This is a genomic window from Arthrobacter sp. zg-Y1110 (genome assembly GCF_025244865.1).
Classification (GTDB): Bacteria; Actinomycetota; Actinomycetes; order Actinomycetales; family Micrococcaceae; genus Arthrobacter_B.
Genome location: NZ_CP104272.1, coordinates 57,672 through 168,033, shown reverse-complemented (window position 1 = coordinate 168,033; position 110,362 = coordinate 57,672). Strand labels below are relative to the sequence as shown.

General features: G+C 66.4%; 111 protein-coding genes, 4 tRNA genes and 1 riboswitch (2 of these 116 only partly in view). Of the genes, 39 read left to right on the top strand and 76 right to left on the bottom strand.

The window, feature by feature from the left end; all coding sequences use genetic code 11:
- The 3 genes from N2K99_RS00870 to N2K99_RS00860 all read right to left on the bottom strand — a co-directional run.
- A protein-coding gene (locus N2K99_RS00870; RefSeq protein ID WP_227920763.1) for a DUF3151 domain-containing protein crosses the window boundary here: on the bottom strand, window positions 1-295 show its 5' portion. It extends 128 nt beyond the left edge of the window; the window shows 295 of its 423 coding nt (coding positions 1-295); it begins with the start codon at window positions 293-295; its stop codon lies beyond the left edge, outside the window.
- Complete coding sequence (fbaA, locus tag N2K99_RS00865; RefSeq protein ID WP_227920761.1) at window positions 295-1,314, bottom strand: class II fructose-bisphosphate aldolase; 1,020 nt, start codon at window positions 1,312-1,314, stop codon at window positions 295-297. Before fbaA ends, N2K99_RS00870 begins: the two co-directional genes overlap by 1 nt.
- A 125-nt stretch (window positions 1,315-1,439) precedes the next feature.
- The gene (locus N2K99_RS00860) at window positions 1,440-2,108 is read right to left on the bottom strand and encodes an RNA methyltransferase (protein ID WP_227932933.1); all 669 of its coding nucleotides are present in this window, start codon (window positions 2,106-2,108) and stop codon (window positions 1,440-1,442) included.
- Between the two features lie 162 nt (window positions 2,109-2,270).
- Here N2K99_RS00860 and N2K99_RS00855 point away from each other — a divergent pair, with 162 nt between their 5' ends.
- Both N2K99_RS00855 and N2K99_RS00850 read left to right on the top strand, forming a co-directional pair.
- Window positions 2,271-3,023: an HAD-IIA family hydrolase gene (locus N2K99_RS00855; protein ID WP_227920974.1), complete on the top strand. Its 753-nt coding sequence runs from the start codon at window positions 2,271-2,273 to the stop codon at window positions 3,021-3,023.
- Between the two features lie 88 nt (window positions 3,024-3,111).
- Window positions 3,112-3,630, top strand: coding sequence for a DUF3592 domain-containing protein (locus tag N2K99_RS00850; RefSeq protein ID WP_227932604.1), 519 nt, complete (start codon window positions 3,112-3,114; stop codon window positions 3,628-3,630).
- A 60-nt stretch (window positions 3,631-3,690) separates the two neighbouring features.
- On the opposite strand, the gene N2K99_RS00845 is transcribed toward N2K99_RS00850, so the two are convergent.
- Both N2K99_RS00845 and pyrE read right to left on the bottom strand, forming a co-directional pair.
- Window positions 3,691-4,701, bottom strand: a complete 1,011-nt coding sequence (locus N2K99_RS00845; protein WP_227932605.1) for a thioesterase domain-containing protein — start codon at window positions 4,699-4,701, stop codon at window positions 3,691-3,693.
- A 28-nt stretch (window positions 4,702-4,729) separates the two neighbouring features.
- The gene (pyrE, locus tag N2K99_RS00840; RefSeq protein ID WP_227920753.1) at window positions 4,730-5,299 is read right to left on the bottom strand and encodes an orotate phosphoribosyltransferase; all 570 of its coding nucleotides are present in this window, start codon (window positions 5,297-5,299) and stop codon (window positions 4,730-4,732) included.
- Window positions 5,300-5,451: 152 nt separating this feature from the next.
- On the opposite strand from pyrE, the gene nadE reads away from it, so the two are divergent.
- The 3 genes from nadE (at window position 5,452) to N2K99_RS00825 (ending at window position 8,049) form a co-directional block, all read left to right on the top strand.
- A complete protein-coding gene (gene nadE, locus N2K99_RS00835) occupies window positions 5,452-6,273 on the top strand; it encodes an ammonia-dependent NAD(+) synthetase (protein WP_227932606.1) in 822 nt (273 codons plus the stop codon).
- A 115-nt stretch (window positions 6,274-6,388) separates the two neighbouring features.
- The gene (locus N2K99_RS00830) at window positions 6,389-7,192 is read left to right on the top strand and encodes an exodeoxyribonuclease III (RefSeq protein WP_227920748.1); all 804 of its coding nucleotides are present in this window, start codon (window positions 6,389-6,391) and stop codon (window positions 7,190-7,192) included.
- 2 nt (window positions 7,193-7,194) lie between these two features.
- Window positions 7,195-8,049 carry a hypothetical protein gene (locus N2K99_RS00825; protein ID WP_227920746.1) on the top strand — a complete coding sequence of 285 codons (855 nt, stop codon included), beginning with the start codon at window positions 7,195-7,197 and terminating at the stop codon, window positions 8,047-8,049.
- A gap of 6 nt (window positions 8,050-8,055) precedes the next feature.
- On the opposite strand, the gene N2K99_RS00820 is transcribed toward N2K99_RS00825, so the two are convergent.
- The 8 genes from N2K99_RS00820 to N2K99_RS00785 all read right to left on the bottom strand — a co-directional run bounded on the left by N2K99_RS00820 (window position 8,056) and on the right by N2K99_RS00785 (window position 10,855).
- A complete protein-coding gene (locus N2K99_RS00820; RefSeq protein WP_227932607.1) occupies window positions 8,056-8,664 on the bottom strand; it encodes a hypothetical protein in 609 nt (202 codons plus the stop codon).
- Window positions 8,661-9,248 (bottom strand): DUF6286 domain-containing protein, encoded by a 588-nt coding sequence (locus N2K99_RS00815; protein WP_227920740.1) that lies wholly within the window; start codon window positions 9,246-9,248, stop codon window positions 8,661-8,663. The genes N2K99_RS00820 and N2K99_RS00815 overlap by 4 nt, the downstream gene beginning before the upstream one ends.
- On the bottom strand, window positions 9,245-9,619 hold the full coding sequence (locus N2K99_RS00810) for a hypothetical protein (protein ID WP_227932608.1): 375 nt from the start codon (window positions 9,617-9,619) through the stop codon (window positions 9,245-9,247). Before N2K99_RS00810 ends, N2K99_RS00815 begins: the two co-directional genes overlap by 4 nt.
- A gap of 11 nt (window positions 9,620-9,630) precedes the next feature.
- The gene (locus N2K99_RS00805) at window positions 9,631-9,822 is read right to left on the bottom strand and encodes a DUF2273 domain-containing protein (RefSeq protein ID WP_227920735.1); all 192 of its coding nucleotides are present in this window, start codon (window positions 9,820-9,822) and stop codon (window positions 9,631-9,633) included.
- A gap of 64 nt (window positions 9,823-9,886) precedes the next feature.
- Entirely contained in the window at window positions 9,887-10,381 is a 495-nt protein-coding gene (locus N2K99_RS00800) for an Asp23/Gls24 family envelope stress response protein (protein ID WP_227932609.1), read from the bottom strand.
- 136 nt (window positions 10,382-10,517) lie between these two features.
- Window positions 10,518-10,593: transfer RNA gene (locus N2K99_RS00795), tRNA-Phe, on the bottom strand.
- 56 nt (window positions 10,594-10,649) lie between these two features.
- Window positions 10,650-10,723: transfer RNA gene (locus tag N2K99_RS00790), tRNA-Asp, on the bottom strand.
- A 59-nt stretch (window positions 10,724-10,782) separates the two neighbouring features.
- Window positions 10,783-10,855, bottom strand: a tRNA-Glu gene (locus N2K99_RS00785).
- A gap of 145 nt (window positions 10,856-11,000) precedes the next feature.
- On the opposite strand from N2K99_RS00785, the gene N2K99_RS00780 reads away from it, so the two are divergent.
- Entirely contained in the window at window positions 11,001-11,360 is a 360-nt protein-coding gene (locus N2K99_RS00780) for a metallopeptidase family protein (RefSeq protein ID WP_227920973.1), read from the top strand.
- Between the two features lie 9 nt (window positions 11,361-11,369).
- Complete coding sequence (locus tag N2K99_RS00775) at window positions 11,370-12,299, top strand: cation diffusion facilitator family transporter (RefSeq protein ID WP_227932610.1); 930 nt, start codon at window positions 11,370-11,372, stop codon at window positions 12,297-12,299.
- 14 nt (window positions 12,300-12,313) lie between these two features.
- Here N2K99_RS00775 and N2K99_RS00770 read toward each other — a convergent pair whose 3' ends face one another.
- A complete protein-coding gene (locus N2K99_RS00770; protein ID WP_227932611.1) occupies window positions 12,314-13,318 on the bottom strand; it encodes a universal stress protein in 1,005 nt (334 codons plus the stop codon).
- 170 nt (window positions 13,319-13,488) lie between these two features.
- Here N2K99_RS00770 and N2K99_RS00765 point away from each other — a divergent pair, with 170 nt between their 5' ends.
- Window positions 13,489-14,130: an FAD-binding protein gene (locus N2K99_RS00765; protein WP_227920730.1), complete on the top strand. Its 642-nt coding sequence runs from the start codon at window positions 13,489-13,491 to the stop codon at window positions 14,128-14,130.
- Window positions 14,131-14,133: 3 nt separating this feature from the next.
- Here N2K99_RS00765 and N2K99_RS00760 read toward each other — a convergent pair whose 3' ends face one another.
- Entirely contained in the window at window positions 14,134-14,739 is a 606-nt protein-coding gene (locus N2K99_RS00760) for a copper resistance CopC family protein (RefSeq protein ID WP_227932612.1), read from the bottom strand.
- A 110-nt stretch (window positions 14,740-14,849) separates the two neighbouring features.
- Between N2K99_RS00760 and N2K99_RS00755 the strand changes: the two genes are divergently transcribed.
- Window positions 14,850-16,280: an NCS2 family permease gene (locus N2K99_RS00755; protein ID WP_227932934.1), complete on the top strand. Its 1,431-nt coding sequence runs from the start codon at window positions 14,850-14,852 to the stop codon at window positions 16,278-16,280.
- 98 nt (window positions 16,281-16,378) lie between these two features.
- On the opposite strand, the gene N2K99_RS00750 is transcribed toward N2K99_RS00755, so the two are convergent.
- The 6 genes from N2K99_RS00750 to N2K99_RS00725 form a co-directional block, all read right to left on the bottom strand.
- The gene (locus tag N2K99_RS00750; protein ID WP_227932613.1) at window positions 16,379-18,595 is read right to left on the bottom strand and encodes a catalase; all 2,217 of its coding nucleotides are present in this window, start codon (window positions 18,593-18,595) and stop codon (window positions 16,379-16,381) included.
- A 127-nt stretch (window positions 18,596-18,722) separates the two neighbouring features.
- Complete coding sequence (locus N2K99_RS00745) at window positions 18,723-19,616, bottom strand: spermidine synthase (RefSeq protein WP_227932614.1); 894 nt, start codon at window positions 19,614-19,616, stop codon at window positions 18,723-18,725.
- Complete coding sequence (locus tag N2K99_RS00740; RefSeq protein ID WP_227920721.1) at window positions 19,616-20,128, bottom strand: GNAT family N-acetyltransferase; 513 nt, start codon at window positions 20,126-20,128, stop codon at window positions 19,616-19,618. The genes N2K99_RS00745 and N2K99_RS00740 overlap by 1 nt, the downstream gene beginning before the upstream one ends.
- Window positions 20,129-20,174: 46 nt before the next feature.
- Window positions 20,175-20,825 (bottom strand): O-methyltransferase, encoded by a 651-nt coding sequence (locus N2K99_RS00735; RefSeq protein WP_227920719.1) that lies wholly within the window; start codon window positions 20,823-20,825, stop codon window positions 20,175-20,177.
- 41 nt (window positions 20,826-20,866) lie between these two features.
- The gene (locus N2K99_RS00730; RefSeq protein ID WP_227920717.1) at window positions 20,867-21,211 is read right to left on the bottom strand and encodes a thiamine-binding protein; all 345 of its coding nucleotides are present in this window, start codon (window positions 21,209-21,211) and stop codon (window positions 20,867-20,869) included.
- Between the two features lie 103 nt (window positions 21,212-21,314).
- Entirely contained in the window at window positions 21,315-22,829 is a 1,515-nt protein-coding gene (locus tag N2K99_RS00725; protein ID WP_227920715.1) for an APC family permease, read from the bottom strand.
- A 244-nt stretch (window positions 22,830-23,073) separates the two neighbouring features.
- Between N2K99_RS00725 and pta the strand changes: the two genes are divergently transcribed.
- From pta to N2K99_RS00700, 5 genes are all read left to right on the top strand, one after another.
- Window positions 23,074-25,146 (top strand): phosphate acetyltransferase, encoded by a 2,073-nt coding sequence (gene pta / locus N2K99_RS00720; protein WP_227920713.1) that lies wholly within the window; start codon window positions 23,074-23,076, stop codon window positions 25,144-25,146.
- Window positions 25,147-26,292, top strand: a complete 1,146-nt coding sequence (locus tag N2K99_RS00715; protein WP_227920711.1) for an acetate/propionate family kinase — start codon at window positions 25,147-25,149, stop codon at window positions 26,290-26,292.
- Window positions 26,293-26,411: 119 nt separating this feature from the next.
- Window positions 26,412-26,885 carry a hypothetical protein gene (locus N2K99_RS00710; protein ID WP_227932615.1) on the top strand — a complete coding sequence of 158 codons (474 nt, stop codon included), beginning with the start codon at window positions 26,412-26,414 and terminating at the stop codon, window positions 26,883-26,885.
- Window positions 26,886-27,029: 144 nt separating this feature from the next.
- Complete coding sequence (locus tag N2K99_RS00705) at window positions 27,030-28,217, top strand: zinc-dependent alcohol dehydrogenase (protein ID WP_227920707.1); 1,188 nt, start codon at window positions 27,030-27,032, stop codon at window positions 28,215-28,217.
- A gap of 228 nt (window positions 28,218-28,445) precedes the next feature.
- On the top strand, window positions 28,446-29,792 hold the full coding sequence (locus N2K99_RS00700; RefSeq protein WP_227932616.1) for an MFS transporter: 1,347 nt from the start codon (window positions 28,446-28,448) through the stop codon (window positions 29,790-29,792).
- 44 nt (window positions 29,793-29,836) lie between these two features.
- On the opposite strand, the gene N2K99_RS00695 is transcribed toward N2K99_RS00700, so the two are convergent.
- From N2K99_RS00695 to N2K99_RS00685, 3 genes are read right to left on the bottom strand one after another with little or no spacing between them, the layout of a single operon-like run.
- Complete coding sequence (locus N2K99_RS00695) at window positions 29,837-30,355, bottom strand: metallophosphoesterase (RefSeq protein WP_227932617.1); 519 nt, start codon at window positions 30,353-30,355, stop codon at window positions 29,837-29,839.
- Between the two features lie 3 nt (window positions 30,356-30,358).
- Window positions 30,359-30,754, bottom strand: a complete 396-nt coding sequence (locus tag N2K99_RS00690) for a hypothetical protein (RefSeq protein ID WP_227920692.1) — start codon at window positions 30,752-30,754, stop codon at window positions 30,359-30,361.
- Complete coding sequence (locus N2K99_RS00685; RefSeq protein WP_227932618.1) at window positions 30,751-32,589, bottom strand: glycoside hydrolase family 15 protein; 1,839 nt, start codon at window positions 32,587-32,589, stop codon at window positions 30,751-30,753. Before N2K99_RS00685 ends, N2K99_RS00690 begins: the two co-directional genes overlap by 4 nt.
- Window positions 32,590-32,835: 246 nt before the next feature.
- Between N2K99_RS00685 and N2K99_RS00680 the strand changes: the two genes are divergently transcribed.
- Entirely contained in the window at window positions 32,836-34,041 is a 1,206-nt protein-coding gene (locus N2K99_RS00680; RefSeq protein ID WP_227920971.1) for a DUF445 domain-containing protein, read from the top strand.
- A gap of 87 nt (window positions 34,042-34,128) precedes the next feature.
- Here the strand turns inward: N2K99_RS00680 and N2K99_RS00675 are convergent, their stop codons facing one another.
- From N2K99_RS00675 to N2K99_RS00665, 3 genes are all read right to left on the bottom strand, one after another.
- Window positions 34,129-34,881, bottom strand: coding sequence for a hypothetical protein (locus N2K99_RS00675; RefSeq protein WP_374200011.1), 753 nt, complete (start codon window positions 34,879-34,881; stop codon window positions 34,129-34,131).
- Between the two features lie 158 nt (window positions 34,882-35,039).
- Window positions 35,040-35,309 carry a GlsB/YeaQ/YmgE family stress response membrane protein gene (locus tag N2K99_RS00670; RefSeq protein ID WP_227932619.1) on the bottom strand — a complete coding sequence of 90 codons (270 nt, stop codon included), beginning with the start codon at window positions 35,307-35,309 and terminating at the stop codon, window positions 35,040-35,042.
- Window positions 35,310-35,500: 191 nt separating this feature from the next.
- On the bottom strand, window positions 35,501-36,133 hold the full coding sequence (locus tag N2K99_RS00665; RefSeq protein WP_227932620.1) for an alpha/beta hydrolase: 633 nt from the start codon (window positions 36,131-36,133) through the stop codon (window positions 35,501-35,503).
- Between the two features lie 245 nt (window positions 36,134-36,378).
- On the opposite strand from N2K99_RS00665, the gene N2K99_RS00660 reads away from it, so the two are divergent.
- The 4 genes from N2K99_RS00660 to N2K99_RS00645 are packed head-to-tail and all read left to right on the top strand — an operon-like array spanning window position 36,379 to window position 41,709.
- Window positions 36,379-37,425 carry a 1-phosphofructokinase family hexose kinase gene (locus N2K99_RS00660; RefSeq protein ID WP_227920676.1) on the top strand — a complete coding sequence of 349 codons (1,047 nt, stop codon included), beginning with the start codon at window positions 36,379-36,381 and terminating at the stop codon, window positions 37,423-37,425.
- Entirely contained in the window at window positions 37,425-39,647 is a 2,223-nt protein-coding gene (locus N2K99_RS00655) for a fructose-specific PTS transporter subunit EIIC (protein WP_227932621.1), read from the top strand. The genes N2K99_RS00660 and N2K99_RS00655 overlap by 1 nt, the downstream gene beginning before the upstream one ends.
- 31 nt (window positions 39,648-39,678) lie before the next feature.
- Window positions 39,679-41,379: a phosphoenolpyruvate--protein phosphotransferase gene (gene ptsP / locus N2K99_RS00650; RefSeq protein WP_227932936.1), complete on the top strand. Its 1,701-nt coding sequence runs from the start codon at window positions 39,679-39,681 to the stop codon at window positions 41,377-41,379.
- A gap of 51 nt (window positions 41,380-41,430) precedes the next feature.
- Entirely contained in the window at window positions 41,431-41,709 is a 279-nt protein-coding gene (locus tag N2K99_RS00645) for an HPr family phosphocarrier protein (protein WP_227920671.1), read from the top strand.
- 208 nt (window positions 41,710-41,917) lie between these two features.
- On the opposite strand, the gene N2K99_RS00640 is transcribed toward N2K99_RS00645, so the two are convergent.
- The 4 genes from N2K99_RS00640 to N2K99_RS00625 form a co-directional block, all read right to left on the bottom strand.
- Complete coding sequence (locus tag N2K99_RS00640; RefSeq protein ID WP_227932622.1) at window positions 41,918-42,655, bottom strand: hypothetical protein; 738 nt, start codon at window positions 42,653-42,655, stop codon at window positions 41,918-41,920.
- Entirely contained in the window at window positions 42,652-43,377 is a 726-nt protein-coding gene (locus tag N2K99_RS00635; RefSeq protein ID WP_227920667.1) for a hypothetical protein, read from the bottom strand. The genes N2K99_RS00640 and N2K99_RS00635 overlap by 4 nt, the downstream gene beginning before the upstream one ends.
- A 113-nt stretch (window positions 43,378-43,490) precedes the next feature.
- Window positions 43,491-43,790, bottom strand: coding sequence for a GNAT family N-acetyltransferase (locus N2K99_RS00630; protein ID WP_227920665.1), 300 nt, complete (start codon window positions 43,788-43,790; stop codon window positions 43,491-43,493).
- Between the two features lie 45 nt (window positions 43,791-43,835).
- Window positions 43,836-44,399 (bottom strand): hypothetical protein, encoded by a 564-nt coding sequence (locus tag N2K99_RS00625; RefSeq protein WP_227932623.1) that lies wholly within the window; start codon window positions 44,397-44,399, stop codon window positions 43,836-43,838.
- A 201-nt stretch (window positions 44,400-44,600) separates the two neighbouring features.
- On the opposite strand from N2K99_RS00625, the gene N2K99_RS00620 reads away from it, so the two are divergent.
- Both N2K99_RS00620 and N2K99_RS19115 read left to right on the top strand, forming a co-directional pair.
- The gene (locus N2K99_RS00620) at window positions 44,601-45,686 is read left to right on the top strand and encodes an iron-containing redox enzyme family protein (protein ID WP_227932624.1); all 1,086 of its coding nucleotides are present in this window, start codon (window positions 44,601-44,603) and stop codon (window positions 45,684-45,686) included.
- The gene (locus tag N2K99_RS19115) at window positions 45,683-46,060 is read left to right on the top strand and encodes a CDGSH iron-sulfur domain-containing protein (RefSeq protein ID WP_374200012.1); all 378 of its coding nucleotides are present in this window, start codon (window positions 45,683-45,685) and stop codon (window positions 46,058-46,060) included. Before N2K99_RS00620 ends, N2K99_RS19115 begins: the two co-directional genes overlap by 4 nt.
- A 59-nt stretch (window positions 46,061-46,119) precedes the next feature.
- Here N2K99_RS19115 and N2K99_RS00610 read toward each other — a convergent pair.
- Window positions 46,120-46,192, bottom strand: a tRNA-Lys gene (locus tag N2K99_RS00610).
- A 150-nt stretch (window positions 46,193-46,342) separates the two neighbouring features.
- Between N2K99_RS00610 and N2K99_RS00605 the strand changes: the two genes are divergently transcribed.
- The 3 genes from N2K99_RS00605 to N2K99_RS00595 all read left to right on the top strand — a co-directional run bounded on the left by N2K99_RS00605 (window position 46,343) and on the right by N2K99_RS00595 (window position 48,931).
- Entirely contained in the window at window positions 46,343-46,984 is a 642-nt protein-coding gene (locus N2K99_RS00605) for a hypothetical protein (RefSeq protein ID WP_227920658.1), read from the top strand.
- A gap of 371 nt (window positions 46,985-47,355) precedes the next feature.
- Window positions 47,356-47,919 carry a DUF47 domain-containing protein gene (locus N2K99_RS00600; protein ID WP_227920657.1) on the top strand — a complete coding sequence of 188 codons (564 nt, stop codon included), beginning with the start codon at window positions 47,356-47,358 and terminating at the stop codon, window positions 47,917-47,919.
- Window position 47,920: 1 nt separating this feature from the next.
- Window positions 47,921-48,931 (top strand): inorganic phosphate transporter, encoded by a 1,011-nt coding sequence (locus N2K99_RS00595; protein ID WP_227920656.1) that lies wholly within the window; start codon window positions 47,921-47,923, stop codon window positions 48,929-48,931.
- A gap of 4 nt (window positions 48,932-48,935) precedes the next feature.
- Here N2K99_RS00595 and pstB read toward each other — a convergent pair whose 3' ends face one another.
- The 4 genes from pstB to pstS all read right to left on the bottom strand — a co-directional run bounded on the left by pstB (window position 48,936) and on the right by pstS (window position 53,027).
- A complete protein-coding gene (gene pstB / locus N2K99_RS00590; RefSeq protein WP_227920655.1) occupies window positions 48,936-49,715 on the bottom strand; it encodes a phosphate ABC transporter ATP-binding protein PstB in 780 nt (259 codons plus the stop codon).
- A 31-nt stretch (window positions 49,716-49,746) separates the two neighbouring features.
- Window positions 49,747-50,856 carry a phosphate ABC transporter permease PstA gene (pstA, locus tag N2K99_RS00585; protein ID WP_227920653.1) on the bottom strand — a complete coding sequence of 370 codons (1,110 nt, stop codon included), beginning with the start codon at window positions 50,854-50,856 and terminating at the stop codon, window positions 49,747-49,749.
- Complete coding sequence (pstC, locus tag N2K99_RS00580) at window positions 50,856-51,788, bottom strand: phosphate ABC transporter permease subunit PstC (protein ID WP_227920651.1); 933 nt, start codon at window positions 51,786-51,788, stop codon at window positions 50,856-50,858. Before pstC ends, pstA begins: the two co-directional genes overlap by 1 nt.
- 117 nt (window positions 51,789-51,905) lie before the next feature.
- Window positions 51,906-53,027, bottom strand: a complete 1,122-nt coding sequence (gene pstS, locus N2K99_RS00575) for a phosphate ABC transporter substrate-binding protein PstS (protein ID WP_227920649.1) — start codon at window positions 53,025-53,027, stop codon at window positions 51,906-51,908.
- A 219-nt stretch (window positions 53,028-53,246) separates the two neighbouring features.
- Between pstS and N2K99_RS00570 the strand changes: the two genes are divergently transcribed.
- The 3 genes from N2K99_RS00570 to disA all read left to right on the top strand — a co-directional run bounded on the left by N2K99_RS00570 (window position 53,247) and on the right by disA (window position 57,066).
- Window positions 53,247-54,377 (top strand): aromatic acid exporter family protein, encoded by a 1,131-nt coding sequence (locus tag N2K99_RS00570; protein WP_227920646.1) that lies wholly within the window; start codon window positions 53,247-53,249, stop codon window positions 54,375-54,377.
- Between the two features lie 44 nt (window positions 54,378-54,421).
- Window positions 54,422-55,789: a DNA repair protein RadA gene (radA, locus tag N2K99_RS00565; RefSeq protein ID WP_227920644.1), complete on the top strand. Its 1,368-nt coding sequence runs from the start codon at window positions 54,422-54,424 to the stop codon at window positions 55,787-55,789.
- Between the two features lie 200 nt (window positions 55,790-55,989).
- The gene (gene disA / locus N2K99_RS00560) at window positions 55,990-57,066 is read left to right on the top strand and encodes a DNA integrity scanning diadenylate cyclase DisA (protein ID WP_227920642.1); all 1,077 of its coding nucleotides are present in this window, start codon (window positions 55,990-55,992) and stop codon (window positions 57,064-57,066) included.
- A gap of 2 nt (window positions 57,067-57,068) precedes the next feature.
- Here disA and N2K99_RS00555 read toward each other — a convergent pair whose 3' ends face one another.
- The gene (locus tag N2K99_RS00555) at window positions 57,069-57,731 is read right to left on the bottom strand and encodes a hypothetical protein (RefSeq protein WP_227920640.1); all 663 of its coding nucleotides are present in this window, start codon (window positions 57,729-57,731) and stop codon (window positions 57,069-57,071) included.
- A gap of 96 nt (window positions 57,732-57,827) precedes the next feature.
- Here N2K99_RS00555 and N2K99_RS00550 point away from each other — a divergent pair, with 96 nt between their 5' ends.
- The gene (locus N2K99_RS00550; RefSeq protein ID WP_227920638.1) at window positions 57,828-58,769 is read left to right on the top strand and encodes an A/G-specific adenine glycosylase; all 942 of its coding nucleotides are present in this window, start codon (window positions 57,828-57,830) and stop codon (window positions 58,767-58,769) included.
- Window positions 58,770-58,781: 12 nt separating this feature from the next.
- Here N2K99_RS00550 and dhaM read toward each other — a convergent pair whose 3' ends face one another.
- From dhaM to dacB, 22 genes are all read right to left on the bottom strand, one after another.
- Window positions 58,782-59,498 (bottom strand): dihydroxyacetone kinase phosphoryl donor subunit DhaM, encoded by a 717-nt coding sequence (dhaM, locus tag N2K99_RS00545; protein WP_227920635.1) that lies wholly within the window; start codon window positions 59,496-59,498, stop codon window positions 58,782-58,784.
- Window positions 59,495-60,136: a dihydroxyacetone kinase subunit DhaL gene (gene dhaL / locus N2K99_RS00540; protein WP_227920632.1), complete on the bottom strand. Its 642-nt coding sequence runs from the start codon at window positions 60,134-60,136 to the stop codon at window positions 59,495-59,497. The genes dhaM and dhaL overlap by 4 nt, the downstream gene beginning before the upstream one ends.
- 2 nt (window positions 60,137-60,138) lie before the next feature.
- Window positions 60,139-61,140: a dihydroxyacetone kinase subunit DhaK gene (gene dhaK / locus N2K99_RS00535; RefSeq protein ID WP_227932625.1), complete on the bottom strand. Its 1,002-nt coding sequence runs from the start codon at window positions 61,138-61,140 to the stop codon at window positions 60,139-60,141.
- Between the two features lie 202 nt (window positions 61,141-61,342).
- A complete protein-coding gene (locus N2K99_RS00530; protein ID WP_227920630.1) occupies window positions 61,343-61,519 on the bottom strand; it encodes a CsbD family protein in 177 nt (58 codons plus the stop codon).
- A 191-nt stretch (window positions 61,520-61,710) separates the two neighbouring features.
- Window positions 61,711-62,208 (bottom strand): amino-acid N-acetyltransferase, encoded by a 498-nt coding sequence (locus tag N2K99_RS00525; protein WP_227920960.1) that lies wholly within the window; start codon window positions 62,206-62,208, stop codon window positions 61,711-61,713.
- A 166-nt stretch (window positions 62,209-62,374) separates the two neighbouring features.
- Window positions 62,375-64,882, bottom strand: a complete 2,508-nt coding sequence (locus tag N2K99_RS00520) for an ATP-dependent Clp protease ATP-binding subunit (RefSeq protein WP_227920628.1) — start codon at window positions 64,880-64,882, stop codon at window positions 62,375-62,377.
- 96 nt (window positions 64,883-64,978) lie between these two features.
- Window positions 64,979-65,305, bottom strand: coding sequence for an Lsr2 family protein (locus N2K99_RS00515; RefSeq protein ID WP_227920626.1), 327 nt, complete (start codon window positions 65,303-65,305; stop codon window positions 64,979-64,981).
- 276 nt (window positions 65,306-65,581) lie between these two features.
- On the bottom strand, window positions 65,582-67,036 hold the full coding sequence (gene lysS, locus N2K99_RS00505) for a lysine--tRNA ligase (protein ID WP_227920958.1): 1,455 nt from the start codon (window positions 67,034-67,036) through the stop codon (window positions 65,582-65,584).
- A gap of 136 nt (window positions 67,037-67,172) precedes the next feature.
- Window positions 67,173-68,072, bottom strand: coding sequence for a pantoate--beta-alanine ligase (panC, locus tag N2K99_RS00500; protein ID WP_227932626.1), 900 nt, complete (start codon window positions 68,070-68,072; stop codon window positions 67,173-67,175).
- Between the two features lie 32 nt (window positions 68,073-68,104).
- Window positions 68,105-69,025 (bottom strand): Rossmann-like and DUF2520 domain-containing protein, encoded by a 921-nt coding sequence (locus N2K99_RS00495; RefSeq protein WP_227932627.1) that lies wholly within the window; start codon window positions 69,023-69,025, stop codon window positions 68,105-68,107.
- The gene (locus tag N2K99_RS00490; RefSeq protein WP_227932628.1) at window positions 69,012-70,610 is read right to left on the bottom strand and encodes a PH domain-containing protein; all 1,599 of its coding nucleotides are present in this window, start codon (window positions 70,608-70,610) and stop codon (window positions 69,012-69,014) included. The genes N2K99_RS00495 and N2K99_RS00490 overlap by 14 nt, the downstream gene beginning before the upstream one ends.
- On the bottom strand, window positions 70,607-71,119 hold the full coding sequence (locus N2K99_RS00485) for a PH domain-containing protein (protein WP_227920614.1): 513 nt from the start codon (window positions 71,117-71,119) through the stop codon (window positions 70,607-70,609). The genes N2K99_RS00490 and N2K99_RS00485 overlap by 4 nt, the downstream gene beginning before the upstream one ends.
- The gene (locus N2K99_RS00480) at window positions 71,112-71,618 is read right to left on the bottom strand and encodes a DUF3180 domain-containing protein (RefSeq protein ID WP_227920612.1); all 507 of its coding nucleotides are present in this window, start codon (window positions 71,616-71,618) and stop codon (window positions 71,112-71,114) included. Before N2K99_RS00480 ends, N2K99_RS00485 begins: the two co-directional genes overlap by 8 nt.
- A gap of 4 nt (window positions 71,619-71,622) precedes the next feature.
- A complete protein-coding gene (gene folK, locus N2K99_RS00475; RefSeq protein ID WP_227932629.1) occupies window positions 71,623-72,114 on the bottom strand; it encodes a 2-amino-4-hydroxy-6-hydroxymethyldihydropteridine diphosphokinase in 492 nt (163 codons plus the stop codon).
- A complete protein-coding gene (folB, locus tag N2K99_RS00470; protein WP_227932630.1) occupies window positions 72,111-72,512 on the bottom strand; it encodes a dihydroneopterin aldolase in 402 nt (133 codons plus the stop codon). The genes folK and folB overlap by 4 nt, the downstream gene beginning before the upstream one ends.
- 4 nt (window positions 72,513-72,516) lie before the next feature.
- Window positions 72,517-73,422 (bottom strand): dihydropteroate synthase, encoded by a 906-nt coding sequence (gene folP / locus N2K99_RS00465; RefSeq protein WP_227920605.1) that lies wholly within the window; start codon window positions 73,420-73,422, stop codon window positions 72,517-72,519.
- Between the two features lie 7 nt (window positions 73,423-73,429).
- Window positions 73,430-74,044, bottom strand: coding sequence for a GTP cyclohydrolase I FolE (gene folE, locus N2K99_RS00460; protein WP_227920602.1), 615 nt, complete (start codon window positions 74,042-74,044; stop codon window positions 73,430-73,432).
- A gap of 70 nt (window positions 74,045-74,114) precedes the next feature.
- Complete coding sequence (gene ftsH, locus N2K99_RS00455; protein ID WP_227920600.1) at window positions 74,115-76,199, bottom strand: ATP-dependent zinc metalloprotease FtsH; 2,085 nt, start codon at window positions 76,197-76,199, stop codon at window positions 74,115-74,117.
- A gap of 186 nt (window positions 76,200-76,385) precedes the next feature.
- A complete protein-coding gene (gene hpt, locus N2K99_RS00450) occupies window positions 76,386-76,937 on the bottom strand; it encodes a hypoxanthine phosphoribosyltransferase (protein WP_227920598.1) in 552 nt (183 codons plus the stop codon).
- A 38-nt stretch (window positions 76,938-76,975) separates the two neighbouring features.
- The gene (gene tilS / locus N2K99_RS00445; RefSeq protein ID WP_374200028.1) at window positions 76,976-78,019 is read right to left on the bottom strand and encodes a tRNA lysidine(34) synthetase TilS; all 1,044 of its coding nucleotides are present in this window, start codon (window positions 78,017-78,019) and stop codon (window positions 76,976-76,978) included.
- Between the two features lie 114 nt (window positions 78,020-78,133).
- The gene (locus N2K99_RS00440) at window positions 78,134-79,318 is read right to left on the bottom strand and encodes a zinc-dependent metalloprotease (protein WP_227932631.1); all 1,185 of its coding nucleotides are present in this window, start codon (window positions 79,316-79,318) and stop codon (window positions 78,134-78,136) included.
- A 67-nt stretch (window positions 79,319-79,385) separates the two neighbouring features.
- Window positions 79,386-80,813, bottom strand: coding sequence for a D-alanyl-D-alanine carboxypeptidase/D-alanyl-D-alanine-endopeptidase (dacB, locus tag N2K99_RS00435; protein ID WP_227920593.1), 1,428 nt, complete (start codon window positions 80,811-80,813; stop codon window positions 79,386-79,388).
- A 218-nt stretch (window positions 80,814-81,031) separates the two neighbouring features.
- Between dacB and N2K99_RS00430 the strand changes: the two genes are divergently transcribed.
- Window positions 81,032-81,577 carry an inorganic diphosphatase gene (locus N2K99_RS00430; RefSeq protein WP_227920953.1) on the top strand — a complete coding sequence of 182 codons (546 nt, stop codon included), beginning with the start codon at window positions 81,032-81,034 and terminating at the stop codon, window positions 81,575-81,577.
- Between the two features lie 81 nt (window positions 81,578-81,658).
- Here the strand turns inward: N2K99_RS00430 and N2K99_RS00425 are convergent, their stop codons facing one another.
- Window positions 81,659-81,871, bottom strand: coding sequence for a hypothetical protein (locus N2K99_RS00425; RefSeq protein WP_227920591.1), 213 nt, complete (start codon window positions 81,869-81,871; stop codon window positions 81,659-81,661).
- Between the two features lie 88 nt (window positions 81,872-81,959).
- Here N2K99_RS00425 and N2K99_RS00420 point away from each other — a divergent pair, with 88 nt between their 5' ends.
- On the top strand, window positions 81,960-82,595 hold the full coding sequence (locus N2K99_RS00420) for a hypothetical protein (RefSeq protein WP_227920590.1): 636 nt from the start codon (window positions 81,960-81,962) through the stop codon (window positions 82,593-82,595).
- A 1-nt stretch (window position 82,596) separates the two neighbouring features.
- On the opposite strand, the gene N2K99_RS00415 is transcribed toward N2K99_RS00420, so the two are convergent.
- Complete coding sequence (locus N2K99_RS00415) at window positions 82,597-83,442, bottom strand: HAD family hydrolase (RefSeq protein ID WP_227920584.1); 846 nt, start codon at window positions 83,440-83,442, stop codon at window positions 82,597-82,599.
- Window positions 83,443-83,583: 141 nt separating this feature from the next.
- Window positions 83,584-84,858 carry a serine--tRNA ligase gene (gene serS, locus N2K99_RS00410; protein WP_227920582.1) on the bottom strand — a complete coding sequence of 425 codons (1,275 nt, stop codon included), beginning with the start codon at window positions 84,856-84,858 and terminating at the stop codon, window positions 83,584-83,586.
- A gap of 67 nt (window positions 84,859-84,925) precedes the next feature.
- Here serS and N2K99_RS00405 point away from each other — a divergent pair, with 67 nt between their 5' ends.
- Complete coding sequence (locus N2K99_RS00405) at window positions 84,926-85,999, top strand: diacylglycerol kinase family protein (protein ID WP_227932632.1); 1,074 nt, start codon at window positions 84,926-84,928, stop codon at window positions 85,997-85,999.
- Window positions 86,000-86,045: 46 nt separating this feature from the next.
- On the opposite strand, the gene N2K99_RS00400 is transcribed toward N2K99_RS00405, so the two are convergent.
- From N2K99_RS00400 to N2K99_RS00385, 4 genes are read right to left on the bottom strand one after another with little or no spacing between them, the layout of a single operon-like run.
- Complete coding sequence (locus N2K99_RS00400; RefSeq protein WP_227920578.1) at window positions 86,046-86,363, bottom strand: hypothetical protein; 318 nt, start codon at window positions 86,361-86,363, stop codon at window positions 86,046-86,048.
- A 37-nt stretch (window positions 86,364-86,400) separates the two neighbouring features.
- Window positions 86,401-87,375 (bottom strand): DNA topoisomerase IB, encoded by a 975-nt coding sequence (locus N2K99_RS00395; RefSeq protein WP_227920576.1) that lies wholly within the window; start codon window positions 87,373-87,375, stop codon window positions 86,401-86,403.
- Between the two features lie 50 nt (window positions 87,376-87,425).
- A complete protein-coding gene (gene pheA, locus N2K99_RS00390) occupies window positions 87,426-88,406 on the bottom strand; it encodes a prephenate dehydratase (protein ID WP_227920573.1) in 981 nt (326 codons plus the stop codon).
- On the bottom strand, window positions 88,403-88,729 hold the full coding sequence (locus N2K99_RS00385; protein ID WP_227932633.1) for a rhodanese-like domain-containing protein: 327 nt from the start codon (window positions 88,727-88,729) through the stop codon (window positions 88,403-88,405). Before N2K99_RS00385 ends, pheA begins: the two co-directional genes overlap by 4 nt.
- Before the next feature lie 151 nt (window positions 88,730-88,880).
- Here N2K99_RS00385 and N2K99_RS00380 point away from each other — a divergent pair, with 151 nt between their 5' ends.
- Complete coding sequence (locus N2K99_RS00380; protein WP_227932634.1) at window positions 88,881-90,281, top strand: amidase; 1,401 nt, start codon at window positions 88,881-88,883, stop codon at window positions 90,279-90,281.
- A gap of 1 nt (window position 90,282) precedes the next feature.
- Here N2K99_RS00380 and N2K99_RS00375 read toward each other — a convergent pair whose 3' ends face one another.
- Window positions 90,283-91,275, bottom strand: a complete 993-nt coding sequence (locus N2K99_RS00375) for an MsnO8 family LLM class oxidoreductase (RefSeq protein ID WP_227932635.1) — start codon at window positions 91,273-91,275, stop codon at window positions 90,283-90,285.
- A gap of 269 nt (window positions 91,276-91,544) precedes the next feature.
- Here N2K99_RS00375 and N2K99_RS00370 point away from each other — a divergent pair, with 269 nt between their 5' ends.
- Both N2K99_RS00370 and N2K99_RS00365 read left to right on the top strand, forming a co-directional pair.
- Complete coding sequence (locus tag N2K99_RS00370) at window positions 91,545-92,948, top strand: peptide MFS transporter (protein ID WP_231709295.1); 1,404 nt, start codon at window positions 91,545-91,547, stop codon at window positions 92,946-92,948.
- Between the two features lie 127 nt (window positions 92,949-93,075).
- Window positions 93,076-93,199: riboswitch (SAM riboswitch) on the top strand.
- Window positions 93,200-93,218: 19 nt separating this feature from the next.
- On the top strand, window positions 93,219-94,424 hold the full coding sequence (locus N2K99_RS00365) for a cobalamin-independent methionine synthase II family protein (protein WP_227920561.1): 1,206 nt from the start codon (window positions 93,219-93,221) through the stop codon (window positions 94,422-94,424).
- A gap of 100 nt (window positions 94,425-94,524) precedes the next feature.
- On the opposite strand, the gene N2K99_RS00360 is transcribed toward N2K99_RS00365, so the two are convergent.
- Window positions 94,525-94,890 carry a hypothetical protein gene (locus N2K99_RS00360; protein ID WP_227920559.1) on the bottom strand — a complete coding sequence of 122 codons (366 nt, stop codon included), beginning with the start codon at window positions 94,888-94,890 and terminating at the stop codon, window positions 94,525-94,527.
- Window positions 94,891-95,006: 116 nt separating this feature from the next.
- Here N2K99_RS00360 and pgm point away from each other — a divergent pair, with 116 nt between their 5' ends.
- Entirely contained in the window at window positions 95,007-96,638 is a 1,632-nt protein-coding gene (gene pgm / locus N2K99_RS00355) for a phosphoglucomutase (alpha-D-glucose-1,6-bisphosphate-dependent) (RefSeq protein ID WP_227920556.1), read from the top strand.
- Window positions 96,639-96,723: 85 nt separating this feature from the next.
- On the opposite strand, the gene N2K99_RS00350 is transcribed toward pgm, so the two are convergent.
- The gene (locus tag N2K99_RS00350) at window positions 96,724-98,160 is read right to left on the bottom strand and encodes an aldehyde dehydrogenase family protein (RefSeq protein ID WP_227932636.1); all 1,437 of its coding nucleotides are present in this window, start codon (window positions 98,158-98,160) and stop codon (window positions 96,724-96,726) included.
- A complete protein-coding gene (locus N2K99_RS00345) occupies window positions 98,157-99,032 on the bottom strand; it encodes an SDR family oxidoreductase (protein ID WP_227932637.1) in 876 nt (291 codons plus the stop codon). The genes N2K99_RS00350 and N2K99_RS00345 overlap by 4 nt, the downstream gene beginning before the upstream one ends.
- A gap of 137 nt (window positions 99,033-99,169) precedes the next feature.
- On the opposite strand from N2K99_RS00345, the gene N2K99_RS00340 reads away from it, so the two are divergent.
- Window positions 99,170-100,483, top strand: a complete 1,314-nt coding sequence (locus tag N2K99_RS00340; RefSeq protein ID WP_227920550.1) for a uracil-xanthine permease family protein — start codon at window positions 99,170-99,172, stop codon at window positions 100,481-100,483.
- Window positions 100,484-100,502: 19 nt separating this feature from the next.
- Here the strand turns inward: N2K99_RS00340 and N2K99_RS00335 are convergent, their stop codons facing one another.
- The gene (locus N2K99_RS00335) at window positions 100,503-101,612 is read right to left on the bottom strand and encodes a glycerate kinase (protein ID WP_227932638.1); all 1,110 of its coding nucleotides are present in this window, start codon (window positions 101,610-101,612) and stop codon (window positions 100,503-100,505) included.
- Between the two features lie 46 nt (window positions 101,613-101,658).
- Window positions 101,659-102,468: a glycerophosphodiester phosphodiesterase family protein gene (locus N2K99_RS00330; protein ID WP_374200013.1), complete on the bottom strand. Its 810-nt coding sequence runs from the start codon at window positions 102,466-102,468 to the stop codon at window positions 101,659-101,661.
- Window positions 102,469-102,594: 126 nt separating this feature from the next.
- Here N2K99_RS00330 and N2K99_RS00325 point away from each other — a divergent pair, with 126 nt between their 5' ends.
- Genes N2K99_RS00325 through N2K99_RS00315 form a run of 3 tightly spaced genes read left to right on the top strand, consistent with a single transcriptional unit; the run spans window position 102,595 to window position 107,223 of the window.
- Window positions 102,595-105,132 carry a bifunctional lysylphosphatidylglycerol flippase/synthetase MprF gene (locus N2K99_RS00325; RefSeq protein WP_227932640.1) on the top strand — a complete coding sequence of 846 codons (2,538 nt, stop codon included), beginning with the start codon at window positions 102,595-102,597 and terminating at the stop codon, window positions 105,130-105,132.
- Window positions 105,133-105,145: 13 nt separating this feature from the next.
- Window positions 105,146-106,447, top strand: coding sequence for an alpha/beta hydrolase family protein (locus tag N2K99_RS00320; protein WP_227932641.1), 1,302 nt, complete (start codon window positions 105,146-105,148; stop codon window positions 106,445-106,447).
- The gene (locus N2K99_RS00315) at window positions 106,444-107,223 is read left to right on the top strand and encodes a phosphatase PAP2 family protein (RefSeq protein ID WP_227920540.1); all 780 of its coding nucleotides are present in this window, start codon (window positions 106,444-106,446) and stop codon (window positions 107,221-107,223) included. The genes N2K99_RS00320 and N2K99_RS00315 overlap by 4 nt, the downstream gene beginning before the upstream one ends.
- On the opposite strand, the gene N2K99_RS00310 is transcribed toward N2K99_RS00315, so the two are convergent.
- From N2K99_RS00310 to N2K99_RS00295, 4 genes are all read right to left on the bottom strand, one after another.
- A complete protein-coding gene (locus tag N2K99_RS00310; RefSeq protein ID WP_227932642.1) occupies window positions 107,144-107,995 on the bottom strand; it encodes an HAD family hydrolase in 852 nt (283 codons plus the stop codon). The genes N2K99_RS00315 and N2K99_RS00310 overlap by 80 nt on opposite strands.
- A gap of 76 nt (window positions 107,996-108,071) precedes the next feature.
- The gene (locus N2K99_RS00305) at window positions 108,072-108,608 is read right to left on the bottom strand and encodes a YbhB/YbcL family Raf kinase inhibitor-like protein (RefSeq protein ID WP_227920535.1); all 537 of its coding nucleotides are present in this window, start codon (window positions 108,606-108,608) and stop codon (window positions 108,072-108,074) included.
- A 48-nt stretch (window positions 108,609-108,656) separates the two neighbouring features.
- Entirely contained in the window at window positions 108,657-109,571 is a 915-nt protein-coding gene (locus N2K99_RS00300; protein ID WP_227932643.1) for a carbohydrate kinase, read from the bottom strand.
- A 34-nt stretch (window positions 109,572-109,605) separates the two neighbouring features.
- Window positions 109,606-110,362, bottom strand: partial view of a S9 family peptidase gene (locus tag N2K99_RS00295; RefSeq protein ID WP_227932644.1) — the 3' portion only. The gene runs 2 nt beyond the window's last position; 757 of the gene's 759 nt are visible here — the last part of the coding sequence; only part of the start codon is in view: it crosses the right edge, with 1 base visible at window position 110,362; its stop codon occupies window positions 109,606-109,608.

The following is a 110,362-nucleotide window of genomic DNA, read 5'->3' as shown; positions in this document are numbered from 1 at the left end:
ACCCGCGGTTGGGCACGTGCGACCACGGGATGGGGCCAATGCCGCGCCAGCCGGCACGGCGCAGGGAATCCAGTCCGCGGTGGTAGCCCACCCGGGCGTAGGCGTAGGACTCGACATTCCGGCCCTCCTCGAACGCCTCATCCGCGAGCGCGGCCCACACCTGCGAGGAGGTGGGGAACTGCGCTGCGAGGTCCACCGGTTCGTCACCGGCATCGAGGCGGGCGACGACGTCGGTCTCCTCGGGCAGATAGGTGGCGTCGGGGCCGAGGAGGTTCTTGCGGAATTCGTCTGACATTAGAGTGCCTTACCTGCCGATCCAAGGTTCTGTGCTGCTTCCACCACGCGGGCGGCCATGCCCTTTTCGGCGGCGGCACCCCAGACGCGCGGGTCGTACTGCTTCTTGTTGCCTACTTCGCCGTCCACCTTCAGCACGCCGTCGTAGTTGCGCAGCATGTGGTCCGCCACCGGGCGGGTGTAGGCGTACTGGGTGTCGGTGTCGATGTTCATTTTGACGACGCCGTAGGAGACGGCGTCGGCGATCTCCTGGGCGGAGGAACCCGAGCCGCCGTGGAAGACGAGGTCGAACGGGCGGTCCTTGCCGATGGACCCGCCCACCGCGTCCTGGATTTCCTTAAGGATTTCCGGGCGCAGCTTCACGCCGCCGGGCTTGTACACGCCGTGGACGTTGCCGAAGGTCAGGGCAGTGATGTAGCGGCCCTTGCTGCCGTCGCCGAGGGCTTCGATGGTGGCCATGCCGTCCTGGACCGTGGTGTAGAGCTTGTCGTTGATGGCGTTTTCCACACCGTCTTCTTCACCGCCGACGGTGCCGATCTCTACCTCGAGGATGATCTTGGCGGCCGCCGTGCGGGCCAGCAGTTCCTGGGCGATGCGCAGGTTGTCTTCGAGGGTTTCAGCCGAGCCGTCCCACATGTGCGAGTTGAAGATCGGGTCCTCACCGCGCTTGACGGCGGCTTCGGAGGCGGCCAGCAGCGGCAGGACGAAGTCGTCCAGCTTGTCCTTGGGGCAGTGGTCGGTGTGCAGCGCAATGTTCACGTTGTAGCTCTTGGCCACTTCCTTGGCGTAAGCCGCAAACGCGAGGGAGCCGGCGACCATGTTCTTCACCGAAGCGCCGGACCAGTAGGCCGCACCGCCGGTGGATACCTGCACAATGCCGTCCGAACCTGCTTCGGCGAAACCTGCGAGCGCGGCGTTGAGCGTCTGCGAGGAGGTGACGTTGACTGCCGGATACGCGAAGCCCCCTGCCTTGGCTCGGTCGATCATCTCGGCATAAATCTCCGGGGTTGCAATAGGCATGCTGACTCCAAGGTCGATACGGCAGGGCCTTCAGCCCTCGTTGGCTCCTTACATCCTAGCCACAAGTGTCCCTGCGGCATCAGGTCCCGGCGCCGGATTACGACGCCGGATTCCGGGGCACGCTCCTAGCCCACCTTCTGGCCGAATACGTGCCGGCGGATCCAGCCGTGCATCGCGATGGCGGCAGCGGAGCCGGCGTTGATGGAACGGGTGGAGCCGAACTGGGCAATGGACAGGGTGGCGTCCGCTGCGGCGTGGACTTCCGGGCTCAGGCCGGGCCCCTCCTGGCCGAAGACCAGCACGCAGTTTTCCGGGAGTTCATAGGTTTCCAGCGGCACCGAGTCCGGGAAGTTGTCGATTCCAATGATGTGCAGGCCTTCGCTGCGGGCCCACTGCACAAAGTCCTCAACGGTGGGGTGGTTGCGGATGTGCTGGTAGCGGTCGGTGACCATGGCACCGCGGCGGTTCCACCGGCGTCGTCCGATGATGTGCACTTCCTTCGCCATAAAGGCGTTGGCCGTGCGCACCACTGTGCCGATGTTGAAATCGTGCTGCCAGTTCTCGATGGCCACGTGGAACGGATGCCGCCGGGTGTCCAGGTCCGCCACGATCGCGTCGTGCTTCCAGTAGCGGTATTCGTCCACCACGTTGCGCGCGTCGCCGTTGGCCAGCAGTTCAGGGTCCCAGCTATCCCCTTCCGGCAGCGGCCCCTCCCAGGGACCCACACCCACCTGGTGCAACGGTGCGGCGGCTTCATCTACGGTGTCATCGCTGACTTCTTCGGGGCTGTCTATCACCCTTCCAGCCTAAGGTGAAAGACTGGCAACGCCCGCTTCCGGCGCCTCCGGGACAGGTTCCCTGCCGTGCGGCGCGCTGTAAGTCGAGGCAGTAATGCAGTATGCGAGAAATGGGAGACCGTGGGCGAAAACGAGAACATTGAATGCTGGCTGACGGACATGGACGGGGTCCTGGTTCACGAAAACCACCCCATCCCCGGGGCCGCTGAGCTGATTGACCGCTGGGTCTCCACATCCAAGCGGTTCCTGGTGCTGACCAACAACTCCATCTACACCCCGCGGGACCTCGCCGCACGCCTGCGTGCCTCGGGGCTGGAGGTGCCGGAAGAAAACCTCTGGACCTCCGCGCTGGCCACGGCCGAGTTCCTCAAGGACCAGGTGAAGAACTCCGGCACTCCGGGACGCTGCTTCGTGGTCGGCGAGGCCGGACTGACGACGGCGCTGCACGAGGCAGGCATGATCCTCACCGACACCTCTCCGGACTATGTGGTGCTGGGCGAGACCCGCACCTATTCCTTTGGCACCATCACCAAGGCGATCCGGCTCATCCTGGACGGCGCCCGTTTCATTGCCACCAACCCGGACGTCACGGGCCCTTCGCAGGAGGGGCCGCTCCCGGCCACCGGCGCCATTGCCGCACTGATCACGGCGGCCACCAAGATGGAGCCCTACATTGTCGGCAAGCCGAATCCCATGATGTTCCGGTCCGCCATGCGCAAGATCGACGCCCACTCCGAAACCACGGCCATGATCGGCGACCGGATGGATACCGACATCGTGGCAGGCATCGAGGCGGGACTGCACACGGTACTGGTGCTCAGCGGCATCACCCAGCGCGAGGACGTCAACCGGTATCCGTTCCGGCCCACGCAGATCATGAACTCCGTGGCGGACCTGATCAACACCATCTAGGGAAGCACGGTCTCGGGAAGCGCGGTCCAACGAAGCCCGGATGGCCTATATTCGGAATCTGTACATGTTCATGGGGGGGAACTGCAGCATGAAGTGGAAGCAAGTGTCCGCCCTGATTCCTGCATTGGTCTTGGGGGTCGCGCTGCTTCTCCTCGGCGTTGCAGGAGTTGGCGTGGGTTTCTACACCGCATATTCAGATCATCGGCTAGTGGCGAACGGCACTGCGACGGTCGGCACGGTCACTGAGGTTGACTTCGGAAAATGCGGCCGGAGGCATTCACGGTGCGCTTTCCCGACGCTGACCTATGTCGATCACCTTGGAATGAAACACTCCAAGGTCGGCCCAAAATCGAATTACAGCACCAAACGGGACGGCGCCGAAGAGACTTTTGCCGAGAGTCTCCACGGAGAGGAATTCACCGTATTTTATGATCCCTCCAATCCCGGCAAAGCAGTGGTGGAGGGTGAGGAGAGTTCCTACTTGGCCCCATTGATTGGGTTGGTCCCCGGAGCGGTTGGCGGCGTTATTACCTACGGCATCACGGTTGCGATGGTCCATATTCGCAAAAAGTCCCTGGCAACCGGGACGGCCGGTGGGAAAGCTTAGACATAGTCCGGGGCCCTGTCACTCCAGAGGTTTCAGGCCGGTGACCGGGCCCGGCGCCGGTTATTCCAGCGGATCCGGACCTTCCGCCGGCTCGGGCGGGTCGAAGAGCCGCAGAACCTCCAGCACTATGTCCTCATAGACCGCGGGGTTCCACTGCGGGCTGGCGTGGGCCGGACGGGCTCCTTCGGTGACCAGCGAGCTGGTCAGCAGGTTCTCCGGGAACGCTGCCTCCCAGCCGGCCCGGGCCGTGCCGTAGTCCACCGTCCCATCCTCCGGATTGCCGATGAATGCCAGCTTCGTCCCGCCCAGTGATCCCGAAAACCGGGGAGCCGTGAAGTGGTAGATGTAGGACGCCTGGGACTGGATGAGCCGGCTGGACGGGGCCAACGGCGAAAGCTGTTCCAGGGTTTGTTCCGCGACCGTCCGCCAGGACCGTTCATTCCTGTGCAGCATGCGCTCCCCCAGTTCGTAGCCCCCGCGCAGCCCGGTGGTGATCCGGTAGCCGTTGTCGTACAGGAACACCGCTCCCTTGAACATGGCCTGGTCACGGACGGCATTCCGGCCGGAGGGACTGGAGTCCAGGACAATCAGGTCGACGGCGACGCCGCGGCTGGCCAGCCCGGCGGCAACCTGCACCGCCAGCATCCCGCCGAAGCTGTGCCCGTAAAAGTAGATGCGCGTTAGCGAGTGTTCCCGGATGGAAGCATGCACCGCCTCCAGGATTTCCGGGACTTTCAGGCCTAGATTGGAATACCCGATCCCGGCCAGCTGTCCCCGCGTGGCCAAAGCCGGGCGCAGGGAGCGCAGGAGCCAGCCCGTTTCCTCCCAGCTGGTCTTGTAGCCGGGGAACAGGAACCACATGGCATGCGGAAACCGGCGTTCGGCGTCGTCGTCGGGCACCCGCAGGATTTCCAGCTCTTCCCGGTAACGCTGGACGCGGTCGGTGACCACGAGATCGGCGCTGAGCACGATCCCCGCAAGCGAACCGGCCAGGAAGCGGCGCCGGGAGACCCGGTGCAGGTCTGCCGTGGTCCGAAGGAGATCCCCCGGAGCGGGAGGTTCCGATTCCATCGAACCGGCGCCGCGGCGGTTGCTGCGGCTATCCGAGGCCGAGCTCATCCTTGCCGAACGCAAACAGATAGGGAACGCCGGCCTCGGCCTCGATGCGTTCCTTCGCTCCGGTGTCCCGGTCCACGATCACTGCCACGGCCACCACGTTGCCTCCGGCGTTGCGTACGCCCTCGATGGCGGTCAGCGCCGACCCGCCGGTAGTGGAAGTGTCTTCCAGGACCACCACGTTGCGGCCGGCAACGTCGGGCCCTTCCACCTGGCGGCCCATGCCGTAGGACTTCTGTGCCTTGCGGACAACAAAGGCGTCCACGGCGCGGCCGGCGCGGGTGGCCGCGTGCATTACGGCGGTGCCCACGGGATCAGCACCCATGGTCAGTCCGCCCGCGTTGGTGAACTCAATGCCCGCGCTGTCCAGCAGTTCCAGCATCACGTCGCCGACCAGCACCGATGCTTCGTGCTGCAGTGTGACGCGGCGCAGGTCAATGTAGTAATCCGCCTCGGCACCGGAGGAAAGCACCACTTTGCCGCGCACCACCGCCAGCTCCATGATCAGTTCGAGCAGCCGGGCGCGGGACGGGGCGATTGCGGGCGAAGTCATGGCTCAATCCTAGCTACGGGCACGGGGAGGACAGGGCTTTGGTCCCTTATGCGTCGTGACGCCGGTCGATTCGCGCCACCCGAGCCTGCGACGGCCCAACTCGCGCGGCTTTTCCCGGGCAGGGCACGGGCGTCGGATATAGGCTGTGACCCATGCGGAAACTACAAGCGGAAATCATTGCCGAACTAGGAGTTCAGCCCACCATTGATGCGGCCGCGGAAATCCGCCGCCGGGTGGACTTCCTCAAGGACTATCTGCACGCCTCACACTCCAAGGGATACGTTCTGGGCATCAGCGGCGGCGTGGATTCCACGCTCGCGGGCAAGCTTGCCCAGCTGGCCGTGGACGAGCTGAAAGCCGAGGGCACCGACGCGGAGTTCATTGCCCTCCGGCTGCCGTATCGGGTCCAGCATGACGAGGCGGACGCCCAGGCAGCCCTCGAGTTCATCGCGCCGTCCAAGTCCCTGGTCTACAACGTCGGACCGGCAGTGGACGGCTTCGAAGACGAATACGTGAAGATGACCGGCGAGAAAATCACCGACTTCAACAAGGGCAACATCAAGGCCCGGGTACGCATGACCGCGCAGTACGCAGTGGCCGGCCAGCACAACATGCTGGTGATCGGCACCGACCACGCCGCCGAGTCCGTCACGGGTTTCTTCACGAAGTTCGGCGACGGCGGCGCGGACCTCCTGCCCCTCTCCGGCCTGGACAAGCGCCAGAACCGGGCCCTGCTGGCCGAGCTGGGCGCCCCGGAAAAGCTCATCGGCAAGGCACCCACCGCCGATCTGCTGGACGACTTGCCCGGCCAGACCGACGAAACCGAGCTGGGCCTGAGCTACGACACCATCGACGGCTACCTGGAAGGCGGGGACACTCCCGCCGAAGACGCCGAAAAGATCGAGGCACGCTTTGTGATGACCCGGCACAAACGCACCGTACCGGTCACCGTTTCCGACACCTGGTGGAAATAGCCCCAGGTTCCCGAGCCCGCGCCGGCCTAGGCGGGCGGTCCGTCCAGACCGGCCGCGTACCCCGTGTGGCGCGGGGCGCAGTGTGGAGCCGGACGGGATTCGGTAACGTAGCAGTGTGAAGATAGCTACCTGGAACGTGAACTCCATCCGCGCCCGAGCCGACCGCATTGAGGCCTGGCTGCAGCGCTCCGACGTCGACGTCCTTGCCATTCAGGAAACCAAGGCGAAGGACGACAATTTCCCCTGGGAGCTGTTCGAAAAGAACGGTTACGAGGTGGCGCACTTCGGGCTGAGCCAGTGGAACGGCGTGGCGATCGCGTCCCGGGTGGGGCTCGACGACGTCGAACGCACCTTCCCGGACCAGCCGATGTTCGGCAAGACCGAAGAAACCACTGTGGCCGAGGCCCGCGCCATCGGTGCCACCTGCGGCGGCGTACGGGTGTGGAGCCTGTACGTCCCAAACGGCCGGGCCGTGGATGATCCGCACATGCCCTACAAGCTGCAGTGGCTCAAGACGCTCAAGAACCATGCGGCGGAGTGGATCACCAAGGATCCGTCCCTGGAACTGGCCCTGATGGGTGACTGGAACATTGCCCCGCAGGATGACGATGTCTGGGACATCGACTGGTTCCGCGCCCAGAACGCCACGCACGTCACCGAACCCGAGCGGCAGGCCTTCAACGAGTTCCTGGACGCCGGGTTCACCGACGTCGTCCGGCCCTTCCATCCCGGCCCCGGCGTCTACACCTACTGGGACTACACCCAGCTGCGGTTCCCCAAGCGCCAGGGCATGCGCATCGATTTCGTCCTGGGCTCCCCGGCCCTGGCCAAGCGGGTGACCGGAGCCGTGATCGACCGGGAAGAACGCAAGGGCAAGGGCGCTTCGGACCACGCACCCGTGATTGTGGAACTGGACTAGCCGTGGCGCGGCATCCGCAGCAGTCGCTGTACCGCACCTTCCCGTTTGTTTCCTACCTCCGCGTCTACGAGCCGCTGGACGCCTTTGATGATCACCAGCAGTTGGCAATCATGGAGCAGCGTGCCCGCGGACGCCACGAAACCGAGGTCCTGGAACGCACCGACGCCGTCCGCCGGCTGGTCCGGGTGGTCTCGGACCCCTTCCCGCACAACGCTACGGACTTGGTCCGGGTTCTGCATTATCCGGCGCAGGAAGGGGTCACCAACCGGTTGTACTGCCCCAACCAGCTGGCCGTGCGCACCTCCCTGGCGGCGGAATCCCTGGGCGAGTCGATCCGCGGCCCCCTGGTGGACGTGCTGGTCCCGGAAGTAGCCCGCGAGGCCCACGCCGCGCGGCTGGATCCGGATTCCTTTGCCGACTCGCTGGCGAAGCTCCACACCCGCTCCGCCACCTGGGGCGTGCCCTTCGGCTGGTTCGTCCTGCTGCACGAGGAGGACCACACCGAGGTGGTGGAGGATGACGGGCATGTCCAGACCGTCCGCCTCTCCGCGCCGGTGCTGCAGTGCATTGACCGGGCGCGTGCAGCCTCGGCTGCCTTGGCGATGGCCGCTCCGGAACTTGACCTGCTGGACGAGCTGGCCGAGCTGACCGCCTGGCTGGAAGTCTTTGACCCGGACGCCGTGCTGGAACTGGACTACGGCCCGGTGGCGGACCTCGTCTTTCCGGACGATTCCCCCTCCGACGTGCGGCTGGGGATCGAGTCCCTGGCCGACGGCGATATGACCGGCGCTGCCGCCGCGTACCGCCGGCTGGCGTCGCGGTGGATCCCCATCCGGCAGCTGGCCCGGGCCTCCTAGGCAGTCCTAGCGGACCCGGTCCTCCCGGCCGAAGCGCAGCCGGCGTCCGGCCTCCAGGCTCAGCAGCACCGGTGTCTGGTGTCCGAGGACGGTGTCCAGGGTTTCCACCAGTGCGGTGGCGTCGGCGGCAATCAGGTGCGGAGCGGCCCCCTGCCGCGGGGTAATCCGCACCCGCAGTGCACTGCGCCCCTTCACCGAGTAAGTGCTGACGGCGGAGGCAGCAACATCGGGGTTCTCGGAAAGGGCGCTGCGAAGGGCCTGCTCGGCCACGGTTCCGCTGATCTCGACCCGGCCGGGGGCGCCGTCGTCGTCGTATTCGGAGACAAGTGTTCCCGTCCGGCCGCCGCCCTGGCCGGCCATCCACACCGTCATCAGCACTATGCCCAGGAAGCTCAGCAGGGCTAGCGCCACCCAGATCCAGCTGCCGCCTCCCGGCAGCGCCGTGGCGGAGAGCGCGGAAGCCATGGACTGCCCGGCGTCGGCTGCGAACGCGTGCCAGACCTGCGCGGCGGCAGGCCAGGCGGAAATGAGCACCAGCCCTCCGCCGATGCACATCAGCACGAACCCAAGAAGCCCAAGCAGGAAACGGTTCAGTGCCCGGGGTGTGGCGTTCACTGTCCAATCACCCCGGTTTCGGCAACCCGTACGCGGACCGCCGGCTGCGGGTCCAGCTTGGTCAGCAGCAACTCGTCCTCCACTGCGCCCCGCACCGCCTCGGCGTCCACGGGAGTGCCCGACGTCGGGCGGATCTGCACCTCCACCAGGGTCCTTCCCACCGTTACGAGCACCTGCTGCGGAGTGACGTCAGCGCGCATCCGGGCGCACCGGGCCAGCGATGCGGCCAGGACTTCACCGTCCACAACGACGGCGGCACGCGGGTTGGGCAGCGCATAGCGGGCGCGGCGTCCGGGCAGCACGGCCGGCAGGAAGAACAGCAGGCCTGCAAGGAAAATCAGCGCGCCGGACAATCCGAGGATCACCGGGTCCGTGCCTGCGGGAAGATCCGCCAGCCACTGCCAGAAGGTAGGCGGATCGATCAGCCACGCCTCCTGGCCCAGCGCCTGGAGCACCGATTCCAGCAGGACATACGCGAAAAAGAGAATGCCAAGGACGGCCGCAAGGGCCGACGCGGCGGTGCGGGCCGAATGGGTTTCCCGTCGAAGGATTCTGTTGGTTACGTCCAGGTCCGCCTGCTTCACTGCACCCGCCTTCCTTCCACCGGCAGCGCGCCGGTGATGCGGATGTCAACGCGGGATAGACGGGACCCGGTAAGGTCAGCCACCCGTCGGAGCAAAACAGGTTTGGCGGCGTGTGCCCGCTCCCAGACCGTCCCGCCGGCGCGCTGCAGCATGGCGGGAGTGAGATCCTGCAGCGGGGGCAGCGCAATGGGCAGGGATACCGAGAGCGCAAGCAGCCCGCGGTCATCGGTCCACTGCACGCGCACCTGCTGTGCCGGCACGCGGAAGTATTCGGACGCGGCCGCCTTGGCGGTGCTGGTCAGCGCCTGGGTGCTGATCCGGTTGTGCCCGGCCAGCCCCGCCCCGGTTTCCATCGCCGGAGGCGCTGTCATTCCGGCGGTGCTCACGAAGAGGAGCGGCGGCCGGTCAGCGCGTCGGTTACGCTGCGGAAGTCGATCTTTCCTTCCGCAGCGCGGCCCAGCAGCGCTCCGACTGCAATGAACAGGGCGGTCAGCAGAAAGCCCCAAAAATCGAATATCAGTGCGGCGAAAGCCAGTACGGCCCCGATTGCCATTCCCACGACTGTTGGTTTCATTTCCCCTGCCTTAATACCTGCTCCACATAACCCGGTGCGTCCTGCGAGGAACGTGCTTTGAAGCCTATACCGCTTTCGCGCCGCCGACCGGTGCGGAACCGGTTGGCTCGGTGGGAAGCTGTACGTCCGAAATTTCCACGTTAACCTCCACCACGCGAAGGCCCACGAGTTTTTCCACGGCACCGTAGACCGCGGCACGGACATTGTTCGCAACGACCGTCAGGGCATTGCCGTAGACGGCGATCAAGCTGATATCGACGGCGACTTCGCGTTCGCCGACCTCCACGTGCACACCGGAGGTGGCGCTTGTGCCGCCGACGGCGTCCCGCACGGCACCGAGCGCCCGCCCCGAACTGTTGCCGAGGTTGAAGACGCCGGGAACCGCCCGTGCAGCAATTGCGGCAACCTTGGCCACTGCCTGCTCGCTGATGGAGTTGCGGCCGCCGATCACGGCGGCATCGCCGGTACCCGTCACGGCGTGCGCCGGGACTGCCGGTGCGGGGGCGGTTGGTGCCGCAGTGACGGGAGCGTTCGCTGATGTGTTCCGGGGCTCATCCATGGGTTCAGCGTATCCCGGGAGCGGAACGTTTTGCAGGGCGCAGCAGCCGCCGATCCGCGCTGTGTGCGGGCAACTTCCGGCGGGCAAAAAGAAAAACCCCGTCCTGTCTCCTGCGAGACAGCTACGGGGTTTTAGCTGGTGGCTCCGACCGGCGTCGATCCGGTGACCTTTCGATTTTCAGTCGAACGCTCTACCAACTGAGCTACAGAGCCTGGCATCATCAACCGATGATCACCGAGATCTTCCAAATCGCTTCAGAAAATCTGAGCGACCCTGACGGGACTTGAACCCGCGACCTCCGCCGTGACAGGGCGGCGCGCTAACCAGCTGCGCTACAGGGCCTTGCATTTCACGAGTGTAAACTCTACCAGATTCTCACCGGCTCATTTACCACTCCTGAGTACCCCCAACGGGATTCGAACCCGTGCCGCCGCCGTGAAAGGGCGGTGTCCTAGGCCGCTAGACGATGGGGGCCAACAGAACACACATGGATTGAAGCGGCTGGTGAACCAGTCGTTTCGCTCCCTTGTGGACTCTAAAACTATAGGGCTTATTTCCGGAATATCCAAAACGGTTCCGGTGAGGGCTGCGCCACTACAGTGGAGGGGTGCCAATCGAGATGAACCCGGACGAGTTTGACGCCTGTGTGGAAGCAGCCCTCGACTCCATTCCTGCGGACCTGTCCCGCGCCATGAACAACGTGGCGGTCTTCATCGAGGATGAGTATGAGCCGGGCCCGCACGAAGATCCGGACACGGAACTGCTGGGGGTCTATGAAGGGACCCCGCTGACCGAGCGGGATTCCTGGTGGGATGCGGGTTCCCTGCCGGACCGGATTGTGGTGTTCCGCGGGCCCTTGCTTCGGATGTGCGACAGCCGGGAGGAAGTGGTGGACGAGGTCCGCATCACCGTCATCCATGAGGTGGCCCATCACTTCGGCATCAACGACGAACGGCTGCACGAACTGGGCTGGGGCTAGCCTTTAACCATGAGTGAACATCACGGGCACAGCCACGGGCTGGGCACAGTCACCGCTACCGGTAAGCACCGGCGGCGCCTCCTGATCGTTTTCCTCATCACCATCTCGGTGGTCCTGATCCAGGTTGCCGGCGCCCTGCTTTCCGGTTCCTTGGCCCTGCTTGCAGACGCGGGCCACATGCTCTCCGACGCGGCGGGGGTTTCCATTGCGTTGTTCGCGGCATGGATTGCCGCCCGCCCGGCCACGTCTCGGCGGACCTACGGCTACCAGCGGGCCGAAGTCCTGGCGGCCCTGGCCAATGCCGTGCTGCTGATTGTGATTGCCGTAGTGATCTTCGTCGAGGCGGTCCGCCGCCTGGGCACCGAAACCGACGTCGACACCGGGCTGATGCTGCCGTTCGCCGTCGTGGGCGGCCTGGCGAACCTCATCTCCCTGCTGGTGCTGCATGCCGGACGCAAGGAATCCCTGAATGTGCGCGGCGCCTACCTGGAGGTCCTGGGGGACCTGCTGGGCTCGGCCGCCGTGGTGGTCTCCGCCGTCGTCATCATGACCACCGGCTATCAGCAGGCAGATACCTGGGCCTCGATCCTGATTGCCCTGATGATTGCCCCGCGGGCCTGGTCGCTGCTGCGCGAAGTGATCGACGTGCTGCTGGAGGCCACCCCGCAGGGCGTGGACGTGGGCATGATCCGCGACCACATTGTGTCGGTGGACGGGGTCTCGGACGCGCACGACATCCACATCTGGACCATCACCTCCGGGGTTCCGGTGTTCTCCGCGCACGTGGTGCTGGAAGAGGAACACCTCACTCCGGACGGCCTGGACACCGTCCTGGACCGACTGACCCGATGCCTGAGCAGCCACTTCGACACCGAGCACTGCACCTTCCAGCTCGAGCCGGCCAGCCACGCCGTGCACGAAGGCCAGCAGCACGCCTGATCGCGTGCGGCCGGTTAGTCGGCGATCATCGGGCCGAAGTTCGGCCGGTCCAGCAGCCGGGGATCGTCATGGTCCGGCACCACCATCAGCGGTCCCTTTGCGTGATGCAGCACGCTCTGGCTGGTGGACCCCATCAGCATGCCGGCAAAGCCGCCGCGGCCGCGGGTGCCCAGCACCAGGAGCTCAACCTTTGCGGTGCGTTCAATCAGGATCTCGCCCGGCGCCCCGTCCACCAGTTCAACGGTCATTTCCAGTCCCGGGAAGTGGCTCTGCAGCCAGTCCCGGCCGGCGTCGAGCTGTTCATGCAGCTCCGCATGCAGCGCCTCGATGTCCAGCGGGGCAGGCACCCAGGCCAGCGAGCCGGTGAACGGCGGCAACGCGCACAGAATACGCAGCGGCAGCCCCATGTTCTGCGCCTGTTCGGCCGCAACCAGTGATGCGGCACGGCCCTGTTCCGAGCCGTCCACGCCGACGACGACGGCGCGGTGCACGGCGTCCGGATCCGGCGAGTTTGCCGGGGGCCGTACTCCCGAGTCGGGAAGCCGTCCGGCGGTCCGCAGGGGCACCACCACCGTGGGGCACTTCGCGTGTGCCGGGAGGGCGCTGGAGACCGAACCCAACAGGCGCCCGACAAAACCGCCGCGGCCGCGTGATCCCACCACCATGAGGTCCGCGTCTTCGGAGAGCTCCAGCAGGACGGCTGCCGCATCTCCGGTCTCCACCCGCGGGATTACTTCCAGCCCGTAGTGGCTGATCCGTTCCACGGCCTCGTCCAGCACCTGCCGGGCGCCGTCGCGGATCATTGCGTCATCGACAGTGGTGTAGCCGGCGTCCATGGAGGAAGCGGCAAAAATGGGCACGGTGTACGCCGTCACGACGTGCAGCGGACACTGCCGCCGCCGCGCCTCCCGGGCAGCCCAGAACAATGCGCAGATGCTCTGGTCGGATCCATCCACGCCGACGACGATGCCCGCAGGCCCGTCAGCACCGGCCCCTGCGCCCCAGGTCGAATCAGTCATCTGCCGCTCCCTCTGGTCCCCAACCGGCGTCATCCTCCGGCTGTCCTTGGCAGTAGCGTACCGCGCCGGGCGGCGGGCTACGCTACCGCTGCCGGGCAAGTGCCTATATGGTTCCGCCTCAGGACCGCAGCCTGTGGGGAGGTTCCCAAACCGTCGGAAGGAACGACTGCGTGGATTCTTTCCAGAACGCGCAAACCGGTTCCGCTGGGCAGAAGGAAACAAAGCACGAGGAAACGGCAACGGAGCTAACCGAGGCCGTGGTGATCGGCTGCGGACTCAGCGGGTTGGCGGTGGCCACCGAACTATGCCGGCAGGGGGTGGACTCGATAGTGGTCCACGGCCCGGCACCGGCCGCAGCCACCATCCGGGAGGCGGCGTCTGAGCCGGAGGTGTTCCCGGAACGGCTGGAACTGCTGCGCGTGCTGCACGCCTATGCTGCCAGCCACCGGCTGGACGTCCGGGAGGATTCCGCAGCGCAGGAAATGACTTTGGCTGCGTCCGCCGGCCTGCTTCCCTCGCCGGCGGCCGCTTCCGGCAAATGGGCCATCCGCACCGGCAGGAACCTGCTCCTGGCCGACTATGTGGTGCTCACCAGTTGCTCCAGATCGGATCTGCGGAAGCTGGCCCGGGCGCTGGGCGTGGGCGCCGGACCGGAAGCAGTGGAGGCGTTGCGGGGAATCGGCGTTTACCTCGTCGGCGTGGGCGAGAACCTGCTGCCGTCCCTCCGCGGCCTCATGCGCCAAGCCAAGGCAGCCGGTGAGGCCATTGCGGACGCGGGGACACCTACCCCGCATGGTCCTGCCCAGGGGTGAGTGCTAGTCCTCGCGCAGCCGCCGACGCACGATCAGGGCAATCAGCACTGCGACGGCGAGAAGCACCACCGCTGCCGGCACAACCACCGGCCACGGGGATCCGGCATCGGCGGACTGGTTCAGCACCGGGCTTTGGCTCGCTGCGGGCGGCAGGGGCGCAGCAGTAGACGGAGCGGCGGTGCCGGTGTCGGTCGCGGTGCCGCCGCCGCCTGCCACCGTAAACCCGAATGTCCCCTCGATCGGGTGGGCATCAGAGGACACCACGCGCCACTGAACCGTGTAGCTGCCGGCAGGCGCTCCGGGGCGGAGCTGCTGGGTGGCGGTGTTGTCCAGGATCCGCACCTGGCCCTCGGCCCAGTCCGTTCCTTCCTCATCCAAAACCCGCACCTCGGAGCCGATGGCCGCCGGAACGTTTGAGAAGGTCAGCTCCACGGATTCCGGTGCCGTGTCCACCACTGCACCGTTGCCCGGGGTGCTGCCCGTGAGTTCATCGTGTGCAGCAGCGGGCGGGGCGGAGACCAGCAGCCCCGCGCAGAGGGCCAGCAGGAAGGCAGCAGCCACAGCGGCGAAACGGGACTTGGGAAGGTAATTGCGCACAAGGTTCGTCACCGTTTCAGCCTAACCGCCAGTTCTTCGCGGTACTGCCGCGTGCCCGCGATAAGATCTAAATGCTGGATTCCCTCACCATCCCCACCACTGGTCAGTTCAGAGGACGCGTCATGCTCAAACAAGGTTCAAAGCTGGACCGTTACTTCGAAATCACCAAGCGTGGTTCCTCCGTATCAGCCGAAGTACGCGGCGGTTTGGCCACGTTTTTCGCCATGAGCTACATCGTGGTTCTCAACCCGCTGATTCTCGGCGGCGAGGACTCGATGGGCAACACCATGCCCGGCCCTGCAATTGCGGCGGGCACTGCCCTGGTGGCAGGCATCCTGACCCTGATTATGGGCATCTGGGCCAAGCACCCGTTCGCGATCGCCACGGGATTGGGCGTCAACGCCTTCGTGGCCGTGACGGTTGCCTCCAACGAGGGATTGACCTGGCCTGACGTGATGGGCCTGGTAGTCATCGCAGGCCTGGCGATGGTGATCCTGGTCCTCACCGGATTCCGTACCGCCGTTTTCCGGGCAGTTCCGCCCAGCCTGAAAACCGCGATCGTGGTCGGCATCGGCTTGTTCGTAGCGCTGGTCGGCCTGGTCAACGCGGGCTTTGTCCGGCGTAACCCGGATGCGGCCGGCACCACTGTGCCGCTGGGCCTGGGCAACGGCGGCCAGTTGCTGGGGTGGCCCACGCTGGTGTTTGTCTTCGGCCTGCTGCTGACCATTGTGCTGATGTCCCGCAAGGTCCGGGGCGCGATCCTCATCGGCATCGTCGCCTCGACCGCTTTCGCCGTCATCGTCGAATGGCTGGCCGAGCCGGGCAGCCAGGGCGCCGGAGTGGCCACCGGCTGGTCGCTGGTGACCCCGAGCATGCCCCAATGGGCTGCTCCGGATCTCTCCCTGATCGGCGATGTCAGCCTTGTAGGGCCCTTCCAGACCCTGGGCGGAGTGGCCGCCTCGCTGCTGGTCTTCGTGATCCTGCTCAGCATCTTCTTCGATGCGATGGGCACCATGGTGGGCCTCGCCACCGAGGCCGGCAGCATCGACAAGGACGGCAATATCCCCCGCGTGGAGCGCGTCCTGCTGGTGGATGCCGCGGGTGCGGTGGCCGGCGGCGGTGCCGGTGTTTCCTCCAACCAGATTTTCGTGGAGTCCGGCGCCGGCATCGGCGAAGGTGCGCGCACCGGGCTCGCCTCCGTGGTCACCGGCCTGCTGTTCATCGTGGCCATGTTCCTGACACCGCTGATCTACCTGGTGCCGTTCGAAGCCGTCGCCCCTGCCCTGGTGGTCGTGGGCTACCTGATGGTCTCCCAGGTGGGCAAGATCGACTGGAGCGACATCGGGCTGGCCCTGCCGTCCTTCCTCACCTTCACGCTGATGCCGTTCACCTACTCGATCGCTGACGGCCTTGGTGCCGGGTTCATCTCCTTCACCATCATCCGCGTCTTCCAGGGCCGGGGCCGTGAGGTCCACCCCCTGATGTACGTGGTGGCAGCGGCATTCGCCCTGTTCTTCGGCATCGGTCCCATCAGGGAGCTGGCGGGAATCTAGGCAGGGACCAATTCCGCCCGGTACTGCCAAACACGAAGGGACCCGCAGCCGCGGATCCCTTCGTGTTTAACCGGTTTCGGCACCGGCAACCGCATCAGCTATGCAGCAGGAAAACGCTCCCACACCCGGTGGTTCGCCAGGAGCGCGGTAACGCCGGACGCAACCTCGGCGGCTCCGCCTACAACAACGCCGGCTGTTTCAGCGGGGATGCCGGCGGCCGCAAGGACCGAAGCGCCGTCCCCCCAGGCCCCGATGGCCTTGGCATGGCGGAAGGCTTCCGTCAGGAGCAGGGTGACCCTCGGGTCGAGGGAGGGGTGCCCGCCGGGGTTGCCCGCCTTGGCATCCAGGCTATCCACCGCATCCGGTGCCGCGGCACCCGAAGCCGCTGCTACAACCACGGCATCGAATTCGGTGGAGCGGGCCGTCAGGTAGGTCCGCTGGACCGTGATTTCAGCGCCCAGCTTGCCGCCGTGCGGTGCAATGACCAGCGGGACCATGCCCTCTGCATGGACAGCTGCCAGGACCTCGGCAACCGAGGCCAGGTCGGATGTTTCATCGGCAACAACACCGACCACCCGGCCGGCTACCGGCCAGGAGCCGCCGAGCTGGCTGAGTGCAGGGCTGGGGGCAGTGTCGGCAACGTCGAGGGCGGGAGCCGGGGCCGTCAGGCCCAGGCCGGCAGCCACGTCCTCGGCAAGGCGCTTGTCGATATTGGCAAGCGACTGGAGCTGGCGCAGCCGGATGTTCTCCTCATAGCACTTGCCCAGTTCAAACGTGTAGGCCTGAACCACATGGTCCTGTTCCACCGGCGTCAGGGAACGGAAGAACATCCGTGCCTGGCTGTAGTGGTCATCAAACGTCGCCGGATTCTCGCGCACCTTGCGGGCCGCGGGCACCTCGACAGGAACGTCGATGAAGGCACCCATGTCTGCTCCGGCCATAAAGGGGCAGCCGCCGTCGAGGGAGTTGGGCTGGTACGGCGCCACGCCGGAATGGTCCGCACTCTGGTGGAACCCGTCCCGGAGCATGTCGTTGACGGGTGCATGCGGGCGGTTGATGGGAATCTGGCTGAAGTTCGGGCCGCCCAGCCGGGTCAGCTGCGTATCGATGTAGGAGAACAACCGGCCCTGCAGCAGCGGGTCGTTGGTGACGTCGATGCCCGGCACCAGGTGTCCGGGGTGGAAGGCGACCTGTTCGGTTTCCGCGAAGTAGTTCGTGGGGTTCGCGTTGAGCGTCATGGTGCCGATGACCTGGACGGGGGCCAGTTCCTCGGGGACGAGCTTGGTCGGGTCCAGCAGGTCGATGCCCTCGAACATTTCGTCTTCGGTGTCGGGGAACACCTGGATGCCCAGATCCCACTGCGGGAACGCGCCGGCTTCAATCGCGTCCGCGAGGTCGCGCCGGTGGAAGTCCGGATCCATGCCGTTAATGATCTGTGCTTCTTCCCAGACCAGGGAGTGCACACCCTGCTTGGGCTTCCAGTGGAACTTCACCAGGGTGGTTTGGCCCGCGGCGTTGACCAGGCGGAAGGTGTGGACGCCAAAGCCTTCCATGGTGCGGTAGGACCGCGGGATACCGCGGTCGGACATGTTCCACATGGTGTGATGCTGCGCTTCGGTGTGGAGCGAGACGAAGTCCCAGAAGGTGTCGTGGGCGCTCTGGGCCTGCGGAATCTCCCGGTCCGGGTGCGGCTTCCCGGCGTGGATTACGTCGGGGAACTTGATAGCGTCCTGGATAAAGAACACCGGAATGTTGTTGCCGACCAGGTCATAGTTGCCCTCGGCGGTGTAGAACTTGGTGCTGAAACCGCGGGTGTCCCGGACCGTGTCCGCAGAACCGCGGGAGCCGAGCACGGTGGAGAAGCGAACAAAGACGGGAGTTTCCACGCCCTTGGCCAGGAAACCGGCCTGCGTGACTCCTTCGGCCGCGCCGTTGGCGGTAAACACGCCGTGGGCGGCAGCGCCGCGGGCGTGGACCACGCGCTCGGGAATGCGCTCGTGGTCGAAGTGGGTGATCTTTTCCCGCAGGTGGTGGTCCTGCAGAAGCACCGGGCCCCGGGGGCCGGCCTTCAGGGAATGATCGGTGTCCCGCAACCGCGCACCCTGGGCAGTTGTGAGGAATTGTCCGCTCTGCGCGGTGGAGGCCTTCGGTGCCCCGGTGGCCACACCTGTGGCAGTAACGGTCTCCGGTCCATCCTGGTCAGGCTTGGGCGGCAGCGGTTCGCGCGGCTGCGTCGGTTCGGCCAGTTCCGGGGCCTGCGGCGCCGGGGCGCCCGGGACGGGCAGGTCGGGTTCGGATGTGCTCTTGCTGAACATGTAGCCTCCATCGTGGTTGTCCAACCGCCGCCCGAAAGCCGCGGCCGTTTCCACCACCCTACTAAGTAAGCATGCTGACTGTTAAGCGGAGGCTGCCGGTCCGGCGCCCTTCGGCGCCCGCGGCGCGCTACTGGCGGGGGGCCGCGACCGACTGTTCCGCGGGCACCTCCCGGACAGGGTCGTCATGCAGTGGCCGGGAACCGGCCGCGAAGCTACGCACTTTTTCGTCCGCCCACAGATGGGCCGGCACTGCTCCCCCCAGCAGGGTGCGGGGCAGGGACGGATCCTCCGCAAACGGGGTGTCGCTGCCGGCCAGGATGATATTGCCGTAACGACGGCCCTTCAGCATGGCCGGATCGGCTATCGCCGCGGTGTACTCAAACGCCGCACAGATGGTGGCGGCTTCGGCGCGGGCACCGCGCAGGTCCGGGGTGTCACCGCAGTTCACCACGTAGACGCCGCCGGGAGCGAGCACCCGGACCACCTGCGCGGTGAATTCCGTCGTCGTCAGCGGCACCGGTGTCTTGGCACCGGCGAAGACATCGCGGATCACCAGGTCGCGGCTGTCCTCGTGCAGGGTTTCGGTGACGGCACGGGCCTCCCCCACCCGCAGCCGCAGCAGGGGTGCCCGGGGCAGGTCAAACCACCCGCGGACCAGCTCAGCCAGCCTGCCGTCCAGTTCCACGGCAACCTGCCGGGCACCGGGATAGACGGCAGCCAGGTACCGGGCCAGCGAACACGCCGCCGCCCCCAGGTGCAGGGCACGCAGCGAGGCATCCGGACGCCAGCGGGATTCCACCAGGGCGGCGATCCAGCGCATGTATTCGAAGTCCAGGTGCCGCGGGTCGGCAAGGTCGATATGCGAACTGTGCACTCCGTTCACCATCAGGATCCAGCCGTCGGGGCTGAAGGAATCCGGAACCAGTTCGCAGGTTCCCGTGTCGATCGGATAGGTGCCGGCCACCGGGCCGGTGCCGGCCACGGCGTCCACCGGGTCCTTGCCGGGGCGCTTGCGCCCCATCAGTGCCTCACCATCCGGATTTCCACCATGCCGGTGCCGGCCCAGACCTGCGGCAGGTCCTTTGACGTTCCATCCGCCACAAAGCCGTTGCGCCGGTAAAACGCCTGGGCACGAGCATTGTCCTCGAGCACCCAGACGTAAGCGGGTTCCTTTTCCACGGCCTGCTCCAGCAAGGCTTGTCCAACACCCTTTCCGTATGCTTCGGCCAGGATGTAAATGGACCAAAGTTCCAGCGGAACGTCCGCGTCGCTGTCCCGTGCGGGGCCGGCGGACGCGAAACCAAGGAGCCGGCCGTCTTCCGAGTGGGCCAGCCAGTTTCGAATGGCCGGCTCCATTGCCTGTTCGGCCAGAGCTGCCCGCCGGTGTTCGACGGCGGCGCTGCGGTCCGCTTCCCGGCGCCGGAACACCTCATCCCCCAGTACATGGGCGTAACTCTCCCGCCAGGACTGCAGATGGACGGACACGAAGTCCTCGGCGTCGCCGGGGAGGGCGCGCCGGATACTAAAGCTCATATCTCCAGCTTAAGTCGGCTCCGGCTACGTCCCTGACCGGGGAGAGTCACGCCACCACCGCCAGCGCAAACCCGTCCCACCCCTTGCTCCCCACTGTCTGCAGGGCGGTGGCGTCCAGCCGCGGATGCGAGCCCAGGATGTCCACCGCAGCGCGGGTGCCCTGCACCGCTTCGTCGCCGCCGGGGTCCAGGACGCTGCCGCCGCGGACCACGTTGTCCAGCACAATCACGCTCCCCGGCCGGGACAGTTTCACCGCCCACTCCAGGTAGGCGGGGTTGTTGACCTTGTCCGCGTCAATGAAGAACAGATCGAACGGCTCTGCCTCGGCCAGATCCGGCAGGGTGTCCAAGGCTGCGCCCACCCGAATGGTCACGCGGTCCAGAAGCCCGGCCGCGGCCAGATTGGCGCGGGCCACCTCCGCATGGCGGGGTTCGTATTCGCACGTGATGAGTTCGCCGTCGTCGGGCAGCGCCCGGGCGAGCCAGGCCGTGCTGAACCCGCCCAGGGTGCCGATCTCCAGGATCCGCCGGGCACCGGAGATGCGGGCCAGCAGCATCAGGAACTTCCCCTGCGCGGCGGTTACCTCGATTGCCGGCAGCCCTGCGGCCCCGGTCGCAGCAATGATGGCTTTCAGCTGGTCATCCGGCCGCACCACGCGGCTGCTGAGGTACTCCTCGACCTGCTCCCACTGCGACATCCCCTGCTCCCGTTCCGCCGGTGTGTCCGGCCGCTGCGTGCCTAGGCGTGCCCGCTGTACTCGTCCAGGTCGCCGAGTGCCTTTTCCAGCCGTTCCACCTTGCCGGTCAATTCACCGGTGTGCCCCGGCCGGATATCCGCCTTGAGCACCAGCGAAACCCGGCTGCCGTACTGGCCAACCGCTTCCGTGGCCCGGCGGATGACATCCATGACTTCGTCCCACTCGCCCTCAAGGGTGGTGAACATGGCGTCCGTGGAATTCGGCAGGCCGGATTCCCGGACAATTCGAACGGCGGCGGCCACGGCGTCGTGCACCGAGGCCGACGGACCGCCGGCGGGTGTCTGTGGGCCGGTACCGGACGGAGCGACGGAAAAGGCTACAAGCATCTGCCCAGTGTGCCACTGCAGGCACCAAAAAACCCGCGCAGGCCGCTCGGAGCAGCCTGCGCGGGTTTAGGGGTTTGCTGGCGGACCGTTCGGCCCGCCGGGCTCAGACTGCCGCGTCCCGGCTTTCACCGGCGGCGGCCACGTCATGGAATTTCTCGTTGAGACGCGAATGCCGCTGCCCGTAGGCGAAGTACAGCAGGAAGCCAACGACCAGCCAGCCCGCGAAGTAGATCCAGGTCTCAACAGCCAGGTTGGTCATCAGGTACAGGCACAGCACCGCGGAAAGGACCGGGATCACCGGACCGAAGGGCACCCGGAAGGCCGGGCGCAGGTCCGGACGCTTTTTCCGCAGCACCAGGATGCCCAGGCTAACCACCACGAACGCGGAGAGCGTGCCGATGTTGATCATTTCCTCGAGAACGTCCACCCGCGTGAACCCTGCCACCACGGCCACCAGGACACCGAGGATAATCTGCAGCCGGGCCGGCGTGGAGTGCTTGTCGCTGGTCCGGGAGAGCGAGCGGGGCAGCAGGCCGTCGCGGGACATCGCCAGCACCACGCGGGCCAGGCCCATCAGCAGCACCATGATCACCGTGGTCAGGCCAATCAGGGATCCGACGGCGATGACCGATGCCGCACCGGTGTTTCCCACAAGTGCAAAGGCCGTTGCGAGGTTGGGGTCTTCGGCTGCGGCCAGGTCGGTGTAGGGGACCATGCCGGTCAGCGCCAGGGAGACGCCGATGTAAAGCAGCGTGACCACGGCCAGGCCGGCGAAGATGCCCCGCGGAAGGGTCTTGCCCGGGTCCTTGACCTCTTCGGCAGAGGTGGCCACCACGTCGAATCCGATGAACGCGAAGAAAACGATGGCGGCGCCGGCAAAGACACCGAACAATCCGTACTGCGCAGGGGCGGCACCGGTCAGGAAGGAGAACAGGGACTGCTTCAGGACCCCCGAGCTTCCATCAGTGGCGGTGGAGACCGGGTCCGGAATAAACGGCGTGTAGTTCTCCGCCTTGACGTAGAAGAAACCGGCGACAATCACGAAGAGCACCACGCCCACCTTGATGATGGTGAAAACGTTGCTCACCTGAGCGGAAAGCTTGGTACCCATGACCAGGAGGAAGGTAAAGACTGCGACGATCAGGAACGGTCCCCAGGTCAGCGAAATCACACCCAGTTCCAGCGTTGCCGGTATGTCCCAGCCGATAAGTGCAAAGACCTCGCTGAGGTAGATGCCCCAGTACTTCGCAATAACTGCCGCTGCGGTGAACAGCTCCAGGATGAGGTTCCAGCCGATGATCCAGGCAGCCAGCTCGCCCATCGTGGCGTAGGTGAACACGTAGGCGGAACCTGCCACCGGAATGGCCGTGGCGAACTCGGCGTAACACATGATGGCGAGCGCGCAGGTGATCGCCGCCAGGACGAACGAAAGGGTTACGGCCGGGCCGGAGAACTGCCCCGCTGCCCGGGCGCCTACCGAGAAGATACCGGCGCCGACGGCAACCGCGACGCCCATAATCATGAGGTCCCAGGTGGTGAGTGAGCGCTTTAGCCGACGGCCGGGCTCGTCGGCGTCCGCAAGGGAACTCTCGATGGGTTTGGTACGGAAGAGACTCACGTGGATCCTCGCCTTATCTGAGGGAAATCTAACCGATCAATCTTAGGCTGGGCGCCATGCGGCTTTTATTTTAGTCTCACATTCTGAGACGCCGGAGTCCAAGAAGCACCTCCTGCGGAACCGGCACCGGGGCGCTGGCTGGCAAGTGCCGCGGCCTTTTGGGAGGATGGATATGACGTACGCCACTCGCTTGTCAGGGGCGGCTAACCCAGGTTTCATCCCGGCAACGAACGGACAAGCAGCTATGGCCCGCGGAATCTATGTAAGCGCCATGACGCCCGGATCCGGCAAATCCCTGATCAGCCTGGGGCTGGCGGACATGCTCGGCCGGCACGCAGACCGGGTGGGCTTTTTCCGGCCGATCGTCGAGGGCGACAATCCGGCACAGGATCCCATGGTGGAGCTGATGCAGCGCCGCTTCAACCTGGGCCCGGCCACCTGCCGCGGCGGCCTGACCCGGACCCAGCTGCGTGCATTGCTGGTTGCCGGGGAGCGTGGCGAAGTTGATGCCCGCTGCCTGGCCGTTTACAGCGAAATTGCCGCAAACTGCGACGTCGTCATTGTCGAAGGCACCGATCTCTCCGGGCACGACGTCGCCCTGGAGTTCGATCTCAACGCCCGGCTGGCCAATGACCTGGGCACTGTCGTGCTCGCCGTCGTCAACGCCCAGGACACCACTGCGGCGGAGACGGCCGACGCCGTCGACGTGGCCCGCCGCCAATTGGCCGACGCGAAGTGCGACCTGCTGGCCGTGATGGTCAACCGGGCAGCACCGTCCGACGTCGAGGCCATCACCAGCGCCATCCGGCCCGGACAGAGCGGCCGGCCGGTCTACGTCATTCCCGAACAGAGTGAAATCTCCCAGCCGTCGATCGCCGAAGTGCAGACGGCGCTGCGGGCCCGCCAAGTGGCAGGCAGCGCCAACCTTGAACGCGACGTTTCCGCAGTCAAGGTTGCCGCCATGACCGTTGGGAACTTCATCCCGCAGCTTTCGGACGGGACCCTGGTGATTGTCCCGGCCGACCGCGCCGACGTTATGGTCGCCACCCTGGCATCCTCCTTCTCCTCGGACTTTCCCGTGGCCAGCGGCATGATCCTCACCGGCGGCATCGAGGTGGAACCGGCCATCCTGGGACTGCTGGCTTCGGCACCCTTCCCAGTCTTCGAAGTCGAAACGGACACCTATATCACCGCGCGCAGGGTCAGCAGGGTCCGGGGCGAGATTTCCAGCGGCAACCGGCGGAAGGTCGCCGCAGCCCTGGGCACCTGGTCCCGGCATGTGGATGAGGCCGAAATGCTGGAACGCCTGGCACTGCCCCGCCCTGCCACCACCACACCGCTGCGGTTCCTCAATGAGCTGATCGTGCGGGCCCGTACCAGCCGGCAGCGGATCGTGCTGCCGGAAGGGTTGGACCTGCGGGTTCTGCAGGCCGCAGAGATCCTCAGCCGGCGGGACGTGTGTGCCCTGACGGTGCTGGGCCCGGAGGGCCAGATCCGTGAACTGGCAGCAAGCGAGGGCATTGACTTGTCCAACATCAACCTCATCAACCCGGCAACCAGTGCCCTGCGGGAGGAATTTGCCCGCGAATACGCCACTCTCCGTAAACACAAGGGCGTATCCCTGGAAGACGCCAGCGAACGTATGCTCCACGGGGCATATTTCGGCACCATGATGGTGCAGCTGGGCAGGATGGACGGCATGGTCTCCGGCGCGGCCCACACCACCGCCAACACCATCCGGCCTGCCCTGGAGTTCATCCGGACCCGCGAGGGCGTCAAGATCGTCTCCTCGGTGTTCCTGATGCTGCTGGAGGACCGCGTCCTTGTCTACGGGGACTGTGCAGTGAATCCGGACCCGGACGCCGAGCAGTTGGCGGACATCGCCCTCGCCTCCGCCGCCACCGCCGAGCAGTTCGGAGTCACGCCGCGGGTCGCCATGCTCTCCTACTCCACCGGCTCCTCCGGAACGGGCGGCTCGGTGGAACGCGTCCGGCAGGCCACCGAGCTGGTGCGCCGCGCCCGCCCGGATCTCCCGGTGGAAGGACCCATCCAGTACGACGCCGCCGTCGATGCCTCCGTAGCCGCTTCCAAGGCACCCGGTTCCTCGGTGGCGGGACAGGCCACGGTGTTCATCTTCCCTGACCTGAATACCGGAAATAACACCTACAAGGCCGTGCAGCAGTCCGCCGGAGCCGTGGCCGTGGGCCCGATCCTGCAGGGCCTGCGCAAACCAGTCAACGACCTCAGCCGCGGCTGCACCGTTGAGGACATCGTGAACACCGTGGCCATCACCGCGGTGCAGGCACAGGAGGATTAAATGCTGGTTCTTGTCATCAATTCCGGGTCCTCTTCGCTGAAGTACCAGGTCCGGGAGACCGATACCCAGGAGCTGCTGGCCAAGGGAATCATCGACCGGATCGGCGACGTGGTTCCGGACCACGCGTCCGCGCTGGAAGAACTCAGCAGCAGGCTCCGCGACGAGCTGGACGGACGCACTATCGACGCCGTGGGGCACCGGGTGGTGCACGGCGGGGAACGCTTCAGCGAACCCGTACTGGTCAACAACGAAATTGTCCGCTCGATTGAACGGCTCAGCCCGCTGGCCCCGCTGCACAACCCCGCGAGCGCCATGGGCATCCGCGCCGTCCATGACAAGTGGCCGAAGATCCCGCAGGTGGCCGTCTTCGACACCGCTTTCCACCGCACCCTGCCCGAACACGCCTGGCGCTATGCACTGCCCGACAGCCTGTACCGGCGTCACGGCATCCGCCGCTACGGCTTCCACGGCACCAGCTACGCCTACGTCGCACCGGCCGCTGCACGCTTCCTGGGCATTGAGCCGTCAGAGTTCAACGGCGTGATCGCCCATTTGGGCAACGGTGCCTCGGTGGCGGCCATCAAGGACGGCAGGAGCATCGACACATCCATGGGATTCACCCCCCTGGAGGGCCTGGTAATGGGCACCCGCAGCGGAGATGTTGACCCGTCGATCCTCATTTTCCTGGCCCGGCAGGGGTACGACGCCGACGCCCTGGACAACCTGCTCAACCGGGAGTCGGGGCTGCGGGCCCTGGCCGGCGAGTCGGACATGCGCGGTATCGAGGAAGCGGCCGACAACGGCAATGAGCAGGCTCGACTGGCCCTGACCGTGGCCGCCTACCGGCTGGCCAAGTACATCGGTGCCTACCACGTGGCCGTGGGCGGCGCGCAGGCGGTGGTTTTCACTGCGGGGATCGGCGAAAACGGCTGGAGTTTCCGCCAGCTGGTGGTGGACCAGCTGGGTCCCCTCGGCATCCGGCTCGACTCCGAAGCCAATCTGGCACCCGGCAAGCAGGCCCGGCGCATCAGTACGCCCGACTCTGCCATTGCCGTCCTCGTGGTGCCCACCGACGAAGAGGAGGCCATTGCGGAGGCGACCGCCGCCGTCGTCGGACACCACAAGGAATCCGCAGCTACGTTCTGAGCGTTTGCAACCGAAATCCGCTAAAAGGGAAAGAACGGCAGACAGCAGGACATCCGCGTTGATACGGTTGCAGACCCGGTTAAGCAGCGGCCGGGGATACCTGTCGGCGTGGAGAAGACATGGAAAAGCCGCTGCGTGTCCTGGTCCAGATAGATACGCGGAATTCAGCCGCCTCGATTGAAGTCCGCGGAGCACTCACGGGCGCCAGCTGCGAGACCCTGCTGAACATCCTCCAGCACACCGCCAAGCTGGGCGCCGACATCTGCGTGAACCTCACGCGCACCGTCCGGATTGAAGCCGCCGCCCTGGAGGTGCTCGCCGGGGTCGCGGACGACGTCGAACGCTCAGCGCCTGCCAACCTGCAGATGCGCGTCCACATCCAGCTTCCACCGGATGCCCTGCCCGGCCATCCGACCGCCGGCAGCCTTCCCCCGGGGAGCCGCGAAGCACTGGATAACGACACTGCACTGGCGATGATCCTGCGCCGGAATACCCGGGTCCTTGCCGGGCCGTATGAGCCCGGACCCGGGGACGCCGCGATACCCGACGGAACCGCTCCTCGGTGGCGTGTCCTGCCGGGCCGCCGCTCCTAGCCCTCCCGCCGCGCACCCCTCCCGCCCCGTCGGAGGCGCTTTCTGCCCGAACAAACACCTGTTTTGTCAGTACGCTTATGAATTGACACAATGGGAGTCAGTTCTTTCAACGCACTCAGAATGCAACTAGCAGGAGGTTCGCACGTGAAAGCAGTTACATGGCAGGGAAAAGAGTCCGTCAGCGTAGAGGTGGTTCCGGATCCGGTGATCCAGGAACCGACCGACGCCATCATCCGCGTCACTTCCACCGCCGTCTGCGGTTCGGACCTCCACCTGTACGCCGTCCTGATGCCGTACATGAAGCCGGGTGACATCCTCGGCCACGAGTCCATGGGCATCGTGGAAGAGGTCGGCTCGGCCGTCACCAACCTGAAGAAGGGTGACCGCGTGGTCATTCCCTTCCAGATTGCCTGCGGCAGCTGCTTCATGTGCCGCCAGGGCCTGCAGACCCAGTGCGAGGTGACCCAGGTGCGTGAAAAGGGAATGGGCGCCCAGCTGTTCGGCTTCTCGGAGCTCTACGGTTCCGTCCCGGGCGGCCAGGCTGAATACCTGCGCGTGCCGCATGCCGACTACGGCCCCATCAAGGTCGGCTCGGAACTGCCGGACCACCGCTACCTGTTCCTCTCCGACATCCTGCCCACCGCCTGGCAGGGCGTTCAGTACGCCAACGTGCCCGACGGCGGCACGCTCGCCGTCTACGGCCTGGGACCGGTGGGCCAGTTCGCTGCCCGCATCGGCACCCACCTCGGCTACCGCGTTATCGGCGTCGACCCCGTGGAGGAGCGCCGCAAGCTCGCCGGCCAGTACGGCGTCGAGGTCCTGGACCTGCATAAGGACATTGCCGACGAACTGCGCGAAATGACCGACGGCCGCGGCCCCGACTCGGTGGTGGACGCCGTCGGCATGGAAGCCCACGGCTCTCCGGTCGGCAAGGCCGCCCAGACTGCGGTTGGCCTGCTGCCGGACAAGCTGGCCCAGAAGGCCATGGAAACCGCCGGAACGGACCGGCTCTCCGCCCTGCACGGCGCACTCGACGCGGTGCGACGCGGCGGAACGGTCTCACTCAGCGGCGTGTACGGCGGCACGGCCAGCCCGATGCCGCTGATGAACATGTTCGACAAGCAGCTGAACCTGCGGATGGGCCAGTGCAACGTCAAGCGCTGGGTTGATGACCTGATTCCGCTGGTCGAGGATTCCGCCGATCCGCTGGGCGTGACCAACCTGGTGACCCACCAGGCCAGCCTTGAGGACGCACCGGAGCTGTACGAGAAGTTCCAGAAGAAGGAAGACGGCTGCATCAAGGTCGTTTTCCAGCCCGGCATCCAGAACTAACCGACACCGGATCTGCCGCAAAAAGCCAGGACCCGCCGCAAGGCCGCGGGTCCTGGCTTTTTGCGGTTAACCGCCCGGGCAGCCCTCCGGGAACGGTGCACAGATGTAATTCGCACCACACACCCCTGTGGCCCTACACTCATTGAGGTTCTTTAAACGAACACACGTTCGGCATGCGTACAGCGTGGCCGGCCCCCCCCCGCCCCAAGAGCAAGTTAGGTAAGGCCCATGGAAATCAAGGAACGCATCGAAGCGGCTCCTATGAAGCGCATGCAGGTCGGCATTGTCGCCATCTGTGTCGCCCTGAACATGATCGACGGCTTTGACGTCCTGGTCATGGCTTTCAGCGCCAATTCGATCAGCGAGCACTGGGACCTCAGCGGTGCCGAGCTGGGCATGCTGCTCTCCTCGGCCCTCTTCGGCATGGCTGTGGGATCCATCCTGGTGGCCCAGGTGGCCGACATCATCGGCCGGCAGAAGACCATCCTGATCTGTGCGCTGGTGATTTCGGCGGGGATGTTCGCCTCCGCGTTCGCTCCGACCTATGAAGTCCTCTTTGTGCTGCGCTTCATCACCGGACTGGCCATCGGCACCATGCAGGCGAGCCTCAACGTCTTCGTCTCCGAGTACTCCTCGGCCAAACGGCGTTCCACCGCGATCAGCTTCTACAGCGCCGGGCAGCCTATCGGCGGCATGCTGGGCGGCATCATTGCGGGCATCCTCATCGCGGCCTACAGCTGGCACGCGGCGTTCATTTTCGGCGGCATCATCACGCTGGCCATGATTCCGTTCATCCTGAAGCTGCTGCCCGAATCCCTGGACTACCTCATGACCCGGCGCCCGGCCGGCGCGCTGGACAAGACCAACCGCATCCTGGCCCGCCTGGACCAGCCGGCGATCACAGAACTGCCAGTCATTCCCAAGGGCACGGCGCTGACTATCGGCTCACGCTGGAAGTCCCTGTTCTCCGGCAAATACGCGGCGACCACCGTCTTCCTGTCCATCGCATTCATGATGCTGATGGCCAGCTTCTACTTCGCGAACTCCTGGACGCCCAAGCTAGTCGCTTCCAGCGGCTTCACGGCGCAGGACGGCATCGACGCCGGCGTGCTCTTCAGCCTCGGCGCGATCATCGGTTCCATCGTCTTCGGACTGATCGCCGCCCGATTCGCCGTCAAGTGGGTCCTGGTCACGTTCTTCGTCCTCGCCGCAGGCGGCTTCGGCGTGTACGCAGTCTCCACCGGCGCGCTGTCCACGGCCCTGCTGGCGGCGGCCCTGCTGGGCTTCCTGGTGAACGCCGGCATCGCCGGCATGTTCTCCATCGGTCCCGTGTACTACTCCTCGGACGTACGCGCCACGGCGGTAGGGTTCATCACCGGCATGGGCCGGGTGGGTGCCATCATCTCCCCGATCGTGGCCGGTTCCCTGATCGACGGCGGCTGGGAACCCGGCAACCTTTACTTCCTCTTCATCGTTCCGATGCTTGTGGGCGGCGGAGCGATCGCCTGCCTGCGCACCGGCCGGCCCAAGGTGGCCGAGCCGGCGGCCCTGCGTAAGGACACCGTCCCGGCCTGACCGGGCATGGCGGTGCCGCGCCGCAAGGCGCGCCCGGAACGTCCCTAGGAACGCCCGATCCCCCGCGGTGGAAGCCGCTGGAGATCGGGCGTTACTGTTTTCCCGTCAATTTCCAGCCGCAGGTAGGTGCAGAACGGCTGCCGCCGCCGGTCCGTGGGGGACCCGGGGTTCAGCAGGCGCATCCCCGCTGGTGTCACGGAGTCCCACGGGATGTGGCTGTGGCCGAAGACCAGCAGGTCCGTGTCCGGAAACTGGGCGTCCATCCGCTCTCCGCGCTTAGCGGCGGGACCTGTCTCATGCACGACGGCGAGCCGCACCTCTTCAACCACCGCCCGGGCCACCAGCGGCAGCCGGTTCCGCAGCTCGGCGCCGTCGTTGTTGCCGTAGCAGGCGATCAGCCGCCGCGAGCGGGACTGAAGCTGGTCGAGCAGCTCCTCGTTCACCCAGTCTCCGGCGTGCACCACAATGTCGGCGGCTTCAATGTCGGCCCAGAGGACCTCGGGAAGCACCTTCGCCCGCTTGGGCAGATGGGTATCCGAAAGCAGGAGGAGCTTCGAAGACATCCGTTATTTCCGCAGGTTCCATGCCCAGAGGATCAACGGCAGCTGGAGCGGGAGCCGGACACTGTGGATCAGTTTCTCTTTGTCCCCGCCGCGGGGGCCGAAGGCGCGCTGCAGGGCAGAGATGTGCCCCGCAATGAAGGCAACGTACATGGCCGCCGTCCCCGTCGCCGCCAGCCGCCGCGTAGCCGGCAGCAGCAGTCCGGCGGCGGCCGCGAACTCAATGACTCCGCTGACGTGCGTCCACTGGCGCCGGGTCAGCACACCGAACTTCCCCTCGGTATCGGTGCTGATGCTGCGCGGAACCACCGCGTTGTAGAAGCGCGGGTTACGGAAGTGGTTGACGGCGCTGGTGGTCAGCAGGGCCGCCATGGCAGCTGCTGAGAGCGTCTGTCGGTTCATCGGGTTCCTTCGGTTGTGGGGACGGCCGCCCGCCGGGGAGTCGGCACTTGTGCAGCGACGGCGACGGCAATCGCATCGGCTGCGCGGACCAGGGCCAGGTGGGAAAACGCCTGCGGAAAGTTCCCGGCCATGGTGTTGTTTTCTGCATCATATTCCTCACTGAGCAGACCAAGCTCGTTGGCGTACCCCACCAACTGGTCCATCAGCCGCCGGGCCTGGGGGAGCCGGCCCGAGTGGGCGTACTGTTCCACCAGCCAGAAGCTGCACGCCAGGAAGGGGTTCTCCCCCGCCGCCAGTCCGTCCACCCCGGTATCGGTGGCGTAGCGCAGCAGGAGTCCGGAGCCGTTGACCAGCTCCGACTCCAGCCGGGAAACCGTGCCCAGCATTTTTTCGTCGTCGTAGGCAACGAAACCCACGTGCGGCAGCTGGAGCAGGGCAGCGTCCACGGTGCCGCTGCCGTAGAACTGGGTGAAGGAGTTCAGGGCGGGGTCCCAGCCGCGTTCCATCACTTCGTCGCGAAGTCCGTCCCGCAGCCCTTCCCAGACCTCCACCGGCCCGTCGAGCCCATAGGTCCTGGCCGCCTTGGCCGCCCGGTCGAAGGCAGCCCACATCATGACCCGTGAGTGGGTGAAATGCCGGGGCGTCCCGCGCATCTCCCAGATGCCGCGGTCCGGTTCCTCCAAGTGCTTTTCCAGGAAGGTCAGCAGCGCCCGCTGCAGGGGCCAGGAAAAGTGGTCCTCCGGCACGCCCCGGTCCCGCAGCCGGTCAAGGGCCACCATCACTTCGCCCACCACGTCGGCCTGGTACTGCCCTACGGCCCCGTTGCCGATGCGCACGGGTGCAGCTCCCGCATAACCGGGAAACTGCGGGAGGATCTGCTCCGGCAGTTCCCGTCCGCCGTCGACGGCGTACATGATCTGCAGGTCCTCGGGATCTCCGGCGACGGCGCGCAGCAGCCAGCTGCGCCATTCCAAGGCCTCCTCCTCGTAGCCGTGGGTCAGCATGGCCTCGAGCGTCAGGGCGGCGTCCCGCAGCCAGCAGTACCGGTAGTCCCAGTTGCGGTCCCCGCCGGCTTCTTCGGGCAGCGAGGTGGTGGGCGCGGCGACAATGCCGCCGGTGTCCTCATGGGTCAGGGCGCGCAGGACCAGCAGCGAGCGGCGTACCGCGTGTTCATAGGGGACGTTTTGAGGGCACTGCCGGCCCCAGTCCTGCCAGTAGCCGACAGTCCTTTCCAAGGCGGTGTCAACGTTCTGCCGGGGCGGTACCGGCCGGTGCGAGGGGTACCACGTGAGTTCCAGGTCAACGCATTCCCCGGCCCGGACTTCGAAGCGCCCCACGTGGCGGTGATCCTGGGCCGCCGGCAGATTGGCGCCGCGGAGCACCAGCGCGCCGGGTCCGGCAATGGCGGAAAGGTGTTCACCGTCGTCGTCCCGTCCCCGGAAAACCCAGGGAATGACCGTGCCGTAGCCGAAGCGGATCTGCAGTTCCTGCCGCATGTCCACAGTGCCGCTCATGCCTTCGATCCGCCGGATCAGGGACGCCCGCCGGTCCTTCACCGGCATGAAGTCCGTGACCCGGACCGCTCCGGAGGGCGTCTGCCAATGTGTGCGCAGCACGAAGGTGGACTCAACATACCCCCGGTGCGTTACGGTCGCTGCGGGATGTTCCGGTGCCAGCAGCCACCGGCCGTGGTCGCTGCTCCCGAGCAGCGCACCGAACACCGACGGCGAATCGAACCGCGGCAGGCAGAGCCAGTCCATACTGCCGGCCCGCGATATGAGGGCTCCGGTGTGCAGGTCCGAAACCAGCGCATAATCCTCTATGGGGGATGCCATGGCACTACTCAACCACACGGCGCCGAATCCTCGGTTCGTAGCGCATCTGCGGCAATCACTGATTAGATTGGGGTGGTCCCGCGCAGAAGTTCCTTACAGCGGATCGGCAGCGGGACCGGCACTGGATTAGGGAGCGGTATTGAAACACGCGTCAACCTCGAAGATGTCCTTCTCCGTGAAGGAGGTACACGCGTGAGCGTGGTTGCCCAGCCCACCGACGAGCAGCGCGCCTATGCCCTGCGGCGCATGAAAATGCTGGCCACGGGCCTGCTGATCCTCCTGGCCGTCATCTTCCTCTTTTCCTTCGCCCTGCAGGACAGGTACCCGTGGCTGGAATACGTCCGCGCTGCGGCAGAGGGCGGCATGGTAGGCGCCCTTGCCGACTGGTTCGCGGTCACCGCGCTGTTCAAGCATCCGATGGGGGTGAAGATCCCCCACACGGCCATCATCCCCGAGAAGAAGGACCAGATCGGGGCGTCCCTGGGCCAGTTCGTGGAACAGAACTTCCTGGCCGAAGACATCATCCGGGCCAAGCTCGATTCCATGCAGGTCGCTGCGAAGGCAGGCACCTGGCTGGCCCGGCCCGAGGGAGCCGAACGCGTCGCCACCGAAGGTGCCGCAGCCATCCGCGGGGCCCTGAGGGTACTCGACGACGACGCCGTCCGCGACGTGCTGGAATCCATGTTCCGCCGCCACGTAGTGAATCCGCAGTGGGGGCCGCCGGCCGGAAAAATGGCCCAGCGGATCTTCGAGGAGGGCCACCACCACCAGCTGGTTAACCTGATTGTGGACAGCCTGTCCGACTGGGTGCTGGCCAACCCCGAAGTGATCGGCCGGCTGGTAACCGAGCGTTCGCCGTCGTGGGTTCCCGCCTTCGTGGATGACCTGGTCGGCGAGCGCGTGCAGATCCAGGCCGAACGGTTCCTGATCGACGTGCAGGAAAACCCCAACCACCAGCTGCGCGTGGCATTGGACAACTACCTCACCGGAGTGGCCCGGGACCTGCAGGAGGACCCCAAGACCATGGCCAAGGCCGATGCGGTGAAGGAGCAGGTGCTGGATGACCCGCGCGTGCGCGAACTGATGACTTCCACCTGGACCACCATCAAGAACGCGCTGATGACGGCCGCCGATGACCCGGACAGTGAACTCACCCGGAACTTCAAGTCCGCACTGCAGGACTTCGGTACGCGCCTGATCAACGAGCCGGAGCTCGCGGCCAAGGTGAACGGTTACGTGGCGGACGCTGCGGGCTACTTGGTCCGCACGTACAGCAACGACATTGCCGCCGTCATTACCGAGACAGTGGAGAACTGGGATGCGCAGGAGACCTCGGAGAAGATCGAACTGCAGGTCGGCAAGGACCTGCAGTTCATCCGAATCAACGGCACAGTGGTTGGTTCGCTGGCCGGGCTGGCGATCTTCACCATCGCCACGGCTGTGTTCGGCTGATCCCGGGTTCGGCTAAAAGGCACGCTTAGGACAAAAAGGCCCGCCGGCAAATGCCGGCGGGCCTTTTTCCGTTGAGGGACCGTTGCCCTAAGCGGACTTCTCCAGCTGGTCCAGTTCTCCTGCCAGCTGTCCGGGGATCGACGTCGGCGGTTCGCCGAAGGCTGCCCGGGTCGCCTTGATAACGCCCTTGCCCATGGCACGGTTGCCCACGCCGCCGACTATGGCACCCACACCCAGCGGCAGGGCACGTCCGAGCAGGGCGGTGCCCTGCTTGGCCATAACCCGCTTGAGGAACTGCTTGCGGATGCTGCCGCCCACCGAGCCCATCAGGCCGGAGGGCATACTGCCCATGCTGCTGCCCCAGGCCTGAGCGGTTCCGCGTCCGGACAGGGACTGCATCATGGAGGTCCCTTCCTCGCCCAGCATGATGGCCATGACCATGGTCCGTGACTTCTCCGGATCGGCCAGCCGGACTCCGTGCAGTTCAGCCACGGACTGCGCGTACAGGGCTGTCGCCTCGAGGAAACCGACCGTCGCTGCGGCTGACAGGCCAAGTGCCGCGACGGTTCCCACGCCCGGAACCACGGCAGTGGCTCCGATGGCAGCGCCGCCGCCGGTCACTGCGTTGATGTAGTGCCGGTCCAGGATGCTGATCAGCTCGGCGGCATCGGCGGACGGGTTCTTGCGCTGCATCCTGCGGATGTTCGCCAGCACCAGTGGCCGCTGGACTTCCACGGCACGCTCGATGGCCTTCACAACCTGCGGCTTGGGCTTGCCGTCCGCGCCCATAGTGGCTCGTCCGGCCAGTTTGGCTGCGGGATTGAACTTACGTCGCTTCACAGAACTCTCCTCGGGGAAATCCGGTACAGGCTTCACACCTACGGTATTACTCCAACACCAGCGGGTTTTACCTAAAGCAAAGGGCGGGGTCCGGCGGAATATTCCGCCGGGGCCCCGCCCTCTAAATCAACGCCGCGTCAGCGGCGCTTACGCACTAATTAGGCGCGGTTGCTGCTCTTGCGGGTTACGAAGCCGTAGATCACCAGAACGATGAGGGCACCGACGATTGCAACGAGCCACGTCTGGATGGACCAGAAGTTCTCCAGCGGAACGTTGAACAGAAGCCCGCCGAGCCAGCCGCCCAGAAGGGCGCCGATGACACCCAGAACCAGGGTGGCGATCCAGCCGCCGCCCTGACGACCCGGGAGGACCATCTTTGCAATTGCACCTGCGATGAGACCAAGAATAAGGAACGCAATGAAGCTCATTTGATTCTCCTTGCTGTGTGAGTGACAGTGATTTGAAGCACGACCTTGTGAGCCACGCTTTCCCCCAGCCTACTTGATCAGCAACCTTACGTCACAGTCCGGGGGGAATTCCCATTCAGCTGGGTGTGTGTTAGGTACCGCGGGCGTGTCGCCATTTCCGCCCAATTTCCCCTACGGCGTGTCGGCCTCCCCTACGGCGTGTCGGCGGCAAGGTACCGGCGGAGGAAAACCGCTACATCCGTGATTTCACGAGTACCTATGGAATGCCCCATTCCCGAATAGGTCCGCGCCGTCAGCGCCACATTCTCGTCAAGCCACTGCGCGGTGTAATTCACTGCGTCTGCATTAATGACCCAGTCCTCCCGGTCCCGCCCCCAAAAGAACGGCACCCTCACGGGCAGCGGTTCCGCGGCGGCGAGGAGTTCGTTGCGGGCAATGAAACCGGAAAGGCCGACGACGGCGCGGAAATCCTGCGGCCTCAACCGCAAAAGCGTGCCGGCCATGGCCATGCCCTGGGAGAATCCCACCAGCGAGATTCCGGTGAACCCGTATTCCGTACGGGTCCGGTCCAGCCAGGCCAGCAGCGAGAGCGAGGATTCCAGGACCTCGGCGGTGTCCGAGTTCAGGAGCGGATCCAGCAGGAACCATCCGCTGGCTCCCCCCACATCCAACGGCCCCCGCACGGCGGCTCCGACAGCAGAAGCCGGCAGGGCGATGAAGAGCCGCTCCATTGCCTGCTCGCCGGATCCGTAGCCGTGCAGAAAGACCACCAGTTCGCGCCCACGGCGTCGCTCCGCCGGCTCGGACCACGTTACGTTTTCCATCGGTTCAGCGTAGCGCTGCATGCCGTTTGCAGGCCGTCGGCGCGGCGCCGCCCAAGGGCCATTGCCACGGGTGGTGCGGCAAAAGTAAAGTCGCACTCAGCGCATAAACGTGGCTGTTGCCACAGATCGCGGGCGTGCATGTATCCGAGCAGAAGCCACCAAAAGCACCGGGAACCGCACCGGCACGCCGTTCCCCTCCCAACAGCGGCCGGCCCTGGCAGGCACGGCCTGGACGGATCCCCTTTATGATCCTCACCCTTACTGCCAATCCCAGCCTGGACCGCACCGTTTCGCTCCCCGGGGCACTGGAGCGGGGAGCCGTCCAGCGTGCCGTTGCCGCGGGAGAAGAGCCGGGCGGCAAAGGCGTAAACGTCTCCCGGGCCCTGACTGTCTCGGGTATCCGGTCCGTTGCCGTCCTTCCCGGCGCCGACGCCGATCCCGTCATGGCCGGATTGCGGCAGGCGGGAGTCGAGTACTTGAACCTGCCCATCGCGGCGCCGCTGCGCAGCAACATCACGCTCACGGAGCCGGACGGCACCACCACTAAGATCAATGCTCCCGGTCCGCCGCTGAAGCCGGTGGAGCAGGAGGCACTGATCTCCCTGCTGGTAGGGGCCTGCACCGCCGGCGACAGCGGCCCGGGTTCCTGGCTGGTGCTGGCCGGCTCGCTCCCCCCGGAAGTGCCGCCGGACTTTTACGCATCGGTGGCCCATACCGTGAGGGACCGGCTGGGGGCCAAGGCGCCGCGCATAGCCATCGACTCCTCCGGACCGCCCCTCATGGGCGCGTTGCTGCACGGAGCGGAGCCGGACCTGCTTAAACCCAATGCCGAGGAACTCTCCGAAGCCACGGGGTTTTCCTCCGAAGCGGAACTGGAAGCCGACCCCCTGCTGGCGGCGCGGGCGGCGGGGATGCTGATTGAACGCGGCGTCGGCGCCGTCCTCGCCACCCTGGGTGCCAGGGGCGCACTGCTGGTCACTGCGCACGGAAGCTGGCTGGCCACCCGACCACCCGTGCAGGCCCGCTCGACGGTTGGCGCAGGGGATTCGGCCCTGGCCGGGTACCTGCTTGCCGACGTCTCCGGTGCGGCACCTCCGGACTGCCTACGGCAGGCAGTAGCCCACGGTGCCGCCGCTGCCTCCCTTCCCGGAACCACTGTCCCAGCCGTTACAGCTACTGATCCAGGAGCGGTAACGGTCACCACCCTCAACGGCACCCGGGGCACCCCTCGGGGAGCTGCCGCCGGGAGCGCCACCGCTTCGCCGTCGTCGTCTTCGAAGGAGGAAAGCTGATGTCGGACCTCATTACGCCGGACCTGGTCACATTGGACGAGAACCTGGGCACGGACAAGACCACTGTTATCGGCCATTTGGCCCGGGGTGTGGTGGCCGCGGGCCGGGCGACCAATTACGAAGACCTCTACGCGGATGCGATGGCCCGTGAATCGAAGACCGCCACCGGCGTGCCCGGCGGCATTGCGATTCCGCACTGCCGGTCCGCGGCGGTCACCAAACCGACGCTCGCCATGGCGCGGATTCGTCCCGCAGTGGACTGGGGAGCGAAGGACGGCCCCGCCGACATCGTCTTTTTCATTGCTGCTCCGGAAGGAGCGGACCAGGAACACCTCCAACTGCTCGCAAAGCTGGCCCGATCGCTCATCCGTAAGGACTTCACCGCCTCCCTGCGTTCGGCTACCTCGCCGGTGCAGATCGTGGAACTGGTTGACGGAGCCCTCGGGCTCGGCCCCGCACCGGACAGCGCCGGAAGCGCCGCCGGTGCGGGCGGCGCCGCTGCGGCGGGTGCGGCCACCGGCGCCACTGCCGTGGGCAGCGACGCCGGCTCCCGCGACGGGGGCCAAACGGGCGGGGGCCAAGCGGGCGGGGGCCAAGCGGGCGGGGGCCAAACGGGCGGGGGCCAAGCGGACGGAACCGGCGACGGCGGACACGGAGCCGACGCTCCTGCTTCCGCGGGCGGTACCGGAGCAACCCACACGGACACCTCGAGGTCACGGCATCTGGTCGCCGTGACCGCATGCCCCACCGGTATTGCGCACACCTACATGGCCGCTGATTCCCTCGCCGCGGCAGCTGCCGAGCGCGGCGTCGACCTGCAGGTGGAAACGCAGGGTTCCGCCAAATCCACTCCCCTGGACCCCTCGGTGATCCGCAACGCGGAAGCGGTGATCTTTGCCGTCGACGTCGATGTCCGGGACAAGGGGCGCTTCGCCGGGAAACCGCTGATCAGCGGACCCGTGAAACGCGGCATCGACGAACCGGGCGTGATGATCGACGAAGCCCTCAACGCAGTCAATGACCCGAATGCCCGGCGCGTGTCCGGAGGCGGCGGCGGCGGGGAGGAGAACGAAGGCGGCTCCGGCTCCGGCGGGGAAGGCTTCGGCGGACAGCTCAAGCGGGCGCTGCTGACCGGCGTCAGCTACATGATTCCGTTTGTTGCCGGCGGCGGTCTGCTGATTGCCCTCGGCTTCCTCCTGGGCGGCTACGAGCTCGCACTGTCGGTCGACGACGTCGCCAACGGAGACCGGATGCTGGACGGCACGTCGATCCTTAATCCGCCGCCTGAAGGGGTGATCCCCTATCTCGGAGCCGTGTTCTGGAAGATCGGCTCCCTGTCCATGGGCTTCCTGGTGCCTGCCCTGGCCGGTTACATTGCCTATGCCCTGGCCGACCGGCCGGGCATCGCACCGGGCTTCACCGCAGGCGCCGTGGCGGTGTTTATGGATGCCGGCTTCATCGGCGGCATCATCGGCGGCCTGCTGGCCGGTTACGCGGCCCGCTGGATCGGCGGCTGGAACGTTCCGTCGTGGATGCGGGGGCTGATGCCGGTGGTCATCATTCCGCTTTTGGCGTCGATCATAGCCTCCGGCCTGATGATGCTGGTCCTGGGCGGACCCATTGCCGCCTTGACCCTGGGACTGAATGACTGGCTGACCGGCCTCACCGGTGTGGCGGCCATCGGTCTGGGCATCATTCTTGGCCTGATGATGGGTTCCGATCTGGGTGGTCCGATCAACAAGGTGGCGTACGCGTTTGCCGTTGCCGGGCTTGGGGAAGGCAGCTTCGAGAACCAGGTGCCGTGGGAAATCATGGCAGCGGTCATGGCAGCCGGCATGGTCCCGCCGCTGGGCATGGCTTTTGCCTCCACGGTGCTGGCAAAGAACCAGTTCAGCATGGCCCTGCGCGAGAACGGAAAGGCGGCGTGGCTGCTGGGTGCGGCCTTCATTTCGGAGGGCGCCATCCCGTTTGCCGCTTCCGATTTCTTCCGGGTCATTCCCTCCACCATGCTGGGCGGTGCGGTGGCCGGTGCGATCTGCCTGGGCACCGGGGTAACCTCACAGGCACCGCACGGCGGTATCTTCGTGTTCTTCGCCATCGGCAACCTGCTGATGTTCATCGTCGCCATACTGGCAGGAGCAGCTGTTACCGGGTTCGTTTACGTGGCTTTGAAACGGTTCGTGAAGCCCCGGAAAAAGGTGGAGGAACCAGCAATTGCCTAAAGCACAGTCGATGAAGAGGAAGGCTTAGATGATGCGGACCATCCAGGGAATCGGAGTCAGTGCCGGACGCGTCCTCGGCCCCTCGCGCCGGATGCCGCCTCCGGTGCCCGAGCCTGATGCCGAGGCGAAACCAGCCCCGGGCAGCACGGTGGACGGGGAGAAAAGCCGCCTCAAGGATGCCGCTGAAGCAGTCCGGGGGGACCTCAAGCACCGGGCGGAAACCGCCTCGGGAGATGCAAAAGCCGTGTTGGACGCCACCGCCATGATGGCTTCCGATCCCATGCTGCTCAAAGCGGCGGGCAAACACATCAACGCAGGCATGGCTACGGACCGGGCCATCTGGGAAGCGGGCATGGAGGTAGCCGCCATGCTCCAGAGCCTCGGCGGCTACATGGCTGAACGGACCCAGGACGTGCTGGATGTCCGCGCCCGGATTGTCGCCGAACTCAACGGACTGCCGGCACCCGGGATTCCGGCTTCCGATGTTCCCTTTATCCTCACGGCCGTGGAGCTGGCACCGGCCGACACCGCAACGCTGGACCCGGCAATGGTGATCGGACTGGTCACCAGCGAGGGCGGCCCGCAGTCCCACACGGCAATCCTCGCCCGCTCCCTGGGCCTGCCCGCCGTGGTCGGAGCCCCCGGCGCGGACGAAGTTCCTGATGGAGCCGAAATCTATCTCGACGGCGCGGCCGGCACCGTGGTGGTGGAACCCGGGGAAGAGGAACGGGAGGCTGCGCACAAATACGCGGCCCGCTCCGCACTCCCGGCATTCAACGGCACGGGCTCAACCTCGGACGGGTACCTGGTGCCGTTGTTGGCCAACGTGGGATCAGGGAAGGACGCCCGGGCCGCGGCGGAGGCAGGTGCCGAAGGAATCGGGCTGCTCCGCACGGAGTTCTGTTTCCTAGGCAGGGATACCGAACCCACCATCGAGGAACAGGTTGCCGCCTACGGTGCGGTGTTCGAAGCATTCCCCGGCCGGAAGGTAGTGATCCGGACCCTCGACGCCGGCGCGGACAAGCCGCTCCCGTTCCTGACGGACACAACGGAGCCCAACCCGGCGCTGGGGGTACGCGGATTCCGGACCGACCGTTCCACGCCTGGTGTCCTCGCCCGCCAACTCGAGGCTATTGCCGCTGCCGCCGGGGCCTCCACGGCGGATGTCTGGGTAATGGCACCGATGGTCTCCACCGCGGAGGAGGCCGCCGACTTCGCGGTGATGTGCGCCGGAGCCGGACTCGGCATGCCCGGGGTGATGGTGGAGGTGCCGTCGGCGGCCATCATGTCCGAAGCCATCCTTTCGCGGGTGAGGTTTGCCAGCCTGGGCACCAATGACCTGACGCAGTACACCATGGCCTCGGACCGGCAACTGGGTTCGCTGGCGTCGCTGAACGACCCGTGGCAGCCGGCTGTCCTGCAGTTGATTTCCGCCACCGTGGCCGGTGCGGCAAGAGCCACGGCCCTGGACCCGGCGGCCGGCGCCAGGACCGTGGGTGTTTGTGGTGAGGCAGCCGCCGACCCCGCACTCGCCGTCGTCCTGGCCGGCATGGGAGTGAACACGCTGTCGATGACTCCCCGGGCACTGTCCACCGTGGGGACGGTCCTGGCTTCCGTGACCCATGACCAGGCGAAAGAGTTGTCCGCGAGGGCCCTGGCGGCACACTCCGCGGCTGAAGCGCGCACCATTGTCCGCAGCCGGCTGCCCATCCTCGAACAGCTCGGACTGTAGGCGGGCAAGGCGGAACAAAAGCCAGCAGCTTAACCACGGAAGGAACGAAAAATGGCAGAACGCAAAGCCACAGTGGCCAGCAGGGTGGGACTCCATGCCCGGCCGGCATCGATCTTCGCGGAAGCGGCAGCGGCCCAGCCCGTCGACGTGACCATAGCGATGGAAGGGGAACCGGCCGAAGAGGCAATGGATGCCTCGAGCATGCTGTCCCTGATGAGCCTTGGCGCATCGCACGGAGATGTGGTGGTGCTGCGCTCGGACGGGGAGGGTGCGGAAACGGCCCTGGAGGAACTGGCCAAGATTCTCGAGACGGATCTGGATGCGACCTAGGCAGCCCGGGCAAGAGGCGGGGCACTCATCCGTTCTATGAATGTCCCGCCTTTTGCTTTCAGTACCGGCTATTCCCGGAAATGACGAAGCCAACGGCAGTGCCGCTGGCTTCGTTGCAACTTCACGCTGACCCCCCACAGGCAGCGGACGTTACATATTCATTATTCTGGCATACAAACATGAAATCGTGAACAACTTTACCTAATTGTCACCTTGCGTAGCTATGCGTCAGCAGGCTTTGCTTTTCTTTCTTTTTTGCGGCGATACCGTAGACGGCTACGGCAGCGAGCCCAGCCGTGAGGATAATGACCGAGGAATGCGGCAGGATGTAGTCCCAAACACCGGTCTGCTGTCCGGTCACCCACAGCGCCGACCAGATCACGATCTCGGCAAGGGCAACGCCTACCAGCGCCGATCCGACCCGCAGCAGGGCAGGCCGCCTCCCGGTCGCAGCGACACGGAAAGCGGGAACGATCAGGCAGGCGGCTATATAGGCGGGATAGATCCGTCCCAGCACGGCGTAGGCCCAGACGGGTTCCTGGTTTATATAGCCGTTGAGGCCCGGGGAAGAGACCGGCATGTCGCACATGCTGAACAACACGGTGGTGGCAATGGCTGTTGCGGCCAGTACTACGAGTCCGGGGAGCCCCAAAATGATTCGGCGTACTTTGGGAGCCTGGAACGCCGCAGCGGCACTGCCGCCAATGAGCGCCACGACTCCGTAGGTCGCATAACGGAGAACCAGGTTGGCGTGATTTGATCCGCCCAGCAAAGCATCCACGGGAAGGTAAATCGACGGAATGCTCAGCGCGACTCCTATGGTGGCAGCGGCAAGCCCCCAAAAGAGCATTGGATTGCGGCCCTGGATAGCCAGCGGCAGCCGAACCAGGGTAAAAACAGCCACAACGGCCAGCGCGCCAAACTGAATGGCAGAGGCTATATTCATCCCAGGTTCTCCAAGAGCGTTAGATCATTCTCCACATCGTGTTCATACTTCCTTAGTTGCTTTCCCACCCCGTCTAAACGGTCCCGGGCCAGGAACATGAGTTCGGAATCGCTGAGTGCAGCCAATGCCTCCTGCTGGCCCTTCTGCGGCCAGCCGGCCTCTCCCGGCGTGACCAGCCCGGTGGCCACCAAACCGCCCGGGAGTGAAGCACCCGCAATCCGCGCCGCTTCCACGGCCAATTCGGGCGCCAGCCGGCCCGCTGAAAGCTGCGCCGAAATATTCTGCGGTGCAACTCCGGTCTTGGCACTAAGCTGCTGGCGCAGGTCCCCCGGGTCTACCGCCTCGAACCAGGAACGGATCGCGTTCCGGTGCGGATATTTCGCAAGGTCAGGGCATTCCGGGGGTCCGGACTGGGTGGCCCGGGCCAGGATCACCTGCAGGATGCAGACGTAGGAAACCTGGCTGATGAGTTCCGCGGGCGTGGGCCGCCAGGGCCCGCCGAGCAGGTCGGAGTATTCCTCGAAATCCGACAGTGCCTCAACCGGGTTTTTTCCGTACGCCCTAGCCACCCGGACCACGGTAATTTCCGATACTTTGCCCCGGACAATCTGCTGGGTCAGGGTGGAGCGCTTGATGCCCGTCCGGCGGCAAACGTCTGCGTTGGATTCGCCCGGGGCCACTGCGCTGCGCCAATTCTGGAAAGACCTGGCAGACACCGCCATCTTCGGCCCCCTCGATTGGATTTACCCGGACAAATGGAATTATACTGTTGGAACTGGCTTCCCCTTCTGCGTTCCCCCCATATGCAGAGCGGGAAGCCAGCTTCAATTAACGGCTAGTCCTGCGGCCAGGACACGTGGTGGCTGTATTCCGGATGCTTGCCAAGGTATGCGGCCATGTAGGAGCAGTACGGCTTGATCCGTCGCCCGCCGCTCACAATGTCCTCCACGGCGTATCGGGCCAGGCGCGATGAGTAGCCCTGATGCCGGAACGCCGGCTCCATTTCCGTATGGGTCAAAGCAACGCCGTCCGGCTCCACCTGGTAATCGGCCATACCCACGAGGGTGCCGTCCAGCCGCAGTTCGTACCGGTTCAGCGCTTCATTGCGCGTGACGCTGATGTCTTTGCTAGTCATGGCCCGAGACTGCCACGCATTCCCACCACGGTCCAGTCCCCGCCGTCAGGCCGCCTGCCCGCCGTCAGCGGTCGCTTCCGCGCGGCGCAGCGAGTCTTCCAGCGTGGTGACTGCTTCGGCGTAGGCAGCGGCCTCCGCCGCGGTTCCCGCTTCGGGGCGCAGTTGCTCGGCAACCTTCAGCGCCCGGATAAAGGTCCGCGTTTCCGGGGTGCGTACGTCCAGCAGCTGCGGGTTTTCCGCCGCGAGCCAGGGGTCCAGTTCATAGGCACTCCAGCGGGCCAGGACTTCCCGGTGCCGGGCGGCAGCGGCATTTACTGCGGCCTCCAGCTGTTGGCGTTCGCGGTTCCGGCGACGACGGCGGTCCCGCCGCCCCACCCAAAGCGCCGCCGCGATACTGCCCGCCACCACAACGGCTCCGACTGCGGCAGATGCGGCCGACGTGGCAGCCAACACCCACGCAGCGGTCAGGAGCACTCCCAGGAACGCGGAGAACCCGACCCAGAAGAGGTTTTCCCCGTCCCGGGTACCGAGCGCACGGTCCACACCGGCAGACCCAGCCACCAGCACTGCCGTCAGCAGCAGCAGCGGCAGAACCGTTGAAGGATCCATACCGGGCATATCCACCCTCCTGCGCATTGTCGTCTTTGCCTCCATTGCACCGAACCCCGCGGCAAAGGTCAATGCCGGCCCCGGCCGCCCGGCAAAACAGGCCCCTCCGGGCCACACCAAGTATGCTGACGGTTGGATTCGTTCCAACCACCCCATGAAACCCGCCGGAAAAGCACTTTGTAGTGCGTTGTAAGGAAAGCAATGAAGATTCCCGCCCCGAGAGGCCCCGTCAGCGCCACCTTGATTGACCTCCTCCAGAACCGCGGCGGAACAGGTCATGCCAACGCCTACGGTTCCTTGAACCTGCTGGTGGACGAAGCACTGGCTGCCACCGCGGATCTGTTCCGTGACGAAGACCTCCAGCTGGCCCTGTTCTGCCTGTACGAGCTGCATTACAGCGGACTGGACGGAGTTGACGACGCGGCAGAGTGGGATCCCGAGCTGATCCGCGTCCGGGCACGGCTGGAGGCGGCATTCGAGGATGTGCTGCGCCGCACGGTGCCCGTCCCCGAGCTGCCCGCACCGAATAGCGAAGCCGTCGCGGAGACCCTCTTCCGCCTGGCAGCCGACGACGACGGCCCCAGCGTCTCCCGGTTCATTGCCAGCAAGGCCAGCGTGGAACAGCTTCGCGAGTTCCTGATCCTGCGCTCGGTCTACCAACTGAAGGAAGCGGATCCGCACAGCTGGGCGATTCCGCGCCTGCCGGTGGGCCGCGCAAAGGCAGCGTTGGTCGAAATCCAGGCCGATGAGTACGGCGGCGGTCGGGTGGAGCGGATGCACTCGAAGCTGTTCGGCACCACCATGGAGGGCCTGGACCTGGAATCCGGCTACGGGTACTACATTGACCAGGTTCCCGCCCTGACCCTGGCCTCCTCCAACGCCATGTCGCTCTTCGGACTGAACCGCCGGCTTCGCGGCGCCATTGCCGGGCACCTGGCGGCGTTCGAGATGACGTCCTCGATCCCCAACTCGTTCTACGCCCGCGGGTTCCGCCGGCACGGGTTCAGCGACGATGTCACCTACTACTTCGACGAGCATGTGGAAGCCGATGCCGTGCACGAACAGATTGCCGCCCGGGACCTGGCCGGCGGCCTGGCCGAGGCTGAACCCGATCTGCTCGCCGACGTCATCTTCGGCGCCGCGACTGTCCTGGCCATCGATGCGATGCTCGGCGAAGACCAGCTGAAGGCCTGGCAGGCGGGCGAGTCCGCACTGCTTCGTTCCCTGGTGAACGACGGCGGCCCGGCGGCGCTGGCCGCAACTGCGGCCGCCGGAGTAACCCCGTGACGGCTCCGGCGGCCGGCCACGTAGATGAGAAGGACGCCGCGCAGGACGCGCTGACGGAGGCGAACGCCGAACAAGCGGACGTCCAGGCGGAGCAGGCCGGCGCCGGAACCTGGGAGACACGGGAAGGAGCCGCGCCCGCTTCCATCGTGGCCTGCCCCAACGGTCCCCTGCTGGTCCGCGGCGACTTTGAAATTGTCACGCCTGACGGCATTCCGGTACCCCGTGACCGGGAAACCGTTGCCCTGTGCCGGTGCGGCGGTTCGGCCATCAAGCCGTACTGCGACGGCACCCACAAGTTGATGAAGTTCGATACCACCCGCCGTCGTCCGGTTCCGGCACCGGCACGCAAGGCGGCGGAAGACGCCGCGGAATAACGGCGGTGCCGGACACAGAAATGGCTTGCCTTCACTGAAGGCAAGCCATTCTTGTTCGGTGCGCCCAGCAGGGCTCGAACCTGCGACCCACGACTTAAAAGGACGTTGCTCTACCAACTGAGCTATAGGCGCTCCACCGGCCCCGGCTTTTGACAGCTTGCGGACCGACTGTCCCACTTTATCGCACACCACACAGATCGTGGAAAACTCCGGTCTGGAGCACGGCAGGGCACCCCTGGGACCGCCTCGATTCCGCGTAAAGGCCGGAGTATTCTTCGAAGTATGAGTGAGTCCAATTCAACGCCGCGCCATCACAAGCCAAAGCCTCTTGCACCTGTGGACTTCGCCAACTTCCCCGGCGGTGCCGATCCGGCACGCGTTTCGGAGGCGGCCCATCTTGCCGCCCAGGCGCTGGTCCACCACGGCCGCGAGAGCACCGATCCGGAAGTCACCCGCCGGCTCGTGGAACTGACCGACCAGCAGGGGGTGGAAGCCGTGGCCGAGATGTGGGCTGAAAGCCCCGCCCGGTCCCTGCCCGGCGCCCTCTGGCGCCTCTATGCCCTCCGCGCATCCATCCAGCGGAACCCGGAACGGATCGCCGCCTACTACGCCGCCGGCAAAGACGTTGCACAGGTATCCAAGGTAGTCGCCGGAGTAGCCGAGCCCCTCGGAGCGGACGAAGTGCGGGCCATGGCGGACACCATTCTTTCCGGTGCCTTCGAAGGTGAGTTCGACGTCGCGCTGGAGCGTTTCGCCGCATTCTGCCGCGTAGTGGCCCTCGGCCAGGCCAACCATGCCGATTCCTCGGAGGCCTCCAACGGGGACCGGGCCACCCTGTTGACCCGCAACGCGCGCCAACTGGTACACACGGCCGAGGATTTGGAGCACTCGGCAGCCGCCTGGCGGCGCGGAGAGCTCGACTAGCCGTGCCGTGGCGCACACAGTGCCAAGCCCCACAGTGGCGCTCCTCACAGTGCCGCCCCGGGCCGCATGGCCGTGTTGACATCACCGGCCGAGCGTAGAAAACTGAAATCGGTGTCGGACTGCGGAACCCCCGGGCTTCAACTCTGAGCCGCTTCGAGCGGCCTTCCGCCGAGAGGCGCTCCCGGTCCGGCACCGTTACTTTTCCCCAGCTGGTTCCCAGCGGATTCTTTCGCGGGCTTTCCCGTAATTCCAGCCCCTCCATCGGATATTCTTGGGGCTGTGAGCACCCTTACTTCCCCGGCAGACGTGCGTCCAGCGTGAAGCTTCAACTCTTCCCCCAAGAGAATGCAGGCCTTGAGCTGCTCTCCCGCATGGCATCCCAACTGCTGCGCGGCACCAGCATACTGGCGGAGATCCTCGGAGCAGAACCGGAGGAATTCGACCGGCTCACCGAGCAGCTGCATCAGATCGATGCCGAAACCACCGATCTGCACTTTGCACTGATGACGCAGATGCGGACCAGCTTCATCAACCCGCTCCCCCGTGAAGACCTCTACGAGCTTTCCCTGCTCCTGATGTCCGCCATGGAGTGCCTGGACGCCTCTGCGGAAACCATTTCCCTCTACAAGCTCACAGGGGTGTCCCGCCGGGCTTCCGAGCAGCTGGAAGTCATCGGCCGGCAGGCTGAGCTGACCGCCGCCGCCATGCGCCGGCTCGCTTCGCTGGAGGACCTGGAAGAGTACTGGATCGAAATGCTCCGGCTGGCCCGGCGGGCCGAGCGGTCCCGGCGGATCTGGGTGGCGGAACTGATGCATGAGTACAAGCCCATGGCCTATGCCCGGCACCGGGACCTTGCCGATCAGCTTTCGGGAACCTCGGCGCAGCTGCGCCTGGCGGCAACGTTCGTGGGCGGCGTCCTCGTCCGGGAATCCTAGGGTGGCCACCCTCCTCCTGGCCGGCGTCGTCCTGCTCGCCGGAGCCTATGCCTTCCTCAACGGCTTCCATGACGCCTCCAACTCGGTGGCCACCTCCGTCCGGACCCGGGCACTGACCCCCACTGTGGCGATCCTGCTGGCCGCCGGCTTCAACCTCCTGGGTGCACTCGTGAGCACCGCACTGGCCGTTGCCCTGACCGTCCGGTTCGTGGATCTCCCGGCCGGCCCAGAGGGCCTCGGCATCCTGATTGCCGGGCTGCTGGCGGCCTGCGGATGGGGGGTGTGGACCTGGTGGCGGCGGATGCCGTCATCATCCACTTCCGCCCTGGTGGGCGGGCTGGTGGGTTCCGGCGCGGCCTCGACCCTGGTGGGCGGGCACAACATAGCCGAGTCCTACCGGCTGATCTGGGAGCAGATAGCCCTGCCGCTGCTGCTGTCCCCCGTGATCGCCTTTGTACTGGCTTACCTGCTGGTTTTCCCGGCCACATGGCTGATGCGCTACAGTTCTCCGCGCCGCGGGGACGCCGGAAACCGGATAGCGCAGTCCGTCTTCACCTCCGCCTTCTCCCTGGGGCACGGGATCCAGGACGGGCAACGGACCATGGCTGTGGTGGTGCTTGCCCTGCTGGCCGCGGGGCAAACTTCCGAAACCGGCATTCCCCTCTGGGTACAGCTCTTTGCGGCGCTGGCCCTGGCCGCCGGCACGCTCTTCGGCGGCTGGCGGATCACGCACACACTGGGGTACCGGCTGGTCCGGATGGACCCGCTGCGGGGCATGAGCGCCCAGGCGGTCAGCTCCGCCATGCTGTTCCTTGGTGCGCTCTGGCTGCACATTCCGCTCTCCAGCACCCAGACCATGACGTCCGCCATCGTCGGCGCCGGCACCAATCAGCGCTTTTCCACCGTCCGCTTCATTCCGCTGCGGGAAATCCTCGTCACCTGGCTGGTCACGGCACCCGTAACCGCACTGCTCGGCGGGATCCTGCTACTGGCCCTCAGTCCGCTCCTGTAACCGCCTATCCGAAACGTCCGGAGACGTAGTCTTCCGTGGCCTGCTCGGCGGGGTTGCTGAAGATGACCGGAGTGTCGGCGTACTCGATCAGCCGGCCGGGCTTCCCGGTGCCGGCGATGTTGAAGAACGCCGTCTTGTCCGACACCCGCGCTGCCTGCTGCATGTTGTGCGTAACGATAACCACCGTGTAGTCACTCTTGAGTTCCTCGATGAGGTCCTCGATGGCCAGCGTCGAGATGGGGTCCAGGGCGGAGCAGGGCTCGTCCATCAGGATCACCTCCGGCGAGACCGCTATGGCGCGGGCTATGCACAGGCGCTGCTGCTGGCCGCCGGAAAGCCCGGAGCCCGGCTTGTCCAGGCGGTCACGGACCTCTTTCCAGAGGTTGGCGCCCGTCAGCGACTTTTCCACCAGGTCATCGGCGTCGGCCTTCGAGATGCGCTTGTTGTTCAGCTTCACGCCTGCCAGCACATTGTCCCTGATGGACATGGTGGGGAACGGGTTGGGCCGCTGGAACACCATGCCCACGTGGCTGCGGACGGTCACCGGGTCAACGCCCGGGCCGTAGAGGTTCTCCCCGTCCAGCAGCACTTCACCTTCGACACGTGCGCCGGGAAGTACCTCGTGCATCCGGTTCAGGGTGCGCAGGAAGGTGGACTTGCCGCAGCCCGAGGGACCGATGAAGGCGGTCACGGAGCGGGGTTCAATGTTGATGTTGACGTCCTGGACGGCGAGGAAATTGCCGTAGTAGACATTCAAGTCTTTGACGTCGATGCGCTTGGACATGGTTTCCTTCTCGGTAAATCGCTTTACAGGGCTAGCGGGAGGTCCGGGGGGCGAAGATCCGGGCAATCAGGCGGGCGCCCAGGTTCAGCAGCATCACCATGATGATCAGGATCAGGGCGGCCGCCCAGGCCCGCTGGGTACTCGGATCTGTGTTGGTCGGGGAGGTGGGGCTCATCAGCTGCCGGTAGATGAAGGTGGGCAGCGTGCTCATCCAGCCCGCAAACGCGTTGAAGTTGATGGTGTTGACGAAGCCGGCGGTGACCAGCAGTGGTGCCGTTTCCCCGATCACGCGGGCGATCGCCAGGGTAACGCCGGAGGCAATGCCGGAAATCGCGGTAGGGACCACAACCTTCAGGATGGTCCGCCACTTACGCACGCCCAGGGCATAGGAAGCCTCCCGGAGTTCGTTGGGCACGATCTTGAGCATTTCCTCGGTGGAGCGGACCACCACCGGGATCATCAGCACGGAGAGGGCGACGGCGGCGACGAATCCGGTGCGCGTGCCCGGCCCGAAGACGAGCCCGAAGAACGCGGCGGCGAACAAGCCGGCCACAATCGAGGGGATACCGGTCATTACATCTACGAAGAACGTGATGGCCCGCGAAAGTGTTCCGCCCCGGCTGTATTCCACCAGGTAGACGGCGGCGAGCAGGCCCACGGGCACCGAAATGACCGTGGCCCAGAAGGTGATCAGCAGGGTGCCGACAATGCCGTGGTAGGCGCCGCCCAGCACCGCGGTCCCGTTCTCCATCGTGGCGTTGTCAACGGCGCCGGTCATGCCGCCCATGGAGGTGAGCAGGAAGTCCGGGCTGAGGCCGGGCAGTCCGCGGACCAGGACGGTGAAGATCACCGATACCAGGGGCAGCAGCGCCAGCAGGAAGGCACCGCAGACCAGGTTCGTCGCGAGGCGGTCCACTGCATGCCGCTTGCCCTCCACGATCCAGGTGACAACCGTGCCGCCGATGACGAAAAGCACGGCGGTGAAGATTGCGAAGGACGTGACGGAGAAGCCGATGAGGGCGGACAGTGCCGCACCCAGGATCAAGGCAGCGGCCAGCACGATCCAGGGCGTATAGCGGGGCAGCCTGTTCTTGGTCAGCAGGGACCCGGGACGGCCGAGGGCGGAGGTTGTATCGAGCATCAGTTGGCTCCCGAGAATTCTTTGTGGCGGCTGATGATCCAACGGGCAATTATGTTGACCGCCAGGGTGATCAGGAACAGCACGAGTCCTGCAGCGATCAGTTCCGAGAGCCGGAGCCCGAATGCTTCAGGGAAGTTCAGGGCGATCTCGGCGGCGATGGTCTGGTTGCCGGGCCGGATCAGGCTGGCGATCAGACCGCCGGAGGAGAGCACGAGCGCCACGGCCATGGTTTCGCCCAGCGCACGGCCCAGCCCCAGCATGACGGCACTGACGACGCCGGGACGGGCGAAGGGGAAAACAGCCATCCGGATCATTTCCCAGCGCGTGGCACCCATGGCCAGTGCCGCTTCCTCGTGCAGCTTGGGCGTCTGCAGGAAGATCTCCCGGGTAAGGGAGGTAATGATCGGCAGCACCATCACGGAAAGCACAATGCCTGCCGTGAGCATGGTTTTGCCGGTCTGGCTGGCGGGACCGGCGAAAATCGGAATCCACCCGGCGTTTTCGGCCAGCCAGTTATACGGACCCACCAGCGCCGGGGCCAGCACTGTCATGCCCCAGGCACCGTAGACCACCGACGGGATGGCCGCGAGCAGGTCCACCAGGTAGCCCAGTCCCTGCGCGAGCCGCCGCGGGGCATAGTGGGAAATGAACAGGGCCACACCGATTCCCACCGGTGTGGCGATCAGCAGCGCGATGAGTGCGGCGATGACCGTGCCGATGACCAGCGGCAGGATGTACTGCCCGAACCCGCCGCCGCCGGAGATGTCCGCCGGATCGGCCATGAACGTGGGCAGCGCCTGCCACATCAGGAAAACCGCCACGCAGAACAGGACGAACAGGATCAGGCACCCGGCTGTCACCGTAATGCCGGAGAAAATCTTGTCTCCGGCGCGGCCCGCGCCGCTTTCTCCCGTTATGGACTTGCTGGACACTACTCACCCTTCGAAATGCGTTGCGTGCAGACTCTTTTATCAGTGTAGGTACTCCGCCTTGGAGCGGACCCTGCCCTCCCCGTGCTGAGACCCGGGGAGGGCAGGATGGTGGTCGGGTTAGGAACGCACCTGGATGGAATCCAATGCAGTTTCGGCCCGGCTCCGCAGGCTCTCGGAGAGCGGGGCACTGCCCGCGGCGTCGGACGCGGCAGCCTGGCCTTCGTCGCTGACCACATAGTTACCGAACGCACGGACCAGGTCCACAGTCTGCTGGTCCTCATAGCTGGTGCAGAACACGTGGTAGCTCACGAGCACCACGGGGTAAGCACCCGATGCTGCCGTGTCGCGGTCCAGGTCCATGGCCATATCCGCTTCCGGACGGCCTTCCCCGGTCACCGCGGTGGAGGATTCGACGGCGAGTGCGGCGGCGTCGGCGCTGAACGGTACGTAGGTATCGCCCACCTTGACGCTGACCTTGCCCAGGGAGCCGGCTGCCGACGCGTCGGCATAGGTGATGCCGCCCTCAGTGGAGGTCACCGTGGAAATAACGCCGCCGGTGCCGGAGGCGCTTTCCCCGTTCGGCAGCCCGGCCGGCCATTCGCCTGATGCCTTATCCGTCCACTTTTCGGGTGCCGCTTCGGCCAGGTATTCGGTGAAGTTCTTGGTGGTGCCCGATTCGTCGCCGCGGTGTACCGCCGTGATGGCGGTGTCCGGCAGCTCAACTGCTTCGTTCTGCGCGGCGATGGCCGGGTCATTCCATGTGGTGATCTCGCCGCGGAAGACCGCTGCGATGGTCTCTGCGTCGAGGTTCAGGTCCGTTATGCCGGGAAGGTTGAAGGCCACGGCGATCGGTGAGATGTAGACGGGAACGTGGATGGCGCCGTCGGGTCCGCAGACCTCCGCGGCCGCAGCGGTTTCTTCTTCATCAAGGTAGGCGTCGGACCCGGCGAACTGGACGCCGCCGGCCAGCAGCGCTTCCCTGCCGGCGCCCGAGCCGTCCGGTGAATACTGCACCGACGCTTCCGGATTGGCTGCACCGAAACCCGCGATCCAGGCCTGCATGGCCGCATCCTGGGAGGAGGCGCCGGCACCGGAAAGGGTGCCCGTGACGGAGCTTTCCGAACTCCCCGCAGTCGGGGCCGCGGAGGGTGCAGCGCTGTCCGTGCCGCAGGCGGCCAGGCCGAGTGCGGCAACAAGTGAAACTGAAAGTACGGATGCAGCGCGGTTCAAAACCTTCACTATCGTGTCCCTTTCGAAGGGTTCATTCGGCGCGGGTGCGCCGGGAAGCTGATTGCGGAAAAGCAGTCGAGCACGCGGAACCTCCAACACGTTCCTGTCCAAGGGTGGCGAAGCAAGGTGAACGGAAAGTTAACGCCCGCCGGGCAGCCGAAGAACATCCGTGGCCGCCGAATGTAACGCCGGATACATGTTGCCCCCGGCTCCCCCTAGACTGGTTTCATGCCCCAACGCAGCTCCTTCGCCAAAAGCCGGGGTTTCCTGCAGAACCGGGCCCGCGTAGGGCTGCAGCGCAGCCGCAATTCCGTGGTGCCGGCCCTGCAGATGACCATCTGCGCCGTCGGAGCGTATGCCTTTGCCGAGTACGTGCTCGGGCACGAGGGCCCGCTGTTCGCCGCGACGGCCGCCCTGATTTCCCTGGGGTTCTCCCGGGAACCGCGGACCCGCCGGGTGCTCGAGGTGGGAATCGGCTGCACGCTGGGCATCACCATTGGCGAAATCCTGCTCACCCTGCTGGGCAACGGCCTGGCCCAGGCCGCCGTCGTCCTTTTTCTCTCGGTGATGCTGGCCCGCTTTTTGGACCGCGGTGTCATTTTCACTACCCAGCTGGGGCTGCAGTCCCTGCTGGTGGTGCTCCTGCCCGCCCCGGACGGCGGTGTGTTCACCCGCAGCGTTGACGCCATAGTGGGCGGCGTTTTTGCCCTGGTGGTGACCATGCTGGCGCCGCGGGATCCGCGCCGGGAACCGAAGTCCAACATCCGCGAGCTCCTGCACGAACTGTCTGCCGTGCTGCGCCAGTGTTCCGAAGCCATCGCCAAGAGCGATTCCACCATTGCCTGGCATGCGCTGGTCCGGGCCCGCAACACCCAGCCCCAGCTGGACACCCTGGCCCGCAGCGTCCGGGATGCACGGGAAGTCGCCCGGATTTCGCCCGCCTACCGGCGGTACCTGGCGGAACTGGGAGATCTGCGCGGCTCCATCGGTTATCTGGACCTGGCGGTCCGCAACAGCCGGGTTTTCGCCCGCCGGACGACGTCGGTCATTAACCATGCGTCGCTGGGTGACGAGGCCATCGAGAACGTGTCGGAGGTGCTGAACGAGACGGCCGATGCCGTGGATGTCCTGGCCCGCGCGCTGGGCGGCGGGGAAGGCCCGGACACCCGGCTCCGACACCTTCGCCAGGCCCGGAACGAGCTGGCCGCGGTGGGGACGCGCCTGCATCCGAAGTCGCTGGGCATCACGGATCTGCAGGGCGACGCGCTCATCATGCTTTTCCGCCCCCTCGTGGTGGACCTGCTGGAATCCACCGGACTCACCCACGAAGAGGCGGTTACCTACCTCTCGGAGGTCTGAGCCTGCCGGAAAAAAGTGTCAGTGCCGCGGGATAGCCTGATTCCATGGCAACAAAGACTGCACGGCCCAAGACCGCCAACTTCCGCTGCTCGGAGTGCGGCTGGACGACAGCCAAATGGGTTGGACGCTGCGGCGAGTGCCAGGCCTGGGGAACGGTGGAGGAATCCGGCGAAGTCCTGGCCCGGACCACCGCAGCCGCCGTGGTTGCCCGCCCGGCCCTGCGGATCGGCGAGGTAGACGCCACCACTGCCGCCTACCAGGCCACCGGGGTAGGTGAACTGGACCGCGTCCTGGGTGGAGGCCTGGTTCCCGGTGCGGTGATCCTGCTGGCCGGGGAGCCCGGCGTGGGTAAGTCCACTCTGCTCCTCGACGTCGCCGCCCGCGTCGCCGGCCTGGGCCGCGACGTCCTGTACGTCACCGGAGAGGAATCCACGGCACAGGTGAAACTGCGTGCCGAGCGCATCGGCGCCGTGTCGGAGAACCTCTATCTCAGTGCGGAAACGGACCTCAGCCAGGCCCTGGGCCAGGTGGAGCAGGTCTCCCCCGGGCTGCTCATTGTCGACTCCGTCCAGACCCTGAGCAGTACCGCCGTGGACGGCAGCGCCGGCGGCGTCAGCCAGGTCCGCGAGGTGGCCGCGTCTTTGATCAATGCGGCGAAGACCCGGAACATGACCACCCTGCTGGTCGGCCACGTCACCAAGGACGGCTCCATCGCCGGCCCCCGGCTGCTGGAGCACCTGGTGGACGTGGTGTGCCAGTTCGACGGCGACAGGCATTCGAGGCTTCGGCTGCTGCGTGCGGTCAAGAACCGCTACGGACCCACGGACGAGGTGGGCTGCTTCGACCTGACCGAAGACGGCATCGAAGGGCTCGCCGACCCCAGCGGACTCTTCGTCTCGCGGACCAAGGACCCGGTCTCGGGCACCTGCATCACCGTCACACTGGAGGGCAAGCGGCCGTTGGTCGCCGAGGTCCAGTCCCTGGTCGCCGAAACCGGAAATGCCCAGGCCCGCCGTGCAACCAGCGGTGTTGACGCGTCCCGCGTCGCCATGCTCCTGGCCGTTCTGCAGCAGCGGGCCTCCATGAGCCTGGCCAAGGATGACAGTTACGTCTCCACCGTCGGCGGCGTGAAGCTTGGCGAGCCGGCCACGGACCTGGCAGTGGCGCTGGCTGTGGCGTCGGCGAAGATGAACAAACCGCTGCCGGCCCAGCTCATAGCCTTCGGCGAGGTTGGACTGGCCGGGGAGGTGCGTCCGGTACCGGGTATCGCGCGGCGGATCAACGAGGCCGAACGGCTCGGTTTCACGCACGCCGTCGTTCCGGCTTCCCCGAACGGACCGGGAAACGTCCCCTCCGGTTTCAAGGTCCGGGAGGTCTCCACGTTGGCCGAGGCGCTGGAGCTGCTCTTCTAGCACTGCCGTATCCGAAGATCCCGGGGAGCCGCCGGTGAGCGGCATCGCACAAGCTGCCTCAAGCGGCCCCTGCCAGCGGGCCCGGCCGGGGACGTGCCGTGGTTCACGAGTTGGATGGTCTGCCCGGATCTCCCACTAGTATAGGGACGGGCAAGCCTCAGCCCAGATCATCCAGGCCCCCGTGCCGGAAGGAAGTGACCATGGCCCGCAGTCCCGAAGACGCGCTTAAAGCAACCCTGGCGCGGGTCGCACCCGGGACCGAGCTCCGCGACGGACTCGAGCGCATTCTGCGTGGCCGCACCGGCGCCCTGATCGTCCTCGGTTTTGACCGAGCGGTGGACAGCATCTGCTCCGGCGGGTTCGATATCGGCATCGACTTCTCCCCCACCAGGCTGCGGGAGCTGGCCAAAATGGACGGCGCGATCGTCTGCGACCGCGACGCCGGGAACATCCTGCGCGCGGCGGTGCAGCTGGTCCCCGACCACACCATCGAAACGCATGAATCCGGCACCCGGCACAGGACCGCCGAACGCGTGGCCATCCAGACCGGTTTCCCCGTGATTTCGGTCAGCCAGTCCATGCGGATCATCCAGCTCTACGTAGGCGGACTCCGCCACGTCCTGGAAGGATCCGAGCCGGTGCTGGCACGTGCCAACCAGGCATTGGCAACCCTCGAGCGCTACCGCGCCCGCTTGGACCAGGTCACCAACTCCCTCTCCGCATTGGAAATCGAAGCAATGGTGACGGTCCGCGACGTCGCGGTCACGCTGCAGCGCCAGGAGATGGTCCGCCGCATTTCCGAGGAAATTTCACAGTATGTCCTCGAACTAGGCGTCGACGGCCGCCTGCTGTCCCTCCAGTTGGAGGAACTGACCACCGGCCTCGGCCCGGGCAGCGAAATGATCCTGCGAGACTACGCGGACCTGAATGACGGAAAGCGCAACATCGAGGAACAGATCTCCACGCTGCAGAACATGAGCTCGTCCGAAATGGTGGACCTGGGCAAGATCGCCTCGGTGGTCGGTTTCCAGCCGGGCCAGGATTCGCTCGAAGCCGTGGTGCAGCCGCGCGGCTACCGGCTCCTGAGCAATATCAAGTCGGTTCCCCCCGCAGTATCCAACCGGTTGGTGGACCACTTCGGCGGCCTGCAGAACCTGATGGCCGCCAACATCGATGACCTGATGACCGTTGACGGCATCGGCGAGCAGCGCGCCCGGACCGTGCGGGAAGGTCTCTCCCGGATCGCGGAGACCAGCCTCCTCGACCGGTTCATGTAGGCCTATTCCAGTTCGAAAACAGCCGTTTCGCTGGTGACTTCCCCGAGCTTGGCAGTGAACACGTAGTAGCCGGGGTTCGGGTTGGAAGCCACGGCGGCGCAGCCCGGTGCCGACCGGTTCCGGTCCCAGGTGAAGTTCGCCGTCTCGGATGCGCCCGGTTCCACCTTCTTGAGGTAGTCCTCGCCGCCGTCCTGGCAGTCGGTGGAAGAGAAGATCCGGTCGGAGCCGCTGGCTACCGAAAACTCCATCTGCGACGTGCCCACGTTGATCTCGCAGGCGGATTCCCCGGTGTTCGTGACCGTCAGCGCCAAGATCGGCGTCGCACCGGCCGGGTAGACCTGGGCATCGGTGGCAGCCGTAACCAAGACGGACTCTGCGGGGCAGGCGGATTCCGACGGAGTCGCCGCGGGTTTCGGAGCCTTCGGAGCTTTCGTCTCGGCCGCAGGCGTTGCGGCCGGGGCGGTAAGTACCGGAGAGGGGACAGTGGCGTCCGCTACGGCCTGCTTTTCCGGTGTTAAAGCGCCAATCACGCCGGCAACCGCGAACCCAAGTCCCACCAGGAGCAGCACCGCGAGGATGCCTGCAACCAGCCGCCGACGGCGGTAGACGGCGGGGCTCGGACGGCGCGGACCGGGGCGCGGTCCGGCCAGCTGCTGTCTTCCCATCCCATCCATGGTTCAAGGCTAGGGATCAAGACCGCGATTACGAGGCGCACCACGCCGGTTAGTAGAGTATTGCTGGTCATATGCAAGGAGTGCAGCATGGATTCACAGGTCGAAGACCTGCACCGCCGGATTACCGGGTGGTTCGCCGGTAATGCCCGCGAGCTGCCCTGGCGGGACGCCGAACGCTCGCCCTGGGGTGTTCTGGTCAGCGAAATCATGCTCCAGCAGACGCCGGTGGTACGGGTGCTGCCCGTCTGGACGCAATGGCTGCAGCGCTGGCCGACGCCGGCCGGGTTGGCTGCGGAGTCCAGCGGGGAAGCCGTACGGGCCTGGGGCAGGCTGGGCTATCCCCGGCGGGCCCTGCGGCTGCACTCAGCAGCGAAGGCAATCGTCGAGGAGTTCGACGGCGAGGTGCCCTCCACTTATCCGGAGCTGCTGCGGCTGCCGGGAGTCGGTGACTACACCGCCGCCGCTGTGGCTGCATTTGCCTTCGGGCAGCGGGAAACAGTGGTGGACACCAATATCCGCCGGGTTCACGCCCGGGCAGTAACCGGGAACGCCTTGCCCTCACCGTCCCTTACCGCTGCCGAGATGCGGCTGGCCGCTTCCCTGCTGCCCCTCGACACCAGCGACTCCGTGGCCTGGAATGCCTCCGTCATGGAACTCGGCGCACTGGTCTGCACGGCCCGCAGCCCTCGATGCCGGGAGTGTCCGATATTGGACCGCTGCGCCTGGGTGGCAGCGGGCAGGCCGGAACCCCATTACACGGCGAAGGGCCAGGCCTGGGCCGGAACGGACCGGCAGGTCCGCGGGGCCATGATGGCGGTGCTGCGCTCCGCGGACGGCCCGGTCCGCCGGGAACTGCTCCTGCACGCGCCGGTGGACCTGGCCGGCCCCAGGCTGACGGCCGAACTGGATCCCCTCGGCGCCCTGCACCGATTGCAGGCGCCGCAGGAACAAATGGAGCGCGCTTTGGCCGGCCTGATCGCGGACCGGCTGGCGGCAGAAGACGCCAACGGAGTGTCGCTGCCGCTTTGATCCGCGGCGGGCTCAGATTTCTCCGAACCCGTTGCGCACCTGCTCGGCCACGAGTTCCACCGCCCGGGCCGCGTCGGGACCTGTGGCGGTGGCACTGAGCGTTTCGCCGGGCCGCAGGCCCAGCGTCATAAGCATCATGACCGATTTGCCGTCCACGCCGTTGATGGTGATCTCGGCGTCCAGGTCCGCCAGCAGTTGCGCCACCACTGAGGCCGGACGCGCATGCAGGCCCATCGGGTTTATCAGCGTCCATGCCCCGCTGGCGGAGTCCGCCGCGTCCTGCGCCGGCTCCCCGGGGGCAGGCGGGCCGCCGGAGGCTTCGGCGGAGGCTGCGCTGTCCGGGGTGTAGGACGCCCCCGCCGACTCCGCGGCGGCCGAAACCTCGGCAACGTTCCTTCCGGTCTGTGCCGCTACGGCTGCGGCCACCGTGCCCTCGACCAACGGCGCATTGGCCATGAGTACCCGCTGCTGCTGCTCCGGCTCCAGGAACTCCAGCGCCGATTCCGCCGTCATCACTGCGGATCCAAGGTCCGTCAGCAGGACCGCGCCCTCACCGGAGTCCGTCGCAGCAATACCGGACATGATTTTTTCCAGGCTGGTGCCGATCCCGTCGTCGTCGGTGCCTCCTGCCGGAACTATCCGAACGTCTGCGGCCATCTGCGCCGCCAGCTCGCAGACGCCCTCGGCCAGCTTCCGGCTGTGCGAAACAACCACCAGGCCGACGCTCACGCTGCCGTCTCCGCCGCCGAAACCGCTGCCTGCAGGATCAATGCCGTGGACGCGGCCCCGGGATCCAGGTGCCCCGCACTGCGCTCCCCCAGGTAGCTGGCCCGGCCCTTGCGGGCGACGAGCGGCTCAGTGCCGGCCAGCCCGGCGTCGGCGGCGTTCGCGGCCGCCGTCAGGATCTCCACCGGACCGGAACCCGCTGCCTGGGCAGTAACAGCGGCATCCACCGCGGGAGTCCAGGCATCGATCATGGTCTTATCGCCGGGTTCGGCCTTGCCGCGGGCTACTATTCCGTCCCGGGCAGCCGTCAGGACGGTCACCAGCTCGGCCGGTCCGAGGGCGGGCGCACTGCCGGCCGCGGTGGAGGCACGCAGGAAGGCCGTCCCGTAGAGCGGTCCGGCGGCGCCGCCCACCTTCGACATCAGGGTCATGGCGACCGTTTTGAACACCGCCCCGGGTGTCTCCGGCACGCCGTCGGCGTCCATTTTCTCCACCACCGCACTGAATCCGCGCTCCATGTTCTCGCCGTGGTCGGCGTCGCCGATCTCCCGGTCCAGGGTGGTCAGCCGCTGGCGGTTCTCGCTCAGGGCAGCGGCGCTTAGGCGCATCCATCGATCCGCCCAGGCTGCGTCCAGTTCCATGCCTATACTCCCCACCGCAGGGCCGGGGTGTTCACCGGCGAGTCCCAGAGTTCCGTAAGTTCATCGTCAAGCCGCAGGAGGGTCACTGATGCCCCTTCCATTTCCAGGGCGGTGATGTAATTGCCCACCAGGGAACGCTCCACCCGGGCACCTCTGTCTGCCAGGATCTGGGCCGCCCGGCGGTAGACAATGTACAGCTCGCTCAGCGGGGTGCCGCCCATGCCGTTCACGAAGAGCAGCACCCGTTCCCCGGAGGTTACCCCTAGGTCGCTGAGCACCGGTTCCATCAACTGGTCCGTAATGGAATCCGCCGTTGTCATGGCCACCCGGTGCCGCCCGGGTTCACCGTGGATCCCCACACCCATTTCAATCTCGTCTTCGGCCAGGGTGAAGCTCGGCTCACCGGCATGCGGCACCGTACAGGGTGCCAGGGCAACACCCATGGACCGTACGTTCGCGTTTACGCGTTCGGCGATCTCCGCCACCTTGGCAAGGTCATCCCCGCGCTCCGCGGCGCCGCCGGCGATCCGCTCCAGCAGCACGGTCCCCGCCACGCCGCGCCTTCCTGCGGTGTACGTCGAGTCTTCCACCGCGACGTCGTCGTTCACTACGACTGTGCGGATGTCGATGCCTTCGACGCCGGCAAGTTCGGCAGCGGTCTCGAAGTTCAGGATGTCGCCGGTGTAGTTCTTCACCACGAGCAGGACGCCGGAGCCCGAGTCGCTCTTCACGATGGCGGGCAGGATCTGGTCCGGGGTGGGAGACGTGAAAACGGCCCCGGGAACGGCTGCGGTGAGCATGCCCTGCCCCACATAGCCGCTGTGCAGCGGCTCATGGCCGCTGCCGCCGCCGGAGACCAGGCCTACCTTGCCCTGTACCGGAACGTCGCGCCGGAGGACGTAGTCCGGGTCCAAATGGATCTGGACCAGGTCGTGGTGGGCCAACCCGAAGCCTTCGAGTGATTCTGCCACCACCGAGCGGGGATTGTTGATGAGTTTCTTCATGACGCCGGGCTCCTTAGCGGTCGCACTGCTGAGCCCCGCGAGCACGCCAAGGCTCCCTCTCCCCCACCGACCCTACCCGGGCCGGAAGCAGTGCAACAGGGTGCCGGCATGCCAGCCGCACCGGCAGCGCTTTAGAGTTCGGAAAGCCGCCCGGGCAGCAAAAAGCGGGAGGGGCGAACCCCTCCCGCTTTTGAATAAAGCCTTACTTGCCCTTGAAAGCGTCCTTGACGTTCTCGCCGGCGTCCTTCAGGCTCGACTTGGCCTGGTCGCCGTGGCCCTCGGCCTCCATGCGCTCGTTGCCGGTGGCCTTGCCTACGCCTTCCTTGACTTTGCCGCCAAGATTTTCGGCCTTGTTCTGCATCTTGTCATCTGCGCCCATTGCTGAACCCGCTTTCTGATCGTGGCCCGTGTAAACGCGAAACCGCTGCTGGTTCGCAACTGTTTCCTGCTGCGCTCCACGGGACCGTTGATGATGCTAAGTATCCTGAGCTTATCCAGCTTCGAAGACAAAAGGCCAGCACAGCCCTCCCGGTTACTCTCTCTGCGAACGCGCCCCGGCCGGGCGCCGGATCAGAACGAGCGGATCATCCGGGTGTTTCCCAGAGTGTTCGGCTTTACCCGGGCGAGGTCCAGGAACTCGGCAACACCTTCATCGGAGGAACGCAGCAGCTCGGAATAGACCTCCGGATCCACGGCGGATTGGTTAGCCATGACGGCGAATCCGTGCCGCCGGAAGAACTCCACTTCAAAGGTCAGGCAGAACACCCGCCGCACACCGATTTCCACCGCATCAGCGAGCAGCTGTTCCAGCAGGAGATGGCCGATTCCGCTGCCCCGCAGGGCGGGGTCAGTAGCCAGGGTGCGCACTTCGGCTAGGTCTTCCCACATCACGTGCAGTGCACCGCAGCCGACAATCCGCCCGTCAGCGTCCTCTGCGACCCGGAATTCCTGCAGTGCCTCGTAGTAGGCAACAGCCTCCTTGGCCACCAGGATCCGTTCCTCGGCCAGCGGCGCCACCAGGGCGCGGATGGCGGGAACATCGGAAGTGCGGGCGCGGCGGATGGTCATGGCGGATACGGAAGTCACCGGCCCAGTCTAGGACTGTCAGGGCAGCCGCACCCAAACTTCGTTTCGGCGTTCGACGCCGGATGGCCGGCATCCGAACGCCAAAGGACCCGGCGGGCTGCCTGCCCGCCGGGTCCTTTACCCGTGCATTGGTTGTACTGAGCGGCTGTTAGTCGCTGACGCCGGCTTCGATTGCCGGGGAAGCTTCCTCAATTGCCTTCGGAACGCCGCTGCCGACGAAGGTGAACTTCGCTTCGTCGCCTTCGCCCTCGACATCCACCGAGATGACTTCGCCGGGCTTCAGCTCGCCGAAGAGGATCTTCTCGGACAGCTGGTCCTCGATTTCGCGCTGGATGGTCCGGCGCAGCGGCCGGGCACCCATCGCGGGATCGTAGCCGCGCGTTGCCAGCAGCACCTTGGCAGCCGGGGTGAGCTCGATGCTCATCCCCTTCTCGGCCAGGCGCTCACTCAGCCGGTTCAGGAACAGGTCCACAATCTGGACAATCTCGTCCTGGGTCAGCTGCGGGAAGACCACGGTGTCATCAACACGGTTGAGGAACTCGGGGCGGAAGTGCTGCTTCAGTTCTTCCGTCACTCGAGCCCGCATCCGGTCATAGCCGGTCTTGGTGTCCGTGCCGGACTGGAAGCCCGTCATAACGCCCTTGGAGATGTCCCGGGTACCAAGGTTGGTCGTCATGATGATGATGGTGTTCTTGAAGTCCACCATCCGGCCCTGGGCGTCGGTCAGGCGGCCGTCTTCGAGGATCTGCAGCAGCGAGTTGAAGAGGTCCGAGTGGGCCTTCTCCACTTCGTCGAACAGCACCACGGAGAACGGACGGCGGCGGACCTTTTCGGTCAGCTGCCCGCCTTCTTCGTAGCCCACGTATCCGGGAGGAGCACCAAACAGGCGCGAGACCGTGTGCTTCTCGGCGTACTCGGACATGTCCAGCGTGATGAGGGCGTCCTCGTCACCGAACAGGAACTCCGCAAGGGCCTTGGCAAGCTCGGTCTTACCGACGCCGGTGGGGCCGGCGAAGATGAACGAGCCGCCCGGACGCTTGGGGTCCTTCAGCCCGGCCCGCGTACGGCGCATGGCCTGCGAGATGGACTTGATGGCCTGGTCCTGACCGATGACGCGCTTGTGCAGTTCGTCTTCCATCCGCAGCAGGCGGGTGGACTCTTCCTCGTTCAGCTTGACCACGGGGATGCCGGTGGAGTTGGCAAGCACCTCGGCGATGAGTTCCTCATCCACCTCGGCAATGTCATCCAGGCCGCCGGACTTCCACTGGCGTTCCTTCTCCGCGCGCTGATCCTGGAGCTTCTGCTCCTTGTCGCGCAGGGAGGCGGCACCTTCGAAGTCCTGGGAGTCGATTGCGGACTCCTTTTCCATCTTCAGCGCCGAGATCCGCTCGTCGATTTCCTTCAGCTCCGGCGGAGCCGTCATCCGGCGGATCCGCAGGCGGGCGCCGGCCTCGTCAATCAGGTCGATTGCCTTGTCCGGCAGGAACCGGTCACTGATGTACCGCTCCGCCAGCGTGGCTGCAGAGGCAAGTGCGGCATCGGTGATGGAGACGCGGTGGTGCGCTTCGTAGCGGTCACGCAGGCCCTTGAGGATCTCGATGGCGTGTGCCACCGAGGGCTCGGCAACCTGGATCGGCTGGAAGCGGCGCTCCAGCGCGGCGTCCTTCTCGATGTGCTTGCGGTACTCGTCCAGCGTGGTGGCACCAATGGTCTGCAGCTCGCCCCGGGCCAGCATCGGCTTCAGGATCGATGCGGCATCAATGGCGCCTTCGGCGGCACCCGCACCCACAAGGGTGTGGATCTCGTCGATGAACAGGATGATGTCGCCGCGGGTGCGGATTTCCTTGAGGACCTTCTTCAGGCGTTCCTCAAAGTCGCCGCGGTAGCGCGAACCGGCAACCAGTGAACCGAGGTCCAAGGTGTAAAGCTGCTTGTCCTTCAGGGTCTCGGGCACGTCGCCGCGCACGATCGCCTGGGCCAGCCCCTCTACGACGGCGGTCTTGCCGACGCCGGGCTCGCCGATCAGGACAGGGTTGTTCTTGGTCCGGCGTGACAGCACCTGCATCACGCGTTCCATTTCATGCTCGCGCCCGATAACCGGGTCGAGCTTGGATTCACGCGCGGCCTGTGTGAGGTTGCGGCCGAACTGGTCCAGCACCACGGATCCGGCGGGCTGGCCTTCCTGCTGCTGGCCACCGGTGGAGACGGGCTCTTTGCCCTGGTAGCCGGAAAGCAGCTGGATGACCTGCTGGCGGACACGGTTCAGGTCAGCACCGAGCTTGACCAAAACCTGCGCGGCGACGCCTTCACCTTCACGGATCAGGCCGAGCAGGATGTGTTCGGTGCCGATGTAGTTATGGCCGAGCTGCAGGGCTTCACGGAGCGAAAGCTCCAGCACCTTCTTGGCGCGGGGGGTGAAGGGGATGTGGCCGGTCGGGGCCTGCTGGCCCTGACCGATGATCTCCTGCACCTGCTCGCGGACAGCACCAAGCGAGATGCCCAGGGATTCAAGGGCCTTAGCAGCGACACCTTCACCCTCATGAATGAGCCCAAGCAGAATATGCTCGGTGCCGATGTAGTTGTGGTTGAGCATGCGGGCCTCTTCTTGGGCAAGCACGACAACGCGACGGGCACGGTCGGTAAATCTTTCAAACATGAGGCACACTCCTAGCTAACGCGTAATTCGATGCTACGTGCCCCAGGGGTGCTTAAGGAGCTTGTTCGCCATGGGCGTGAGAGGCGGGCGGTATGCCTAGCCCTGCGCGGCCCGGTAGGCGTCGATGATCTCGCTGTTCACGCGGCCGCGTTCCGAAACGGTGTAGCCGTTCTTGCGGGCCCATTCGCGGATCTGCGCTGCTTCATTGCTGCGGGCCGAGCCGGCGCCGCGCGGACGTCCGGTGCGGCCTCCGACCTTGCGGCCGGCATCTACATAAGGCTTCAGTGCATCGCGGAGAGTTTTCGCATTGTCTTTCGACAGATCAATCTCGTACTGTGACCCGTCCAAGGCAAACCGTACGGTCTCATCCGCACTTCCTCCGTCGACGTCATCCACGAGAATGATTTTTACCTTTTGCGCCATGACAGGCTCCTAAGCAGCTAAAAATGGGAAGACTAATTATGAGACCACTTAGAGTATGACGCAATTGGTAAAGCCCCGTCAAAGTACTTGGCTATTTATTCTCTTCTTCACTCGGTTTTTTCAAAGCTTCATGGTCTACACTCTGGTCAGCTTCCCGTTCTGCCTCGGCAAGGGCCTGCCGCTCCGACCGGTCCGAGTTAAGCAGGGCCCTCATCACGAAATAAAAGAGAGCTGCAACACAAATTGACGGCAGGAGGACTTCTACATATTCCATGGCTAACCCATTTCCGGCTTAAGGAGGGGAAACAGAATTGTTTCCCTGATTCCCGTATTCGTGAAAAGCATCACAAGGCGGTCAATTCCCAGACCGATGCCGCCCATGGGCGGGGCACCGTATTCCAATGCCCGCAGGAAGTCCTCGTCGAGGGCCATGGCCTCGTCATCGCCGCCGGCCGCCAGCAGGGACTGCTCGGTGAGGCGTTCACGCTGGATAACCGGGTCAATCAGTTCCGAGAAAGCCGTGCCGCGTTCCATGCCGCCGATGATGAGGTCCCAGGCTTCGATCAGGCGGGGGTCCTCGCGGTTCGGACGGGCGAGCGGCTGGGCCGACGGCGGGTAGTCGTACACGAAGGTCGGCTGCAGCAGCGTCGGCTCCACAATTTCGCCGAATAGTTCAATAACCAGCTTTTCCGCGTCCCACTTCGGATCCACCTTCACACCGTGCTTTTCCGCAATATCGCGGAGCACGGCGGCGTCGGTGTCCGGGGTGATCTGCGTGCCCACCGCTTCGGACAGGCCGGGGTACACGCTCAGCCAGCGCCACTCGCCGTCCAGGTCAATAGTGCCGGCCGCGGTTTCGATCTTCCGGCTGCCCATGAGGTCCGCACAGTGCAGGATGATTTCCTTCATCCGCTCGGCCATCACGAACTGGTCCGCGTAGGCCTCATAGCATTCCAGCGTGGTGAATTCGGGGGAATGCGTGGAGTCGACGCCCTCGTTGCGGAAAATGCGCCCGATTTCGAACACCCGCTCGATCCCGCCCACCACTGCACGCTTGAGGTAGAGCTCCGTGGCGATGCGCAGGGTCATCTTCTGGTCGAAAGCGTTCAGGTGCGTTTCGAACGGCCGGGCAGCGGCACCGCCGTGCACCAGCTGCAGCATGGGGGTTTCCACCTCCACATAGCCGTGCCCGTGCAGGGTGTCACGGACGCCGCGGATAACTGCCGCGCGCTTGTAGACCATGTCCCGCGCTTCGTCGCGGACCATCAGGTCCACATAGCGCTGGCGGACACGGGTTTCCTCACTCAGTCCGGCGTGCAGCACCGGCAGCGGGCGCAGGGCCTTGGAGGCCATCGACCAGGACTGCGCCATCACCGAGAGTTCCCCGCGGCGGGAAGAGATCACCTCTCCGCGGATAAAGACGATGTCGCCCAGGTCCACCAGCGACTTCCAGTCCGCCAGGGATTCCTCGCCGACGACGGCCAGGCTGAGCATGGCCTGCAGCCGGGTTCCGTTGCCTTCCTGCAGGGTGGCGAAGCAGAGCTTTCCGGTGTTGCGGATGAACACCACGCGGCCGGTGACGCCCACGGTCTCGCCGCTGGCTTCGTCGGCCTCCAGGTGGCCGAACTTTTCGCGTACTTCCTTGAGGGAGGCGGTGCGTTCCACCCCTACCGGGTAGGCCTCATCCCCCCGGTCGATGAGCCGCGCACGCTTCTCGGCACGGATGCGCATCTGTTCGGAGGTGTCTGCGGCTTCGGGAACGGGGTTAGATGTGGTCACGGTTATTAAGTTTACAGAGCAAAGCACCGCTCCCGGTTCCTGCGCTCCGTGCACAGCACCGGGTACGCACGGAGCACAGGTACTTTCGCTACGGCAGCAGGGTGTTGTCGATCAGGCGGACCGGACCGACCCGTGCGGCCAGCAGCGCCAGCGCGGTCCCGGCCAGCGGTGCGCCGGCAGTGTCCGGGAGCGGTTCAAGGGTCTGCGGGTCCACCACCTCGAAGTAGTCCAGTTCCACTCCGGGCTGCGACGTAACGAGTCCGACGGCGTCGGGCAGGTCCAGGGGCCGGCCCGCCGCAGCGCGTTCCTTCAGCAGGTTCAACGCCCGGGACAGCACAAGTGCCGCCTGCCGCTGGCCGGCGTCGAGGAAGCGGTTCCGGCTGGATTCGGCGAGTCCGTCCGCGGCCCGGACAATCGGCACACCGGTGATCTCCACGGCGAAGTTGAGGTCCGAGACCATCCGCCGGATCAGGGCCACCTGCTGGGCGTCCTTCTGCCCGAAGTAGGCCCGGAAGCGCGCCGGTACCGGCGGGGCTGCCAGGTGGAAAAGCTTGGCGACCACGGTCAGCACGCCGTCGAAGTGTCCCGGCCGGACGGCACCCTCCCAGCGGGTGCCCATGGTGCCGGCGCTCACGCGGACCAGCGGCGCTCCGCCGGGGTACATTTCGGCCTCTGACGGGGCGAAGACCAGGTCCACCCCGGCGCGGCCCAGGAGCTCGAGGTCCGCATCGAGGGTGCGGGGGTACCGCTCGAGGTCGGCCGGGTCGTCGAACTGCAGGGGATTGACGAACACCGAGGCGGTGACGACGTCGTTGTCCGCCCGGGCGGCGCCCATCAGGGAGGCGTGCCCTTCGTGCAGGGCACCCATGGTGGGAACCAGCGCGAGGGAGGGAAGGCGGGAGGGGTTGGCTGCGGCCGCTTTTTCGAGCAGCTCCTCGGTGGCGGAGCGCAGTTCGGCGGCGGTGGTGACGAGGCGGGGGGTGTTCAACGCTGTCCTTCTATGGGGGTTCGTTCGGATGTTCAGGGTTCCTGCGGGTCCCGCAGGGCGGCCAGGATGGCTTCGCCCTGCTGGGGGGTGAGCAGTCCGCGGTCAACGGCCCGGGAGGCAGTTGCGGCGGAGAGTGCGGCGTAGGCGGCGCGGAGGTCCTCCGTGCCTGCCTCGGCAAGGGCGCGGGTATGCGCGGCCGCGGTGCCGACGTCGCCCCGGGCCACCGGGCCGGTGAGGGCTCCCTCGCCGGAGGCCAGTGCGTTTTCCAGCGACGCGCGCATGAGCGGCCCCAGGAGCCGGTCCGGATGTTCGACGCCGAGGCCCGCCAGCAGCTGCGTGGACTGGGAGGCCAGGGTGACCAGGTGGTTGGAGGCATGCGCGAGGGCCGCGTGGTAGAGCACGCGGTCCGCTTCGTCGATGACGACCGGTTCGGCGCCCATCTCCACCACGAGTGCCTGGGCGATCGGCAGGACGGCGGCGGGGGCGCTGATGCCGAAGGAGCAGTCCGCCAGCCGGGTCAGGTCCAGGCTCATCCCGGTAAAGGTCATGGCCGGGTGCAGTGCCAGGGGAATGGCGCCCGCTGCCCGCGCCGGGGCAAGGATTTCCGTGCCGAACCGCCCGGAGGTGTGGGCTACCAACTGTCCCGCCTGCCAGGCGCCGGTTTTTGCCAGTCCGGAGACCAGCGGGCCCAGGGCATCGTCCGGAACGGCGAGCAGGACCAGTTCGGAGCGTTCCACGATGTCCGGAATCTCAAGGATCGGCACTCCCGGAAGCAGGTTTTCCGCCCGTTCACGGCTGGCATCGGAAACCGCGGAAACCCCGACGACGGCGTGCTCGGCCGCGCGCAGGGCAGCACCGAGGACGGCACCGACCCGGCCGGCACCGATGACGCCGACCCCCAGGCGGCCGCGGCGTCGGCGTTCTTCGACGCTGGCTGAATCAGCGGTGTTCATGGGGAGGCTCCTCCTTGGAGACGGGTACTGGTGTGACGGGGGTGGAGGGCGGGGCGGCAGGGGCCGGAGCCGGAGCCGGGGCGGCAGGTGCGGACTTCGCCGGGGACGGGCCGGTTCCACGCAGCCACTGTTCCGGGAGGTCCCGGCGGCGGGCGGTCCGGGCACGCAGCGCCTGCTCGTGGAGCAGCTGCCGGGCGGTGTCCGCATCGATTTGGACCACTCGAGGGGAAACCGGGCCGGGAGTGGAGTGCAGGGCCAGGTCTGCCAGGCCCAGGCGGCGGGCCACCGGGCCCTGCTCAAGGGCAAGGGACTGGGTCCTGCTGTGCGGCACCACCTGAAGCGACCGCCACAGGAATCCGTGCCGGGACAGGAGCGCTGTCTCCGTGACCAGGTAGCCGTTCCGGCGCCGGGAAAGCGGGGACAGCCACCGGGCACGCCGCGGCGAAACGGTGAAGCCCGCTGCCGGGCCGGACCCGTTCATGCCTGCGGTGAACACTCCCACCGGATCCTCGGTTCCCGGGTCGGGGACAACCAGGGCCAGCATCCGCAGTACCTCTTCCGAGGTACCCGCGGGCAGCAGCCGGGTGCGCGCGGAGGATTCACTGTCGGCGCCGGCTCCATACCCTGCAACGTTCACGGAGATCGAATACCAGCCGGTAATCCGCCACAGCGGCGGCTGCCGCACCGCGAGGGCCTGGATCCGGCCCGGCGGTACCGTCTGCGCGCGGGTGTCCAGCAGTCCGGAGCGGATCCGGATACCTTCCCGTGACACGGAGGCACGGAAGTTGAAGCCGGAACTGAACAGGCCCCAGTACGCACTGCCAAAACCGAAAATGATGGGCACCATGGCGGCGATGGACGCGGCCTCGCCCGTGAGCGCCGTCAGGACAATTACTCCCGCAACGGCCAGGACCAGGAAGACGGTGGTCCCGGACAGCAGGACGGAGGCGATCACGCGTCCGGCCGACAGCGCCAGCACCTGCTGTTCGCCCGGCACCGTTGCGTCACCGGTACCGCTGCCGCCGTCTGACTGTTTTTCGTCGGCACCGGAGGCGTCCTCGAGGATCCGTGCCCGCAGCTGCTGCGCGTCCGGCAGCCGAAGGAAAGCCAGGCGCACTGCCGATTCACCGGCGTCGGCCACTTCAAAGCGCAGTTCGGCCAGCCCGAAAATCCGTGCAAGCAAGGGTTGGACAATGTCGATGGCCTGCACCCGGTCCAGCCGTGCCTGGCGTTGGCGGCGCACCACCACTCCGGAACGCACGCGGATATGGTCATGCGTCAGCTGGTAGCGGGTAACCCACCAGGAGAGGAAGAAAGAGCCGGCAATAACCACCAAGGCGATCCCCAGGGCCAGCACCGTCCAGAACAGTGCCGTGCCTGCGGGCAGGTCCATGCGGCCGTCGGTGAACCACGACTCAACCTGGTCCCTGCCCACAAAATAGGCGAGGGCGGCCAAGGCTATCCAGCCGCGGACCAGCGGGGAAACCGGATGCACCCTTTTCCATTCGGGTTCCGTCTTGATTGCCGGATCGATGCCGGCGGTTTCGGGGTCCTCGCCCGGGCCCCGGGCGGCGCCGGCGGTCACAGTCCGGCCAGCTGCGCTTCGCCGCGGGCGGACAAATGCTCCCGCAGGCGGGCACCCTCGTCGGCCGGCAGTCCGGCAATGCCGGCGTTGGTGCCCGGGGCGGCGGTATGGAGTTTCAGCGTGCACAGCCCGAAGGCTCGTTCGAGGGGTCCAACCGCCACGTCCACGTACTGCATCCGGCCGTAGGGAACCACCAGGGTGCGCTGGAAGAAGATGCCCCGTCGGAGCAGCAGGTCCTCGTTGCGTTCGGCGTAACCGATCGCACGGACCTGGCGGGGAAGCAGGAGCCCGCGCCACAGCAGGGTTACGGCAAAGAAGACGGGCAGCCCCCACGCCAGCCACGCAGGGTATCCGGGCCAGATTCCGGTGAGGCGCAGCACCAGCGGAAGGCCGGTCACCACCAGCGTGATTACGGTTTCAATCCCCCAGCTCAGCAGCCTCAGCCGCAGGTACTTCGGTGAAACGCGCTGCCACTGCACTGCAGCAGGGTCGATTGCCTCGCTAGGCATAATCTCCTCCATCCCCCGATCCATCTCCTGAGCCGGGCTCGGGCCCGGTGCCGTCCTTGTCGACAGGGGGCAGCTTACAGAACCGCTCTACGGTAAGCCCCGTGGCAATCATCAGGATCCCGCCGACGCTGACGGCGAGGGAGGACCAGGTGCCCGCGTGGCCCGGCCGCAGCGACCACAGGGGCAGCTGGGTGAGGAAGACAGCGGCATGCCAGCCGAGCAGCAGGGCCCCGGCGTAGGCGAGTGCCTGCGCCAGGACAACCGTGCGGGCGGCGGCAATGGGATCCAGGTCCCGGTCCCGCCGGCCGTTGCGCCAACTGCGCACCCGCAGTCCGAGGAAGAGGGTGGCACCGGTCACCAGGATGATGGCCACCAGCGCCACCGAGCTCAGCACGGGTGCGGGATAGCCGTTTTCCGACAGGAAGAAGTTCGCCGCCCAGCCCACAACGCCGGCAGCGAGGCCGATGACGGCCAGCCACCGGTATTGGATGCTGGTCACGGGCTCATTCTCCTTCGAAGATTTCGAGTCCGGGAAGGTCCTCGGCTCGGGCGGCCAGCTCGGCCACGGGCACCGAATCCAGCCGGGCGTCGGGTTCCATCCAGGCCCAGGGCTGCAGGACGAAGGCCCTCACGGCTGCACGGGGGTGCGGAATGGTGAGGTCCTCATCATCCAGGTGCAGGTCCCCGTACGTGATGATGTCGACGTCGAGGGTCCTCGGACCCCAGCGGACAATGCGTTCGCGGTGGTGGCGTGCCTCGACGGCCTGGCAGTGCGCCAGCAGGGCGTGCGGTTCGAGTTCGGTTTCGATCGCCACCACGAGGTTGAGGTAGTCGGGCTGTTCAGGGCCGCCGACCGGACGTGTGCGGACCACGGGGGAAACGGCGCTCAGCCGGACCTGCGGATGGTCTGCAAGGTCCGCTACCGCTGTGGAGAGGGTGTCCCGGCTTTCCCCGAGGTTGCTTCCAAGGGCAAGGACACAATGGACGGCACTCATGCGCGCTCCCGGTGGATGGTCACCGCAACGTCGCCGAATTCCACCGTGATCGGCGCCTTCGGCTTATGCACCGTGACCTCAACTGCGGCAAGGACGGGGAAGGAAGCCAGGACGGCGTCCGCAATCCGGCCCGCCAGTGCCTCGATCAGGTTCAGCGGTTCCCCGGTGATGATCTGCACCACGCGTTCGGCAACCTCGCCGTAATGCGCCGTCAGCGTCAGGTCATCCGTGGCCGCTGCCGGCCCCAGATCGGTATACAGGACCAGATCCACAACGAAGGGTTGGCCGTCCCGCCGCTCATGGGGGAAGACACCGTGGAAACCGGTGGCAGTGATGCCGCTCAAGGTGATCCGGTCCCGTGTTCCGGGGGCCGTTCCGGAAACTCCGGTGCTCAGCATCCGGCTACCCTTTCCATGCCGCGGCGACTTTTACGGCATCAAGGCTGGCCGGCACGTTGTGCACGCGCACTGCCCAGGCACCGGCGGACGCCGCCAGTGCGGTCACCGCGACCGTAGCGTTGTCGCGTTCCAGCGGCTGGGCAGCCTTCCCGTAGCTGGTGAGCAGCGAGCCGAGGAAACGCTTGCGGGATGCACCGATAAGTACGCGGTGGCCCAAGGCGCCGAGACGGTCGATTCCGCGCAGCAGCTCCCAGTTGTGTTCGCCGTCCTTGGAGAAGCCCAGTCCGGGGTCGAGGATGATCTGTTCGGGGGCCGCACCGGCGGCGTAGAACCGGTCACGGACCTTCAGCATTTCCGCTGCCACCTCTTCGACGACGTCGGCGTAGCTGGCGTTGGGGTCATTGCTGCGGACGTTGCCGCGGCTGTGCATAAGGATGTAGGAGACCCCCGTACGAGCAACAAGCCCGGGCATCCCAGGATCGGTTTCGGTGCCGGACACGTCATTGATGATCGCGGCGCCGGCTCCAATCGCCTTTTCCGCCGTGGCCGCATTCATGGTGTCGATGCTGATGAGGGCTCCTGCACGGACCAGGGCCTCGACCACGGGCAGGACCCGCTCCTGCTCCTCTTCCGGGGAGACGCGGACGGAGTCAGGCCGGGTGGATTCACCGCCGACGTCGATGATGTCCGCGCCTTCGTAGTGCATCTTCAGCCCCGCACGGATTGCTGCGTCGGTATCGGCGAATTGCCCGCCGTCGCTGAAGGAATCGGGCGTGACGTTGAGGACGCCCATGACCAGGGTGCGGTCGGTGGGAAGGTCGGAGAGCTTGCGCGCCTTGCGGGCGGGCCGCAGTACGGGCAACGGGGAGGTTGCCGGTCCGGTGCCGGGTGCGGCAGCGAGTGAATCCATGGTGGTCCTATCGTCCTAGTATCAGGCTCATTGCTTCTGCGCGGGTCGCGGTCTCGCGCAGTTGGCCGCGCACCGCCGAGGTCACGGTCTTGGCGCCTGGCTTGCGTACCCCGCGCATCGACATGCACAGGTGCTCGCATTCAATAACCACTATGGCACCGCGGGGAGAAAGATTGGTCATCAGTGCGTCCACGATCTGGGTGGTCAACCGCTCCTGGACCTGGGGCCGCCGGGCGTAGATGTCAACCAGCCGGGCGAGCTTCGACAGTCCGGTCACCTTACCCTCGTGGGAGGGGATGTAGCCGATGTGCGCGGTGCCGTGGAACGGCACCAGATGGTGCTCGCAGGTGGAATAAAAGGGAATGTCCTTGACCAGGACCATTTCTTCGTGGTCCAGGTCAAAGGTGGTGGCCAGCAGGTCCGAGGGACTCTGGTGGAGGCCGCCGAAAATCTCGGTGTAGGACTTGGCCACCCGGCTGGGGGTTTCCCTTAAACCGTCGCGGTCCGGGTCCTCCCCGATCGCGAGGAGGATTTCCCGGACCGCCCGTTCAATCCTTGGCTGATCCACCGGGGAATCCGCTGCCGCTTCGGCGGTCAGTAGTTCATCATCGAAATCCGTCACTGGTCGATCCTATCGCGCCGGTACTTCGTTCCCCGGCTATGCCGGGCGGCCCCCGCAGGGCCGCCCGGCCCTACGCCTCGGGGGGCGTGCTGCCGTTGCTTCCGCTCCGGCCGGGAGTGCTGCCGTTCCCGCTGCCCTGGGGCAGGCCGTTGCTGGACACATCGAAGTCCTGCGGCAGGTCGGCGTCGGCAATCTGGTCCTGGGGAGCAACCGAGGCCGGATCCGGGGCACCGATTTCCTTGGCCTGGCGCCGTTCCTTCTGCGAAACCACCGGCGGCATGCTGTGGACGGGGCGAGTGGGCTTGGAGAGCCAGACTTCGCGGACATCGCGCTTGCGCACATCGGAGAAGACCTCGGCGATCTCCGCCTGGTTCAGGGTCTCCCGCTCCAGCAGCTCCAACGCGAGCCGGTCGAGGACGTCGCGGTTCTCGGTGAGGATCTGGTACGCCTCGTCATGCGCGTTGTCCAGCAGGCGCCGAACCTCCTCGTCAACCACGTAGGCCACCTGGTCGGAGTAGTTGCGTTCCTGGCCCATGTCCCGGCCCAGGAACGGCTCTCCGCCGCCCGAGCCAAGCTTGACCGAACCGATCCGCTCGCTCATGCCGTACTGGGTGACCATCTTGCGGGCCGTGGACGTGGCCTTTTCGATGTCATTGGAGGCACCGGTGGAGGGGTCGTGGAAGACGATCTCCTCGGCGACGCGGCCGCCCATTGCGTAGGCGAGCTGGTCCAGGAGCTCGTTGCGTGTGATCGAGTACTTGTCGTCCTGCGGCAGGACCATGGTGTAGCCGAGTGCCCGGCCGCGCGGCAGGATGGTCACCTTGGTGACCGGGTCCGTGTTCCGCAGTGCCGCGGCCACGAGGGCGTGTCCGCCTTCGTGGTAGGCGGTGATCTTGCGTTCAAGTTCCTTCATGACGCGGCTGCGCTTCTGCGGGCCGGCGATCACGCGGTCGATGGCCTCGTCCAGTGCGCGGTCGTCAATCAGGTCCGCGTTGGAGCGGGCGGTCAGCAGCGCTGCTTCGTTCAGGACGTTGGCCAGGTCCGCGCCGGTGAAGCCCGGAGTCTTCCGCGCGACGGTCTCGAGATCCACTCCCGGAGCCATCGGCTTGCCCTTGGCATGGACCTGCAGGATGTGCAGGCGGCCCTGCATGTCGGGGGCCTCGACGCCGATCTGGCGGTCGAAGCGGCCCGGACGCAGCAGTGCCGGGTCCAGGACGTCGGGCCGGTTGGTGGCAGCGATCAGGATGACGTTGGTATTGCCGTCAAAGCCGTCCATCTCCACCAGCAGCTGGTTCAGCGTCTGCTCGCGTTCGTCGTTTCCGCCGCCGACGCCGGCGCCGCGGTGGCGCCCGACGGCGTCGATCTCGTCCACGAAAATGATGGCCGGGGCGTTGGACTTGGCCTGTTCGAAGAGGTCACGGACGCGGGAGGCGCCCACACCGACGAACATTTCAACGAAGTCCGAGCCGGAGATCGAGTAGAACGGCACACCGGCCTCGCCGGCGACGGCGCGGGCCAGCAGGGTCTTACCGGTGCCGGGAGGGCCGTAGAGCAGCACGCCCTTGGGGATCTTTGCGCCCACGGCCTGGAACTTGCCCGGATCCTGCAGGAATTCCTTGATCTCGTGCAGTTCCTCGACGGCTTCGTCGGCGCCCGCGACGTCGTCGAAGGTTACCTGGGGCATGTCCTTGTTGGTCAGCTTGGCCTTGGACTTGCCGAACTTCATCACCTGGGAGCCGCCGCCCTGCATGCGGGACATCAGGAACCAGAAAATCAGGCCGATGATGATGAACGGCAGGAACAATCCGAGGAAGCTGGTGAACCAGTTGGTCTGCACCGGCTGGTCGGTGTAGTTAGCCCCGGAATCGTTGACCGCCTGGACTATTTCCTCGCCGCGCGCAGTGCTGAAGTAGAACTGGACGTCAGTGACGCCCTTGTCATCAACGCCGCTGTCATTCAATGTCAGGTCGACCCGCTGCTCGCCGTCATAGATCTTCGCCTGCGAGACTTTGTCCTGGTCGAGAAGCTCGATGCCTTCCTTGGTGTCCACTTGCGTGGCCCTGGTGGCAGTAAGGCTCGGCACGATGATCAAAAGAGCGGCCAATGCCAGCGCGATCCAAATGACCGGCCCCTTGAAGAAGTTCTTGGATTTCATTCGTCGTCAGGGCTAATGCCCCGTCCCTCCTGGTCAACAACGCTGGTATGCGCGGAATTTACCTACTAGCTATACACGGTCCCCCAGAAGAACACGGTCCGGGGAAGGGTTTAGTTCCCTCAGGGCGTAGAGCAGCGCGTGCGGAACGGTCCCTGCAGGTGACCGGGAGGAACGGGGCCGGAACCGTTATTCGTAAACGTGCGGCGCGAGGGTGCCGATGAAGTCCAGGTTGCGGTACCGCTCTGCAAAGTCCAGGCCGAAACCGACAACGAACTCGTTGGGGATTTCATAACCGACATACTTAACGTCGATTTCCACCTTGGCCGCATCCGGCTTGCGCAGCAGGGTGCAGATTTCCACGCTGGCCGGTCCGCGGGATTCCAGGTTGGCGCGCAGCCAGGAGAGCGTGAGGCCGGAGTCGATGATGTCCTCGACAATCAGCACGTGCTTGCCGAGCAGGTCCGTCTCAAGGTCCTTGAGGATACGGACGACGCCGGAGGACTGCGTGCCGGAGCCGTAGGAGGACACTGCCATCCAGTCCATGGTGACGTGGCTGTGCAGGGCGCGGGAGAGGTCAGCCATAACCATCACGGCTCCCTTGAGCACGCCGACCAGCAGGACGTCGCGGCCGGCGTAGTCGCGGTCAATTTCGGCCGCCAGTTCATTGATCCGGGTTTGGATCTGTTCCTTGGTGTAGAGAACGTGCTTGAGATCTGACTGGACGTCGTGTGAATCCACGAATGACTCCCGGGTGCGAGGTGTTGCAGCTTTGGATGTTAGGTGCTGCTCTTTTTCCTAAACACAAGATTGCCATAGCTTGAGCCGCCGTGGTGAACCGTTTTGGCGCGCGGCTGGCGGTAGACGCTGACTTTCCCCACCAGCTGGACGGGTCCCGCCGACCCGGTCCGCCGCAGCAGCGACTGGACCGCCGCGAGGCGCTCGTAGCTCGGCTGCGCACCGCCGAGTTCGAGCGCGGCGAGGGCCAGTACGCGCTGGCGGACGGCGGGGGCAAGGTTCCGCAGCTGCTCTTCGGGCAGCAGCAGCTCCTCGGAATCCGGGACGTCACCGGCCGGACCCGCGACGCGCAGCTCCGCAAAGGCCTGCGCCGCGACGGCGTCCAGGTAGTCGGCGTCGGCGGAGAGGATACGTGAGGAACGGAACAACGCTTCGGCGATGCCGGGGCCCAGCTTTTCTTCCAGGAACGGCAGCACTTCTGTACGGACCCGGGACCGGGCGTAGGCGGGATCCTGGTTACTGGGATCGTGCCAGGGATCCAGCCCGGCGTGCTCGCAGATCTCGACGGTCTGCTCCCTGCGCAGGCCCAGGAAGGGCCGCAGGTACTTTCCCCGTACAGCGGGCATGCCGGCCAGGGACCGGGTGCCGGAACCGCGCATCAGGCCCAGCAGCACCTGCTCGGCCTGATCGTCAAGGGTATGGCCAAGCAGGACGGCGTCGGCGTCCAGTTCCTCCACTGCAGCGTCCAGTGCGGCATAACGGACCGTCCGTGCCGCCGCTTCGGGTCCCATGCCGGAGGCCGGCACTTCCACCTTCCGGACGAGGACGGGCTCCAGGCCCATCCCTTCCAGCTTGCCCCGCGCGGAGGCGGCCACGTCGGCACTGCCCGGCTGCAGGGAGTGATCAACGACGACGGCGCCGACCCGGTAGTCCCCCCGCCGGGAGAAGAACGAGGCGGCCAGCGCCAGGGCAAGGGAATCGGGCCCGCCGCTGCAGGCAACCAGGATCAGCGGCGGATGGTCTCCGCCCGGGGCCAGGCCGGCGTCGCGCAGGGTGTCGCGGATGCTGTTGCGGGCATCCCCCAGCGTCGGAAGGAGCCGTTTGCGTACCCGCGGCGCCGGTCGGGCGGGAGGTGCCGCGGTGTCCGCTGGGGAGCCGGTGTTGGTGGAGTTGTTGGAGTTTTCGTCGAGCACGTTCAGTTACAGTCCCATCCGGGCAATCCATAGGTCCGCGGAGTGGATCTCCGCTTCGGTCGGGAGGTTTTCAGGGCGCTCCCACACCCGGTTGAAGCCTTCCATGCCCACCGAGTCGGTGACGGCGCGGACAAAGCGCGCGCCGTCGCTGTACTGGCGCATCTTGGCATCCAACCCCATGACCTGGCGGAAGAAGCGGTCAATCCAGGTGCGCTTGGCGCCGCGGTTGTTGAACCGCTGCCGGATGGTTTTGACGCTGGGCACGATGCTCGCATCCACGGCGTCCATGACCACGTTCGCGTGGCCTTCCAGCAGCGACATCACGGCCGTCAGGTGCGACAGGCGTTCCTTGTCCTCCGGATCCTGCAGCAGGGAGAGCAGGTCCACGGACTTGTGCGGCACGCCGTCGGCGTCCACGCCGCCCTTGGGTGCTGCCAGCGCCTTCACGGCGGAGCCCAACCGCTCGGAAATGGTCTGCGCCTTGTCCATCATGCCGTTGGAGAGCTGGCTGATCTGCTCCAGCATGTGCCCGCGCAGCCAGGGAGCGGCGGCGAACTGCACCCGGTGCGTCTGCTCGTGCAGGCAGACCCAGAGGCGGAAGTCGGCGGGTTCCACGTTCAGTTCGCGTTCCAGCGTGACGATGTTCGGGGCCACCAGCAGCAGCCGCCCGCCGGGTTTGCCGACGCCGCCCAGCGCGGCAAAGGGATCGTACTGGCCCAGGACCTTGCTCGAGAGGAAGGCGAGGATAGTGCCCAACTGCGCGCCGGTCATGGTTCCGCCCAGTGCGGTGTTGGCGGCGGCCAGCTGTTCCGGCCGGGTTTCGGCCAGGTGCTGCAGGGCCGGTCCCATCAGCACCGAGAAGCTCTGCGAGTTGGCGCGGGCCCAGGAGGCCCGGTCCACAATCAGCACGTCCGAGTCCCGCAGGTCCCGGGCGGCGTCCAGGCCGGTGATGCGGTGGACGTGCGCAACGGAGGCGTCGGCGGCGGCCCGCAGGTCCGCCACGGCGTCGCGGATCTCGCGGGCGGACATCTTCGGTCCGGGCGCCACCATGGCCGCGGCGGTGGAAGCCGCCAGGTCCCAGTTCACCAGGGACGGCGCCCCGCCGGCAGACGGATGGGCGTCGGTATTTTGCCCTGCAGGGGCGGAAGGCGCGGGGACGGGGGTCGGACGGCTTCGCTCGTTGCTCTCCATTGCTCCATTCGACCACATTGGCTTCCGGCGCCACACCACCTTGGGGGAAGGAACCGTCTGCCCGCCGTTAGCGGCAGCCGCACCCGGCCAGCACCGCGGCGGCGGAATCCACCGCATCCCGTGCCTGCTGGGTGTTTCCGTCCAGGCCGCTGGCTATGAAAGTGAAGGCAAGTACCCGGCCGTCGGCGTCGGCGGCGTACCCGGTCAGCGCGGTGACCGCCAGCAGGGTTCCCGTCTTGGCCCGCACAATCCCCGCCGCTCCCGAATCGGCGGTCTCGTCATACCGCCCGGCCAGCGTTCCGCTCAGGGCAGCAACGGGCAGTCCGTCCGCGACAGCGCGCAGATCGGGATCGGTAGTGGTGAGGAGGATCTGCATCAGCGAGTTCAACTGCGAGGCGGACACTGACGTTTCACCGGACAGGCCGCTGGTATCCCCGAGCACCATTGCTCCGGGGTCCACGCCAAGGGCGGTCACTTCGGCTGCAACGGTCTCGATTCCCCCGGCAAAGGATGCCTCCCGGTCCGTCGCAGCGGCGCTGAGCCGGGCCAGCACCTCCGCCAGGTAATTGTCCGAGTTCAGCAGCATGTAGTCGACCTGTTCGGCCAGCGGTGCGGAGCGGACCTCGGCGAGGGCATCAGCGCCTGCCGGAGCGGCGCCGCGTTCAACAGACAGCTCGACGTCGATGCCCCTGGGTGCCAGGGCGGCAGCCAGCGCGGCGCGGTAGGACTCCCCGGCGGACAGGGCGGCGTCGCCAACGCGGGGTCCAGGCCCGGTGCCTTCCTCTGCCCACGCCGAACTCACCGCAAGGGAATGGATCGGGGCGATCTCGCCCGCCGCGACGTCGGCTTCCCCCCACGCGTCCGAAAGCGCCGGGCCGGTGAACAGCGAATCATCCACCAGCACCTTCACCGGGCCTGCGGTTTCCTTTTCGGCAAGCGCCGCGGCGGTCTTTTCGGCCAGGGTGGCCAGCCCGGCGCGGCCAGCCACGGAATCGGGGTCCGACAATCCGGCAGTCAGCAGCACATCGCCGCCGCCGCGCAGGACCACGGTGCCGGGGTCTTCCCCCGGCAGCGCGGTGGTGGGAAAGCGCGTCCCGCCGTCCATCGCGGACAGCGCTGCGGCGGCAGTCAGGACCTTGAGGCTTGAGGCGGGGGCCAGCCCGGCGGCGCCGTCGCGCTCATAAAGCACCGTGCCGGTGAGCGCGTCCTGCACCACGGCGGAGAAGGTGCCGCTGCCGTCCACGGCCAGTTCTGCGTCCAGCAGGCGCCCCAGCTGCTCCGCATCCGGCATCGGGTCCGACGCCTTCGGAGCAGACACCAGCGCGCTGTCCGTGAGCTTCACGGGTGCCTGCTGGTAGCCGGGAACCACCTCGGCGCGCTGCAGCCGCGGTTCGGTCAGGGCTTGGGCAACCGGCGGGAGGGCATAGCAAGCCAGCGGAACCAGCAGCACTGCGAAGGCCAGGGCCAGCAGAGTGCCGGAGAACATCCGAGACATGTCCCACCGACTCTTTCATTTCCGCCGGCTTGCCCGGCCCGTTCCGGCCCTGCACACGTTCTGTGCACAGGACATATATCTTTAACACTAGACCGACGCCGGCGTCCGCCCCGATCTTTCCGGTCGCGGGGCATGCCGGCGCATGATCGCCAGCCAAATCTTTCCAGTGGTTCCTCCGCGGGCCACGCCAGTGAGGAGTCGCAATGCCCGAAACGCCCATGACGCTCGACGTCACCATCGAGATCCCCAAGGGATCCCGGGTCAAGTACGAAATTGACCACGAAACGCACCGCCTGCGCCTGGACCGGGTCCTGTTCACGTCCATGGCCTACCCCACCCACTACGGGTACTTCGAGAACACCCTCGGCGAGGACGGCGATCCCCTGGACGCGCTGGTGATGCTGCAGGACTTCGACCTGATGCCCGGCGTACTGGTGGAATCCCGCCCCATCGGCGTATTCAACATGGTTGACGACGGCGGCGGAGACGCCAAGGTTCTCTGCGTTCCCGTGGACCCGCGCTTCAACCACATCCAGGACATCTCGGACGTCTCCGACTTCCTGCTCGACGAGATCAAGCACTTCTTCACGAAGTACAAGGACCTGGAGCCGGGCAAGTGGGTTGAAGCCGCTGACTGGGCGGGCCGCGAGGACGCCGAAGCCGAGGTCAAGGCATCCCTGGAGCGCTTCAAGGCACACGGCGAAGGCCACGAAGAGGACGAGGCCCAGGGCCGCGACGTCGACGCCAACCCCATCAACAACTAGTTCTTCCTACCGGCTTGCCGGTACGACGGCGGCTGCTCCCCTTGCGGGAGCGGCCGCCGTCGGCGTTTAACTAAGGCAATCTCAGTTGCCGTGTGCCCTGCGCCGCGCCCATGCGCGCAGGTCTCCCGCATGGGTCCTGGCCGGGACAACCGCCACCAGTACGGCTGCCGCAAGGACAATCCAACTGGAGGTCAGCCAGGCCGCCCACACGCCCAGGAGGACAACGCCCGCGCCGAACAGCAGGCGAAGCAGCGGGCGGCGATCCGGGCCGGGCGCTTGGTCTTGGCTGGTCATGCGCCCGACTCTACAGCTCCCGACTACAGCTGGGGCGCGCCACAACCGGATTCGGTTGTTTTCCCCAGGGATCTGACATGCTGATGCCATGCATTTTGTGCTGACCATCAACCAGCGGGACTCCCGGGAGGTCGGGGACCTGGTTCCGGACCTGATCCGTTCCCTTCGGCATCTGCCTGCCGCCGTTCCCTTCCAGCGCACCGTCGGTGACGAAGCCCAGGGGGTGCTGACGGATGCAGCCACCGCTGTGGAAGCCGCGCTGACAGCGGTCCGGCAGCGCCGCTGGCACGTAGGGGTGGGCGTCGGCGAGCTCCAGGTTCCCCTCCCCGACGATCTGCTGGACGCACGGGGCTACGGACTGGTCTACTCGCGGCGTGCCGTGGAGCGCGCCCAGCGCACCGGCGACCGTGTGCCGCTGGCGGTGGACGGGCCGGATGCGGAACTGGCAGCGGAGGCGGAAGCCGTGCTGCGCCTGCTGGGCCTGATTGTGGCCGCTCGGTCCGAGGCCGAGTGGAAGGTACTGGACCTGATGACCCCGGGAGCGCGCGGGCAGCAGAAATTCGTGGCCCAGGAACTGGGAATCACGGCGCAGGCCGTGAGTAAGGCAGTGGTCCGGTCCCACTGGAGTGAAGAATGGGCCACCCGTCCGGCCGCCGCGCGGCTGCTGGGACTGGTCTACGGCCCGGCCTCACTTCCGCCGGCCGCACTCCCCTACCGGGCGTGAGCTAGGCCTCGTCCAGCACGCTGGACAGCACGCTCGCCGCACCGTCCTCGTAGACCGTGCCGGTGACCTCGGAGGCTGCTGCCAGGACCTCGTCCGGCGCCTGTCCCATGGCCACGCCGCGGGCGGCCCAGTCCAGCATCTCGATGTCGTTGCGGCCGTCGCCCAGGGCAATGGTCAGCGTCGGATCGACTTCCAACCGGCGGCGGACCAGTTCCAGCGCGCTGGCCTTGGTAACACCGGAGGCGGCGATATCCAGCCAGGCAGTCCAGCCCACGGAGTACGTCACGCCGTGCAGGCCGATCGCCTCCACCGCGTCGCCGAATTCCTCCGCGGTGCTGTCGGTACTGAAGACAACCACTCGTACGGCCTGTGCCTCCAGCATCGACTCAAAGTCCACGGCGAGGGCTTCGGCGCCGAAGCTGGCGTCCTGGAAGCGTTCGGTGGACAGGAAGCGCCCTTCAGCGTCCTCCAGGGCGAATTTTGCGGTTGGAAGCTTCGCCCGCAGCGCGGCCAGTGCCGGTTTCGGGTCGAAGACCACACGGTCCATCACTTCGTAGCCGTCTTCGAGGGTGGGGTCCAGGCGCAGGGTCACGGCACCGTTGGAGCACACGCAGTATCCCTGGGTCAGGCCCAGGAGTTCGAGGATGGGCAACGCGGCCCCGTAGGACCTGCCGGTGGCCACCACCAGGTGATGCCCTGCCTGCAGGGCCTTTCGTGCGGCCTCGCGCACGCCCGGGGACATGTGGCCGTCGTGGTCCACGAGGGTTCCGTCTACGTCGAGGGCTACCAGGTGCCGCTTGTCAGGGGTTCGCTGGTCTTCGATGCCAGCGGTACTCAAAGTTGTCATCGTTTTATCTAAGCAGATCGGTAAGGAAGGCGGCTAGGACAGCCGCCACAGGACATACCGCCGGACCGCGGATGCGCGCCCGGGTAAACGACGGCGGGACCGAAGGGCAGTGCCCTTCGGTCCCGCCGGCCTGGGATGGAGCTAGAGGACCGGAAGGACTTCCAGGCCGCCCAGGTACGGCTGAAGCGCAGCCGGGACATTAACCGAGCCGTCCGGGTTCTGGTGATGTTCCAGGATGGCGACGATCCACCGGGTGGTGGCCAGGGTTCCGTTCAGGGTGGCAACCGCGCGGGTGCCCTTGCCCTCGGCCTGGCGTTCGCGGATGTTCAGGCGCCGGGCCTGGAAGGTGGTGCAGTTGGAGGTGGAAGTCAGCTCGCGGTAGGCATTCTGGGTGGGAACCCAGGCCTCGCAGTCGAACTTCCGCGCCGCGGACATGCCCAGATCGCCGGCCGCCGTGTCGATGACCCGGTAGGGCAGTTCGACCTTGGCCAGCATTTCCTCTTCCCAGGCCAGCAGCCGCTGGTGCTCTTCCGCTGCATCCTCCGGCCGGGTGTAGACAAACATTTCCACCTTGTTGAACTGGTGGACGCGGATGATGCCGCGGGTGTCCTTGCCGTGCGAGCCGGCTTCGCGGCGGTAGCAGGAGGACCAGCCGGCGTAGCGGACCGGGCCGCCGTCGAGCTCAAGGATTTCGTCTGCGTGGTAGCCGGCCAGCGGCACCTCGGACGTGCCCACCAGGTACAGATCGTCTTCGGCCAGGCGGTAGATCTCGGCGTCGTGCGCCACATCGAAGCCGGTGCCCTGCATCGTCTCGGGACGGACCAGGGTAGGGGTGATCATCGGGACGAATCCGGCCTTCACGGCCTGGTCCATGGCCATGTTCAGCAGTGCCAGTTCCAGGCGGGCACCGACGCCGCGCAGGAAGTAGAAACGGGAGCCGGAGACCTTGGCGCCGCGTTCCATGTCGATGGCGCCGAGCAGCTCGCCGATTTCCAGGTGGTCGCGGGGCTTAAAGCCCTCGGCCTCGAAGTCGCGGGGCTTGCCGACGGTCTTGACTACCTCGAAATCGTCCTCGCCTCCGACCGGAACGCCGTCGGACACCAGATTGGGGATCCGGCGCATCAGCGCATCGGACTCCGCCTGGATGGCGTCGGCTTCGGCGCCGGCGGCCTTCACCGCGGCAGCCAGTTCCTTCACCTCGGCCAGGAGGGCCTGCTTCTCTTCGCCCTTGGCGGCGGCGACGCGCTTGCCGAACGCGTTCTGCTCGGCGCGCAGGGTCTCGTAGCGGGTCCGGGCGTCGCGGCGGGAGGCATCAGCGGAAATGATCGCGTCCACAAGGCTCTCGTCGGCCAGCCGGGCGCGCTGGGAGGCTCGGAACTTTTCGGGGTTTTCGCGGAGCTCATTTACATCGATCACGTCTCAAGAGTACCCAAAACCTGCCCGGCCTTGGCTTTGCAGGGCGGCGGCTATTCTGGGAGGCATCATGCCCGTTGAAATTACCCTCCTCCTTGTCCTCGTCGCCGCACTGTTGGCCTCCGCCGCAACCTGGGCCATTGCCGGCACCCGAAGCAGGAGGCGGGCGGTGGCGGACGCGGCGGTGTTCGCCCCGCGCGGAGCGGCCCACCAGCGGGTGGCAATGGTCGTCAATCCGATCAAGGCGCATGCTGCCGACGCCGAGACGCTGCTGAGGGCTTCCTGCGAGCTGGCGGGCTGGGACCCGCCGCTGATCCTGGAAACCACCGTGGACAGCCCGGGCTATCTCCAGGCGCTGCAGGCGCTGGAGTCCGGGTCCGACGTCGTCCTCGCCGCGGGCGGCGACGGCACCATCCGCGAAGTCTCGCGCGCGGTGGCGCATTCCGGTGCCGCCCTGGGCCTGATCCCGCTGGGCACCGGCAACCTGCTGGCCCGGAACCTGGATATCTCCGTGGCGGACCTGGCGGGAAACATCCGTAACGCCCTGCACGGGGACGTGCGGCGGATCGACATGGCGGACATTGTGCTCGAAGATGCCTCCACCGGCGGGCGTTCCCACAACGCTTTCCTGGTGATGGGCGGGATCGGCCTGGATGCCCAGGTGATCGCCGCTACCCGGGATGAGCTCAAGAAACGGGTGGGCTGGCTGGCTTACAGCGAAGCCGGCGTCCGACTGCTGCCGGGGCGGCGCACGCGGATGACCGTCAGCCTGGACGACGGTCCGGCGCAGTCACAGAAGGTGCACAGCGTGCTGGTGGCCAACACCGGACGCCTGCCTGCCGGCATCGACTTCATTCCCGACGCCGTGGTGGATGACGGACTGCTGGACGTCATCATCATTAGCCCGCGCAGCGTCCTGGGCTGGGCCTGGGTGGCAGGCAAAGTGATGACGCGCTATCCCAAGGACCTTCCGGTGATCCGTCACCACCGGGTCCGGAAAATCACGGTGACCGTCGCGGAACCCACGCAGACCCAGCTCGACGGAGACCTGACCGGTCCCGCCACCACCATCGCGGTGGAGGTGGACGCCGGAGCCCTGCTGGTCCGGGTGCCGCCCTCGCCCGCCCTGCCGCCGGAGGCATAAAAACGGCGCCGCACCGGTGGGTGCGGCGCCGTTTCGCAGGAAGGCGTTACTTGCCGTCCTGGGTGCCCTCGGAGTCGGTGTAACCGCCTTCGCGGTCCTCGTCCGTCTTGGCGCCTTCCGTGGCGGTGTACTTGCCTTCGTCCTCGTTGGGAGAGGACTGCTCGCGGATCAGTGCCTCTTCCTCGGCAAAGCGGATGTCGTTGCCCTGGTCGCCGACATCGCCGCGGTAGTTATCGTCGTTGGTGGAAACACCGCTGGGCTTCGGGTCCTTGAGCTGCTCTTGTTCGTTGGGGTACTCGCTCATGCCGGCACCTTCCTTCTTGTGGTGGTTGTCCAGTGCGCCAATACTGCGCGCGCCTTCCATCAGCATACTTATTGCCGGTCCCGGCGGAAACACCCGGTTAATCCTCGAGCATGTTCCGGGTTGCGGTCTCCGACGCGGAGAACCCCGTCACGGGGATGACCTGGCCGTCGAAGAAGCGGTCCACCACGCGGGGATCGATGTAGGACTTGCGGGCGATTGCCGGGGTGTTGCCCAGATGCTCCGCCACGTCGCGTGCGGTTGCTGCCACGGCCTTCTGCTTCGCCCGGTTGGTAGCGGCTGCCGGCGCCATCCGGGCCAGGGACATGGCCGCCACCACCGTGGCCTGCCAGGTGCGGAAGTCCTTGGCGCTGAATTCTCCGCCCGTGACCTCCCTCAGGAAGGCATTCAGCTGGGCGGCATCCACGCTGTGCCAGGCGCCGTCCGCGCCGAGGTAGGCCAGGGCCGTGTCCGCGTCCGGGCGGCGGAGCATCGGTTCGAGGGCCGCCGCGAGGTCGGCATCCTTGATGGAGGTGTGCCACTCCTGGCCGCTCTTGCCGGGGAAGTCGAAACGCACTTCGGTTCCGTCCAGCCGCACATGCTCGATCCGCAGGGTGGTGGTGCCGTAGGACCCGTTGGCGTCCGCATACCGGGCGCCGCCGACGCGCAGCGCGCCGGCGTCGACAATCCGCAGGGCTGCGGCCAGGGCGCGTTCCGAGCTGCAGCCCTCGGCGCGCAGGTGCTTGGTGATCAGACGGCGGGCCGCCGGAAGGGACTGGGCGAACGCGAGGGCGCGGTCGAATTTCTCCCGGTCCTTCATTTCACGCCACTGCGGGTGGTAAATGTACTGCTTGCGTCCGGCGGCGTCGGTTCCCGTTGCCTGGATGTGGCCGTTGGCGTACGGGCTGATCCAGACATCCGTCCAGGCCGGCGGAATGGCCAGCGAGCGGATCCGCGCCACGACCGTGCGGTCGGTGATGACGTTTCCGCGGACATCCCGGTAACTGAATCCCTTGCCCCAGCGCCGGCGGGAGTAGCCGGGATGTTCGCAGTTGCTTCGCCGCAGTCGGCCCATGATGCGTCCCTTTCACCCGCCGCGGAACGGTTCGGCCGCAGCTTCCAGCCCTAGTATCCGTTCAGCAGGGACTCGAACCAAATGTCAGCGGCCCGAAATGCCTCGTCGCTGGTGTGCCGGGGTATCTCCGACTCGCGGTGGTCCGCCCGCGGATAGGACCCCAGGAAACGCAGTTCCGGGCTGATCCGGTGCAGGCCCTTCAACGCATCCGCCATCCGGGCATCGGCAACATGGCCGTCGGCGTCGATGCTGAAGAAATAATCACCGAGGAACATACCCGTGGGACGGGACTCGATCCGGCTCAGGTTCACCCCGCGGGTGGAGAACTGCTCGAGGATTTCCATCAGGGCGCCCGGGTGGTCCTCCGGCAGGGGAACTACCAGGGTGGTCTTGTCGGAGCCGGTTGGTTCGGGAAGCAGGCCGGGCAGGCTGATCATGACGAACCTGGTGACGGCATCGCGCACATCGCCGATGTCCTCCCCCAGGACTTCCAGCCCGAGCCGCTGCGCCACCAGCGGCGCGCAGATCGCGGCGTCGAAGGACGGATCGGCTTCGCTCAGTTCAACTGCTGCTGCGGCCGTTGAGGAAGCGGGCAGATATTCCGCCTCGGGAATATTTCCCGCAGCCCATTCCCGGCACTGCGCCCAGGCATGGGTGTGGGTGGAAACCGTGCGGATATCCGCCAGGGCCACCCCCGGGCGCGCCGCCAGGACAAAGGTGATGGGAACCAGGATTTCCCTCAGTATCCGCAGCGAGGCACCGGCGGAAAGCGCATCGAGGGTGGCACTGACGCCGCCCTCCACCGAGTTTTCAATCGGCACGACTGCAGCGGTGGCCTGCCCCGAGCGGACCATTTCCAGTGCGGAATTCACGCTGGGCGCCGGAATTCGGACGGCGTCCTGGGCGCCCGGGATGGTCAGCAGTGCAGCTTCCGTGAAGGTGCCCTCCGGGCCGAGGTAGGCATAAACCACGGTTTCCCCCAGCGGACCGCGGTGGTGCGGGGCGGCCTGGGTGTCGGCGGCATGCGTCATTTAACGGTCGGTTCCTGCCCGTTGTCGGACACCATGGGCTTCCCCGCCTCGAGCCAGGCACCCATCCCGCCGTTTACGTTGACGGCGGAGTAGCCGTTGGCTTCCAGCCACTGGGTGGCCCGGGCACTGCGGCCGCCGGTGCGGCAGATGACGGCAAGGTCCTGGTCCGGGTCCAGATCGTCAAGGGCCTCGGGCAGCCGGTCGAGCGGGACGTGGAGGGCGCCGTCAACGTGGCCGGCTTCCCACTCGTAGTCTTCCCGTACGTCGAGGATCTTCGCGCCCTCGGGAATGGTGTCTACGGTTACGCTCTGCATCTCACTCATTGCTGCCCTCACTGTCGTACGGAAATGTAGCCCCGCGCCGCGGTTCCGGGCACGCCCGGGCCCGCCGTACGGTGCCGTTTTGTCCAGCCTATAGTGGGACGCGGTCCGAGAGAATAAACGCCCGGACGCCGCCCGCACCGAAAGGCACGCTATGCCCGCTCCCCACGAGATGACCGCCGTCGAACTCCGGGATGCCCTGGCCTCCGGCGGGCTCGGGGCGGAGGAAGCCACGGACCACTACCTGCGGCGCATCGACGAGCTCAACCCGGCATTGGGGGCCTTCCTCACGCCGACGCCGGAACTCGCCGTCGCCGAGGCGCGGGCTGCGGATGCACACCGTGCCCGTGGCGGAGAACTGGGCCTGCTGCACGGAATGCCGCTGGCGCACAAGGACCTCACCGATGTGGCCGGCGTGCGCACCACCATGGGCAGCACGGCCCTGGACCCGTGGATAGCCCGGGAGGACGCGCCCCTGCCGGCCGTCCTTCGCCGGGCCGGGGCGATCAGCCTCGGCAAGACCCAGGTCCCCGAATTCGGGCTCAGCAGTTACAGCGAAAACCGGGTGGGTCCGCCGGCGCGGAACCCGCGCGATCAGCGGCTCAGCCCCGGGGGATCCTCCGGCGGCAGCGCGGCCGCAGTCGCCGCCGGGCTGGTCCCCTTTGCGCCGGGTACCGACGGCGGCGGCTCGGTGCGCATCCCTGCGGCGGCTACGGGACTGGTGGGGCTGAAGCCCAACCGCGGGCGGATCCCGGCCGGTTCGGGGCAGCAGGACCTGGGGCAATTCGTGGTGGCCGGCCCGCTGGCCCGGAACGCGGCGGATGCGGCACTGCTGCTGGATGCGATGGTGGACGAACCCAATTACCGTGCCACCAGCGCGGCCCCCGCCACCGGAAGCTTCCTCGAGGCCGCGCTGCGGGCCGAGGGCAGGTTCCGGATCGGGATCAGCACGCGCTCACCCTTTGAATCCAGATTGGAGATCCGGCTTGATCCCGAGGCGGTACAGGCGCTCGACGCCGGTATCGCGGCCCTGACCGGTGCCGGCCACGATCTGCTGGACACGGACCTGGTTTATGACGAACGGTATCCGGACGCATTCCAGGTGGTGTGGACGGCCGGGCTGGCCACCGCCGTTCTGGCACCGGGCGGGGAAGAACGGCTGACCGACCTGGCCGCCGTCATGCGTCAACGCGCCCTTCGGCGCAGTGCCGCGGACCTGGTGGCCGCCGTCGACGTCCTCCGCGCCTTCGAGGCCGAGACCATCCGGCAGTACAGCGCCTACGACATGATCCTGACGCCTACCCTGGCAATGCCGCCACGGCCCCTCGGCTGGTACACCAGCGACGATGCCGGCGCCGGTGACCGGGCGGACGAGGATTACGCACGGCAGTGCCGGTACTCCCCTTTCACCTCCATGGTGAATGTCTGCGGGCTTCCCGCGATTACCCTGCCGGTGCTGGATACCGCGGACGGACTACCCATGGGGATCCAGCTGATCGGGCGGCCCGGTGCGGAAGCGGATCTGCTGGCCGTGGCGGCCCAGCTGGGGTACTGACCTAGAAGAGGCCTGCCAGCAGCCGGTCGGATTCCCGCTGTCCCTCGACATCGAAGGCACCGCCGGTAACGAGCAGCTCGTCCGCACCGGCGGAAGCCACCAGGTCCTCGAGCCTGCCGTGCACCTGTTCCACTGTTCCGTAGACAGAGGCCTCAAGGGTGGAGCGGACCAGGTCCTGCTGCCGTCCGGACAGTTCGGCGGCGCTGTGCGCTGCTGACAGGGCGGGGAACACCCCCTTGGTCCGGGAATCGGCCAGGGCATGCGCCTCGGGCAGCAGCAGTTCCCTTGCCTCTTCTTCACTGCCGGCCACGGCGACGTTGGCTGCCGCCAGCACATAGGGCCGGGGAAAACGGTCCGAGGGGCGGAAGGCGGAGCGGTACCGTTCCAGCGCGCCTGTCTGCCCGGCGCTGTTCTGCCGGAACAGCGCCGGGCCGCCGAGGACGACGCCCAGGCCGGCGCGTGCTGCTATTTCCACTCCTGCTCCGGTGGCAAGCACAAACACCGGCGTCCGTCCGCCGTCCTGCGGGCGGGCGGTGATCGGCGCGGTGCCGTCGAGATACGCGAGCAGTTCCGCCAGCTGCGCTTCGAATTCCTCTGCCTCGGCCGGTCCCGCGCGCAGTGCCTTCCGCACCGCCGGAGTGAAACCGAGGGAACGGCCCAGGCCAAGATCAATCCGGCCGGGATACAGGGCCTGCAGCGTCGCCGCCTGCTCGGCCACGACCAGCGGCTGGTGGTTCGGCAGCATCACGCCGCCGGAGCCGATCCGGATGTTTTTGGTGCGTGCCGCCAGGGCGGCCATCAGGACGGCGGGGGCCGAGCCGGCAATTCCGGCCACGGCGTGGTGCTCGGCAACCCAAAAGCGCCCGTAACCCAGCCGGTCTGCCGATCCGGCACGTGCAAGCACTGCATTGAGCGCATCCGACTCGGGAAACCCTTCGCGGGAGTTTGCACGGTCAAGGATCGAGACGGGAACGCTGAGGCTTGGCATACCCATGCCAACCCCCTGCCTGCTTAGGGAATTCCGCCGCAGCCGTGCAAATCCGCGCGTCATGCAGGCACGTAAGCATGTAACGCGGGCAAAATCATCCGTTTTTCATGTGACCTTCAACATACCTCAACGGAAAGCTGCCTAGTCTCCGGCGGTTTCTTTAAGTTCGGGCTGCTTGACCCCCGCGAGGGAGTGGGAATATTAACCTCGTGAGCCATACCCCCAGTACCTCAGGCGTACAAGAAGCGCGTAAAACCTTCTTCGGCCATCCCCGGATGTTGGCCAACCTCTTCAGCGTTGAGCTGTGGGAGCGATTCTCCTTCTACGGCATGCAGGGCATCCTGCTGTACTACATGTACTACAGCACCACCGACGGCGGCCTCGGCATCGACGAAGCCATTGCCGTCTCCCTGGTCGGCGCCTATGGCGGTGGCGTATACCTCTCCACCATCCTCGGTGCATGGCTGGCGGACCGCGTCTTCGGCGCAGAACGAGTGCTGTTCTACGCTGCCGCGCTGGTCATGCTGGGCCACATTTCCCTGGCCGTCCTGCCAGGCGCCGTCGGACTGGCCGCCGGCCTGATCCTGATCGCCCTGGGCTCCGGCGGTGTGAAGGCCAACGCGACATCGCTCGTCGGCACCCTGTACGACGAAAAGGACCAGCGCCGCGACGCCGGCTTCTCCATCTTCTACATGGGCATCAACATCGGTGCCCTGATCGGCCCGATCCTGACCGGCCTGGCCTGGACCGAATACGGATTCCACTACGGCTTCGGCCTGGCCGCCATCGGCATGGCCATCGGCCTGGTCCAGTACGGGTTGACCCGCAAGAACCTGCCCGAATCCGCCCACGAGGTAGCCAACCCGCTGCCGAAGCAGCAGTTCATGAAGGTCGGCCTCATCGCGGCTGCCGCACTGGTCGTCATCGTGCTGGCCGTTGTCTTCGAAGTGTTGACCGCCAAGAACCTCGCGGTGGTTATGGCGATCCTCGCCATCGTGGCCGCCGTCGCGTACTTCGTGATCATCCTCAGCAGCAAGAAGGTGAGCCAGGTGGAACGCCGCCGGGTGTACTCCTTCATGCCGCTGTTTATTGCCAGTGCTGCTTTCTGGGCCCTGTTCCAGCAGCAGTTCACGGTGGTCGCAATGTACGCGGATAGCTCGCTGAACCGCAGCATCTTCGGCTGGGAGATGCCGCCGAGCTGGGTGCAGTCCATCAACCCGGTCTTCATCATCATCTTCGCAGCCGTCTTCGCCGGCGTCTGGACCAAGATGGGCGACCGCCAGCCGTCCTCCCCGCTGAAGTTCGCCATGGGCCTGGCCGTTATGGGCCTCGCCTTCCTGGCCTTCATTCCGTTCTCCGGCGGCGCGCCGAACAGCACCCCGCTGCTGGCCATGGCCGGCATCCTGCTGCTGTTCACGTTTGCTGAACTGTTCCTGTCCCCGATCGGCCTGTCCGTGGCAACCAAGCTGGCCCCGGAAGTCTTCCGGACCCAGATGGTGGCACTGTTCTTCCTGTCGGTCTCCCTGGGCACCACCCTGGCGGGCTGGCTGGCACAGTTCTACGACCCGGCAACCGAAGTCAGCTACTTCACCTTCAGCGGCGTTACCGCGATCGTCCTGGGCATTGCCCTGGCTGCGGCTACGCCGGGCATCAAGAAGCTCATGGGCGGCGTGCGCTAGCAGGCAGGCAGGCACCAAGCGTTTCAGTAAGGACGGCGGCACCGGAACACTCCGGTGCCGCCGTCCTTTTTGCCGTCCCGTTCCATACTTGGCTGCATCACTGCGGCATGGTTAGGATGGGTCCCAGCTTCAGGAGACACGGCCGCCAAGCTCCGACTTGGCCGTGCACCAACCCCATGCTTCACGGGTGGTTCGGATGACGAAGCGGCCTGCACCGCCTTTTGGGCATCCGGTGCGGGCAAGAGCACAGATTCCTAAAGGATCACTGCCATGCGCAAAAGCACTGACCGTATTTTGACCACCCACGCCGGTTCCCTCCCCAGGACCCCTGAACTGCTTGCCGCAAACGCGGCCCGTGAAACCGACCCCGCGGATACGGAGGGCTACGCCGAACTCCTGCAGGCCGCCGTCGCCGACCTCGTGCGGCGCCAGCGCCAGGCGGGCATCGACATCCCCAACGACGGCGAATACGGGCATGCGATGTCCGCGAACGTCGACTACGGGGCCTGGTGGTCCTATTCGTTTGCCCGGCTTGGCGGCCTGAGCGTTGCCGAAACGGGGATCTGGAACATGGAACCGCACCGCTCCGAGCCCGGCAACGTTGTCCTCACCAGTTTCGGGGACCGCCGCGACCGGCAGCGCTTCGCCGATGCCTACACCGACCCAACCTCCGGCATCACCACCGGGGCGCAGAAGGTCTTTCCCAAGGTCACGGGTCCGGTGGAATACACGGGGTACGACGCCGTGGCCAGCGACATTGCCAACCTCAAGTCCGGTTTGGCCGAGGCAGGTTTGTCCGAGGGTTTCCTCGCCTCGCTCTCGCCCGGCTCCTGTTCGCGGATTACCAACGAGTACTACGCGACGGAGGAGGAGTTCATCTACGCCTGCGCGGATGCCATGCGGGAGGAATACCTTGCCATCGTGGACGCCGGGCTGATCGTCCAGATCGATGATCCGTCGATTGCCGAGAACTGGGACCAGATCAACCCCGAGCCGTCGGTGGCGGACTACCTCAAGTTCACGCAGATCCGGGTCGAAGCCCTGAACTATGCCCTGCGCGGCCTGCCCGAGGAACAGGTCCGCTTCCACCTGTGCTGGGGTTCCTGGCACGGGCCGCACACTACGGACATCGAGTTCCGCCACCTGGTGGACACCCTGCTGCAGATTAACGCCGGAGGCTACAGCTTCGAGGCAGGCAACGTGCGGCATGAGCACGAATGGCGGGTCTGGGAAGATACCAAGCTGCCGGACGGGAAGGTCCTCATTCCCGGCGTGGTCTCCCATGCCACCAACGTGGTGGAACATCCGGAACTGGTGGCGGACCGGATTGAACGCTTCGCCCGGCTGGTGGGTCGCGAGAACGTCATTGCGTCCACCGACTGCGGGCTGGGCGGCCGGGTGCATCCCCAGATCGCGGCGGCCAAGCTGGAGACGCTCGGAGAAGGTGCCCGGCTGGCCAGCGCCCGGCTCTGGTAGGCAGGCACGCAGGGACTGAACAAGGAAAAGGGCCACTGACCGGTGCGAAGGTGCGGCGGGCGGAACCGGCATCCCGCCCGCCGCACCCTTGCCCGTCGCCTTAGCCGTCCAGTCCGGCGCTGACCAGCGCCAGCATGCCGCTTACTGCCGCCAGGGCACCGAGTGCACAGACGGAATTGAACGCGTCCGCTCCGGCCTGCCGCCGGTCCCGCCCGAAGAGGATCCCCGCCGCGGCCCAGGCCGCCGCGAAAGCCAAAGCCGGCAACGGTCCGCTGGCAAAACCCGCGGCGGTTTCCGCCCAGGCCGGCAGTGCGAACGCCGAGCGCTGCGTCCAGAAAAACCAGAACACCGGTGCGGCGCACAGGTAGAGCACGTTGAAGAAAACCATCATGGCCCGGGCGCCGCGGCGCAGGCCGTCGTGCGGCAATGCTCGCTGCGGCGGCACGGAACTACTCGAAGTGGCCATCAGCTTCCTTCCCCCGCCGCACCCGCGGCTTCGGCTAGAAGCATACGGCTGTCCCTGCGTTTCTACGTGTACGGCGCGTCTGCCGCCGACTGCGTTTCTTTGGCATGCTTAGGGGTATGTCTAATCGTGCCGGCCAACGCGCCGAACCTTCCGACCTTGTAGATCTCACCGCGCTCTTGGACGCCTATTACGACGTCGTACCGGATCCGTCCAACGTTGCCCAGCGCGTGGCCTTCGGCACCTCCGGGCACCGCGGCTCCTCCCTCAACGGCGCCTTCAATGAGCAGCACATCGCCGCCATCACCCAGGCCATCGTGGAGTACCGCACATCCGCAGGCATCACCGGGCCGCTGTTCATGGGCAAGGACACGCACGCCCTGTCCGAACCGGCGCAGAACACCGCCCTGGAGGTCCTGGCCGCCAACGGCGTAAATGTGCAGATCGACGCACGAAACGGATTCACCCCCACCCCGGCCGTGAGCCATGCCATCCTGGTGCACAATTCCACGCGCACGGAACAGGCTGACGGCATTGTGGTCACCCCTTCGCACAACCCTCCGGCGGACGGCGGCTTCAAGTACAACCCGCCCACGGGCGGACCCGCCGGATCGGACATCACCAACTGGATTGCCGACCGCGCCAACCAGCTGCTGGAGAACGGCCTGGACGGGGTCCGGCGCATCCCGCTGGGTGAAGCACGCCTGGCAGATTCGGTGGGCACCTATGACTTCCTGGCGCATTATGTGGAAGACCTGCCCGCGGTGCTGAACCTGGATGCCATCCGCAGCGCCGGCCTCCACATCGGCGCCGATCCCCTCGGCGGCGCCTCCGTGGACTACTGGGGCGCCATCGCGGAACGGCACTCACTGAACCTGACCGTGGTCAATCCCAACGTGGACCCGCAGTGGGCCTTCATGACCCTGGACTGGGACGAGAAGATCCGCATGGACTGCTCCTCGCCGTACGCCATGGCGTCGCTGATTTCCCGGGCCGCGGATTACGACATTGCCACGGGCAACGACGCCGACGCCGACCGGCACGGCATTGTCACGCCGGACGCGGGCCTGATGAACCCGAACCACTTCCTGGCAACCGCCATTGACTACCTGTACCGCAACCGCTCCGGCTGGAGCGCAGACGCCATGGTGGGCAAGACCCTTGTCTCCTCCTCCATGATCGACCGCGTCACGGCGGATCTGGGGCGGGTCCTCATGGAGGTGCCGGTGGGCTTCAAGTGGTTCGTGCCGGGTCTGCTCTCCGGCGAAACCGCGTTCGGCGGCGAGGAATCCGCCGGCGCCTCCTTCCTCCGGCTCGACGGCAGCCCCTGGAGCACTGACAAGGACGGCATCCTGCTGGCCCTGCTGGCCTCGGAAATGACGGCCGTCACCGGCAAGACCCCGTCCCAGCGGTACCGCGAACTGACCAATCAGTTCGGCGATCCCGAATATGCACGCGTGGACGCACCCGCCACCCGCGAGCAGAAGGCAGCGCTGGCCAAGCTCTCGCCGTCGGACGTTACCGCCACCACCCTGGCCGGTGAGGAAATCACCGCGCGCCTGACCGAGGCGCCGGGCAACGGGGCGCCCATCGGCGGCCTGAAGGTGACCACGGAAAACGCGTGGTTTGCCGCGCGCCCCTCGGGCACGGAAGACGTGTACAAGATCTACGCCGAGTCCTTCAAGGGCGAGGAACACCTGCACCAGGTCCAGGCCGAGGCCAAGGCCATCGTGGACGGCGTGATTTCCTAGGTTCCGCCGTAAACAGGCCGTAAACAGGCCGAAAATAGAAGGGGTGCACCTGCCGGTGCACCCCTTCTATCTGTTCTGCAGCGGGTTACAGCAGCCGGCGCAGGAGCCGCTTCTTCAGCCCCGTGTAGGGCGGGTACGCGAACCGGAGGGTGTCCAGCAGTGTGCCCTTGGTGAAGACCGGCCGCAGCTGGCTGAACGTGTCGAAGCTGTATTTCCCGTGGTACGCGCCGGTGCCGCTGGCACCTGCGCCGCCGAAGGGCAGGCCTGGTACGGCCAGCTGGACGGTGCTGGCGTTGTGGTTGATGCTGCCGGCCCGCACCCCCTCCTCGAACGTCTTCCGGTCCGCCGCAGAGTTGCTGTAGAGATAGGCGGCCAGCGGAACCGGACGGGAATTAATGAATTTCATTGCCTCCGCCAGGTCCCGGACCTCGATGATCGGCAGGATGGGGCCGAAGATTTCCTCCTGCATCACCGGTGAATCCGGTGCCACGTCGGTGAGGATGGTCGGTTCCAGGTACAGGCTGCCGCGGTCGCTGCGCCCGCCGGCCAGGACCGTGCCGCTGTCCAGCAGCCCCACCAGCCGTTCCCAGTGCTGTTCGTTGACAATCCGGCCCAGGTCCTTGCTCCGGGACGGATCCTTGCCGAACTGCTCCGCAACCGCCCGCACCAGGTGCTTCTTCAGCGCCGGCGCTGCCTCTTCCGTCACCAGGACGTAGTCCGGCGCCACGCAGGTCTGGCCGGCATTGAGCAGTTTCCCGAAGACCAGGCGGCGTGCGACGGCGGCCCAGTTGCCGTCCAGCACCACGGCCGGGGATTTCCCACCCAGCTCCAGGGTCACCGGGGTCAGGTGTTCGGCGGCGGCCTGCAGGACAATCCTGCCCACGCGCTCCCCGCCCGTGAAGAAGATCGAGTCGAACTTTTCCTTCAGCAGGGCGGTGCTGGCTTCCTGCCCGCCCTCGACCACGGCGACGGCTTCCGGGTCCACATAGCGCGGCAGCAGGTCCGCCAGCACGGCCGACGTTGCCGGGGCCAGTTCGCTGGGTTTGAGGACCGCCGCGTTGCCGGCGGCGAGGGCACCGACCAGCGGCGCCAGGACCAGCTGCACGGGATAGTTCCAGGGACCGATGATCAGCACCACGCCCAGCGGCCGGGGCTCGGTCCGGGCCGACGCCGGCTGCAGGCCCAGCGGGACGGAAACCCGCCGGCTGCGGGCCCAGTTCTCCAGATGCTTCAGTGCGTGTTCCGCCTCCGCCCGCACCAGCGAAAGCTCGGTGACGTAGCTTTCGAGCGGATTTTTGCCCAGGTCCGCTGCCAGGGCGTCCGCCAGCTCCTGTTCCCGCTCGTGGAAAAGCCGGACCAGCCCTTCGAGCTGCTGCCGGCGCCAGGCGAGCGGCCGGGTGCGGCCGGAGTCATAGGTTTCCCGCACCTTGGCCAGTACCGAGGGGGCTGCCGCGGGGGAACCAGCGGGGTCGGTGCCGGAATCGCGGATGGACTCAGAGAACGCGGAGACCATCTCGCTCATGCCTGGGTGCTTTCCTTGAGGGAAGTTTCGTCAGCCGGAGCCACCGGTTTCCGGCCGGTGAAGTGGTCCATGGACTGGTAGACCTTGAAGACGCGGCCGGCAACCACGTCCCAGGCCGGTTGGGGCAGCACATTGCGCAGGGCACTGCCCAGCGCCACCGTCCACGGCAGCTGGATCCGTGCCTTCCCGGCAAGGAGCGCCTCCCACGCCTTGTCCACCACGTATTCCGGTTCCATCAGCGGAGTCATCAGCGGCCCCCTGGCGCCTTCGAACATGCCGGTCTTGATGTAGCTGGGGATCAGGGTGGTGACGGCAACGTGGCCGTTGCCGGACTCGGTGAGTTCCAGGCGCATCGAGTCGCTCCAGCCGATGACTGCCCATTTCGAGGCCGTGTAGACACTCATTTTCGGTACGGACAGTGTGCCGGAGGCGGAGGCTACGTTCAGGATGCGGGCCGGGGTGCGCCGCTCGATCATGCCGGGCAGGAACGCGCGGGTCACCTGCATGGGGGCGAGGGTGTTGACCTGCATAACGGCGTCGATGTCCGCCTCCGGCGCGTGTTCCCAGAAGTACTTGCCGCGCACAATCCCGGCGTTGTTGACCAGGATGTCCGGTACGCCTACCTCCCGGATAACCTGGTCGGCCGTGGCCGTGATGTCCGGCAGGGAGGCAACATCCACCGCGTAGGGGTGGATTGCCGACGCGCCCAGTTCCCGCAGCTGCGCGGCGGTGTCCTCCAAGGCCTCGGCGTTGAGGTCCCACAGCACCACTGCCGCCGCGCCTTCACGCACGGCCCGCTCGGCGTAGAGCCGGCCCATGCCCATGGCTGCGCCCGTGATGAGAACTACGCGTCCTGCAACTGAAATGCCCATGCTGCTCCATCGTCCAATCCATTTGTGATCAAGGTCCCGCCCTGCACCTTGCCTTCTTCCTATGCAACGTAGCATCCCGGTCATCCCGGACCGCTAGAATTTGGCCTAGACACCCCCTTTCTCCGGAAGGCACCACCATGAGCAGATTCGGTATGGACTGGACCCTCCACGGAGACGGCAAAACCATCCGGCCGGGCAGCTACGTTGCTCCCGAGGAACGCCTGAGCTGGCCACGGACCATCAGCATCGGCTCCCAGCACGTGGTGGCCATGTTCGGCGCCACCTTCCTCGTGCCGCTCCTGACCGGTTTTCCGCCGGCCACCACCCTGCTGTTCTCCGGCATTGGAACCATCCTGTTCCTGATCATCACCGCTGGACGGGTCCCCAGCTATCTGGGTTCAAGCTTTGCCTTCATTGCTCCGATCGGAGCTGCCACCAACCAGCACGGCCCCGGCGGGGCCCTGGGCGGCATCATCATGGCGGGCTTTGCCCTGTTCCTGGTCGGACTCGCCGCGCAGCTTGCCGGCACCCGCTGGATCCAGGTCCTGATGCCGCCGGTGGTCACCGGCACCATAGTGGCCCTGATCGGGCTCAACCTGGCCGGTTCGGCACGGGACAACTACGAGCAGGGGCCGCTTACCGCCACCGTCACCGTGGTGGTGATCCTGCTGACCACGGTCCTGTTCAAGGGATTCCTCGGCCGGCTGTCGATCCTGGTCGGCGTGGTGGCCGGCTACATCACGGCCATGCTGCAGGGCGAGGTGGATTTCCAGGCCATCGGCGATGCCGCCTGGATCGGGCTGCCCGAATTCATGTCCCCCACCTTCCACTTCTCGGTTATCGGCCTTTTTGTTCCGGTGGTCCTGGTACTGGTGGCCGAAAACATTGGACACGTGAAATCCGTGGCCGCCATGACCGGCCGCGACCTGGACCCGTACGCGGGCCGGGCACTGATGGCCGACGGCCTGGCTACCATGCTGGCCGGTTCCGGCGGCGGTTCCGCCACGACCACCTACGCGGAGAACATCGGCGTGATGGCGGCCTCCCGCGTGTACTCCACGGCGGCGTACTGGGTGGCCGGCATCGTGGCCATCCTGCTCAGCCTGTTCCCGAAATTCGGGGCCATGATCGCCACGGTGCCCGGCGGCGTGCTGGGCGGTGCCGGCGTCGTCCTCTACGGCATGATCGGCATCCTCGGCGTGCGTATCTGGGTGGACAACCGGGTCAACTTCTCCAACCCGATCAATCTTTCCACCGCCGGACTGGGCCTGATCATTGCCATCGCGAACTTCACCTGGATAGTGGGAGGGCTGGAATTCGGCGGCATTGCCCTCGGCACCGGTGCCACGTTGATTGCCTACCACGGCATGCAGGCGATCGCCCGCTGGCGGGGGACGGATCCGGACGAGCCGCAGGAGGACGCGGGGGCCAGGCCAAGCCGGCTCGGCTAGGCCGCCGGCCGGCCCCGGATCAGGCGCCTTCCAGTGCCTGGCGCGTAGCCCACGCCACGTACTTTGCCGCCTGTTCCATGGCATCCTGCGGCCGCTGGACCACGTCCAGCAGGCTGACGGCCGCAACAATTCCGTACTCCTGCAACTGGTCCGGGGTCAGGGTGATCCGGCCCGCCACGGCCACCACGGGGATGCCTGCGTCACGGGCCCGGGCCGCCACTTCCAGGGGTGCCTTGCCGTAGCGGGACTGTTCATCCAGTGAGCCTTCGCCGGTGAGCACCAGGTCGCAGCGTGTGAGTGCCAGGTCCAGCCCGGTGAACGCACTGAGCAGTTCAAACCCGGGGTTCAGCGACGCCTCGGTGAACGCCAGGAACCCGGACGGGAAGCCGCCCGCCGCACCGGCGCCGGGAATGTCGACGTCGACGCCGGTCGTGGACTTCAGCAGTCCGGCCCAGTTACCCAGCGCTTCCTCGAGGACCGCCTGCGCCGCGGAGTCGGCACCCTTCTGGCCGCTGAACACGGCCACCGTGCCTTCCGGGCCGAGCAGCGGGTTCGTTACGTCGGCGGCGATCTTCAAATCCACGCCGGCCAGCCGGGGGTCCAGGCCGGCGGCGTCCAAAGTCACGGCCTGCGCCAGGGCCGCTCCCCCGGGAGGCACCGGCGCACCGGCGTCGTCAAGGATCTTCAAGCCCAGGGCCGTCAAGGCGCCGGAGCCTCCGTCCGTCATGGCCGAGCCGCCGATTCCGAGAATGATGGTGCGCGCACCTGCATCGAGCGCCGCACTGATCAGCTGCCCGCTGCCGTAGCTGGTGGCCGCTAGTGCGGTCTCGGGGGTGGGGTCCAGCAGGGTCAATCCGCTGGCCCGCGCGGTTTCGATCAGGGCAGTATCTCCGGTGAGCGCCCAGACGGCGGTGATTTCCCGCCCCAGCGGTCCCCGGACCCTGGCGGTGCGGGCCTCGGCCCCTGCTATCAGTGCAGCGTCGAGGGTCCCCTCGCCGCCGTCCGCCACCGGCACAGCGGTGACCTCGGCATCCGGGTAGACCGCCAATACACCTTCACCCATGGCTGCCGCGGCCTCCCCGGCGCTGAGTGATCCTTTGAATTTGTCCGGAGCAATAACTACACGCATGCCCTCATCCTGCCAGTTGGGACGGACAAGGCCGTCCAAGTAGTCGTTACCGCCACTGCCCGCGGTCTTTGAGGACGTCCACGAGGATGTCCGAACGGTCCGTAACGATGCCGTCCACTCCGAGGTCCAGCAGCCGCTTCATGGTGGGCGCGTCGTTCACGGTCCAGACGTGGACCTGGATTCCGGCGCGGTGGCATCTGCGGACAAAACCCGGCGTGACCACGGGGACGGGGCCGAAGCGCAGCGGAACCTGGACGCACTGGAAACGGCCCAGCCGGGCGAGGACCGGGGCTGCGCGCAGCGGTGCGAGCAGAAGCAGTGCAGCGGTCAGGGCGCTGCCGGCGGAGCTGGCAGCCGGCTTGCCCAACCGGCGCAGGGCGCGAAGCCGGCGGACGTCGGAGAAGGACGCCACCAGGACCCGGTCATGGGCGGAGTGTTTTTCGATCAGGGCCGCGAGCAGCGCTGCCCCGGCGGCGTCCTTGACGTCTACATTCAGCCGCATGTGGGGCCACTCGGTCAGGAGTTCTTCGAAGGTGGGGATCCGTTCCGCCCCGCCCACCAGCACCTCGTCGAGTTCCTTTCGGGTGAGCTGGCTGATTTTGCCCACCACGCCGCCGGAAAGGCGGTCCACGGTTTCGTCGTGGAAGGCCATCAGGATGCCGTCGCGGCTGGTGCGCACATCCGTTTCCAGGTAGCTCATCCCAAGGTCCGCGGCAGCGCGGAATGCCGAGAGCGTGTTTTCGTAGCCGTCGGGGGAAAAGCCGCGGTGCGCCAGCGCGATGGGTGCCGGCGATGATTCCGGGGGCGCCGTCGCCTGGTCGCGGGGGGCCCGGAAATATGGATAAGTTGCCAACACATTCGTACCTTACCAAGCGCCGGACTGTGCCCGGGCGGGCCACGCCCTGCCGCACGCGCCTAGACTGGCAGCACCGCGACCGGCAGCAGTTTCTTTCGCCGGCTTGTTCCCGTGGAGGTCAGTACCGTGCCTGGCAAACTTCCCGTGGGGCCCCGCTTCGGAGCACGCTGGCCGCTCCGGCGCCTGCGGAGAAGTGCCGGCAGGGCTCCCGCCACCCTCACCTTTATTGCCTTGTTCTGGATCCTGGGGGTGTCCACCTCCTCCCTCCGCAGCGGCCCGGAGGGACCGTTGCTGGACTGGGCGGCTGCTTCCGTGAACACCGTGGCCGGGAATCCGGCACCCCTGCTTTTGTGCTGCTTTTGGGCGGGCGGCCCCGCCGGCTACCTCGGCGGCACCCTATTGGCATTGCTGGCCGGGTTGCCCTGCGAGCGGCTATTGGGAACCGGACGGTTCCTGCTGGCCGGGTTCGGCGGTCAAATCGCGGGGCTGCTGCTGACCACCGGCTTCGCCTACCTGACCAGCGCATCCATCGGCGACTGGTCCCGTGCCCTTGTCTCCGAGTCCTTCGTGGGTCCGATGGCCTTCCTGGCAGCCGCGGCCGCTGCTGCCAGTGCCCGGCTCGGGACGCTGTGGCGCCGCCGCCTGCGGGTTCCCCTGTTTACGTTGCTGATACTGCTGGCGCTCTACGGCGGAAGCTTCTCCGCTCTGACGGTTTTGGGCGCGGCCGCGGCCGGCGCACTCGCCGGGCCCTATCTGGCGGGCCGCCGGCCGTCGATTCCACGCCGGCTGGTCAGCAGCCGCCGGGAGGCCCGGGTGCTGGTGGCCCTGGCCGTGCTGGCTTCCGCCGTCGGCCCGGTTATCAGCGCCTTGAGCAGCCAGGCGGTGGGACCGCTTTCGGTGCTGCAGTATCTGTTTACGGACGTGGAGGTGAGGACCCCGGCCGAGCTGGACCAGGTGTGCGGTGATGCCGCGGACTCCGCGCAGTGCGTCGCCGCGCGTATCCAACTGCGTGCCGGTCCGGCGGCGTTCTTCCTGGCCACCCTGCCCCTGGTGCTGCTGGCTGTTTTTTCGGACGGCCTGCGGCGGGGGCGCCGCTTCGCGTGGGTGGCCGCACTGCTGCTGCAGGGTGCCATGACAGTGCTGGCCGCAGTGCGGATCGGCCGGCTATTGGCCGGGGAGGAATCGGGCATCCCGACTCCCGGCACCGGAAATTCTGTCGCACTGGTGCTGCCCATGGCCGTTCCGTTGGCGGTGCTGGTGCTGCTGGTCCTCACCCGCGGACTCTTCTCTGTAACAGCGCCTGCCGGCACCTACCGGCAGTTGGCGGGCACTTCCGCCCTGGCGGCAGTTTTGCTCGCGGCGCTTTACCTGGGTGCCGGTCTGGTGAACCGGAACGGTTTCTCGCCGGCCGCGACGCCGGGGCTGCTCGCCGCGGATCTCCCCGGACGGTTCCTCCCGGTCCTCGAAGTGACCAGCCGGGCTCCCCGCCTTGTGCCGGAGAGCCTGCCCGCGGTCCTGCTGTATGAAGGGGTCGGGGGTGTCTTCTGGGTTTTGGTGTGTGTGCTGCTGCTGCGCTCCTTCCTGGTTCCGCCGTGCAGTCCGGCAACCGCTGATGCGGACCGCGCCCGTTCGCTGCTTCGAGCCCACGGCGGCAGCACCATGGCCTGGATGACCCTCTGGGCAGGCAACAACTACTGGTTTTCCCCCAGCGGGAATTCCTACGTGGCCTACCGGATGGATCTAGGGGTGGCGCTGAGCGTCGGAGAGCCGGTGGGACCCCGGGATGAGCTGCACAGCGCCATGGAAGGGTTCTCGGCTTTCTGCACCGCGAACGGCACCACCGCGTGCTTCTACTCCGTGGGTACCCAGGTGCGGGATCTCAGCAGCGGGTTGGGGTTTTCCTCACTGCAGGTAGCCGAGGAAACCGTCCTCCCGCTTGGCTCGCTGGAGTTCAAGGGCAAGAGATTCCAGGACATCCGCACCGCCATGAACTCTGCCCGCAAGCAGGGCATCCGGGCTCAGTGGACCCGTTATCCCGCCGCACCGCTGGCGGTGAAGGACCAGCTGCACGCCATTTCGGAGGAATGGGTGGCAGATAAGGACATGCCGGAGATGGGCTTCACGCTGGGCGGGCTGGAAGAACTGGATGATCCGGAGGTGCGCTGCCTGCTGGCCATCGACGAGGACGGCACCGTGCACGCGGTAACGTCCTGGCTGCCGGTATACCGCAACGGAGCGGTGGCGGGCTGGACCCTGGATTTTATGCGCCGGCGCAGCAACGGCTTCCGGCTGGGGATGGACTTCCTCATTGCTTCCGCTGCACTGTCGCTCCAGGACGAGGGGTTCTCCTTCCTCAGCCTTTCCGGCGCTCCGTTGGCGCGTGCCGAGGCGGAGACGGACGACGACGGACCCGGGGAGGGTCCGCCCGTGATGGACCGACTGCTGGACCGGCTGGGCGAAACCCTGGAACCGGTGTACGGCTTCCGGTCCCTGCTGGCTTTCAAGGCCAAGTTCGCCCCGGAGTACCTGCCGTTGTTCATGACCTATCGGGACCCGGCGTCCCTGCCCGCCATCGCCAACGCGCTGGCGCGGGCCTATGTTCCGGACCTGTCCCTGGGCCAGGGGTTGTCACTGGCCCGCCGGATCGTGGACCGTACCGCATGAGGACACCCCGGCCATGATGGAGCTGTCCCTGATTGACGGGATCCTTCCCGCCCTCGCCCTGGCCCTGGGCGCGGCGGCGCTTCTTTGGCTCGGGATTGCCGGGAGGCGGCTGGGCCTGCCCAGGATCCTGGTTTATCTCTTGGTTGCGGCCGCCTGCACGGCACTGGTTTACGTGCTGGCAGAACTTATATTCCATTGGTGGAATGCTTCTCTTCCGCGGACGCTCTACCTCTACACCGCCCTGGCAGTCCTGGGGATTCAACTGGCGGCCGGACTTCTGGCAGTTCCAGGCACCCGGTGGTCCCGCCGGATCGCAGGCGTTGCGGCGGCGTTCGCAATACTGCTGGCGTTGGCCTGCACGGTGAACCTTGCCTACGCCCAATACCCCACACTTCGTTCCCTCTTGGACCCGCCCTCGGCCACGCATGACCCGCTGCCCCGTCCCGCGGAAACCGGGGCCAGCCGTCCCGCAGCCTCCGAGCGGGACTGGTCGCCGCCGTCGGACCTGCCCGGCGAAGGCAGGATCTACCGGGCAGAGATCCCCGCGGCAGCCTCGGGATACGCGTCCCACCCCGCACTGATCTACCTCCCGCCTGCCTATCTGGCCGATCCAGGTGCGGTCAGCCTGCCGGTGCTGGTCCTGATCCACGGCCAACCGGGCTCCCCGAATGACTGGCTGGTCAGCGGCCGTATAGCCGAGCTGATGGACGGCTTCGCGGCCCGCCATGCCGGACTGGCTCCGATAGTCGTAATGCCCGACGCCAGCAATGACTCCAACCCCGACTGGCCGCTGTGCCTGGATACGACGGTCAGTGACTCGGCAACGTACCTGGCCCGGGACCTTCCCGCCTGGGTACAGCAGCATCTCGGGGCCGGAACGGCCGGAGCACGGCAATGGGCCGTCGCGGGGTATTCGTTCGGCGGCACCTGTGCAGTGCAGTTGGCGGCGAACCACCCCGATGCCTATCCGACATTCCTGGACATCGCCGGCGAAAACCAGCCCACCGACGCCGATGGGCAGCAGGCCCTGCTGGACACGTATTTCGACGGCGACCAGGCCGCCTTCGCAGAACAGAATGCCGTGGACCGGTTTCGCCGGATGTCATTTCCGGAACTTGCAGGGATCGTCGTCGTCGGCCGCGAGGACAAGGTGTACGCCCCGGAAGGCAGGCAGGTGTATGAAGCAGCCCGGGCGGCCGGCGCGGACGTGCAGTTCCAGGAGCTTCCGGGCGGACACTCCTGGCAGGTCTGGCGGGCCGGGCTGGAGAACAACCTGGACTGGCTCTGTAGGCGGCTTGGCATACTTGATCCATGAGCCCCGTGCCCGCGCCTCACCCCTCTCCGGCCGTAAATTCGCTCAGGCGGCTGCTGCATGCAATCAGCCGCGCAACCTCGCCGCATGTGACCCTGCTGGTGATCCTTGCCGTCGGCCTCCTGCCGGCGTTGGCCCTGACCCTGGTGTCCGCAGAGGTCTATGACTCGGTCACCGACGCGGACGGCATCGCCGGCCTGGACCGGCCGGCGCTGGAAACGGCATTGGGACTGCGCACTCCCGCACTGGATGCCGCGGTCACCGGTTTCACCAACCTTGCCGGGACCATCGGCATGCCCGTCATCGCCGGGCTCGTGGTGCTCGTTATGGGCCTGCGCTGGCGTTCCTGGACACCGCTGATCCTCACCGCCGCTGCAGCCGCCGGTTCACTGCTCATGACGGTCACGGGGAAGGCTTTGATCGGACGGACCCGGCCCGACCTGGCGGATGCCGTTCCGCCGTACGAATCCTCCGCCTCGTTTCCGAGCGGACACACCCTGAACTCGATCGTCATCGCGGGGATCCTGGCCTACCTGGTGATCCTGCACGTGCATAACCGCTGGGCGAAGGTCTCCGCAGTGCTCGCGGCAGCGGTCTTTACGTTTGCCGTGGGCCTGAGCCGGGTCTACCTGGGCCACCACTGGCTGACGGATGTGCTGGTGGCCTGGACACTCGGAGCGGCCTGGCTAGCGGTGGTAATTACCGCGCACCAGCTTCTGCGGAGGCTTCCCGAACATCGAGCAGCCGCTCAAGAACCACCGCCACGCCGTCGTCCGTGAAGCCCGGTGCCGTGAAATCCGCCGCCGCGCGGGCAGCCGGGTGGCCACTTGCCATCGCGTAGCCCCGGCCGGCCCAATCCAGCATGGAAATGTCGTTGGGCATGTCGCCGAAAGCTATGGTTTCCGCCGGGTCAATACCCTTCCCCTTGGCGTAGCCGGCCAGCGTGACGGCTTTGTTCAGGCCCGGCAGGGACATTTCCAGCAGCGGCATCCGCGGGGCCGAATGGGTGGTCTCCACCAGGTCGGACACCGCCGGCGCCACCCGGCGCAGGAACTCGTCCGGGGAGATGTCGGCACCCCGGGCGAGGAATTTTGCCACGCCCGGTGAGCCTGCAAGGGATTCGTGCAGCGGGCCGGGAACTATGCCGCCGAGCAGTTCCACGGAGCCGGTGTCCACGAAGCCGTCCTCCAGATGGAGGCCCTCCACCGTCTCCGCCGCGAAGCGTACCCGTGGGAAGAGGTCCCTGATGACCTCCGCGGCGGCGAACATCTGTTTCAGCGGGAGGAGCCGGGTGGCGAGGACCCGCTCGGCGGCCAGGTCATAAGTGATGGCCCCGTTGGAGCAGATCACGGTCCCTGCGTGCCCGATCCGCTCGCGCAGGGGGTCCAGCCAGCGGGGCGGGCGCCCGGTCACGAAGACGACGTCGATGCCCGCAGCCATGCAGGCGCGGAAAGCGTTCACGGTCCGGTCGCTGATGCTGTTGTCCGCACCCACGATGGTGCCGTCCATGTCACTTGCTATCAGCCGTACCGGCCCCCGCTGTTCCTGCATGCCATCAAGCTTACTTCCGGCTGCGGCGGGGACCGGAACGGTGCGAGGCCTCCCCAACGGGTCCGCCTGCGGGGCCCTAGTCCTCCCGGATTTCAGCGGTGCCGATCATCGTGGCCCGCGCCAGGGTGTGGGTGAAGAGCGCAAAGCCGAGGGCGGCCGGGGTGGCGTCCGGCGGAACGTCCAGTTCCTCCGTATCCACGGCGTGGACCACCACGAAGTAGCGGTGCCGTCCGTGTCCTGCGGGCGGGGCCGCGCCCACAAAGCCCGCAAATCCGGCGTCATTGGCCAACTGCACGGTGCCGGCGGGCATCTGCCCCGTATTGGCCGCATCTGCGGCGAGACCCGTGACCGACGCCGGGATGTTGAAGGCCGCCCAGTGCCAATAGCCGCTGGCGGTGGGTGCATCGGGGTCGTACATCGTCACGGCAAAGCTGCGGGTCTGCTCGGGGAAGCCGGACCAGGTCAGCTGCGGCGAGGCATCGCCGCCGTCGGCTACGCCCATCTTGCCGCTGTACTGGGCCGGTGCGAACGTGCCTCCGTTCGCAAATTCTTCACTCTCGACGGTGAACTCAGGCACCTGCGGCAGTGCCTCATACGGGTCTCGGCTTTCCACTGATTTCCTTTCAGGTAGTTGGCATTGGTGCCGCGGCGTGCGGCTGGATCAGGGAACTTCGCGCCGGTAGGGAGGGTTGGCTCCGGCGCGGGAAACGGTGACGGCTGCTGCGCGCGCGGCGAAGGAAAGCAGCTCCTGCAGTTCGCCGACGCCGATCCGGGCCAGGTCGCTGCGGCGGGCACCGCCGTCGAACTCCCGGTCCATCAGCCCCACCAGGAGGGCGGACATAAACGAATCCCCGGCGCCCACGGTGTCCACCACGCTGACGGTGGGTGCGACTACTTCGCAGTGCCCCGCCGCGGCCACGGCCCACGGCCCCTTCGACCCCCGGGTGACCACTACCAGCGACGGTCCCGCAGCGAGCCAGCGCCGGGCGGATTCCTCCACTGATTCGTCCGGGTAGAGCCACTGCAGGTCTTCGTCGGAGGCCTTGACGACGTCGGCCAGTGCCACGAATTTCTCGGCCTGTTCACGGGCGTAGGAGACGTCGGTGATGATGGTCGGCCGGCAGTTCGGATCGTAGGTCACGGTGCAGCCGGGCCGTGCCTGTTCCACGGCGCGCAGCACGTGGCTCGCACCCGGCGAGAGCATGGACGCGATGGAACCGGTGTGCAGCATGGTGGTTCCGTCCAGCAGGGCCGGAAGATCCTCCGCAAGGCTCGGCAGCTGCCACTCCAGGTCAAAGGTGTACCGGGCGCCGCCCGCCGGATCCAGCACGGCCGTGGCCACGCTGGTCGGCCGGTCATCGGCTTCGAAGGCGGTCAGCACGGAGTTTGCGCGGAGGTGCTCGGCGATCATCGCACCGTAGGTATCCGAGCCGAAGCGGCCCACGAACTGGACAGGACGGCCCAGCCGCGCCACGCCCACAGCTACGTTCAGCGGGCTGCCGCCGGGGTGTGAACGCCGCGGCGCCGTATCGCTGACTACTTCATCAACAAGGGCTTCCCCAATAACTGTAAGCACACTGCCAACCTAACAGAGCAGCCTTTGGGTTTCCTTAAACAACAGGTATTCCGGCGGCCTCGCGGACCGCCTCGACGACGGCGTCCCACGCCGGCGTGCCGGGGGTGATCATCGCAAAGTGGTCGCCGGGAATGAGGCGCAGCTGCGCCGCCGTGCCGCTTGCCCGGGCAGCGTCCACCCAGCTGCTGGAGGAACTGAGCGGCACGGTGCTGTCTTCCTCGCCGTGCAGTGCCCACACGGGAACCTGCAGCGGCAGCGCGCACATGGGGTCCGCATCCCGGAAACGCCGGGGATCCTCTTCCGGTGTGCAGCCGAGGAAGTTCCGCACCGCCCCGTTGCTCAGGCCCAGCTCATGGGCCTCGGCCAGGTTGAGGACGCCCGAGGAGCTGACGACGCCGGACGGGAGGACGCGCGGGTCGGTCCGGGCTGCGGCGAGCACGGCCAGGTGGCCGCCGGCGGAGTGGCCCAGGAAGACGACGCGGGAGAGATCCACGTCGTGCTCCCGGGCAGCCGGCGCCAGTGCGTCGATTCCGGCGCAGATGTCCTCGAACGTTTCCGGCCAGCCGCCGCCCTTGCCGGCCCGCCGGTATTCCAGGTTCCAGGCGGCAAACCCGCGCGCGGCCAGGTCCGCAGCCAGCGGCCTGCCCAGTTCCGCATCGTAGGCTGCGCGCCAGTAGCCGCCGTGGATGATGACCACCACGGCCGGCGCCGCCGCACCGCATTCCGGAAGGGTAAGTTCGGCGTACTGGTCCGCGTCCGGACCGTAGGAGATACGCAGTGCAGTCGCTGGC

Excerpts from the sequence above, each read along its gene's own strand:
- fbaA (WP_227920761.1), bottom strand. The coding sequence starts at position 1,314 with ATGCCTATTGCAACCCCGGAGATTTATGCCGAGATGATCGACCGAGCC.
- N2K99_RS00855 (WP_227920974.1), top strand. The coding sequence starts at position 2,271 with ATGGACGGGGTCCTGGTTCACGAAAACCACCCCATCCCCGGGGCCGCT.
- N2K99_RS00850 (WP_227932604.1), top strand. The coding sequence starts at position 3,112 with ATGAAGTGGAAGCAAGTGTCCGCCCTGATTCCTGCATTGGTCTTGGGG.
- N2K99_RS00845 (WP_227932605.1), bottom strand. The coding sequence starts at position 4,701 with ATGGAATCGGAACCTCCCGCTCCGGGGGATCTCCTTCGGACCACGGCA.
- pyrE (WP_227920753.1), bottom strand. The coding sequence starts at position 5,299 with ATGACTTCGCCCGCAATCGCCCCGTCCCGCGCCCGGCTGCTCGAACTG.
- nadE (WP_227932606.1), top strand. The coding sequence starts at position 5,452 with ATGCGGAAACTACAAGCGGAAATCATTGCCGAACTAGGAGTTCAGCCC.
- N2K99_RS00810 (WP_227932608.1), bottom strand. The coding sequence starts at position 9,619 with ATGACAGCGCCTCCGGCGATGGAAACCGGGGCGGGGCTGGCCGGGCAC.
- N2K99_RS00805 (WP_227920735.1), bottom strand. The coding sequence starts at position 9,822 with ATGAAACCAACAGTCGTGGGAATGGCAATCGGGGCCGTACTGGCTTTC.
- N2K99_RS00800 (WP_227932609.1), bottom strand. The coding sequence starts at position 10,381 with ATGGATGAGCCCCGGAACACATCAGCGAACGCTCCCGTCACTGCGGCA.
- N2K99_RS00780 (WP_227920973.1), top strand. The coding sequence starts at position 11,001 with ATGAACCCGGACGAGTTTGACGCCTGTGTGGAAGCAGCCCTCGACTCC.
- N2K99_RS00775 (WP_227932610.1), top strand. The coding sequence starts at position 11,370 with ATGAGTGAACATCACGGGCACAGCCACGGGCTGGGCACAGTCACCGCT.
- N2K99_RS00770 (WP_227932611.1), bottom strand. The coding sequence starts at position 13,318 with ATGACTGATTCGACCTGGGGCGCAGGGGCCGGTGCTGACGGGCCTGCG.
- N2K99_RS00755 (WP_227932934.1), top strand. The coding sequence starts at position 14,850 with ATGCTCAAACAAGGTTCAAAGCTGGACCGTTACTTCGAAATCACCAAG.
- N2K99_RS00750 (WP_227932613.1), bottom strand. The coding sequence starts at position 18,595 with ATGTTCAGCAAGAGCACATCCGAACCCGACCTGCCCGTCCCGGGCGCC.
- N2K99_RS00745 (WP_227932614.1), bottom strand. The coding sequence starts at position 19,616 with ATGGGGCGCAAGCGCCCCGGCAAGGACCCGGTGGACGCCGTGGCCGGC.
- N2K99_RS00740 (WP_227920721.1), bottom strand. The coding sequence starts at position 20,128 with ATGAGCTTTAGTATCCGGCGCGCCCTCCCCGGCGACGCCGAGGACTTC.
- N2K99_RS00735 (WP_227920719.1), bottom strand. The coding sequence starts at position 20,825 with ATGTCGCAGTGGGAGCAGGTCGAGGAGTACCTCAGCAGCCGCGTGGTG.
- N2K99_RS00730 (WP_227920717.1), bottom strand. The coding sequence starts at position 21,211 with ATGCTTGTAGCCTTTTCCGTCGCTCCGTCCGGTACCGGCCCACAGACA.
- pta (WP_227920713.1), top strand. The coding sequence starts at position 23,074 with ATGGCCCGCGGAATCTATGTAAGCGCCATGACGCCCGGATCCGGCAAA.
- N2K99_RS00715 (WP_227920711.1), top strand. The coding sequence starts at position 25,147 with ATGCTGGTTCTTGTCATCAATTCCGGGTCCTCTTCGCTGAAGTACCAG.
- N2K99_RS00710 (WP_227932615.1), top strand. The coding sequence starts at position 26,412 with ATGGAAAAGCCGCTGCGTGTCCTGGTCCAGATAGATACGCGGAATTCA.
- N2K99_RS00700 (WP_227932616.1), top strand. The coding sequence starts at position 28,446 with ATGGAAATCAAGGAACGCATCGAAGCGGCTCCTATGAAGCGCATGCAG.
- N2K99_RS00695 (WP_227932617.1), bottom strand. The coding sequence starts at position 30,355 with ATGTCTTCGAAGCTCCTCCTGCTTTCGGATACCCATCTGCCCAAGCGG.
- N2K99_RS00690 (WP_227920692.1), bottom strand. The coding sequence starts at position 30,754 with ATGAACCGACAGACGCTCTCAGCAGCTGCCATGGCGGCCCTGCTGACC.
- N2K99_RS00685 (WP_227932618.1), bottom strand. The coding sequence starts at position 32,589 with ATGGCATCCCCCATAGAGGATTATGCGCTGGTTTCGGACCTGCACACC.
- N2K99_RS00680 (WP_227920971.1), top strand. The coding sequence starts at position 32,836 with ATGAAAATGCTGGCCACGGGCCTGCTGATCCTCCTGGCCGTCATCTTC.
- N2K99_RS00670 (WP_227932619.1), bottom strand. The coding sequence starts at position 35,309 with ATGAGCTTCATTGCGTTCCTTATTCTTGGTCTCATCGCAGGTGCAATT.
- N2K99_RS00665 (WP_227932620.1), bottom strand. The coding sequence starts at position 36,133 with ATGGAAAACGTAACGTGGTCCGAGCCGGCGGAGCGACGCCGTGGGCGC.
- N2K99_RS00660 (WP_227920676.1), top strand. The coding sequence starts at position 36,379 with ATGATCCTCACCCTTACTGCCAATCCCAGCCTGGACCGCACCGTTTCG.
- N2K99_RS00655 (WP_227932621.1), top strand. The coding sequence starts at position 37,425 with ATGTCGGACCTCATTACGCCGGACCTGGTCACATTGGACGAGAACCTG.
- ptsP (WP_227932936.1), top strand. The coding sequence starts at position 39,679 with ATGCGGACCATCCAGGGAATCGGAGTCAGTGCCGGACGCGTCCTCGGC.
- N2K99_RS00645 (WP_227920671.1), top strand. The coding sequence starts at position 41,431 with ATGGCAGAACGCAAAGCCACAGTGGCCAGCAGGGTGGGACTCCATGCC.
- N2K99_RS00640 (WP_227932622.1), bottom strand. The coding sequence starts at position 42,655 with ATGAATATAGCCTCTGCCATTCAGTTTGGCGCGCTGGCCGTTGTGGCT.
- N2K99_RS00635 (WP_227920667.1), bottom strand. The coding sequence starts at position 43,377 with ATGGCGGTGTCTGCCAGGTCTTTCCAGAATTGGCGCAGCGCAGTGGCC.
- N2K99_RS00630 (WP_227920665.1), bottom strand. The coding sequence starts at position 43,790 with ATGACTAGCAAAGACATCAGCGTCACGCGCAATGAAGCGCTGAACCGG.
- N2K99_RS00625 (WP_227932623.1), bottom strand. The coding sequence starts at position 44,399 with ATGGATCCTTCAACGGTTCTGCCGCTGCTGCTGCTGACGGCAGTGCTG.
- N2K99_RS00620 (WP_227932624.1), top strand. The coding sequence starts at position 44,601 with ATGAAGATTCCCGCCCCGAGAGGCCCCGTCAGCGCCACCTTGATTGAC.
- N2K99_RS00605 (WP_227920658.1), top strand. The coding sequence starts at position 46,343 with ATGAGTGAGTCCAATTCAACGCCGCGCCATCACAAGCCAAAGCCTCTT.
- N2K99_RS00600 (WP_227920657.1), top strand. The coding sequence starts at position 47,356 with ATGGCATCCCAACTGCTGCGCGGCACCAGCATACTGGCGGAGATCCTC.
- pstB (WP_227920655.1), bottom strand. The coding sequence starts at position 49,715 with ATGTCCAAGCGCATCGACGTCAAAGACTTGAATGTCTACTACGGCAAT.
- pstA (WP_227920653.1), bottom strand. The coding sequence starts at position 50,856 with ATGCTCGATACAACCTCCGCCCTCGGCCGTCCCGGGTCCCTGCTGACC.
- N2K99_RS00570 (WP_227920646.1), top strand. The coding sequence starts at position 53,247 with ATGCCCCAACGCAGCTCCTTCGCCAAAAGCCGGGGTTTCCTGCAGAAC.
- radA (WP_227920644.1), top strand. The coding sequence starts at position 54,422 with ATGGCAACAAAGACTGCACGGCCCAAGACCGCCAACTTCCGCTGCTCG.
- disA (WP_227920642.1), top strand. The coding sequence starts at position 55,990 with ATGGCCCGCAGTCCCGAAGACGCGCTTAAAGCAACCCTGGCGCGGGTC.
- N2K99_RS00555 (WP_227920640.1), bottom strand. The coding sequence starts at position 57,731 with ATGGGAAGACAGCAGCTGGCCGGACCGCGCCCCGGTCCGCGCCGTCCG.
- N2K99_RS00550 (WP_227920638.1), top strand. The coding sequence starts at position 57,828 with ATGGATTCACAGGTCGAAGACCTGCACCGCCGGATTACCGGGTGGTTC.
- dhaL (WP_227920632.1), bottom strand. The coding sequence starts at position 60,136 with ATGGAACTGGACGCAGCCTGGGCGGATCGATGGATGCGCCTAAGCGCC.
- dhaK (WP_227932625.1), bottom strand. The coding sequence starts at position 61,140 with ATGAAGAAACTCATCAACAATCCCCGCTCGGTGGTGGCAGAATCACTC.
- N2K99_RS00530 (WP_227920630.1), bottom strand. The coding sequence starts at position 61,519 with ATGGGCGCAGATGACAAGATGCAGAACAAGGCCGAAAATCTTGGCGGC.
- N2K99_RS00525 (WP_227920960.1), bottom strand. The coding sequence starts at position 62,208 with ATGACCATCCGCCGCGCCCGCACTTCCGATGTTCCCGCCATCCGCGCC.
- N2K99_RS00520 (WP_227920628.1), bottom strand. The coding sequence starts at position 64,882 with ATGTTTGAAAGATTTACCGACCGTGCCCGTCGCGTTGTCGTGCTTGCC.
- N2K99_RS00515 (WP_227920626.1), bottom strand. The coding sequence starts at position 65,305 with ATGGCGCAAAAGGTAAAAATCATTCTCGTGGATGACGTCGACGGAGGA.
- lysS (WP_227920958.1), bottom strand. The coding sequence starts at position 67,036 with ATGCGCATCCGTGCCGAGAAGCGTGCGCGGCTCATCGACCGGGGGGAT.
- N2K99_RS00495 (WP_227932627.1), bottom strand. The coding sequence starts at position 69,025 with ATGAACACCGCTGATTCAGCCAGCGTCGAAGAACGCCGACGCCGCGGC.
- N2K99_RS00485 (WP_227920614.1), bottom strand. The coding sequence starts at position 71,119 with ATGCCTAGCGAGGCAATCGACCCTGCTGCAGTGCAGTGGCAGCGCGTT.
- folK (WP_227932629.1), bottom strand. The coding sequence starts at position 72,114 with ATGAGTGCCGTCCATTGTGTCCTTGCCCTTGGAAGCAACCTCGGGGAA.
- folB (WP_227932630.1), bottom strand. The coding sequence starts at position 72,512 with ATGCTGAGCACCGGAGTTTCCGGAACGGCCCCCGGAACACGGGACCGG.
- folP (WP_227920605.1), bottom strand. The coding sequence starts at position 73,422 with ATGGATTCACTCGCTGCCGCACCCGGCACCGGACCGGCAACCTCCCCG.
- ftsH (WP_227920600.1), bottom strand. The coding sequence starts at position 76,199 with ATGAAATCCAAGAACTTCTTCAAGGGGCCGGTCATTTGGATCGCGCTG.
- N2K99_RS00440 (WP_227932631.1), bottom strand. The coding sequence starts at position 79,318 with ATGGAGAGCAACGAGCGAAGCCGTCCGACCCCCGTCCCCGCGCCTTCC.
- dacB (WP_227920593.1), bottom strand. The coding sequence starts at position 80,813 with ATGTCTCGGATGTTCTCCGGCACTCTGCTGGCCCTGGCCTTCGCAGTG.
- N2K99_RS00430 (WP_227920953.1), top strand. The coding sequence starts at position 81,032 with ATGACGCTCGACGTCACCATCGAGATCCCCAAGGGATCCCGGGTCAAG.
- N2K99_RS00425 (WP_227920591.1), bottom strand. The coding sequence starts at position 81,871 with ATGACCAGCCAAGACCAAGCGCCCGGCCCGGATCGCCGCCCGCTGCTT.
- N2K99_RS00420 (WP_227920590.1), top strand. The coding sequence starts at position 81,960 with ATGCATTTTGTGCTGACCATCAACCAGCGGGACTCCCGGGAGGTCGGG.
- N2K99_RS00415 (WP_227920584.1), bottom strand. The coding sequence starts at position 83,442 with ATGACAACTTTGAGTACCGCTGGCATCGAAGACCAGCGAACCCCTGAC.
- N2K99_RS00405 (WP_227932632.1), top strand. The coding sequence starts at position 84,926 with ATGCCCGTTGAAATTACCCTCCTCCTTGTCCTCGTCGCCGCACTGTTG.
- N2K99_RS00400 (WP_227920578.1), bottom strand. The coding sequence starts at position 86,363 with ATGGAAGGCGCGCGCAGTATTGGCGCACTGGACAACCACCACAAGAAG.
- N2K99_RS00395 (WP_227920576.1), bottom strand. The coding sequence starts at position 87,375 with ATGGGCCGACTGCGGCGAAGCAACTGCGAACATCCCGGCTACTCCCGC.
- pheA (WP_227920573.1), bottom strand. The coding sequence starts at position 88,406 with ATGACGCATGCCGCCGACACCCAGGCCGCCCCGCACCACCGCGGTCCG.
- N2K99_RS00385 (WP_227932633.1), bottom strand. The coding sequence starts at position 88,729 with ATGAGTGAGATGCAGAGCGTAACCGTAGACACCATTCCCGAGGGCGCG.
- N2K99_RS00380 (WP_227932634.1), top strand. The coding sequence starts at position 88,881 with ATGCCCGCTCCCCACGAGATGACCGCCGTCGAACTCCGGGATGCCCTG.
- N2K99_RS00375 (WP_227932635.1), bottom strand. The coding sequence starts at position 91,275 with ATGGGTATGCCAAGCCTCAGCGTTCCCGTCTCGATCCTTGACCGTGCA.
- N2K99_RS00370 (WP_231709295.1), top strand. The coding sequence starts at position 91,545 with ATGTTGGCCAACCTCTTCAGCGTTGAGCTGTGGGAGCGATTCTCCTTC.
- N2K99_RS00365 (WP_227920561.1), top strand. The coding sequence starts at position 93,219 with ATGCGCAAAAGCACTGACCGTATTTTGACCACCCACGCCGGTTCCCTC.
- N2K99_RS00360 (WP_227920559.1), bottom strand. The coding sequence starts at position 94,890 with ATGGCCACTTCGAGTAGTTCCGTGCCGCCGCAGCGAGCATTGCCGCAC.
- pgm (WP_227920556.1), top strand. The coding sequence starts at position 95,007 with ATGTCTAATCGTGCCGGCCAACGCGCCGAACCTTCCGACCTTGTAGAT.
- N2K99_RS00350 (WP_227932636.1), bottom strand. The coding sequence starts at position 98,160 with ATGAGCGAGATGGTCTCCGCGTTCTCTGAGTCCATCCGCGATTCCGGC.
- N2K99_RS00345 (WP_227932637.1), bottom strand. The coding sequence starts at position 99,032 with ATGGGCATTTCAGTTGCAGGACGCGTAGTTCTCATCACGGGCGCAGCC.
- N2K99_RS00340 (WP_227920550.1), top strand. The coding sequence starts at position 99,170 with ATGAGCAGATTCGGTATGGACTGGACCCTCCACGGAGACGGCAAAACC.
- N2K99_RS00335 (WP_227932638.1), bottom strand. The coding sequence starts at position 101,612 with ATGCGTGTAGTTATTGCTCCGGACAAATTCAAAGGATCACTCAGCGCC.
- N2K99_RS00320 (WP_227932641.1), top strand. The coding sequence starts at position 105,146 with ATGATGGAGCTGTCCCTGATTGACGGGATCCTTCCCGCCCTCGCCCTG.
- N2K99_RS00315 (WP_227920540.1), top strand. The coding sequence starts at position 106,444 with ATGAGCCCCGTGCCCGCGCCTCACCCCTCTCCGGCCGTAAATTCGCTC.
- N2K99_RS00310 (WP_227932642.1), bottom strand. The coding sequence starts at position 107,995 with ATGCAGGAACAGCGGGGGCCGGTACGGCTGATAGCAAGTGACATGGAC.